Origin of the sequence: Paracoccus yibinensis, from assembly GCF_030846195.1 — a bacterium.
GTDB lineage: Bacteria > Pseudomonadota > Alphaproteobacteria > Rhodobacterales > Rhodobacteraceae > Paracoccus > Paracoccus yibinensis.
In genome coordinates this window covers 1-81,137 of sequence record NZ_JAVCWH010000010.1, presented here as the reverse complement: position 1 = coordinate 81,137, position 81,137 = coordinate 1, and the positions used below count along the sequence as shown (strand labels likewise).

Below are 81,137 nucleotides of genomic sequence, written 5' to 3'. Positions count from 1 at the left end.
AGTCCTTCGTTTTCCGCTATGCTTCTGCGCAGGACTTCCTGGATGAGTTCCGCCGCTTCTATGGTCCCATCCACAAGGCTTTCTTGGCGCTTGACGCGCCAGGGCAGCAGGCCTTCGAGCACGACCTGCTTTCCCTCATGGCCCGCTTCAACGATGCAAGGGACGGTACTCTCCGCCTGCCGTCCGAATATGCAGAGATCGTGATCACCAAGGCCTGAACGGTCATCGCGGGCCTGGCCCTTGGCGTTGCAGGGCCGACGCATCCCCCGACTGCCCGGCGCGCCGTGACAAGGACGCTGCGCCGGGACACTGATGGCTGCGGCGGTCAGGGACGCGCTTCAAGGATCAGGTTGAAGGGCGTCTGCGTCGCCTTGCGGACACGGGAAAAGCCCGCATCGCGGCAAACCTGTGCCAGCCGAGCCTCGCCAGCCTGTGCGCCTAGGACATGCGTTCCCTCCTCGGAGATGGCATGGGCGCAGCACAGCCAGGTCGATCCGGTGTAATAGATCCGGCCGATCGGGTTCAGGTTCTCTTCGACCCGATCCGAGGCCGCTGGCTCGACCAGCATCAGGGTGCCGTCCGGGGCCAGTGCTTCCCGCGCGCGGCGAGCGGCATCGACCGGATGGCCCAGGTCATGCAGGCAATCGAAGAAGCAGATCAGGTCGAAGATGCCCGGCAGCGGTGCCTTGGCATCGGCCAGCAGGAACTCCACCCGGTCTGACAGCCCCGCTTGGCGGGCATGGGCCTGCGCCGCAGCGATCGAGACGGGATGGGTGTCGATGCCCAGAAAGCGGCTGTTCGGAAAGGCCTCGGCCATCAGCAGGGTCGAATGCCCGTGGCCGCAGCCGATATCCGCCACCCGCGCGCCCGCTTGCAGCTTGGGCAGGACGCCCTCCAGCGACGGCAGCCATTCCCCGACCAGGCTGGCGCGATAGCCGTTGCGGAAGAAGGCGGCGACGCCACAATGCAGGCGGTTGTCGTGATCGCTCCAGGCCACGCCCTGACCGGTCGTGATCGCCCTTTCCGTCTGGTCCGCGTCGGCCCAGGCGGCGGCGACGACCTCCCAGACGGATGGCATGAAGACCGGGCTGGTATCATCGGCCAGAACCGCCGCCTGTTCTGGCGTCAGTTCATAGCTCTGGCTGGCAGGGTGATAGGCGACATAGCCGCCTGCCGCCTGTGCGTTCAGCCATTCGCGCACATAGCGTTCGGCGCAGCCTGCGGCCCCTGCGACCTCGTCGCTGGTCATCGGCCCCGCGCCGGCCATGGCCCGGTAAAGGCCAAGCCGGTTGCCGATGGCGATCATCACGCCGCCATATCCTGCGGCCAGTTCCGAAACCGCCTTTCCGACAAGCTCGTCCAGTCGGGCGGTGTCGATCGTCTGATTGTCCAGTGCCATGGGTCATTCCTTTCCAGAAAACACCCTCGCATGATCGCGATTGCCGGCTTCGCGAACGAGTGCGAGACTGGCCACGAAAGGTCCGCATCGGCCAGGAGCAGCGGATGGGCAGCGTGGGATCAAGACCGGCTCTCGTGGGCATCGTCGCCATTCCCGAGGCAGGCCTCGCCACCCTTAGCGGCATCTTCGACGTGCTGAACAGTCTTTCCTGGCTTTCGGGACGCGAGGGCATCCCGCGCGATCCGCCGTTCGAGGTCTTGCTGCTGGGAGAGGCGGCCGGCCCGGTCCGGCTTGCCAGCGGAGTGACGCTGCCGTTGCATGGCGCGGCCATGGGGCAGCCCTGCGACACGATCATCGTGCCGTCGCTGTTCGTGCGTGACAGCGGCTGGCAAGCCGGGCGCTATCCCCGTCTTGCCCAATGGATCACGGAACGGCACGCGGCTGGCGCCACGATCTGCTCGGCCTGCTCGGGCCTGTTCCTGATCGCCGAGACGGGGCTGTTCGACGGGGTGGACGCGACGGTCCACTGGCCCTATGCGCGCATGTTCAGCGCCCAGTATCCGGCGGTGCGCGTGCATCCAGACCGTGCCCTGATCGTCGCGGGATCAAGGGGCGAACTGGTCAGTTCCGGCGCCTCGACCAGCTGGCACGACCTTGTTCTTTACCTGATCGGGCGCGAGGCCGGGCCAACTGCGGCGCAAGCTGTCTGCAAGGTCTTTGCCCTGCAGCGCCATGTGGACGGGCTGGCGCCCTTCATGATCTTCGATCCGCCGCGCAATCATGGCGACGCAGTGATCGAGGCCGCGCAGGCATGGCTCGAGACACATGCCTCACTCGCAATCCCCGTCCGAGAGATGGTCAGCCGCTCGGGCCTGTCGGAACGCGGCTTCTCGCGCCGCTTCCAGGCGGCGACGGGCTATGCGCCTCAGGCTTATGTCCAGCATCTGAGGATAGAGCAGGCCAAGCGCCGGCTGGAGCGCACGAGCGAACCGATCGAACAGGTGGCCTGGGCCGTCGGCTATGAGGATCCCTCGGCCTTCCGCCGCCTGTTCCAGTGGATCGCGGGGATCAGCCCGGGCCAGTACCGACGCCAGTTCGCCCAATCCGTCGAGCAGCATCGGACCTGAGACGGCTTTCAGGCAACCGCCTCAGGCGCGGCTGAAAAGGGCGCGGACCAGCAAGCGGAAGGTCAGGATTTGGCGTTCCAGTTCATCGGGCTTGCCCAGCACCTTGCCCAGGATGATGCCGCCTTCCAGCACGCCCGACAGCATATGCGCCAGATCCTCCAGATCGACCGGTTCCCGCGGAGGAGTGGTGGCGGCGATGTCCTGAAGGTATCCCAGGAAACGGCTGTTCCAGCGTTCCACGGCCTGACGGTTGATCTCGCACACCTCGCGGTCAAACAGGCGTTCCTGATAGCAGACGCTTGCGACCAGGCAGCCGGGATGGCCGCTGGGCAGGTCGTGCATCACATCCGCCAACAGCTTCAGTCCGATCAGGAAGGCTTGCAGCGGATCGTCGGCAAGGTCGCGGCCGCGGTTGAAGGCGGCGTCGAACACGGCCTCGTCACTGGCGACATAGCGACGCAGCATTTCGCGGGCCAACTCGTTCTTGTCCCGGAAATGGTAAAAGAAGCCCGACTTGGTCAGCCCGGCCTCGGCAATGACCTCGTCGATGGAGGTAGCGCCGAAACCCTTGGCCAGGACCGAAGCCTCGGCGATGGCCAGGATCCGTTCGCGCGTGGCCTCGCCCTTTCGCGGCTGGATGCCGTCGAACCGTACCGGCGGTATGGTTTTCGCCCTGGGTTCCTTGGCGCCAGAAGGGTGTTCGGGAGCGGGTGACATGACCAACCCTATGTTATTACCAACAAAAAAAGAGATCCACGCTTTGCCGGACCGCAAGTCTTCTAGCCCGGACATGACGGGACGTGGGATAACCCCCTCGTCCGATCCAGGACCGCAACCCGCAGTGTTTCACTTATACCATTTCCGAGGTTCACGATGACGCAAAATCGCAAGACCCTTGCCCATATGAACGCCAGCCTTGTGCTGACCGACGGCGGCATGGAAACGACCCTGATCTTTCACGAAGGTCTGGACCTGCCCCATTTCGCAGCCTTTCCGCTGATCGACAGCGACGAAGGACGGGCCGCGCTGACGCGCTACTACGAAAGATACCTGGGCCTTGCGCGGGAAAGCCGCCTCGGCTTCATCCTCGACACGCCGACCTGGCGGGCCAATCCGGACTGGGCGTCCCGCCTGGGCTATGATCTGGCGGCGCTGCGGCGCGTCAATATCGACGCGGTCCGCTTTGTGCAGGATCTGCGCGCCGAATGGTCATCGGCCGTGTCGCCTTGCGCGATCAACGGGGTAATCGGCCCGCGCGGCGACGGCTATGTCGCAGGCACCATGGACCCGGTCGAGGCCGAGGATTACCACGCTTTCCAGATCACGGCCCTGGCCGCCGCTGGCGTGGACATGGTTTCGGCCATGACCATGAACACCATCGGCGAGGCGACCGGCATCGCCCGCGCGGCAACGGCCGTTGGTCTGCCCCATGTGATTTCGTTTACCCTGGAAACCGATGGCCATCTGGTGGGTGGCGCCAGCCTGCGCCAGGCGATCGAGGCCGTGGACGAGGCGACCGGCGGATCGCCTGCCTATTACATGATAAACTGTGCCCATCCTCTCCATATCAAGGGCGCGGTCGACACGGGCGAAGCCTGGACGGCGCGGTTGGGCGGATTGCGGGCGAATGCCTCGACGCTGAGCCATGCGGAACTGGACGAGGCCGAGACACTGGACGAAGGCGATCCGGCCGACCTGGGCCGCCGCTACCAGGCGCTTCAACGCAGCCATCCCGGCCTGCGCGTGGTCGGCGGGTGCTGCGGGACGGACCACCGCCATGTCGAGGCGATCCGCGACGCTTGCCTGCACGCGGTCGCCTGAACCCGAACCCAGGCGTTGCCGGCTCGCGCCGTGCAGCCGCCTGCTGGCAACTTAACAAGGCCCGCTGCGGGAGGACAAAGCTCCCGCCCGAGCCGGCCTTGATCCCCCTGTCCATTCGCCGTCGCTGACGGATGCGGACCCTTTGTGGCCTGTCCCGCACTCGTGCGCCAAGGCAGCGACCGCAATGATGGCAGGGTATTTTTTTTTGAAAAGGGATGAACAATGGCGACCTTTAACGGCACCAACCTGCACGACCTCATCGACGGTACGACGCTGGACGACTTCATCTTTGGCCGAGGGGGCGACGACACGCTTCGGGGCGGCGGCGGCAATGACGTGATCCGTGCCGGATCGGGCCAGGACATCCTGGAAGGGGGATTGGGCAACGACCGGCTTTTCGCCGATATCGGCCCAAGTTCCCTGTTTGGCGGCGAGGGTTCCGACATCCTCGTATCCGGCACGGGATCCGACCTGCTCAACGGCGGCGACGGCATCGACCTGGCCAGCTACGAACAGGCCAATGGCCGCGTCGTTCTGGATCTGACGACCGGCAGGGGCTTGCACGGCGACAGCATCGACACGCTGGTGCAGATCGAAAACCTGCTGGGCGGTGATTTCGACGACGCCTTGTCGGGCAACATCGGGGCCAACGACCTTTACGGCGGTCAGGGCAATGACAACCTGAACGGCCTGGGCGGCAACGACCGGGTTTACGGCCAGGATGGCAATGACAAGGTTTACGGGCAAGCCGGGGACGACCTGCTGGAGGGTGGCGCGGGCAACGACACGCTTGACGGCGGGGCGGGCTTTAACCGGCTTCAGGGCGGCACAGGCATCGACACGGCAGATTATTCGACGCTGGTGACGGCGGCCGATATCAGGCTGAACATCGGGCAAGCTGTATCGGCGGACCGTGCCGACAAACTGGCTGGCATTGAGAACGTCAAAGGCACCAAGGCGTCGGACACCATCATCGGCGACAACGTTTCAAACCGGATCGAGGGCAATGGCGGCGACGACCGGATCGACGGCGGGACCGGCAATGACGTGCTGGCGGGCGGCTCGGGCAACGACCGCTTCATCTTCGAGGCCTTCGACATCTTCGGAAAGGGGCAGCGGCCGTTCGACTCAGGCCATGACGTGATCCTGGATTTCTCTCTGGCCGACAAGATCGTCCTGTCGCGCCATGTGGATGCCACGACGTTTGCGGCTCTCAGGGCAGGGGCGCGGCAGGTGGGCGAGGATGCGGTCATTACCTTGGGGGACGACACGATCACCTTGGACAACTTCCAGGCGGCTGAGCTTATCCCGTCGATGTTTCTGTTCTGATCCTTCCCCATCCTGCAAAAGCTTGTGTCCAGAGGCCGCCAGGTCTCTGGATCGACAATTTTCCCCTGGCGCTGCAGTGCAGCTTCCTGAGACCAGCCGTTCATGCTTGCCGCAGCCCTTTTAGCAGAGGACTGTCTGCGAAGCGCGGCGAAGCGGACAGTCACACCCCTCACCGCTTGACACATGCAGCACCTCAGTGCAGCTTGCCCGCACGTCAGGGGAGTCCCGCCTAGGGGACTGAGAGGCTGAGTGGGGGCAACCCCGGTGAAGCGACCCTTTGAACCTGACCCAGTTGATGCTGGCGTAGGAAGACCGAAGGGCAATTCCCCCAGTCGCATTCTGGGCGGTCCTTTCGGGCCGCTTGGCCCCGTTCGCGCGGTCATATGGCCTGCGCTTCCTTGCCATCCTCGCCTTGGTCGCGCGAATGGAGAGGAAGACATGAAAGACCAGCCGCAGCCCGCAATCACCACGGGCGCACTGCCCGCATCCAGCAAGCTTTACATCCCCGGCACCCTGCACGACATCCGCGTGCCGATGCGGCGCATCGAACTGAGCGGGGGCGAACCCGCGCTGACGGTCTATGACAGTTCCGGCCCGTATACCGACCCTGATGCCGACATCGACATCGCCTGCGGATTGCCCGCCATGCGAGGCGATTGGCAGCGGATGCGCGGCGATGCCGTTGCCTATGCCGGGCGAGCGGTCACTTTGGCCGATAACGGTTTTGCCACGGGGGAACGCCTGACCCCGGCATTTCCGCGCGCCATGAAGCCATCGCGCGCGACGCCGGGTGCGAACGGCACTGGTGCGATCACGCAGCTTGCCTATGCGCGGACGGGCATCGTGACGCCCGAAATGGAATTCGCCGCGATCCGCGAGAATGAGGGGCGCGTAACGGCCGCCGCCCGCGATGGCGAGGGTTTCGGGGCCATGATCCCCGATCTGGTCACGCCGGAATTCGTCCGCGCGGAAATCGCGGCGGGCCGGGCCATCATTCCGGCCAATATCAACCATCGCGAGCTTGAGCCGATGGTCATCGGGCGCAATTTCCTGGTCAAGATCAACGCCAATATTGGAAATTCCGCCGTCACCTCGTCGATGGAGGAAGAGGTGGACAAGATGGCCTGGGCCATCCGCTGGCGCGCAGATACGGTCATGGACCTGTCCACCGGGCGCAACATCCACAATATCCGCGACTGGATCATCCGCAACTCGCCCGTGCCGATCGGGACCGTGCCGCTGTATCAGGCGCTGGAAAAGGTCGGCGGCATTGCCGAGGATCTGACTTGGTAGATCTTCCGCGACACGCTGGTCGAACAGGCGGAACAGGGCGTGGATTATTTCACCATCCACGCAGGCGTGCGGCTGCACATGATCCCGATGACGGCGCGGCGGGTGACGGGGATCGTGTCGCGCGGCGGCTCGATCATGGCGAAATGGTGCCTGCATCACCACCGCGAAAGCTTTCTTTACGAACGGTTCGACGAAATCTGCGACATCATGCGGGCCTATGACGTCAGCTTCAGCCTGGGCGACGGCTTGCGCCCCGGATCGATTGCCGATGCCAATGACCAAGCGCAGTTCGCCGAGCTTGAGACCCTGGGCGAGCTGACCAAGATCGCCTGGGCCAAGGATTGCCAGGTGATGATCGAAGGGCCGGGCCATGTGCCGATGCACAAGATCAAGGCGAACATGGACAAGCAGCTGGAACATTGCCACGAAGCGCCGTTCTATACGCTTGGGCCGCTGACGACCGATATTGCGCCGGGCTATGATCACATCACATCGGCCATTGGGGCCGCGATGATCGGTTGGTTCGGCACGGCAATGTTGTGCTATGTCACGCCCAAGGAACATCTGGGCCTGCCCGACCGCAATGACGTGAAGACCGGCGTCATCACCTACAAGCTGGCGGCACATGCGGCGAACCTTGCCAAGGGCCACCCGGGTGCGCAGCGCCGCGATGACGCGCTGTCCCGCGCCCGGTTCGATTTCCGCTGGGAAGATCAGTTCAACCTTGGCTTGGACCCCGACACCGCCCGCGCCATGCATGACGAAACCATGCCCAAGGAGGCGCATAAGCTGGCGCATTTCTGTTCGATGTGCGGGCCGAAATTCTGCTCGATGCGCATTTCGCACGACATCAGGGCCGAGGCGGAAAAGCAGCAGGGCATGGATCGCATGGCCGAACTGTTCCGCGAAGGGGGCGCGCTTTACATACCTCGTGAATAGCGCGTGGAGATAGCCTTGGCACTCCACCGGATTAGGCGTGGAAGCTATGCGGGACATTCCTGCCGTTCACCTTTCTCACATGTTGCTCGATCATACTGGCTACGGATGGAGCACAGACACAGCGCATAGGAACGAAAGCATGAAGCAACCAGTATTCCTTGAAACCGCCCCAATCTTCCGCAGCTTCGATGAGAAAAAAGCGCGGGCGTTCTACATCGACTGGCTGGGCTTCGAGGTTGCCTTTCAGCACCGCGTTACGGCGGATGCTCCGCTCTACATCGGCCTCCAACGAGATGGCCTCGTGCTGCACCTTTCAGAACATCACGGGGATGCAACACCGGGCAGCACGGCATTCGTGCGGATGAAAGGGATCAAGGAGTTTCATGCCGAGATCATCGGACGGCCCTATGCGAATAATCGCCCTGGTCTCGACCGGATGCCGTGGGGACTCCAAGTTGAAGTCATCGACCCCTTCGGAAACCGTCTCCGCTTCAGCGAATGACGGCTTCGGGCTCCCTTTGCGTCGATACCATCTTGGCGTGGGACGGCAGCGATGCGGAAAGCTGCCGGTCAGATGCTAGTCGTGGTTCACGCTCAGGAGGTTCCGAGTGACCGCAGTCCCAACGATTATCACCGAACGGCTGTTGCTTCGTCCGATGACGGCGGATGACTGGGAACCTTATTCCGCGCTGATGCTGTCGGAACGCGCCCGATACATGGGCGGGCCATTTTCTGTGAAGGTGGCTTGGGGCATGTTCTGCGCGGATCATGCACAGTGGGACCTATTCGGCGCTGGAGCATTGATGCTTGAGGACCGGGATACCCGCGCCTGTCTTGGCCAAGTCGGCATCAATTCCGGGCCGCTCTTCCCTGAAAAAGAAATCGGCTGGCTTGTCTTTCCAGAAGCTGAGGGTCGTGGATACGCGTTCGAAGCCGCCTCTGCCTTACGGGATTGGGCGAGGACCGTGAGGCGGTTGAACACGCTGGTCAGCTATGTCGATCCGCAGAATGACCGTTCGCGCAGGCTGGCGGAACGGCTCGGGGCAACTCTTGACGGAACTGCCCCCCGCCCAGACCCAACCGACCTTGTGTATAGGCACTTCGCCTGACCGTCTGCAAAGGGCTCTTAGCGTCGATACCACCTTTGCGTAGGACTGCAACAATGCGGACGTAGCAGGCATTTTCAGAAGGTGTTCAAGCGCTCCCGCAGATGCGAATGTCCTGCAGCTAACTCGCTCGAGCAAACAGGCCTTCGTATCGCATGATGAACCCGTCATCATCGACGTCGAGCATCGCCTCGAAGCCAGAGGCGGTGCCAAGGTCTCTGAAGCGAAAGCGACGGCCGTCGATCCGGTCGTAGGCTTGGCGCGAACGGGAAACATCCAGCGTCGTCCCATCGACATAAGCCACATCGAGGGCGATGGTGTTGCAACTGGTATTAGCAAGCCTGCGAAGCGCAACCGAATTGCAGAACGGCGTTAGAGAGAGGTCAACCTCATGCACCCCGTCAAGGTCAGGTCGGGGTTGACCATCGACCATCCAGCCATTGCCTGCTCGCTGGAGATGCAGAGTTCCGTCGCCATCTGTACCGGTGCGGGTGATCGTGACATGAAGAACACGCCAGTCCCTGTCGAGCCGCCAATGGTGATCGACGCGGCAACCACCGTCTTCCGTGGTCAGGATCGTCCCGTCGGCCAAGATCCTGTCCTCGCTCGCAACGACGGTGAGGCGCTCCAGACCGTCTGTGTCCAAGCGCCGCCAGAAGATCGTTTTGGTCTTAGCCATGGAAACTGCTCCGCTTTGGTCGGATCAACTGTCAGAACGGCGGCACGTTCCGTTCGCCACCCACCGCCCGCCATCGGCAGCTATGGAGTCCGCGCTGAGCATTGCCAGACCGACGCGCACAAGGGGTTCACTCCGGCGGCATAACTGGCGCGAGGTGCTGTCTCAAAACAGTTCCCGGTATACTTGATCCATCAGCGCCAGGCAGCATAACCTTGATCCACAGAGCCAGTGCCCTGCAGAGCAAAATCAAGACGCCTGTTCCAAATCATCCGACCACGGACAGGAGACAAGCATACTGGCATGGGACGTTGGTGCATGATGCAGTTGGAAGACCAGTTTGACCGCCTTACGGCAGAACGTGGGAGGGACTATAGCCGACGCGGGTTCGTGCGATCGGTCGATCTACTGCCGAATGGGCATCTGCAGGCGCGGGTCACGAATGATCGGGGCCGGACCTATCAGCAGCATATTGCAGTGCGGGACGATCTTGTCGAAGGCATCTGCTCCTGCCCGATAGGCTACAATTGCAAGCATGTGGCAGCCGCGCTGATCACCTGGAGCGAGCGCGGTTCTCCCGGCGTCGGCACCGGTCTGAGCTTTGCAACACGCAACTGGCTGCAGAGCCTCGCCACCTATGCCCCGCGATCCGAGCTCGCCGTGGAGCGACCGCAGGACTACCCGGACACGGTCAAGGACCGCCTGCTCTACGTGCTCATGCCTACTGGGTCGCAGGTCAAGATTGACATTTACAAGGGCCGCATCAATGCCACAGGGACCGGCCTGAACCAGACCATTCGCCGACATGACATTCTGCGCGAAATGCGGAGTGTCGCCCCCGCCAAATTCATCCGCCCCCTGGATCTCGACCTGCTCTCCGCCTTGGCCCAGACGCGGCTCTGGGAGGCACCCTACAGCTATGGTCTACCCGAACTCCTGCGGCCGCGCGGAGAAGAGGTAACTGCCCTTTTGCGCAGGCTCTGCGACAGCGGCCGGTTCCTGCACGACACTGCGCCGGGGGCCCATCTCAGCTGGTCCGACCACCTTCCTGACGCGCGGCTCGCCTGGCGGATGACGGCAGATGGCAACCAGCAGCTTGGCTTCGAGGATGAGGCCGGGCGGGCGCTCGACCTCCGGACGCTTGAGGGGGCCACGATCTGGCTTGACCGGCAAGGCGGTCTTATGGGCTGTTTGGCGCGGGTGCTCGATGAGGCCGCGCTGCGGCTCGTCACCGCCGCCCCGATGGTGTCGCCGCCCGAGGCCGAGGCCCTCGGCGCGGTTCTGCCCGAGGAGGTCGCGGGGATGTCCCTGCCGCCCTTGCGCAAGACGCGGCGGATCAAGCGGGCGGCGGAGGTGCGCTGCGCCCGGCTGACCCTGGCGGCCGAGCCGGCGAAGGACGGTCCGCGCGGATGGGGCAACAGCCTGCTTCTGCCGACGCTGACCCTGCGCTTTGCCTATGACGGGATCGAGGTCCCGGAGGATGGCGCCGATCCGCGCCTTGTCGCAGCCGGGGAGGTGGTCAGCCTGATCCGGGACCATGATTGGGAAGCCTCCTGCAGGAGCCGGCTGCTGGAGGCGGGCGCCCTTCCCGTCGAGGAACTGGAGGTCCATTGGCCAAGTGAGCGGATGGCGGGCTGCGATTTCGTCTTCGCAGAAGGCGAGATGAGCCTGCATCTCCTTCGGATGACCGACAAGCGAGATGCCTTGCACTTCGCTTTCGGTCTCCTGCCGGCGCTTCGCGACGAAGGCTGGGAGATCACCGAGACGGCGAAATGGCCCTATCGCCTCAGCCCCGAGGCCGCTTCCCTTTCGGTCTCCACCCAGGCGGAAAGAGGGGAGTCCTTTGGGGGCCATGACTGGTTCTCGCTGGGCTTCACCGCCGAGATAGGCGGCCAGACTCTCGACATCGCTCCCTTGCTGGCGGCCTGCCTCGAGCAAATCCGCGAGGATTGGGAGGAGGTGCCGGATGTCGAGACCCTCAGGCAGCAGCTTTCCGTCCGGCCGATCTATCTCGACCGGGGCAAGAACAGCTATGCGGCCCTGGATCTCTCGCCCCTCGCACCGCTTCTCCATCTCTTCCTGAGCCATCATGCCGAATTAGGCGCCCTGCATCCCACCGATGCCGGGGTCGCGCGACTTGTGGAAGAGGCGCTGGAAGGAAGCACGGCGCGGTTCTCGGACCATGCCGGTATCCTGCCCCTTGCTCGGCATCTCGAAGCCCTGACCAAGGGCGAGAACCTGCAAGCACCAGTCGGACTGAAGGCGCAACTGCGACATTACCAGGCTTTTGGCGCGGCATGGATGAACGGGCTGCTGAGCGCCGGCTTCGGAGCGGTGCTGGCCGATGACATGGGGCTAGGCAAGACGGTCCAGACGCTGGCGCTGCTGCAGGCCCGGCGCGAGGCCGGCAGCAAGGGCGCGGCTCTCCTGATCGTGCCAACGAGCCTGCTGCATGCATGGCAGTTCCAGGCCGCGCAATTTGCACCGGAGCTGCGCCTGCTGGTCCTGCATGGCCCGGACCGCAAGGCGCTGCGTGAGCTGCTTATCCAGGCCGATCTCGTTATCACTACCTATCCCCTGCTGGCGCGTGATTGCGACTGGCTAGCCGGGCAGCAATGGCCGCTGGTCATTCTGGACGAGGCCCACACCCTGAAGAACCCGGCATCGCAATTGGCCAAGGCCCTGCGAGAGATCCCGGCCCAAGGGCGCATCGCCCTGACCGGAACGCCGATGGAGAATTCGCTCCAGGATCTCTGGACGCTGTTCGACTGGGTGGTGCCGGGGCTTCTGGGCGACCGGAAGCGCTTCCAGGCCCTGTTCCGCACCCCGATCGAGAAGCATGGCGATGTCAGCGCACAGGCCCGTCTGACCCGCCGCCTGCGCCCCTTTCTTCTGCGCCGCACCAAGGAGGAGGTGGCCGCGGAACTGCCGCCGCGTACCGAGATACTCGATCTGGTGATTCTGCCAAAGGCGCAGCAGGGGCTTTACGAGGCGGTACGTAGCGCCATGGACCAGCGTGTACGCGAAGCAATCGGCAGCCGAGGCCTTGCCGCCGCGCGGATCACGGTGCTCGACGCGCTTCTAAAGCTGCGGCAGGTGTGCTGCGATCCCACCCTGGTCAAGACCGGGGCCGCGCGTTCGGTCACCGACAGTGCCAAGCGCGACCGCTTGCGCGAATTGCTGGCCGAGCTCGTGGCCGAGGGCCGCCGGGTCCTGGTCTTTTCGCAATTCGTCGAGATGCTGCGCTTGATTGAGGCTGATCTGAGCGCAGTCGGAATTGCAAGCCTCAGCCTGACAGGCGAGACACGCGACCGCGCCGCCGTTCTCGACGCCTTCGCCCGCGGGGACGCCCCGGTCTTTTTGCTCAGCCTCAAGGCCGGAGGCGTGGGGCTGACACTGACCGAGGCGGATACGGTGATCCTGTTCGATCCTTGGTGGAACCCGGCGGTCGAGCGTCAAGCCATGGATCGCGCCCATCGGATCGGCCAGACAAAGCCGGTCTTCGTCCATCGCCTCGTCGCCGCGGGAACGGTCGAGGAAAAGATCCTGGACCTCCAGGCGAGAAAGCAGGCCCTGGCCGACGCCCTGTTCGACGAGAACACCGACAGCAGCTTGCCGATCCTGGACGAGGCCACGCTGCAGGATCTCTTCGCACCATTGATTGCCTGACATGACCGATCGAAGACCTCCTTGCGCGAACTGAAATCCCGCGACCCATGTGGTCCCGCTGTTGTGCTCTTTCTGTCTGAGCGGCGTAACGAAGCGCCCCGTCGTTACCTTGTCTCGCCAGCCACCCGCTGCAGCACCCTGCAAGCAACGTCTTGCGCAGTCAGGTGAAGATCCTGGTAGCCCGAGCGTGCCATAAGTCGGCTCATCACCGTTCGAGCCAGGTCGGGATTCATCCCACGAGCCACCTTCAAGGCCACGCCACTTGGCCCAGCCAAAGGCTTTAGTGAGGCAACGAGAGCATCCTCGCCAAGCACAACAGCGGTGGCGGCAATATCGAACATATCACGGGGTTGCAGTGTTGCACCCCTATAGACGATCTTCTTCCCGAGTATTTCCGCCGGTGTCTCGCGATTGACCTCCCTGCCATTGACAATTGCCTGTTCAAAGGGGTGGTCTGTGACCGTAGGACAGCAGATGAAATCGACCTCTCCGACGCCATCAAAGACGATCTTGAGGGCCCTAGTGCCATCTGTCTCGTAGCCGCTCGGAACGAGGCTAAGCTTGAATCCTTGGGTTTCTGGATTCAAAAAGGGCAAATATTGTGCATCACTGACAAACAGATCAATGTCGTGACTATCACGGTGCCCGATCTGCAGCATGAGGGCAGTGCCACCTCCGAATGTCCAGTCGTTCATGGCAATGCCATTTGCATTCGCTTGATCGACGATTGCCATTCCCTGGTCGAAAAGCTCGGGCCATCGGCTCGGGTTGGGGGTATTCATCAGGATGCGAGCGGAAGCCTGTAACCGGCAAGGTCAGAAAACTGCCTGGCCACCAAGGCAACCTTTTCCGGGTCGACGGCCATTGCATCGATGAAGGCATGCTGCAGGTTCAGAGATACTTCCGAGAGAAATGCAAAGGTCGCATGGTCGCAGACGACAGCACTCTCGGGATCGGCAATGCGGACTGCCAACTGGGCAGGCGTTACCGCCACGCTGTAGGGCGCGTTCACAGTAGCCATAACCTTCGACAGGACAGGAAGCATCTGTCTAACCTGTTGCCAGCAGAGACGTTTGATAGATAGTGCGAGAAGCCAAGAAAATCAATGCCACGTTCGGGCTCAACCAAGACGTGGCTCTCCGTCGCGGCGCAGAAGAGGTGTAGCAGGACTCAGCTGAGATCAGCTCAGCCGCTATCACACGGGCAGATCGCGTGGAACCCGGCCCTCACCGGACATTCACGAGCACCGATGGCTACCCTGCAGCATTCACCATACCGGTCTTTCGTGCGTGGCGCAGCATTTTGACCCGTCAATACCGCCGAAGTGGGAAGAAGCGCTAATTCTTCGCAACCATACCAATGACTGCAATGGGGCCGGCTCTCGCCTGCTTGGTCCAGAGCACAAAAATTGAAAAAGCGAATGCCTGAACTCTTCAAGCCGGCTGCCGGCTCTTGCCACCTAGGAAGCGAGGCGCGGTGCCAGATCTGTTACCGGGCTGACGTATTATATACCCACTTAGAGGCTATCGCTCTTGTGTGCGCGCTGAATTCAAAGCTAGCATGCGCGCGGGGGGACTTAGATGTCTAAATTACTACCAATTTGGACCGCTACAACGCGGTAAGAGCTTAATGATCAGGTCTCTTCGCGTTACCTTGCAACCGCTCCAAGCCTGGATGGCTGCCCAGACTCTGCCAGCGCCCCCGCCTCGGTATCGCCTGCGCGTGTGGCGCGAAGTGAATGGCAATTTTGCGCCGCTTCGCGACGAGTTGGTCGCCTATGCGCAGGAAGCTCTCGACGATGCGCGGCGGCGTATTCGAAAGGGGTTCGAAGACGATCTGTCGCCGTTCCGGGGTGCCGCCGACGACCCTGCTGCGCATTATCCCGCGATGCTCAATCGTATCACGCTCCAGGGTTATCTCGGCGAAACACTGGCAGGCTTGGTAGTCGAACATTTTGGCGCTTTCGGCCATTCCGACTGGCATGTCCCTGCGTTTCTGTTCCGATTTCATGATACAGAATTCCAACATCTCGACCTGATCAACGAGCGCGTGCTGATGGGGGAATCGCACGATCCAGATGCGGTGTCCGAGCGGCGACCGGGGCGGACCGGTGACGACGCGATCGCGTTCCGCATCGACGCAAGCGGCAAGATCACGCATGTGCTGACGCTTGAGGCGAAGTGCCTCGCCACAAGCAACACGGCAACGATTCAGGATGCGTATGAGAAGCTCTCTGCGGGGCAGCGCCGGCCAAGCGGGGTACGCGAGCTGATAACTCTGCTTTCCGATTATAACAGCCCGCAGGCGCAGGAGTGGGTCGCCCGGCTGCTTGCATTCTACAGCGAGGGGTTTCGCACCGCCAAACGTAGCGACGGGCTTTCCTATACGGTGGGGCATTGGCCGGTAAAGCCGGCGACCAGGGTGAGCTGGCTTCCGCACGCGGCGCCGCACTCATCCTACACGGCCAATCGCAGGCTCGAAGCTATGGAGTTCCAGCTCGAGGACTTCGACGGCCTCGTCGACATCCTGTATCGGGGAGCCTAGATGCCGAACGAAGCCTCTCTCACGCTTGCCCGTGACATCCGGGGCTCACTGGCAGGGAGCCGGCTTTCGCCCCTACAAGCCAAGCTTTACAGCCAGAGAATCCGGCGCGACATGGGCCGGGACGGTCTGGCAAGCTTCACCGCAGACGAAATGGTGGCGCGGCTCGACGAGGCGATGCTGCTGCTTGAGACCGCTTGGATCGAGCGATCTGCAGGTGGCAGCGAGTGGAAACCGGCGGTGAAGCGCGCCGCCGAAATACTCGAATGGCTGTCGCAATCCTCGCTCAAACCCGAGGGCGTGCCGACGCATCTGTTGTCGGCTGCCGCATATCAGTTGGCCGGCTACCCGGCGATGGCGCTCGGACATCTGCGTCATGTGCCGAGGGAAGACTCCATTTCGAAACTGCTCCGCGCTTTCCTGCGGGCGGATTTCTCCGCAGCGTTGTCGGCGGTCCAGGCCTTTTGGGCCGCGCAAAGGGAACTAGGGCTGGAGCGGACGCTGCGGCCAGAAACCGTGGAGATCGACGGGAGGAGCATCAAGCTTGTCGATCTGGAGATGGCATCGATCCGGCATGTCGTGATGTGCATCGGCACGATTTGCGCTTATATGCACACAGGCGACGACGCGCTCGTCGAACGCGCACTCTCCAAGCTGGAAGCGTTGGCGGCAGGCTTCCTCCATAGCCGCGATCCCTATTCCTATCTACTGGCGCGGCTGACAGCTGCCAATGCGCGTGTGTTCGTTGAGACCAGCCTGTGGCCGCAGATCGAACGGCTGGCGAACGATGCCAACCCCCGCGCAAGCGCCGCGCTGGTCCAGTTTGCCCGTGCCGCCTTTATCAACCGGCGCGCGCTAGTGTGGCCCGCCCAAGCCGAGGGCGTGCGCCGGTTGGCCGAGGGCGATTCCTTCGTGCTGTGCACGCCAACGGGTTCGGGCAAGACCACGATTGCGACTCTCGGCGCAGTGCAGGGGCTCTTCGAAGAACGCGCGCATGCACTCTCTGCAGAGAACCTCGTCTTGTACCTCGTACCCTCGCGCGCGCTCGCGGCCGAGGTCGAGACTCGGCTTGCCGAAGATCTGCGCGGCGTCGCAGCCGAGCCGGTGGTGGTCACCGGGCTTTACGGTGGGACCGACTGGGGACCCACCGATGCATGGCTCAAGGTCGACCAGCCGACGGTGGTGATCTGCACATTCGAGAAGGCGGATGCGTTACTTCGCTATCTCGGGCTCCTGTTCCTCGACCGGGTCAGGTTGGTCGTGATCGACGAGGCCCATATGGTGGAGCAGGATCCGAAGAGGGTTCAAAGTCTTTCGGACGGCACATCGCGTTCGCTGCGTCTGGAGCAGCTGAGCGCACGGCTGCTGCGCGCCAAGGAAGAAAAGGGCTTTCGGGTTATCGCGCTGTCGGCCGTGGCGGCCAAGGCCGCGCCTGCGATCGCGTCTTGGCTCGCGGGCGATGCGGAGGCAGGACCTGTCACCTCGACTCACCGCAGCACGCGGCAAATGCTCGGACGGCTCGAGGTGACGCCGTCGGGGCGCTTCGACATCCGCTACGATCTGATGGATGGCCGCACGCTCGAGTTTGAAGACGAGCGGACAGATGATCGGCCCTATGTGCCGCAACCCTTCCGGCACTTGCCTGGCGGGATCGATGCGGAGGAAGGACCTGAAGTTCGCATGCGGGCACCGACCCTTTGGGCTGCCCTTCACCTTGCGAGGGAACGTCCCGATGGGACCAAACCCAGCGTTCTAATCTCGCTTACTCAGTCGGTCAGCACTTTTGCCGAAACCTGCGCGGATCTCATGGAGAAGTGGGAAGACGAGGACCTTCCCGACTATTGGTCGGTTGATGAAGAGGATCCACACTGGAAGCGCTGCCTCGCCGCCGCAGAAGACTATTTCACTAGAGAATCCTCAGAGTTTCGCTTGCTGACGAAAGGCGTCGCGGTCCACCATGGGCAGATGCCACCTCTGCTTGCGCGGCGCCTCAAGGTCGCGATCGATCGGGGTCAGGTGCGGGTCGTAATCGCGACGTCGACGCTGTCGGAAGGCGTGAATATCCCAGTCAACACGCTGCTGATTCCGAGTGTGTGCCGCGCCAACGATGTAATGCCCGTCAATGAATTCGCGAACCTGATTGGTCGCACAGGCCGCCCGGGCGTGGCGACCGAGGGAAGCGCGCTCGTAGTCCTGCCGGAACGTGAATATGAGCTACGCCGGGGGCGCCAGCAGCCTGTGTGGAACCGGCAGTGGCACGGTTACGACCAGCTTGTTCGCGAGCTGCAGGAAGCAACGGAGATGGCGGCCTCGGGCGCTATGACAGCCGAGGACGGCGAAGCGCACAGTCCGCTGGCGCTCCTTTTGGAAGCGTTGCGTGAGGTTTGGGCAGACATTTCGGACAGCGACGACGAAGACGAGTTCCTCGTATGGCTCGATGCGACAGCGATCGCCGAAGCCGAAGAGGACAACGAGGATGCAGGCGCGCTGCTCGACACTTTCGACGGTATCCTGATCGCCGTATTACAGGAAGCAGAGCTGCTGCTAAGGCGCCGCTTGGCGACCGGAGAGATCGAGGGCGAACTGCAGAAAATCTGGCAGCGGACCTATGCGTATGTCGCGGCCAATGAAGAAGCGCGCCTTGCGCAGTACTGGCTCGCGCGGGGCCAAGCCATCGTCGCGCTGTATCCTGATCCCACCCGGCGGCGGCAACTCTATAAGACTAGCCTGGCACCGCGATCGGGCGAGATCCTGCTCGACCGCATCGAGGAGTTTCGCGGCGCCTTAATCGGCGGTCAGGACTATGCGTCACGACCGGCAGAGTCCCGTTTCAACTTCGTGCGCTCCATTATCGAAAAGTTGTCTGAGATCCCGGCGTTCCGAATCGGGCAGACACTGGGCCGGAAGAAGGCGTTCGACGACTGGGAGAAGCTACTTCGCTGGTGGCTCTTCAAGCCCAGCCTGTCGCGCCAACCGTCGGCGAAAGACTTGGGCAGCTGGTTCAAATTTGTTTCAGAGAACTTCATCTACAAGGGAAGCTGGGGTCTTGGCAGCATCATCGGCGTCCTGCTCGATCGCGATTCAACGGGGCAGCCTCTCGATGCGATGACTATCGACGACTGGCCGAGCAGCGGATTACCGTGGATCGCGTTCTGGTTGAAGGAGCTTATTAGCTGGGGCACGCTCGACCCTGTTGCGGCATACCTGCTGGCGCGAGGCGATGCCGTCGATCGGCCGAATGCGGAACGCGATGCGCTGGACTATTATGCCTCGCGCGGTGACGGCGTCGATCCCAACGAGATTTTGGATCCGCGATCGATCCGAGCCTGGATGGACGAACGCCGGCCAATTCGGCCGCCGCACACACCGCCCGGCGAACTGGCGATTGATGTGCGGCTCGCGCGACCCACGTCCGACTATCTGAACTTTAATATGAGCGTCTTGCCGCTGATGGCCAGCGACGGGATCGATTGGATCGATCCTGCCGGGTATGTCGTCGCAAACAGCGAATTGCCAGACGATTGGAGCGACCAAGGGGTTCGCTACCGCTTCGAGTTGTCGGTTGTCAGCAGTTCCGTGCTGGGTGAGCCGTACCTGCGCCACCGGGAGCTCTCAGCATGAATGGTGGCTCATCGCATCGTCAGGCGTCGCCTTCGATCGTGGCGATCGCGTGCTGGTTCAATTTGTTAGGTTACAGAAGCGCAATCGAAAAGGCCTGGTTCGAACCCATCCCTCCCAGGGCCACCCGACCACTAAAAGCCAGAAAGCGCAACAGGGTGAATATCTTAGCATGACTGACGAAAAGAGCGAATATGCGCTTGATCCGGCTTTCTGGCGCAACGGGCAAGCGCTCGGGTTCCCGGTCGATTTCGATCTAGTGCTGAAGCACCTCCGTCAGGACATGCGTGACGATTGGTACTTTGACTGCCTTCAGTATGACGACCTTTTCAACAATCCAGCCGACGCAAAGCGGATTATCATCTCGCTTTTGCAAGAATGGAACGGTGAGTACCGGGGTACGCGTAGCGTTGTTCGCAATATTCCAAAGAAAGGATACGGTGAGCGCTATGGTTTGGAAACCGATTTCTTCGATCGCTTCGTCTATCAGGCCATCTGCAGTTTTTTAATTCCGTTTTACGATCCACTCCTTGGTCATCGAGTACTAAGCTATCGGTTCGAGCCAGCTCCTCTCAATGCGAAGTATCTGTTCAAAAACAAAATCGACCGCTGGTTCACCTTCGAAGGCGTCACGCTTACCTTCCGTAAGTCGGGACGCTATCTATTGGTCACCGACCTAAGCAATTTCTTCGAGAATATTTCGCGCGCGCAGATCATCAAGGCTCTCGAGCAGGCAGTTCCGGATCTTGTGGCAGCCGGACCGGAGAAGCTGCAGATCCGTAACGCAATTGCCACTCTCGACCGGCTCCTAACGCAATGGACGTTCAGCCGCGACCACGGGCTGCCACAGAACCGTGATGCATCGGCCTTCCTCTCCAATATCCTGCTGTCGTTGGTGGACAAAGAAATGGTGAGGAAGGGCTACGATTACTATCGCTACGTCGATGACATCCGCATCATTGCCGACTCCGAACTGCACGCGCGGCGAGCCCTTCAGGACGTCATCCGGCAGTTGCGGACGGTCGGCCTCAATATCAACGCTAACAAGACAGAGATACTCGGGCCCGACGTTTCGAACGAAAAAGTAGCAGAGCACTTCCCATCACAGGACAGTTCCACCATCGCGATCAACCAGATGTGGCAATCCCGCAGTCGTCGAATCGTGACTAGGTCAGTAACGTATATCTTTGAGATTCTAAGCCGGTGCATTGCCGAGGGGGACTCGCAGTCGCGCACCTTCCGCTTTGCGGTAAACCGGGTGGCGAAGATCGTGGAGTCCGGACTTTTTGACGTGGGTGATGCGTTGTCGCTAAATCTCCTCGACGCACTGTCGCGCTCGCTGTCCGAGCATGCCGTTACGACTGATCAGTACTGCCGCTTGATCGCCACGCTTGACCGTGAGGGGCGCTGTCTGCCGGCCCTAGAGGCATTCCTGCTCGCAGAGGAAGGAGCGATCCACGACTGGCAGAATTATAACATCTGGATGCTGCTCGCCATGCGGCGGCACGGGTCCGACGATCTCGTTGCGCTCGCGGATCGCAAGCTGCGGGAGGACATGAAGTCTGGCGAGGCAGCAGCCATCCTGATCTGGCTCCGTTGCACAGGTGAGAAGGCACTGATCGAGAGGTGTTTGCAGGAGTTCGGGACGTTGCCCTACCAGAACGCCCGCTACCTCCTCATTGCCTCGTCAATCTTAGAAGAAGAGGCACGCCGTTCGCTATATGGCCGAGTGCCCGTCTGCCTGAAGGGAACGGGCCCCAGAGCGGAGCGCCACTCCAATGAAGGTGGTCTCCCGTTCGCCGTAAGGGAAAGCACGGATCTCCTGAACCTCGTTGACGAGGTTAGCAGCTATGATTGATCAGATTCCTCTCCTGCTGCTCTTCGTAAAGGACTTCACCGGGAGGGGAGCGGACGCTTTCTATTGGTTCCAGGACGGCCGACTTCAGGAGACCGATGCTGCGAGTGTCGTCTCATTTCAAGGCCCTATATTGTGCCATGACTTCTGGATGATCCGCGATGCACTGTTTGATAGTACGGGTACGCTGCCTGGTATAATCATCGACGTTGACGAACTTCGCATCGCGGTCAGCGGAATCCCAGAAGAACGGCTCTCCCGCGAGAAGCGCGACGTCACAGCACATCTGGGGCAGTACGGGGCCGCACAGGAGGTCTGTGACGCTTACCAGAAGATATTTAATAAGGGTGCTCCGTTCGACGAGGCGGTCGCAGCCAAGGCCGCAACGGCGATAGCGGCAATGTATCTTGACCTCCGCGAGCGTGCATCCGCCGACGGTGAGCTTGAGCGCTTTTTCTCAGTTGAGGTGCCCGTCTACCGGTTGCTCCAGCATTCGATGTCGGCTGGCATTTCACTTGATACCGCCGGACTTTCGAAAAAGCGTGCACAGGCAGAGCACGACTATTTCTTGGCACTTAAAGACTATTCTGCAAAACACGACATGCCGCTCGAAACGCCAAGCAGGCGTAACATCGAGGCCAAATTGATCAAGGAAGGCTTCGAATTGGATGAGGTTTCCGTCGAATACCTCCTCGAATTTGTGCCACATGATCGCGATTTCGGTGGCGATACCATGGCGCTTCTCGCGTTGGACACCACGCGCAAAGTGCTCGGCTCACTCACGCTGTCAACAGACGGCACGCGACCCATGGTGGACGTATTCGGTTCGCGCACGTCCCGTGTACAGCTTCGTAGTCCCAGCCTCCAGAACATCCCAAAACGATATCGGTCGATTGTAGCCGCTCACGGTGATGCGAAACTTTGTTACGTTGACTTCGATCAGTTCGAAGTAGGAATCATGGCAGCACTCTCAGGCGATGAGGAGCTCAAGCGGCTCTATGCGGCTGGCGACATGTATGAACTCTTCGCAACTACGTACTTGGGTCTTCGCGGCGCTCGCAAAGCTGCCAAGCAGTTGTTTCTGTCTTATGCTTACGGCATGAGCCGCAAGGCGCTTGTGGACGCCGCCGTATCTCTTGGAGTTGACAGGCAAAAGGCAAAGGAGGCGTTCCGGCGCTTCCAGCGATACGAAGAATGGAAGAAGGAAGTCTGGACCGAATTTCAGAGTGGCGGCCGGGTGACCACTATCCTGGGCAACCACTACCGGCGAGCCAACAAGGGACAACTCACAGGTAAAGAGCAGCGTTCAGCCGTCAGCCAAGTGGTCCAGGGCACTGCATCGTTGATATTCAAGCGGACCCTGCTAATGGTAGCATCCATCCGAGACACCAGAATCGTTTTGCCAATGCACGACGCTCTGCTGTTCGAGCATAAGCTCGCCGAAACGCCGGGCAAAGTCGTCGAGGCTTTTGAAAATGTTATGACCGATGTCCTCGGCGGACGGGTCGCCGGAAAAGCATCAATTGGCGACTTCGCTGAATATGAGCCAAACTCGGACGCTCCCAAGGTGAACGAAGTATGACGGGTTTAGATCGCTAGCCGCTTCAAGCCTGTCCTATCCTGAGTGCGCTCAACACCCTTCAGCAGTTCGTCCAGAATTTCCTTGGAGATCGTCATGCATGCTTCCTATCGATGAAGCATGGACCCGATGGGTCGTACACAAAAGGGCGGACACTCTCACGTCCGGGTTGGAATTACGCCGCGCTTGCCGCGCCGCATTTCCGTCAGTCCGCATTTTCGCCACCTGGATTGTTAGGCACCATTTGCAGTTGCGCGCCGTCTGAGCGTCGGCTTTTGAGCTTGTGCCGCGGCTGCCATGCCGCGGCGCAGGGGACCGCTTACCGCCCTTTACGTCGTTAGGGTGTGGTTGAAGGGACTTCTGTTCTCCAATCATGAATGAACCACTGCGCGTGGTGGGCTGCAGATCAGGCTTTGACCGTGACGTTTGCTACGGCGCTCGTGGACGACCGCAAGGGATCCCTCGGGTTTCGAGAGGCAAAGCTTGGCTGGTCACTGCGTGACGGGATGAAGACCGGAGGAAAGGCCTCCGGCGCCCCGTCGCGGAGGATATTGCGATGCCCAGACACAACAACGGTGCCGACCGGCTGACGCATTCTGCACGCGTTGGCGATGCTGCCGGTTCGCGGGCCGACACTTACGCGCGCGTCACGGCCGCCATCATTGCGGCAATCGAACACGGGGCAGGGGAGTGGCATGCACCGTGGTTTCACAACGGAAGCTGTGCCGCCCGGCCGACCAACGTGGCATCCGGCAGGCGTTACCGGGGCATCAACACCGTTGCGCTATGGGCCGCAGCCATGGTCTCCGGGTACAACAATGGCCTTTGGGGTACCTATCGGCAGTGGCAAGAGGCCGGGGCGCAGGTGCGCAAGGGCGAGCGCTCGACCACCATCGTCTTGTGGAAGCAGGTGTCCTCGTTCGACGAGGCCGGGGATACCGGCAAGGACGACATCGGCCGCGTGCGGATGTTTGCCCGCGCCTTTTCCGTGTTCAATGTCGACCAGGTGGACGGGTACGAGCGCCCTCCGACACACCTGCTGTCGGAGAACGAGCGTTTGGCGCAGGCAGAGGCCTTTGTCGCCAACCTGGGGATCACAACCGTGTTCGGAGGGCCGGACGCCTTTTATCGTCCCTCGTCGGATACGGTAGTCATGCCGGACTTCGGGTCGTTTCGGGACGCCCCGTCGTTCTATGGCGTCTGGCTGCATGAGCACGGTCACGCCTCCGGGGCAAAGCACAGGCTTGACCGCGATCTGTCGGGCCGGTTTGGCTCGGCGGCTTATGCGGCGGAAGAATGCTGCGTGGAGATCCTCAGTGGCCTCGTGCTTGCCGATCTCGGCATTGCCCACCATCCGCGTCCCGACCATGCCGCCTACCTTGCGTCGTGGTTGCGCGTCTTGGAGAACGACCCCCGCGCCCTGTTCACCGCCGCGGCCAAGGCCCAGCAGGCCGCCGACTGGATGCACGCGCAGCAGCCTGCCCCTCTGTCTTCCCGCGCACCCGATGAAACAGATGCGGGCCACCCTGGTTCTCCTGTTTTCACCGGCACGGTGTAGCAAGGTGTGCGCCTGGACGTGCCGGAGGATCACCCCCGTCCGACCACGCCGATATCGGTCCAACTCAGCCTGCGAGACGGGGGTCATCCAGCAGCCGGTGTCACGACCGCCCCCCGGTTCGACATGTCTTGCCTGAGCACGGTTTACAGCCGCCCGGCCTCGCGCCGGCTTCCCTCAGGAGACCTGCAGCCGTCCATCTGCATGGCCGGGAACGCGCCGGGTGAGGGCGTGGAGCTGTCTTCTCCCGGTCGCCGCGTGGGCCTGCTTCGAAGGTACGGCCGAAAACATCTCAGCGCAGCTGACGCGGCTCGTTGATCTCGTCCGCGTCCTGGGTGGCTTCGTGCACTTCCTCGCGAATGATTTTCCTGGTGATGTCATCGAGGTGGGACGTCAAGGCGCGGCTGAGCTCCTCGAATTCCGGCCATAGCGTCACGTGGACGAAACTGGCCGGGGCGCGGACCATGACGGTCTGGCGGTGCATGCGCGGATAGCGGAACGGCTTCATGCCGTAGCGCCGGCACAGGGCGATGAAGAGCTGACGTGACCAGGGATCGGTGATCGAGAACTTGAACTCCTCAGCCTGCTCCGTCCTGCTGATGGCCTCGAACTGGCGCCGAATGCGCTCCGCCGCGGCACCTGCCGCAGTTTTCTCCCCGGCGGTCGCAGCACCGGCATAAAGCGCCTCGATCTTGCGCAGCTTTTCGCGAAGACGTTCCTCGGAGGACAGGGCCATCAGTGGATCGTCGGCTTGGCGGTGGGCGTGGCCTCAAGCCTCTGGCGGCGGGCGCGAGTGCAGGACAGCACGGCCTCGTGGATCTCGGTTTCCATGATCCGGGTCAGCTCGCGCAGATGCTTGAAGGTCGTCTCGAGTTGGGTGCGGTCATCGGCCTTGGGGTTACGTGCCACAAGGTCGCAAATACCGGCCATCATGGCCCGCAACTCTTCGAGGTGACCGACAGCCTCATGCGCACGCTCGGGCAGATCGATGGCCTCCTGCCCGTTGAAGAGCCCTTCGAGAAAGCCGTCCAACTCCTCGAGGCGAATACGGGCGTAAAGGCCGAGATTGGCAGCGGTTGCGTCCAGGGGTGTGCGGGTGAGCCGGAAGGGCTGGCTGCGCTTCTGGTGCCGGGCCAACTCGTTCCACAAGCCCTGCACCAAGGCCTCGAGCAGGGTGTTGAACTCATCCATGCTGTCGAAGGGGGGAGTTCGCCACCCCACAGGTCCTTGATGATCTGCAAGGGCGAGACCGACATTCCGGGGGTGGCGATATTGCCCAGAAACCGTGTGCGCACAGCGTGAAACGGCACAGGGCATGCGTGCTTCACAAGCAAACCCTTTACGACTTTCTCCACTGGAACCTTGGCGGTCTTCTTCATGGCCGTCCCGAACATACACAGACAGGGGTGACCACCTTGAGGCAGCCGATCGAGGGTAGGTAGCCTCGCGATTTTCCATGGTTGCAAGGTCAGAGGCAAGCTCCACCTCAGCAGCACCCTTATCGTGACCGGCATTGGGAAGACCTGCATCGGTCCCTCTGGACTTGTTTTCGCAGAGCGTTGCTGGCGCCCATGACAAAGCCGCCCCGATCAGACCCCATCGTCGCCTCGCCTCGCCTGGTTGCTGGGGCAGGTGATGGATGAACAGGGGCTCGCGCCATCAGCATTGACCCCTGACGGTGAGCACGAGGCGGCACGCGCGGCACCTTCTGAAGGCACGATGCGTTCCTGGCGCGGCCGCCCGGTAGAGGCAAAGGAGGGCTGGGGGGATCGTGACGGGTTGGAAGCCAGGGAGAGAGGCTCCCCGGCGCCCGTCGCGGAGAACACGCCCATGGCCAAAGCCATATCCCCCATCACCCTCGCCTCGGCCCGCGACATTCCCTTTGACAAGCTGGTCCTCAGCCAGTCCAATGTCCGGCGCATCAAGGCTGGCGTCTCGGTCGAGGAGCTTGCCGCATCCGTTGCCCGGCGCGGCTTGATCCAGTCCCTCCATGTCCGTCCCGTTCTGGATGAGGACGGCGCGGAGACCGGCCTCTTCGAGGTGCCTGCCGGCGGCCGGCGCTTCCGTGCGCTTGAACTGCTGGTCAAGCAGAAGCGTCTGGCGAAGACCGCGCCCGTGCCCTGCATCGTCTCGGGGAGCGGGTCCGAGACGGATGTGCTCGTGGCCGAACTGTCCTTGGCCGAGAACATCGAGCGGGCGCCGCTCCATCCGCTCGATCAGTTCCGCGCCTTCCAGACCCTGCGCGAGGAGGGCATGACCGAAGAGGCCATCGCCGCGGCCTTTCTCGTCGACGCCAAGGTCGTCCGGCAGCGCCTGCGGCTGGCCGCGGTCTCGCCGGCGCTGCTCGAGGTCTACGGCGAGGACGCCATGACGCTCGAACAGCTGATGGCCTTTACCGTGACCGACGACCATGCGCGCCAGGAGCAGGTCTGGCAGGTGGTCAGGGACAGCTGGTCGAAGGAGCCCTACACTATCCGCCGCATGCTGACAGAGACCACGGTGCGGGCCTCCGACCGGCGCGCGCTCTTCGTGGGTGTTTCGGCCTACGAGGCGGCGGGCGGCATCGTGCTGCGCGATCTCTTCGAGACCGACGATGGTGGCTGGCTGCAGGACGTGGCCCTGCTCGACCGGCTGGTCGCGGAGAAGCTGAAGTGTGAGGCTGAGGCGATCGCCGCGGAAGGCTGGGCCTGGGTCGAGGTGGCCGTGAGCTTACCCTATGGCCACGACCGCGGGCTTCGGCAGATCGCCGGCACCACCATCGACCTGACCGACGAGGAGCGTGCCACCCGCGAGGCTTTGCGTGACGAATACGACCTGCTCGAGGCCGAGCATGCCGAGGCCGAAGAGCTGCCTAAGGATGTCGACCGGCGGCTAGGCGAGATCGAAGCGGCGCTCGAGGCTTATGAGCACAGGCCAGTGGTCTTTTCGCCCGAGCAGATGGCGCGCGCCGGGGTGTTTGTCAGCATAGGCACCGACGGCAGGTTGATGGTCGATCGTGGCCATGTACGTCCCGACGATGAGGACGGGCAAAGGACTGAAGACGGCGAGGCCGGGGGATTGCCCGATGCAACGGGCGGCATCACGCCCCACGTCGCCGGACAGCCCGCCGTCGTCACGATGACGGGTGAGCCAGGCACCGGCGAGGAAAGTGCCGAGGAGACCGACACCCTCAAGCCCTTGCCCGAGAGCCTGGTGGTTGAGCTGACCGCATATCGCACCTTGGCGTTGCGCGACGCCCTGGCCGCGCACCCGCATGTCGCGCTGACAGCCCTTCTGCACCGGCTGGTGCTGGACTGTTTTGTCAGCCGCGGCTGCGGCGCGGCCCTGGAGGCCTTTGTCCGGACCGTCTACTTTCCCGTGCAGGCCCCGGGTCTGGCTGACAGCCTGCCCGCGCAACAGATCGCTGCGCGCCATGCGGCATGGCAGGCAGACCTGCCCGATGCCGAGGATGACGACCGGCTTTGGACTTGGCTCGAGAACCTCGACGATGCAAGCCGACTGGCTCTGCTGGCCCACTGCGTCAGCTTCGGGGTCAATGCGCTTGTCGAGCGGCCGAACCCCTACAGTGGCACGGGTGTCAGTCAGCAGGGTCTTGAGCGGCGCCTCCGCGAGGCCGACCGGCTGGCCCGAGCGACGGGGCTCGATCTCGTGGAGGCGGGCTGGCGGCCCACGGTCGAGAGCTACCTTGGCCGTGTCACCAAGCCGCGCATCCTTGCGGCAGTGCGCGAAGGCGTAGGGGAGGCAGCGGCGCAGCGCATCGATCACCTGAAGAAACCCGACATGGCGCGGGAAGCCGAGCGGCTCCTGGCGGAGACCGGCTGGCTGCCCGAGCCGCTGCGGCTGCGGATTGCCGAAAGCGGGGCAACCAGCGACGAGAATGCCGGATCTGCTTCCCTGCCGACCGACCCGACCGGTGAGGCCAATAACGCGGAACCAGACGACACGGACGATCCCGCACGGGAGCCTCCGTCCGGAGCAGGGGAAGACGGCCCTGCCCGGGTCGAGGAGGACCATTCGCAGGGCATGGCCGCCGAATGAGGATGGGGGCCGGGGCGGCAACGGCCGCCCCGCATCCCGTCGTCCCTATGCCGCGACAGCTTGGTCGTGTCGCGCATTCGGCGCTCAAAAGCTGGTCCATGCTCGTCAGCGCCGGACGCAACCTGACGGCCCAATCCATCGTCCCCCGAGCAGCAAAGCCGAAGGCGGTCATCAAGCCGTAACGTCCTCTGTGCGGTCTGGCCTGGGGTCACGAGAGACAGAGGGTCGCCGGGGAAAGGCTGCGCCTGCCGGGGCTAGAGAGCGACATGGCGGGCGCATCCCCGTATCTCATAACCGGAGATCTCCGCCATGACCCTCACCGCACCCTCATTCTCCTCTGCCATGCCCGTTCCCGAGGAGCGCCGCATGGGCTTTCTGCCCCGGCTGTTCGGCGCCCGCCTTCTTCTCGTCGGCGAGCACACCGTCTTCGGCTTCATGGAAAGGCTGAGCCCGACAGACTACACCGGCGGCATGTGGGACTTCCTTGAGCGGGCAGGCGAGCCCCTTTATCTCGCCCCGACCTGCAAGCCCCGCTTCCACCTCGTCTGGGACGGCAACGGCTACGAGGGCGATGTGTCGGCCGATGCTGCCGGCATCATCGCCACGCTCTTTGCCTTCTCGCATCTGTCGTTCCGCCATGACGCTCCGGAACTCTCGGACGGCTTTGCCCGCCTTTACGCCCATGCCGCGGATCATCCCGAGGCCCGCGAGATTTTCCAGGCCATCGACTGATCCCTGCAAGCGCCCTGCCTTTCGGCGGGGCGCTTGTTTCGTGGTGGCTGCGCTGTGGCTGCAGAGAAGAGGGCCAGGAGGAGATCACCGGCTCACAGTGCCGATTGGACTGTTAGCAGGGTTTCCCGGTCGCGAATGGCTGATGGTCCACGTCCGCGCAGCAATAACCGCAATTGCGTCGGTCCCTTTTAAGGATTTTTTGCGCGGTCTGCCGTATTTCGACAAATCCCTGACCGGTATTCCGGGATGATCAGGGAAGACCCGCCTGAGATTGAAGCAACCGGAGGTCTCATGATGTTTGCACGGCGCTGAAAACAAAATGCCGCCCTCTCAGAATAGGGAGGAGAGCGTTGTTCTATCAGATTGCGAGGTCTGCGAGCGACTTTCCGGCTTCCAAGGCCTCTGCGATCCAGCCGGGCTTTCGCCCGCGGCCGGTCCAGGTCAGATCGGGGTTCTCCGGGTGACGGTATTTTGGTTCGGCCTTTCCCGCGCGGGCGGGCTTTGCACTCACCATGTCTTCCAGCGAGGCAAATCCCGCCGCCTTGGCGATCTCGGTCGCCTTGGTGATGGCTTCCTTGCGGCTGCGGCTTTCATAGCTCGTGATCGCGGCCGCGGATTTGCGGTTGATCTCCTTGAGCTGCTCCAATGTCAGCGTATTGTAGTCGATATCCATGGCCGGCCCTTTCTTTGCGGATTATGCCGCTTCGATACGCCACAACGACTATTCTGAAAAGCCAGCTTTTCGGATTGTGGGCAAGCCTGCAAAAGATGGCTGGCACGGATTTTGCTCCATTTGGACGGCGTATCGCAGACCCTGCCATTAAAGAGTATGCATCGGCTATATAGCCCCATTCACTATAAGATTGCCTGTCAAGACATTCGGCGTTTGGCAATCGCATGAAGCGGGGCCGCAAAACTGAACAAAATGGAGCCGCACTCTATTGAGCAGGACCAAGGCAATTTCCGGTCGGCTATTTCCCCGCTGCCGCGAAAGGCAAAGGCCAAACTTGGGTCGGATCAAAGCTTGCCGGTCGAGACCTGCGGCTGTGATCCGGGCGCTGACTTGCTGAAGAGACTTTCCTGTGCATACCGAGTCAACTATGCCTCCCATACATGGCGGAACAGATGACGGACAAGAGCGCGATCCGCGATGAACGCGTGGATGACTTGGCGCAAACCCTGGCGGACATGCTTGGCGTTGACAAGACGGAAGCCATGCGCCTCGCTCTCCAAAACGAGATCGAGCGTCTGCGGTCCACACCCACCATTGATGACCAGATTGCGACGCTGCGGGAGACGGTGAAGAACTACGGCCGCAAGTCGACGCGCATGGTGCACCCGTCAAAAAAGCGCTGAGGGTCATGCCAACGCTTCCGTCTGACCGCCTTGCGCGCTGTGCGCCCGGCGCCATCCGCTGTCACGGTGGACGCCGCCTCGTCACATGACTGCAGGTACTTGTCGCCGACCTGTGCCCTTGAAGCCCAAGACCCTGCTTCCGCCAGCAGACCAGGGGATGGCCATCGGGGAAGGCTGTGAGGGTGTGCCGCCCGGCCGTGGTGCGGTGATGGAGACGGCCGGCAAAGACAGAGGGGGGTCGGGGCAGGGGGTGAGCCGATGCGGTCGAGAGAGTGCCGCGAGCTCGTCTTTCCGCCCTCGGGAAAACGCCGCGACCGAGGGTCCGCGGTCCGGACCCCGGAGGAGGCAGATACCCCAGCACACAGGAGGTCCTCTGATGCCCCATCGTGACGCATCCGATCTGGCGATCCGTCTTGGCCGGGAGGCCGAGTCGGTCTGCCGCCATTACCTGTCGTCCGGCCATCGTGTCGGCAACTATTGGCTGGTGGGCGATGTGAGAAACACCCCCGGCCGCTCGATGTTCGTGCGCTTGGCAGGCCCGGAAACCGGCGGGGGTGCTGCGGGCCGCTGGTCCGATGCCGCCACAGGCGAGCACGGCGATCTGCTCGACCTCATCCGCGAAGCGGCCGGCCTTCTCGACTTCAAGGATGTGGCTGCCGAGGCACGCCGGTTTCTTGCGCTTCCCCATTCCGATCCGGCCTCGGTCCAGACAGCAGGTGGCGGGACATCTCGCCGGGCACCCGGCTCGCGGCAGGCGGCACGGCGGCTCTTCGCCATGGCCGAACCGATCGGCGGCACGCTCGCGGCAACCTATCTGGCCAACAGGGCAATCACCTGCCTTTCCTCCACGGGCGCGCTGCGCTTCCACCCCCGGTGCTACTACCGGCCGGACGGGCAGGCGCGCCCCGAAGCCCGCCCGGCGATGATTGCCGCTGTCACCGACCTTTCTGGCCGCCAGACCGGCGCGCATCGCACCTGGCTTGCCGCCGATGGGTTGGACAAGGCCCCGATCGCCACGCCGCGCCGGGCCATGGGGGAGCTTCTCGGCCACGGCGTCCGCTTCGGAGTAGCCGATGATGTGCTGGCCGTGGGCGAGGGCATCGAGACTGTGCTGTCGCCGCGCCAGGTACTTCCCGGCATGCCGATGCTGGCTGCGCTCTCGGCCGCCCATCTTGCCGCCGTGCTCTTCCCTCCCACGTTGCGCCGCCTTTATGTCCTGTGCGACCGTGACCCCGCCGGCAACAGAGCGCGCGACAGCCTTCTGGCCCGAGCGGCCAGCCTCGGCATCGAGGCGATTGCCCTTGTGCCCGTCGGAGGCGACTTCAATGACGACCTGCGGCACTTCGGGCTGCAAGCCCTGCAAGCGGCGCTGAAGGACGCGCTGCATCCTGACGACCGGCACCGTTTCCTGAAGGGGTGAGGGCAGGCTCGGGGGTGCAGGGGTGCCAGCCTCTGCCCTTTGGCCGGGTCCCTCCCTGTCCCGGTCACCTCTCCTTCACGCGCGGAGATCCGCGTTCCAGGCCTTCGAGGAGGGCAATCGGCGCACAGCCGGATCGGCCGGGCAATGGCGGCGGCCGACTATTTTCCGCCGCGTCCTGCGGACGCTTTGCATCGCGAAGCAAAATAGCCGGCCTTGGCCATCAAGGCCCTCGCGAGGCGCGAGGGCTGCCCGTCCGGCCCGCCCGTGCGCTGCGATGCCCGCGAAGGCCGCGAGAAACGCGCGCCCCGCCCCATCGAAGGAGAACGCGATGACACAGGATCCCGACGACCAGGCCCCCGAGCCGGTCCATACCGCCTCCCAGACCGACCACGTCCTGACCGAACTCCAGCTTTACGGCTGGCGCCCCTTTCAGGACGAGCCTGATCCCCGGCCGCTGCCCGAGGCCGATACCGTCTCCAGCGCCGTGTCCGACATCTTCGACGCCCTGGTGGCGAGCCTCAGTGACACCCGGCTCGAGCCCGATCTCGAGGAACTGCTCTGGGGCACCGTCAATCTCTTCCACCGTGCCGCGGCCCGCGTCGAGCGCGAACTCGACAGCAACGAACTGGCGCAGCGCCGCCTGCAGCGCGAGCAGGACGGCAGCGAGGTGAAGTCGGTTGAGCTCGAGCGCCTCACGGCCGAAGGGCAGACCCTGATCGAACGGCGCGCCGGCATGGAGCTCTTCCGCGACCTCGCCACCGAGGCCTTCGAGCACCACACCGGCAGTGCCTGGCGGCCACGCACCGGCTCGATGGTCAGCCACCGCCATCTCACGGCGGCGATGATCGACAGCCGCGACTTTCTGGCCGCCAAGCGCCGGGCCGAGACCGAGGTGATGCTGCCTGCCGGGCCAAAGGTGGCCCTGACCGGCGGCGCGGACTTCAACGACCACCGGCTGATCTGGGCCAGGCTCGATCAGGTCCATGCCAAGCACCCCGACATGGTGCTCCTGCATGGCGGCTCACCCAAGGGCGCGGAACTCATTGCATCCCGCTGGGCCGATCACCGCAAGGTGCCCCAGATCGCCTTCCGTCCCGACTGGACGAGGCACGGCAAGGCCGCACCCTTCAAGCGCAATGACGCGCTGCTCGATGTCCTGCCGGTCGGTGTCCTGGTCTTCCCCGGCACCGGCATCCAGGAGAACCTGGCTGACAAGGCCCGCAAGCTGGGCATCCCGGTGATGAAGATCGAGTGCGGCGCGTAAGCGCCGTTCTCTACAGCCCTCTGCCTGCCACGGCTTCGTTGTCGGACGCAGCCTGCTGCGCCGCTCTGCGGCGTGTGGTCCGGAAAAGCTCCGGTGGCGCGTGGAGCGCCGTGCAGGGGGGATTCGGACGAGCCGAACGCCCCCTGCAGGATGGCGCAGCGCCGGACCCGCACCGGGGCCGGAAGGGAAGGAAGAGGGGAACCGCCGGTTCCCCCGTCAACCGCAAAATGCGGCGCCCCAAGGGGGCACCCCCATCTTCCGCGCCGCCAAGCGGCGGCTTGTGCAGACGGGGCCCCCGACCCTTGGGGCTTGATTTTCCAGTTGCCGGGCCCCCCTCCCGCCCTCGCCGGGAGGCAGCCCAGGAAGGTGAGACGCGCCGGGGGCGCGGCTCGCCTTCCTGGCCCGCTCCCATTCTTGAAGAAGAGCAAGGCCGTGAGGTGATCGCCAGATCAGAAGGAGGGTTTTCTCATGACGCGCTATCAATGCATCTCCTGCGAGGCCACCCAGATCACGGCAGGCATCCGTCCAGACGCTTGCCGCCATTGCGCGGGGCCGGTCTTCGATCTCGACCGCTACGAGGCCGCATTGGCCGAGGCGCGGATCATCGGGGCGCAGAACGACGCCTTCCGGGCGGCCCTTGGGCAGACCGAATGGCAGGGCGAGACTCTGCGCGGCAGGGTGGTCGTGACGCGCGGGATCGTTGCCCGGGGCCCTGACTTCGTGGACGCGGCCCTCGACCGGGTGCGCACCGACGCGGCGGTCATGGACGATCATGGCACCGATGGCGTCCGCAGCTTCGGCATGCCGGATGTGCCGCACGGAGACGAGACCGTGCGCATCTACTGGAAGATCGACCTTTACGACACCGACGGGCTGATGGGACCGGAGGTGGAAAGCGATCCGGAGCAGACGATCCGCATCCTCACCGTCTGTCTGCCCGACGAATATTGATCTCGCATGGGCGGCTTCGAGACGAGGGGCCGCCCGAAGATCTAACAGGGCGTGCTGCTTCCCGTTCACTCCGGTCAGGCCGTCTCGTCCGGCTGTTGTCCTTCGTATCCGGGCACGATCGCCAGGTCCATGATGGCCTTGCCCGCTCTGAGCCGCATGGCCTCCTCATATTCGGGTGAGGCATAGCAGGCCACGGCTGCATCAAGGCTCGGAAACTCGATCACCACCACGCGGGAGCGGGGGTTGCCTTCCGAGACCTCGCTCTTGGAGCCGCGCGTCAGGAAACGCCCGCCATACTTGCGAAAGGCCTTGCCGTTCTCTGCGATGTAATCCTTGTAGCCCTCCGGGTCGGTCACATCGGCAAATGCGACCCAATAGCCCTTCGTCATGATCATGGCCCTTCCTTGCTTTGCGCCCAGCATAGGGAAGACGCGAGCACAACGCGACCGGCGAGATGCTCAATCGCACACTGCCCCATGACCCGTTCCCGCAGTGTGACGACGACGGCTTGGAGATAGGGTCCTCGCAGAATAGGGACAGGTCCGTCCCGCCTGTCGCCTGTGCAACGCGTGCAGTCCCCCGGGCCCGGCCGAGCCGTCGCCTCGGACGTGGCCGCAGCAGGTTTGCTCTGCCGGCCCCCGATCAGAAATCTCTTGCTGCGCGGCTGAGCGCTATGCCAAGCAAGGTCTTGTTGTGCAGCGGAGAGGGACAATGGCGCGCGGGACAGTCAAGTGGTTCAACACCGACAAGGGATATGGCTTCATTGAGCCGGAGGCCGGAGGCGGGGATGTGTTTGTCCATATCACGGCCGTTCAGCGCGCCGGACTGGACACGCTGCGGGATGGGCAGAAAGTCTCCTTTGAGCTGGAAACCGGCCGCAACGGCAAGACAAGCGCGGTCGATCTGCAGGCCGTCTGAGACGACGAGGCGGTCGCCGCCCTGCCGCAAACGTGCTGCGGGTGCGGACCTCTTCACAAGATCGGTCGGCACCATCCGGTCCTCTTAACGGCTCCTTAACCGGGTCTGCCTTATGCAAATAGCGCATAAGAGGATCGGGCATGAGCTACCGGATCACCACCTACAGCGCCTTGCAGGCCAACCTGTCGGCGGCCAACACGGCCGTGATGCTGTGTCGGGCCAACATCGGTCGGCTGCCAATGTCCAGCCAAGAGCGTGAGGAGACGATCGATCGGATCAGAAAGCAGATCGGCGAATTGGAGACGCTCATCCTGGAGCTTGAAGGACCCGGCCGCAAGCGCGCCGCACCCTTCATCCGGACGCGGATCAGAAAGGCACCACCGCCCCGCCGGGCCAGCACCCTGTCGGACAACAGGACGTAACAGCGGATCCCGATAACAAGGACCCAGGCGAAGGCGCGCCCGTGCTTCACGAAAGGGTCCCGGAGATCTTTCCCGCCTCCGACACCGATGGCACCACGCCTCACGGATGGGGGATCTCTCAGCCGGGCGGGAACACTCTGAAACCAACCACACACACCCGCTCGGCTGATAAGACCTTTATGTCTGCGTCGGGCCTCAGGAGATAGTTGTTCTTTCGGGCAGGGGGGCAGTGCTCTTTAGCAATGGCTCCTGGAGGCTGCGGCTCACCCGCTGTGACCTATTGCCCGAGCCCTCTGTTCAGCAGGGACCCGCCGGGGTAGAGCAGTGCGGTCAGGTCGAGCGGCGAAGCCGAGAAGCGCAGCTTAGGTCGGCCTCGGCCGTGACCAAGCCATCGGGCGGACGACCTCCTGAGAAGCTGTCAGACGCTCCTGACGGTGTGGGGGTGATCTCCTCTCTGTGCGGGACAAAACCCGTGACAGATCCCGTAAATTGTGGCATGCTGAAAAGGGTGTAGGCATGGCAGGAAATGCGCGATGTCTACACCAGTGGACAGGAGCGCCCATGGCCCTTCGAGACACGACCCCGCCCCCGGCAGACACAGCGCGCCCTGGCGATGATGGGCGGTTGACCGCGAAGCCGCGCCGCCAATCCAAGCCGGCCGCGACGCCGGGTACCAGCCAGCCTCGGCGCAGCCGGGAGACCGCCACCACGGAGGGCAAGCCCGTCTCGGCGCGGCTGTCGCCTGCCGAGAGGGAGGCGCTCGAGACCCTGAAGGCGTGCCATGGCCTCGGCTCGAACTCGGATGCGCTCCGCGCCCTGGTGCGCTCTGCCTCGGGGATGCTGGAGGCGGAGCCGGCCACAGCCGCCGGGCTGGAGGCGATCCGGGCCGAGCTGCACGGGATCGGCGTCGCCGTGAACGCGATCGCCCTGGCGGCGGGCCAGGGCCGGATCGATCCACGTCCCGAGCACTGGGCGGCGCTCAGTGCCTTGCGGCAGGCCTTGCCGGAGATGCGCTCCTATCTGCGGGCGGTGGTGGACGAGCAGCGTCGGCGCGGCATCCGGCTGTTTGCCGAGTTCAGGGAGGCGGAGAATGGCGGGCCTCGCGGATGACCTGATCGGCGAGATCCGGCTGCGCCGCGCCGGCGGCCGCGTGGCCCGGGACAGCGGGTTCGGCAAGGCGCGGGGACGCCGGTCCGGGGCAGGGGGGTCGTCCTTCTCGGCGCGAGCCCGCAATCTGTGGCGGGTCGGCCAGGGCTCGAACGCCGCGGTGCTGAAGAAGATCGCCCGCGGCGGCACGCTAACGCCGGGCCGGCTCAAGGCCCAGCTCCGGTATCTCTTCACGAAGTCCGAGGCCGTGTTCGGCAACACCATCGGGCTTGATCCCGACGCGGAGGTGCTCTCGGCCGATCAGCGCCGCGCCATCGCGCTCGACTGGTCGGACGGCTGGCGGGGCGATCCGAAGAACGGCCACACCACGCATCTGCTGATCTCCTTCCCCTATGACCTTTCCCCCAAGAAGGCGCTGCGCATTGCCGAAGCCTGGGCCTTCGAGATGTTCCAGTCAGGCACTCATATGCAGGATGAATGGGCCTATGTGGCGGCACTGCATACCGACCGCTCGCATCCGCATGTGCATATCGTGGTGAACAACCGCGGGCTCGAGGAGGGCACCTGGTTCTTCATGGCAAGGGAGCATGCCTTCAACCTCGCCACCATGAAGGAGCGGCTGGTCGAGATCGCGGGCGGGATGGGCGTGGAGCTCGATGCCTCCTCGCGGCTCGAGCGGGGCATCCTGACCTATGGGCCCACCCGCGCCGAGATCGAGGGCGCCGCGCGCGAGCATCGTCCGGTGCGCGAGCGGGCGCTGCACGGACCCGCCCTTGAGGAAGGGCTGGCGGTGGTCACGCGCAGCGCCGCCACGCTGCGGCTGCTGGCGGGGATCGCCAGCCTCGCCCGGCTCAAGGAGGTGAAGCTGCGCATGGAACGGGCCGCCGCGATCCTGGAGGCAGGCGGCATCGTGAGTTCGAAAACCCTGGAGGGTGAGATGATGGATGTGCAGAACACGGACGCGCCGCGGACCCGGCAGGATCTGGACCGAGTCTTCTCGGGCTGGCTCGATCGGGTCGAAGGCGAGATCGCCACGCTGGGACCCAAGGACCGGCGCAGGATGCGCATTGAGCTGGCCAAGGTCACGACCGCGATCCTGCGCGACCTTGGCGATGCGCGCGGGGCCGAACTGGTGATGGAGCCGCCGCGCTCGACGCTTTACCGGACCGAACTGGACGGGGACGCCATCACCCGGGGCAGCGCGACACGGGTGCTGAGCGGAGAGACCACCCGCGAGATCCGCGCGGCAGTCGTGGCGGCGGCCGAGGCGGTGGGCATCGAGCGCGGCGCAATGGAGCGGCGGCTCGAGCATCGCGCCGCGAATGCCTGGCAGGAGCGGGAATGGGTCAAGGCGGACCTCAGGGCCGTCGCGGCCGCGCAAGGGCTCGATCTGGAGGACGCCAAGGGGCGCGCGCAGGCCGCAGATCTTCTGGACCGCTTCCATGCCCGGGCCACGACGATCCTGGACGGGGCCCTGGGGATCGGTGCGATCGAAAGGACCGCCCACCAGCAAGACGACGACCGCCTGGTCCGCACCCTGGAGACGCTGGCCACGGTGCACCACCGGCACGGCCGGGTGGAGTTCGAGCGGGAGGATCATGCCGAGCGCTTTGCCACTGACCTGAAGGAGCGCTACGGCGAGACGATCATGGCGCAGATCGCCAGGGGTGACACCTCGGCACTAGCCGCCGACTTTCCCGAGGCAGGCTCACGGCGCGAGATTGCCCGCGCCCTGGTGGCAGCCGCCGAGAGCCACGAAAGCATGGGGCTGTCCCGGCGGCAGGCGGAGATCGCCAGGGAACGGCTGAACGAGCATCCCCGCGAGCAGGCACCGCACGAGCTTGTCCGCAAGGAGCACGATCTGGATTTGTAAGGGCGGCAAGCGGCGTTTGACCGGTCGGAACGTGCCTGACGACGCTGTCGTTTGCGCCACGACCTAGAGTCCAAGAAAGTAACTCATGTCATCGACCAAAAGTGTGACTTGATAACTGTTATGAAACTTGCCACCTTGGTTCCAGCATAAGGAGCAGGACATGCTGAGTGCCGAACTTGGACCGAAGCTTGAAAGCTATGTGGCGGAGCTTGTCGAAAGCGGCCGCTACAACTCGAAAAGCGAGGTCGTGCGCGAGGGCATCCGCCTGATCCAGGAGCGCGAGATGCGCTTGGCCGTGCTGGACCAGGCTTTGGCGCGTGGTATGGCCGATGCCGACGCAGGGCGGATGCGGCCTGCTGCGGACGTGGCGGCGCGGCTGACAGCCAGATACGAGGCATGGCCGCGCGACACGGAATGATCGTCGAGATCACCGCCACGGCCGAGGCGGACCTGGAGGGGATCGGCGACTATATCGCGCGCGACAATCCTGCCCGCGCCGTGACCTTCATCCGGGAGCTTTACCAGTGCTGCATGGACCTGGCGGAGATGCCGCTGGCATGGCCGATCGTGCCCCGCCATGAGCGCCACGGCATTCGGCGCCGGGTGCATGGGCGCTATCTGATCTTTTATCGCGTCACCCCTGAGCGGATCACGATCCTGCATGTCGTGAACGGCGCCATGGACATCGAGGCGATCCTGTTCCCGGACGGGTGACGCCGCGGGGCAGCAATCCCAAGCCGGATCGAAGCCCCCCAGGACACCGGCATCGTGGCCCTGCTCACGACGGGTCGATCTCTGCGGCAGCGGCTTTCGTTTCCCGCAGCTGGCGATCGAAATCGTCCATCCCGGCCTGTACTGCTGCAACAACGTCATTGCCCACGACAACGGAACCCGCCGAGACTTCCGGCTCTCCCAGGACTGTCTGCGCCAGATGCGCCGTCGACACCGCAGGCTTCGTCGCAGGATGGGAAGGCCGTGCCGGAGAATAGACAACCCGGGCATCGCGCAGCGCGGCCACCTCCGCCCGGAGGGTGTCGAGTTCGTCCCGCAGGGGATCGGGATAGGGCAGCGGTCCCTTCTGGGCATCGACAAGGGACTTGAACCGGACGTCCTCATAATAGACGATCCGGTCGGCCAAAATGGGGTTCTGCCGCTCGGGGATCAGGATGACCTTGTCCGGGGCGAGCCTGCGGATCTCGTCGGCCGTCATCAGCGGACGCTCCTCGTTGCGCCGCGAGACTGACCGTTTCAGCAAACCCTTGCCGTCCTGCGAGTAGCTGTCGCTCAGCGCCAGCCGGGTGGTCTTGCCCAGGGCCTCGGCCACCTCGCCGGCGGTCTTTTTCTCGTTGGGGGCGATATAGAGCTTCATCCCGGCGGCGGCCTCGATCGAGAGCCGCTCGTTCTCGGAGTAGATGCTTTCCAGCCCCGGCACCGACTGGGTGATGATCGACACCCGCGCGCCATGACCGGCAAGCTGCTTCAGCGATTGCACGATAATCGGCATGGGGCCAAGCTGGTCGAACTCGTCGAGGATGATCTGCACCGGCCAGGGCTCGAGCTTCGGGTCGGGGATGCGCGCCCGCATGGTGGCGATCAGTTCGCCGAACATCAGCCGCAAGAGGGGTGCCAGCGTCGGAATGTCGTCGGAATTGGCGACGACATAGATCGCATGCGGGCTGCGGCGGATGTCGTTCCAGGAAAAGTCGTTGACCGCCGTGACCTTGTCGATGCGCGGGTTCAGCCACAATCCCAGGCCCGCCCCGTCAAGGACCGAGACATAGGAAGACAGCGTCCGGTCCGAGTAGCCCGAGAAGTTCAGAAAGATCGTGGCCGAAGGGGCGTGGCGCGTCTCGCCCGCAAGCCTGCGAAAGGCGATCTCCTTGTTGGCGGTATCGAAAAGAAGACGGGCGATGGCGCCGATGCTGGCCGTGCCACGCTCGAGGGCCAGCATCCCGGCAGCCACAAAAAGCTGCCGCGCGCCTACGACGAAGTCCGACGCGCCGCCCTTCTCGGTCTTCGGGATCAGGAAATAGCTGGCGAGCTTCGAAAGTTCGGTAAAGCGTTGATCGGTGTCAGCGATGCGGGCGATCCGCTCAAGGGGATTGTAGCGGTGCGTCGGATGTTCGAAGTCGAAGGGCGCGATGCGAAACACCCGATCGCCCCCGCCTTGCCGGTGCCGGGCGGTCGCTTCGAAGATCTCGCCCTTGACGTCCATGATGACGCAGGAGCCGGGAAACAGGAGTGTGTTCGGGATGACATAGCCTACCCCCTTGCCCGAGCGGGTCGGCGCGGCCACCAGGGCATGCGGGAACCTGTCATAGCTGCCGCAGACGAAGCGGCCTGTCCTGTGCGGTCTGCCGAACTTGCCGAACACCAGGCCCGCGCCCAGGGGTTGCACGAGCCCGCTGCGCCGCACCTCGCGGCGGCTCTGGAAATGCGCCTTGCCGTAGGTTGTCAGCCGCCGGGAAACGGATAGGACCGCCCCGAGGCTTCCCAGCAGCACTGCGCCCGCCAGCACGATCCCATAGGCCGATCGCCACGGCTCCCGTCCCGCCGCCCGCAGGCCCGGAAAATCGGTGAGGAGCACGAAGGGGTGGCCGGCATTGGGGTTCATGCCCGATTGCCACTGCAGCCACAGGCCACCGATCATCACGCCGACAAAGGCTCCGGTGATCAGGCCGGTCGGGACCGCAACGCTCAGGCGGGTCATGGCCTTTCTCCATCGAGCCCCGGAAACCACGTCTCCAGGATGCCTCGCTCGGTGCCGATCCGGCCGGTCTGCACGATCACGTCGATGGACCCGAGAACGTAGTCGCGGATCTCGGACAGCGTCAACGGCATGCCCGCGCGCATGACCAGGAAGGCGAGCCTGTTGACGGCCTTTCGCGCGCTTGTGGCATGAATGGTCGTGAAGCTGCCCTCGTGCCCGGTGTTGATGACCTCGAGGAAGGTGACCGCCTCTACGCCGCGGAGCTCGCCCAGGATGATCCGGTCGGGACGCAGGCGCAGGGTCATCTCCAGGAGCTTGTCGGCAGAGCGCGTGGAGGCCTCATTCCGTTCGGCGATCAGGCTGACCATGTTCTCCTGGCCGGGAAGCAGTTCGGCCGCATCCTCGATCAGCGCAAGCCGGTGCTCGTCTTCTACCATCCACAAGAGGCGCCGGGCGAGTTCGGTCTTGCCCGATGAGGTGCCCCCAGAGATCACGAGGTTCATGCGGGATTGAACGCAGGCCCGCAGGAACGCGTCTGGATCGTCGCCTTCCGTTGCCAGATCGCGGATGGCGCGCAGCTGTTGGAGCCGTTCCGCCTCCAGCGACACGGTCTGGTCGCGAAAAAAGCGGAAGTGACGGGGCGCAGTGCCGGCTCCCCTGCGGCGGAACACCCGAACCGAGATCACCGTGCCCCCTGCGGAGGCGGGCGGAATGATGGCCTGGCAGCGCAGGGCGGCTCCGGCAACCTCGACAGTGGTCGAGATTGCGGGCTGGCTGTCGGTCAGGGTCAGGCGCTGCTTGTTGGCGATCAGACCCGCCAGATCCCTGACCTCGACGGGCGGGAGGATGATCCCGGCCAAGGACATATGACTGTCGCCTGCGCGCTCGACCCAGACCCGGCCGTCGGCGTTGATGGCGATCTCGATGGTGGCCTCGTCGCCGATTAAGGGCTGCAGGATGCCAAGCCGGGTTTCCAGGTGGCCCACCTCCGTCATGGGAGCATTTCCAGGTCGGCGTTCACCATGACCATGATCACGGCGCCCTGATCGACGCTGATCGTGGCAGGGATGTCGATGTAGTCCTTGATCACCCCGCCGATCGCATCGCTGGCGTTGCTGCCGATGGCCTCAGCAGTGTCGCGGGCGATCCCGTCATCGCTGTCCTCCTCGACAGCGGCCGCCAGCACTGCGGGGGCGGCGCCGATGATCGACACGGCTGCCGCCGCCGAGAAGCGCGCCAGGGTGCGGGTGTTAACCCGGCCCGTCACGCCAGCCCGGCCGACGCGGTCCGTCCCGTAGGCGGCGAGGTCGACCGATTGCCCGTCCGGCGTCACCACCCGGTCCCAGGCCACCATGATCCGCCGCTGGCCTTTCTCGATGGACGAGCTGTAGCGGCCAAACAGCCGCGAGCCGCGCGGGATCAGGACACTGGCCATGTCCATCGACCAGACATCATAGCTGACGGTGGCCGCGACATTGCCTTCGAGCTGGCTGGAGATGGCGTTGGCGAGCGTCGCCTCGATGAGTGTGCCCTGGACCACGGTGCGCGAAGGCTCGGAGATGACCTTCGCCTGGACAGCCTCGGACTGGCCCGCACGCCGGAACCGTTCGGCGGCGTCAGACCGCTCGTCGGTGCCGCTCGCCTCGCTGTCTTCCCCTGTCCCGCCGCCGCCTGACCGGTATGCCACCATCGCCGACTGCGTGCGGGCTTGCAGCAGGGCTTCCTCTTCGGCCCGGCGCGCTTCCATCTCTGCCCGGCGCCGCTCCAGCTCTGCCAGACGCTGCGCTTCCAGGTCGGCCTGCACCTGCGTCTGGCTGGCCAGTTCGGCAGCAAGGTCCAGATCGGATTGCAGGCGCAGGTTCTCGCGGGTCAGCTCATCCAGCGCCTGGTCCTTGCCGGCCATGTCGCCCTTCAGCTGGTCCAGTTCCGCGCGCAGGGCGTCAAGCTCTTCGGATGACGTCGTCGGGTTGGCCCGCGCCGCAGCAAGCTCTGCCCTGGCTGCCGCGAGATCGGCCCTGGCCTGCTCCAGGGCTGCGCGTGCTGCCGCTAACTCAGCCTGGGCCTGCGGATCGGCGACCGTGCGCACAACGCTGCGCGTGTCCGGCAGGGCCAACGCAGGGTTCGGCTCGCTCTCGGTCAACGTAAAGCCGTCAAGCCCGGTGTCGTCCTGGAACTCGCGAACATCCGAGGTCGGCAAGGGGAAGGGAGCCGGATCTCCGGATGGGACAACCGTTGCCACATAGGCGCCCCCGGCAAGTCCGGCCGCCAGCATCCCCGCAGGCAGCGCCAGGCGTCGCCACAGGGGCGGCCTGGCTGCCGGTGGCTTCATCCGGCGCAGCCGTTCTTCCAGGGGATCGGCTTCCGCCATCAGCGCGTCCTCTGCCCGGCACCAGGCTTCGTGCCCTCCACGCAGACATGGGCATCGCCATAGCGCAGCACCCAGCGTTCCGAGCGCGCGCCCACGGTGATGACGGTGCCGTTCACACTGGTGTTGACGCTGTACTCCCGGCCTTTTGCATCGGCCCGGAAGACCGACGGGATCGGCGCGCCCGGCGGGATCTGGAACAGTGTGCGCTTGCCGTCATCCGAGATCCCGATCGGCGCGAACTCCGCGGCACCCCTGCGACTCAGGACGCGGTAGGTCATCGGCACCTCCGCCGGGATTGCCGCCGCCGCGGCCGCGCCGCGGGACCGCGATCCGCCGCTGCCCGGCACGGTGAACTTCACCGACCAGTTGGGCGTGGCTCGCGACGACTCCACGGCATGGATGAAGTAGAAGCGCCGGTTGGTCTCGACCGTCAGGTTGGTGCTGACGCCCTCGAGCACCGGCTTGACGGTGAAGACGTTGGAGCCTTCGAGCTTCTCGACTTGAAAGGCCTCGCTGTCGCCAATGGCAATCGAGCGGATGGTCTCGCCATCGCCAAGCTCGACCAGGGTGACGTTCCGGACCCGGGTGTTGATGGTATATACCTGCCCCTCCTGGAAGGTGGCATAGGTCAGGCGGCTGTCATTTCCACCCGCGCGGGGGCGCGCTTCGGCAAGGGCCAGGGCGGGCAGGGACAGCGCGAGCAGCGCGACGATCGTGACGGAGCGGATCATGGCCTGACCTCCATATCCTGGGCATCAAGGCTTTCGGCCGTGATGCGGTAATCGGTGACGGTGAAGCCGAAGGGGTTTTCCCAAACGAGCTCCACCGCACTCGCGGTCGTCGGCTCGAAGACGTAGCGGACCGTGGCATAGAACTTGCCGATCCGGTCCGGCTCTCCGGGCTTCTCGAGGCGCTTGGTGAAGCGGACCTGGGCGGTGTTCTCGGCGACCGGCGTGATCGAGAGCACATCCACGACGACCTTGCCGCTCGCACCATAGATCAGCGGCGGATAGTTCGGATTAGCCTTGTCCCATTGTGCCTTCAGCGCGGCCTGTACGCGGGTCGTGGACATGCGGTAGACCTTGAGGATGCGGGCCTCGTTGTCGGCCTCGTCATAGGTCTCGCGGTTCTTGACGTAGTTGTAGAGGAGCGACTGTTCGACAGCGGCGCCTTGCTCGACACCGGCCGCCTCGATCCGCACCGCGCGCTCGGCCAGGCCCGTGTCCTTGTCGACGATAGCGAGGAAGGCCTGTGTTTCCTTCAGGGGCAGCGTCAGCCCTGCGAGGGCGACTCCGCCGAGGCCCACCAGAACCCCGCCGATGGCCACGCCCCAGGCCAGCCGCTCGCGCCGGCGGACACCGAAGATCAGTTCGGTTTCCAGGATCGTCCTGCTGTCAGCCTCGCCGTCCTTCATGGCCTTCTCCAAAGCTCGGGCGCCTCATGCGCCGGTGTCACCCTTGCCTTGCATGATGTTGATGCCGCGCAGCTTGGCGCGCAGATCGGCGCCCCGTTCTGTCCAGGCTCGCTGGCGGGCACGCTCCGCACGGGGCGGGGTCATGCCGGTCGTGAAGCCGGATTTGAACGCCTCGGCATTGGATTTTGCGCGGTCGAAAGCCCATCCGCCTGTCATCGTCATTGGCTTTGCAACCAAGCGCAGCGCTTCAGGCGCAAAGTTGGCCAGATTGAAGCTGCCGGTGATGTTGGCCGCCGCCGTCGGGATCGCCAGAAGCGCGAAGATGCCCACGAAGGTGACGCAGAGAAAGCCGAGGATCATAGAGAAGTCCCGAACATCTCCTTGAGGTGTGAACTGAGCATCGGCCATCGAGACGACAGCACCAATTACGGCGGCGGCGGCGATGGGGTACATCAGATAGCCTACGAACGAGGTCAGCCAGGCCTCGAAGAGGGACTTGGTGCGCTCGAACAGGGTGGCGATCATTGCCAAAGGTGCGACCCCCAGAAGGAAGGCGATCATGATCTTCGAGAAGCCGACAATCAGGACATAAGCCGCCATCAGGATCGACAGAATGATGAAGAGAAGCCCGGCAACCAGGCCGCGTGTGATGGAACTGACGGATCGGGCGGCACCGTCCGCCACATCGGACATCTGCACAGCGAACTGATCCATGGCAGAGGCGGGTGTCGCAGCAGCCCCATCGAAGAAGCTCATGGCAAGGCTGCCCGCGCCTGAGGATAACGCATCATAGATCGCGCCGAAGTTGGCCCAGGACCGGACGAAGAGGAACACCAGCACAATCCGTGACACGACCTGCCAGGCGTCGCGCGTGGACAGCCGATAAGCCCCGAGCGCCATGTTGACACCAACAAGCGCGATCAGCAGCGTGGTCACGATCGTCAGCATGGGGTCGAGGGCATCGGCTGTTGAGGTGAAGTATCTCTCACCGACGTCGAGAACCGTTGCGTCTAAATCGCCCAGGATATCTTCGACAAGGGCCATCAGTATTCCCCGCACATTGCGTCGATGATCTTGATCTGCCGTTCATAAGCTTTGTAGAAATCGCGGGTGTGATCCGGTGTGAGGACGTCCACGTCCAGTTGCTCGCGCAACCGCTCCGCAAACAGAGCCACGGTTTCATGCGGGATGATTTTAGCCGCACAAGTGCAATCTTTTTTCGCGATCACATTCGTTACGGAGAGATAAGCTGAAATGTCGCGGTAAGCTCTGTTCCCCCTCTTTCCTGGAGATCTCAGGTTGGCATTCATTTCCGGCGTGGGTTCACAGGTCCGATTGGGCTGGTTCTGATCTGCACTCGGCACCCGTTCGACACTGGACACGTCCACATCGGATGACAGGTCGAGGTTCAGGAAATCCTCCTCGGCTTTCCGTTCCGCCTCGCTCATTTCGGCCTGTTGGTCCAAGAGTTCCTGCAGTTCCGGCTCGGGGAGGTCAGGAGGCGCTCCGGAGGTTTGCGCCGGGCCCATCGTGCCAATGCCCAGGATCACCAGCCCGCTCAGCAATGCCGTCCGTCTCATGGTCAGTCCTCCAGCTTCATGCGCAGGTACCTTTCCTCGTCGGCCGCGGTTGCCGCGTCCATGACGCCCATGTTACCCTGACCGACCGTCTGGATCGCCTCCATCGACCAGACATTGGCAAGCGCAATGCCAAGCTCGGCGGTGACCCGCGTGTTGAGATCGATGGCTTCCTTCAGCCCGGCCGTGTCAGGGATGGTCTGCACGAGACCATCGAGCCGCGTCAGGCTGTCCGTCGCCGCCTGTGCCGAGCTTTCCGCGGCCACGCTCATGAAGGCATTGACGTTTGCGGACTGCCCGATCCTGGCCGCTGTGTGGTCCTCGCTGCTGGCCAGCGTGTCGACGCGCTCCCGCGTGAGGCCCGCGGTTGCAAAGGTGCCGTCCACATGACCCGTGACGGTGCGCCCGCTGCCCAGGACATCGCCCGAGGCCAGCACGCGGGTCCAGTCGCCCATGCGCGCGGCCTCGACCGAGGTAGTCAGGTCCGAGAACCCAGGCAGGATGTCTCGGAGGAAGCTCTCGGGATCGACGCCGAGGTCGGCCAGGGTGAGCCCATCGCGCAAGGCGCGGATCTGGTCCTGCAGCAGCACGATCTGCTGGAGAAGCTGTGTCGTCTGCTCGTCGAGCTTGAGGTTCTGGGCGATCTGCTCCTTCAACTGCAGCTTTGCCTCGGTCAGCTGTTCGGCGAGCTTGGCCAGGCTTGTTGCGTCAATGGTGGGCACGCCTTGTCCGCCGGCGGGCAGGGCCAGGACGCCGGACAGGGCGCCGAGTGCGAGTGCTTTCGAGATCCGTCTCATCCGTCGATCCTCATGTTCAGGTAGTCCTCGTCGCGCGCATAGGCCTCGAGGAGCAGCGCGGTGCGGGCGGCCTCGACCTTGCGCTTCACCGCCTGCAGCCGGGTCAGGATCACCGCCATGCGCGCCACCTCGACGCGGGCATAGGTGTTGAGATCCATGGCGGCCTTGGCAGACCGGGTCGCCTCGACCTGCCGCAGGATGTCCTTCAGCCGGGTCATGGAGCCCGCCATGGTATTCAGGCTGACCGCGGCATAGCCCCCGGCCGCGTCCGAGACGTTCGAGGCTTCGGCGATCACCATGTCGCGCGGATCAAGCGTGCCGATGGTTTGCGGATCGCCGCCCATGCGCGCCGCATAGCGGTTGTAGTAGCCGGTGATCTTCGCGACGTAGGTCTGGGTCTCCGTGTAGGGCGGGATGCCGCCATATCTCGAGACGGCGCCGGGTCCCGCATTGTAGGCGGCGAGCGCCAGCGGCATGGTCCCGAACATGCCGAGGCCCTTCAGGAGATAGCGCGCGCCGCCATCGAGCTGGGTGCGGGGATCCTGGCGGCTGCCATTGTCGGGAATGCCAAGCTCGGTAAAGGTGCCCGGCATGATCTGGGTCAGCCCGAAGGCGCCCACAGGGCTGCGGGCGCCGATGGAGAAGTTCGACTCCTGCTTGACGAGCGCCTGCAGCCAGCAGCGGAACTCGACCGCATCGATGCCCGCCCGCGCCAGCGCCGGGTGTCCGGCATGCGCCTGCGCGGTGTCCGCTATCATCTGCTCGATCGTGAGGGGTGCATCGCCCATGATGCGGGCGGCATAAGGGTTGTTGTCGGGGGCGGCGTAGATTTCCGCGGCTCCCGTGAAGGCACCATCGCCCGCGACCCCCGCGGCTTCGAGGCCCGGCACGAAGCGGGAAGTCTCGGACAGCAGATCGAGCGTCTCCTGCGCCGCCGCCAGCTGATCGCCGCGCGCTCCAATCTGCCGGAGCCGTTCCTCGTTCTTGGCCTGCAACTCCCCTGTGCGGGCCGCCTCCTCGCGCAGGCCGAGCACCTCAAGGGCAACCTTTTTCGCATCGATCACCGGCACGCCTTGCCCCGCCACGCCTGCGGGGATCACCACAAGGGCGATCAGGATGCAGGCGGGAGCGGAAACGCGGGCCTGCATCGCACCTCCTCCTACCGGCAGTCGCTTGTGGCCAGGAAGGCCATGCCCGACCAGCAGTTGGTCTTGCGGATCGGCGGGTCGCCGCAGCCCGCAAGCAGGGCGGCCAGGCCTGCGAGCATCAGGAGCTTACGCATCGTGGGTCCTCCAGAAATGCGGCCGCGCGGCATAATCGGCGCCGAACGCCCGGTGGCCTGCCTCGCCGCCACCAAGCGCCGTCAGGAGAGGGCCGAGCGGTGCGAGATCGACGTCCAGGATCGTGGAGCCGTCACCGTGGCGCCACAGCGCTTGGCGCTCGGCCGTGCGTCCCGTCAGGATGAAGTGCAACTCGTTGTCGGTGAAGCCGAAGCCCTCGTAGTCCGCAATGTCGGCAGCCCGGTTGGGGAAGATCATCTGGTTCGGCATGGCCTGGATGATCGAGCCGGAGTGGCTGTCGCGGATCTGGGACGGGAACTGCGTAAGCAGCACCACCACGACATTGAGCTTGCGCACGGTGACCAGCCACTTCGGCAGCCAGCGGGCGAAGAACGTATCGTCAAAGACCGTTGAGGCCTCGTCGATCACCAGAAGGGTCGGGCGCTTTTCCTCGAAGAGAAGCTCAAGGCGCCGGAAGATGTAGGACAGCACCGCCGTGCGCTCCGTGGCCATGGACAGGATCTCGGTCAGGTCGATCCCCGTCACAGGCGCGGTGAGATCGATCACCGGCTGATCGGCCTCCCCGAAGACCCAGGCGTAGCGCCCCTCGGGTGCCCATTCGGCAAGCTTCATCGCCAGGTCGCGGTTATCTCCCACATCGCCGATCAGGTCCCCGAAATGGGCGAAGGTCCTGAGCGCCTCCGGTGCCTGACCGTTCTGGCGAACGGCCCCTTTGAGCGCTTCGGCCTGCTGCGGCGCGAGCCGAGGACCGTCGCGCTCGACCAGCCGGGCCAGCCAGCCGAGAAGCCAGGCCTCGCCCCGTGAGCCGCACTCCGTCAGAAGCGGATTGAGCCCGGTGGGCTGACCCGCGCGAATGGCCGCATACCGGCCCCCAAGCGCCGTGATCGCCATGCGCAGCGCCTGGTCCTTGTCAAAGAGGATCATCCGGGCACCCGTCCGCTGCGCCTGCGCGGCCAGAAACGCCATCAGCGAGGACTTGCCGCTGCCCGAGGGACCAAGAAACAGCGTATGCCCAATGGTGGGCTCGGCCTTGGGATCGCCCGGCGCATGGAAGCTGAAGCGATGCGCCGCACCCGTTACTGTCTGGAACACCGTGACCGGCGTGCGCCAGGGCAGGGCCTCGGCCCGGGTGCCCGCGTCTGCCATGTGGAAGGAGGCCATGTCGGCGAAGTTGAGCGACTTGGTCAGCGGGTTCCAGATCTCGTAGTCCCGGTTGCCGGGATGGGCCGCGAAGTAGGTGGCAGCCATCGTGTCGTTGCAGCGCACCAGCTTCACCTTGGCCTGTTCGGCCACGCTGCGGACTTGGGACACCCTGGCCTCCAGCGCGGCAGGGCTCTCGGCAAAGACCGTGATCGTCAGCTGGTGCTCGCCAAAGCCGCAGCGGCCCGACTCCACATCGTCATAGGTCTGGTGCAGGTCGGCGGCAATGGAGCCGACCAGATCGCCCGCCGCCTCCATCTGCTGGATGCGGCGCTTGGCCAGTTCGCTGACCTTGGTCATGGCAACGGGCGTATAGGAATGCGAGATCACCGTGTCGGTGCCGGCATCAAGGGCATCGAGCATGCCCGGCCAGGTCTGCTGGGCATTGCGCCAGACCGACAGGACGGCCGCAAAGCGCGGCTCGTCAAAGCCGTCGCGGAACTCGGCCACCGCTCCCTTGAAGCGAACGGACAGGAGCGAGACATCCTCGGCGATCAGCGTGTGCAGCCCGCGATACTCGGGCCGGTAAAGCCCGGTGCTGATGGCCGAGTAGAAGCCGAGAAGCGTGCCGTCGCTGATCCTGAGGCGATGGGCCTTCAGCGGCAGGCTGTTCTCCAGGATCGAGACGACCTCGCGGAGCTCGCCCAGGCGTTCAGCGGTGTTGCGGTCGAGAAGCCGCCCGGCGGCCTTTGCAAAAAGCGGCACCCTGAGCGGCACCCGCTTGTTGCGCACCACCGTCAGCACCAGCATGAACTCGCGCAAGGCGCGGCCGGACAGATGGCTGCGCCATGCCGTCTCCACGTCCTGCGCGAAGCCCTCGCCATAAAGGGGCTTCAGGCTGAGCGCGGCGGGCCGCATCAGCCGGTGGATGTAGAAGCTGAACCGGTCATCAAGCCCGTCGAGGATGGCCGCGAAGCTGCGGGCCAGATCGAGGATGTCCCGGTCGGAGGCGGTAATCCCGTCGATGCCGCCGATCTCCAGGCTCATCATCAGCGCGTTCTCGCGGGTGCGCACCGTGTGATCGTCGATCTCCAGCGCATAGGGCATCTCCGCATAGACCTGCGGCGATCTCGGCACATGGCGCCGCGCGCGTTCGCTGATCGGGAGAGATCGGGCGCTAAACATAATGGCGGCCCAGCCTTCGTTTTTTTCGGGACAAGGGCGGTGGGGTCTTCCTCATCACCACCGCCACGGCCTTGTGGCCGTTGGGGTTCATTGCGGTGATCAAGCGGGCGAGGCCGTACCAGAGCGGTGCGGTCAGCAGCCATGGGGCGGCCTTGACCCAGATGAAGGGCAGCATCACAAGCGCGCCAACCGCCATCGTGTAGGGCATCGGCAGGCCGAGGAGCCTGGCCTGGCGCGACAGCCCGAGAATGACGGCATGACGCTCCATCAGCTGAAGACCGCCTTCAGGTCCGCCACAAAGCCCGGCGCGCCGAAGACCAGAAAGGCGCCGACGGCAATCATCAGCACCCACATCCAGCTGATCTTGTTGAAGGCGGCCGCAAAGCCTGCCAGAACAATGGCCACCGTGAAGAAGACGGTGGCGATGTTGCCGCGGATCCAGGCCACAAAGTCGTTGCCGACCGTATCGGCTTTCGTGAAGTCCACGCCCGATTGCGCCAAAGCATCGCCAGAAACGGCAATTACAAGGATCGCGGCGAGGAGGGTAGGCATCAGGAAACGGATCGGAGCCATGAGGGTGGCCTTTCCTAGTTTCGGAGGAGGCGGTCTCGTTCCGCCAGCACGCGGATCACGTAGTCACGGGTTTCCCGATAGGGGGGAACGCCGCGGTAGCGTTCGACGGCGCCAGGCCCGGCATTGTAGGCCGCAAGCGCCAGCAAGGGTGAGCGGAACACCTGCAATTGCAGGAGCAGGTAGCGGGCGCCGCCGTCGAGGTTCTGCATCGGATCGTGCGGGTTCACGCCGAGCCTTGCGGCCGTACCGGGCATCAGCTGCGCGTAGCCGATGGCACCTTTGTGACTCACCGCACGGGGGTTGAAGCGCGACTCCTGCCACACCAGGGCCTGGAAGAGGGCTGCCCACTCCCGGGGCGAGATATCGTTCTGCGAGAGGGCAGGGTGATGCTGGTAACGGAGCGCCACTGTTCGCGTGGCAGCAATGCCGGTCCCGTGGCGGCCGGAGGCTAGCGGGTCAGATAGTGATGCATCCAGAGGCGCCAAAAACATCATGGCGTTGCCAGAGTTGGCGGCCCCCTCATCAGCGGCCACACCTTCTCGAGATTGTAAGTTGATGCGACGACCGTCAGCATCGAAGTGCTGCACGGAGTTGGAACCCCGAATACCAATCTGCCTTCCGCTTGCGTCAAAGCGCAGAACATCGGCTACGGCAGGTGAGACAAGTCCGATCAGGCTGATTAAGATCGCAGTTTTGACAGAACCATGCTGCCTTCGTTTGAACGAGGTAGCCGTTTCCACGACAAGGCTCCAAACGAATTTTCTGCGGTCCGGACGATAAGCAATCCGAAGCGCGGATGCGGGTGACGCGTTTTGTTTGCCTGAGTTAGAGCCGCGCCACCATGGTGACGCCTTTGGCTCCGGGAATAACGGTGGCGGTGATCCCCAGATCCGTCTGAGCGTTGAACAGCCCGGTGGTGGTCTTGATCTCCTTGTACGCGTAATCTGACGGATCAAGCTTACGTCCAGATTGCTCAGCCCGCCGTCGTTCACGGTACAGGTCTCTCTGAGCGACGACCACACCAAAGCGGCCTGTTTCTGGCTCGAAGGCCACCAGGTACCAAGAGCCTCGGACCGTGTTTTGTGCTGGGACAGGGTCTTCAGCACAAACAACGTGAAGTTCCCAGCCGTCCAGGAGTTTTTCCCTACACATGTCAACGGTGAGCACCTCGTTGCTAACCTGGACTTGGTTGGTCATGCGACGCGCTCCACAAAGCAGTCTGACGCGTCTACGCCAGACTATCAAAATACGTATTCACCGCGCAAGTAGGTAAAACGGAGATTCTCACCGTCCTTGCCGAGTGTCTGTTATCCGTGTTGTCCGAAAATCTTCAAGCTACAGCAACTCCACAAGCCTGATCGTTTTAAACTGGACTTCACCTTACATTTGAGCATCTTGAAGCCAAAAAGATTTTGCCCAGTCGAACCTGTTCGTGGCGACTTGACAATGCCCGTTCCCCGCCCACTGGTGACCCACCCCCGCTTGTTGCCATCGGCGGCCCTTGCACGGCTCGGACACCGCGAGTCGCGCCTGTCCAGAGGAAAGTGTCTGTCACCTGCACTGCCCTACGGCAGATATACCGATAAACAGGCAGAGCATCGATGCGCATCTCCGACCCGACTACCATTGCCAAAGTTTGTCCGTGCTCACTAAGACGGAAGTAAGCGCTACGGCTCTACCCTATGCTGCGAGGCTTGACGTTTGGCTGAAGTGCCAGGGCATGAGGTCCTCGATGCGGGATTTCGGATGTCCGTCGAGAATGGCCTGAAGAGTGTTGGCGATATAGTCGACAGGGTTCACGCTAGACATTTTGCAGGTGGCGACCAGCGAGGCCAGCATTGCCCAGTTCTCTGCGCCGGTTTCATTGCCGGCAAAAAGTGCATTTTTTCTGGTAAGAGCTATTGGGCGGATCTGGTTCTCGACCGGGTTGGTGTCCAGCTCAAGCGTGCCGTCCTCGAGGAAGCGGATCAGGCCGGGCCAATGGGCAAGAGTGTAGCGGATGTCCTCGGCCAGTTGGGATTTCTGCGGAATGCGGGAAAGCTTGGCCTCCAGCCACGGCTTGAGTGCGGCGATGACTGGTGCCGAATGGTCGCGCCGAGCAGCAAGGCGCAGCGCCGGATCCTTTCCTCGGACCGTCTTCTCGACCTGATAAAGCAGCGCAATCTGGCGCAGCATTTCCTCCGCAATGGGTGAGCCCTCATTTTCGAAGCGCTTCACGAAGCGACGGCGAACATGGGTCCAGCAATAGACCAGCTGCCATGGCCCGGCATCGCGCTCCATCCCGGTCATCGCATTGTAGGACTGATAGGCGTCGCATTGCAGGAACCGGCCCCGGTATCCGCCGAGGAACTTCAGCGGATGCTCTTTCCCCCGGCCGGGGGCATAGTGGAACAGCACGATCGGCGGTCCGGCACCGCCATATCCGCGATCATCGGACACGACGGCCCAGAAGTATCCGCTCTTTGTGGCCTTTCGGCCGGGCTCCAGCACCGGCGCGCGAGTCTCGTCGACGAAGATCCGGTCCGCACCGCGCAGATGAGCGCGCATGTGGTCGATGACCGGCGTCAGATGGAAGCAGGCACGGCCGACCCAGCTGCCAAGCGTGCCGCGATCCAGATCGATCCCCTGACGCTTGAAGATCTCGGCCTGGCGATAGAACGGAAGGTGGTCGCCAAACTTTGAGACAATAATCCAGGCGATAAACCGCTCCGTGGGCATTCCGCCAGGCACCACATGCTCGGGAGCATGAGCTTGCGCCACAGTCTGAGAGCAGCGACGGCAGGCATATTTGGGTCGACGCGTCACCAGAATGCGGAACTGGGCGGGGATCACATCGAGGCGTTTGGACACATCCTCCCCGATCCGCGCCATCTCGCAACCGCAGGGACACAGGGTGCTGGGGGGTTCGATCACGCGCTCGATCCGGGGCAGATGCGACGGCAGATGCCCGCGGTTGCGCGCAGGTTTGCGGGGTGTCTTTGCCCCCAATCCCTGTAGCGCCGCCTCGGCCTTTTCCTGTGCCGCCTCGAGCACACCCTGAGCAAGCTCGGCATCCTCCAAGGGCAGATTGAACTGGTCGGGTGACAGCTTCTCGGAGCTTTTGCCAAACTGCGCGCGTTGCGCCGTGCGCAAAATGTCCTCCAACCGACGGTTGGCCTCCTGCACTTCGGATAGTGCCGCCTCAAGCTCGGCCAGGCGAGCCTTCAGGAGGGTGTTTTCCGAGGCAAGAGCATCAGCATCCATGGCTCGAAGTGAATCACGGATTATCCCTTGCAGCCAGCAAAAACAGGCATTCCCAAGCGTTCGACCGATCAGCCCGCTGTCAAAGGGCGCCGCGCTCGCTCGGGTCGGACAAGGCGCCAGTCCAAGCCCTCGAACAACGCAGCCATCTGTGCGGACGACATCCGCATCACCCCGTCCCGCACCTGCGGCCAGACGAACTTGCCGCCTTCCAGCCGCTTGTGAACCAGCACCATGCCGGTCTGATCCCAGACCAGAAGCTTGATCCGGTCAGCGCGCTTGGCCCGGAACACAAAGACCGCCCCGCAAAAGGGATCCAACCCGAACATCTCCTGGACTGCCAGGGCCAGGCCGTCGATACCCTTGCGGAAGTCGACCGGCCGCGTCGCCACAAAGACCTTCACTGGCCCGCCTTGACCCAGCATCATGACATTGCTGCCCGAGCCGCGCGGATCGCCCGCGTCAAGTGGACTTCATCTGCACCGGCACTGGCGCGGATCACGACATCGCCGACCACGATCTCCACCTCCGAGGGAGCGCGGGGCGGCGGCACAGGCGCAGCACCGCTCTCGGCAACCAGTTCCGCAAACATCGGCAGGGACGCTACGCTCTCGGGCACCATCAAGTGCCCGATCCGCAGCTTGTTGCGCCAATTATAAATCTGCCAACGTGTCGTGCCGTGTTTGCGGGCGATGTCGGCCACCCGCATCCCCGGGATCAGGCTTTCTGCCGCGATCCGCGCCCGCTCCGCCTCTGTTCGCTGCCGCCGACCACTCGGTCCCTCGATCATCTCCAGCCGGGAAACCGAACCATTGCAGGAGCCGTCCAAATGGACGCCCACTTCTTTGCCTCTTGCCAAATCCCAAACCCCTAAACCGACACACGCCGACAATGGCCGGTTCAGCTTAGCAATGGCAGGAGGGGATCGGTGTCGCGCTTACAGACGGAAGTGACTTGGACAAGAAGAGGAAACTCCAGACCGTTCAAGGCCGCCGATGGAGCAACGCTCTTAATCTCAGTCCGGATAGAATGACATATGGGGGGATTGATAGGGAATAGTGGCCACAGTTTGCTTCCAGGAGATCCAGCTTGGCTCCGGCGTCATTCAGCCGGTCGACAAACCGTTTGGACAGTTCCGGCAACACGACCTTGTCTCTCAGGGCCAGAACAACCAAAATGTCCAAGTCTGGCCGAGCAAGCCGATCCGTGTAGTTCTCCAGGTTTACTGGGCCCCAAGCCCTGTTTAAATCGGGTAATTCAATCGCCGGCTCCAAGCTGGCCCGGATCGATTGGGTTGCACGGCCAGTCCAAACCATATCGGCAAGGCTTCCCGCCGTCAAAAACAACGCAGCCTTTCTGACAGTCGGATCATGGGCTGCGATCAGTCCAGCGACCCAAGACCCTAGACTCATTCCAAGTACAGAAATCTCTTTGTAGCCTTCAGCCCTGAGCCACCGTATGAGTTTCCTGCCATCCAGCACTCCTTGCCGTACGGACCGGATCGTTCTGCCGAGATTTGCGCTCAGCATGTAGTCAGCATGTGAGGAGCCCGGACGCTTGCGCTCCAGGTGATAGGGTAATGCAATCTCAACAACCGTGATACCTTGCCGTGCAAATGACTTTGCCAGCAGATCATTCCGGGAGCGCGCATTCCAGTGATGGAATACGACCAAAGCACGATCAAAAGATCTGCCCTTCGTTATTCGAGCAAAAACCGTACTATTCTCGTCAGTCTCTGTGGATATGTCTGAAGGAAAGCTGATCCACCCCTTTCTGCCTTCGAACGATAACTCGGATCTACTCGGTTCATCGAAGTACGAAGGATCTGCAACGGCCCGGTCTGCAAGATCACAAAAATCTGCGATGCTTGCGACATTGCCCGCTCCCGGAAAGGCCAGTTCGGCAGCAAGGACGACGTCCGTTACCTTTTTTCCTTCGTCTCCGCGCTGCGCGCGCCGTTCATCCCAACGATCAAGCCACTTGTAAAACACCTGGATTGTCCTCTCGCTCACCTTGCACACCGGAAGCCGGGATCGATCAAACTGTATATCGCGAGCAGCCCGCCGAGGCTTAGCAAAACGGAGAAGCCCGCAAAGACACCAATGAGCAGGTAGTTGGCCACGAGTAACCCCACGACCCCAAACATCATCCCCCACGGCAGACTAGACTGACCGGAGTAATCGACTAGCCGCTTTTCACGTGGCTCCTCAGCAGCATTTTTCGCTTTTGCTTGTGCACACATCCGGCGAACCCGAGCAGCACCATACAGGAAGACCGTACACGTCGTCAGGACGACAAGAAGGCTGCTGTAAAGCGTGGGTCGACTATAAGGCAGGCGATCAAGGATTACCTGTCGTCCGCTCAAGACCGTCATCAAGTCGTCAACTAACCACGACACGATCGTTTCTGCCCGCGATAGCATGAACATGTTTTGAAGCCTCATGCAGATCGCAATAAGGAGCCCCAAAATGGTACAACGGAATATTCCGAGCATTACTTTGAAAGAGGCTTCAATGATCTCTTTCCGGCGCTCTGCATAGGACCAGAGTTCTGGTGCTTGTCCGATCTTTGACAGGTCATCAGCCAGCGTAAAAAGTAAAATTAAACCCGCAAAAAATATAAAGAAGCAGATACCCATATAGAGGTACGCCGCGCCTGTGAATACGACGGCTTCCGGCACCGAGATAACGTCTGGATGGAAAATTGCTATACGGCCCCAGTCTACACCGAAGTTGCCTGGATCGCTCGTCAGCAGTGGGACCAAGCACTCATTGATCCATTGCGCTACAGAGGCAATGGGCAAACAGACAAGAAGACTTGCCCAGTATGGATATGAATAATCTTCAACGCGGCGTATCCAGTCACGGGTACACTGGTCTTTTCGTCCCCGCGTAAACTTCACGCGCCCTTCTTCTTTCCAGTAGGCGATTAATTCACCCGCGAACATGAGATACAGGGGAAGGATCACCAGGAAGAGAATTGTCCAATTCGGCGCCCACAAAAACCCCACCTGCTTGGTCGCTTCGTTCGGATGGGCATAGAAAACGCTGTGGATGTCGACAACGTACGACATGAAGCCCAGTGCCACGGCGCCCGCGAACACCGATGCCGGCAAATCCAGCAAGGATCGGCGACTGAAGAGTGCCTCGGATCGACTTGCCAGACTGAAGCGCCGAGACGATCCAGCAGGGGTGTTCTCGCTTGATGTCTCTGGCGGCAGGGCTGCCTCGTTGCGGGAAAACGCAGGTGGGGCCACATCTGTGTTCTCCAACGCACCGGGTTCTTCTGCGCCGGTCTGCTTCCGTCTCTTGGCTGTCAGCCGTGATTGTGCCGTGCTGAGTTCCACCTGCCAATCACCGGTCGCGACCGGATCATCACAACCTAAAACTCTCGCGAGCCACCGAATGTTGGTAGGGCTGATGCCCCTGTCGTTCTCCTGAAACCAAAGCTGCACCGTTCTCAGATCCACCCCGGCTCGATTGCCCTCGATCTGAGAAATTGCTTCTGCAAGAAGTTCGGGCGTCCATGGGCCACCGGGAAACCCATCTTTGTCCGCTGGCCGACCCGCACCTGTGGCAGCTATTCGGGCGAAGAGCTCCTTGAAGTCACTCCCGTCCTTCGGGGGTGGCAGAAAAAACTTACTGTTCTTTGTCAGCGGACTGGCGGGTTCCATTTCGTTTCGTTTCGCCTGGCTTCGTATCCTCTCGTGACTTCTTTCCTTATGGAAGCACAGCTACCGGGGGTGCAGAAAGGGTTTTGTCAGTTCGAGCGTGAACGAGACCTGACACAAGCCCCTCTTTTGCGGGCCGAGAGATTGCCCACTGTGTGGAGGGATAGATGATGCATCAGGATCAGACGACAAAACGGGAAGCGGTCCTCACGAAAACGGTTGTCGAGGGTCAGACAACCCGTGCGCTTTATCGCTGGAACACGGGTGAGTTTTCCCAGATTTCTGTTCCCGAAAACTTCTTCTTCGATCCATCGAGGGCCATCCGCCCGCGGACGTACTCGCAATCGCCGGTTGCTACGCAAGCACAGGTGGAGTAATCATAATACCGATCTGCATGGCAGATAGGTGTAATGACATGGCTGGCTGGCGCAGGATACGCGACATCGTCACGGGCGGGCTGATCATCGCAGTCCCGGCGCTCATGCCCTCTTCTGCCCTCGCCTATCCCATCGATTGCGCCATCTTGCTCTGCATGGCTGGCGGCTTTCCGGCATCGGCCGAATGCTCGGCGGCCAAAGCCGAGGTCATACGTCGCATCACCCCCTGGCCTGTCGAGCCGCCGTTGCAACTCTGGCGATGTCCCCTGGGGATCAGTCCCGGCCTGCCGGTTGGAGGCGAGGGAACCTTGCCGCCGGAGATCGCAGCATATCGTGACGCGATCGAGGTCTGGCACCTTGCCAAGCACGTGACGAGTGGCAGTGGAGGCCGGGACATGGTTCTGACGACCGTACGAGGCACCTACGATGCGTCTGGTCGCCTTGTGCGGCAAAGCGTTGACGAGGAGGACTGGCCTGCATGGCTGGACCCCGCAGTTCGGGCCAGAACCGGGAGCACGCTGCTAAATGAGTACGGTCCAAGCTTTCGGGCCGTCGTGCTGCGCATGCGGGATCACACCGGTGCATACTCCACGGAGTGGGTCAGCTACTGATGCCTGTATCGCCGTGGAGCATGCCACGACAATGAGAAGGGACAACGAGGTCATACAAACGATCACTGAGACATAGAAAACCCCCGCGCGGGGTCCGCACGAGGGGAGGTTCGATAACACAGGTTTGCAGACCTGTATCAGCTCTACTTGTTAGGAGCGATCGTGATTGAATCCGTCCCAAAAATCAAGCGTGAAAACGCATCCGTGCGAACGAATGCGTTTTGGCTGCGGCTCCCGTGCTCCCAGTTCCCGAGGAGCAAATGGCACGAACGTTCACAGCAAAGGCCCATCCCCATCGCGATCTCCCAGCCTACCCAATCCTGCCATTTGGATGGCAGCGCGACGCTTTCATTCACCTTGTGGAGCGGGTCGCCCCGCATCTCGGCATTGGCCGGGCAGCGGCCCATACGTGGACCCGGCTGGCTGCCATGACCCGGCCGACAGATTGGGTAGAGCCCGACCGAGAGCCAAGCGTTTATGCTGCTGCGTCCGAACTGGCAAAGATGCTTGCTCTCTCCGAGGCACGGTTGCGCGCGCACACGGCACGGCTCGAACAGGCAGGGCTTCTCGAGCGAAGGACAGCCGCAAATGGCAGCCGATCCCGCCACGCCGGAACCGGATTGTTCTTCAGTGGTGTCATTGACCGGTTTTCCGATTTGCTTGCTCTCGATGCGCAGCTGACCACAGCACGGCACAAGGCCATCTATCTTCGGGGTCAACGCAGTACTCATTGGCGCTGTCTCCGCCGGGCTCTGGAGCAGCTCCGCGACGTTGCCTCTCAGGATGCCCGTGTCCAAGCCATGGAGGATGCCTGGGCTGCCTGGCCTCGCGCCAACCGGCTGCATGCCATGACGCTGGATGCGCTTGCCGCGCATGAGAGGGAAGCGGATACCCTGACGCGAGCCGCCCTCGACCTGCTCGAAGCGCTCCAGAAATCAGTCGATCAACCGCTCGAAAACGAGCGGTCCCATCTACAAGATACAAGCGAAGATTTTTCCTTGTCTTGTGATGCCCGCGCCGAGGACAGACTGCCTATGGCTGAGCCGGCGTTCGCCCAACCTTCTCGCCTGACGCGGGTGAGCGGCAGACCAGACGCCGCGGACGCACGTAAGAGTGGAACGAACGCTGCCGGACGCGAATGGCTTACCAAGCTCGGCCCGGAGCGCTTGTTCCGTCTCGCCTCACCCGAGATGCAGTTCTACCTGTCCGGGCGGGCGGATCCCGAGCGCCTGAGGTTTCATGACTTCATCTGGACGGCGGAGCGGCGTGTGCTGGAACTGAGCATTCACTCCTCCGCCTGGTCCGATGCCTGCACGGCCATGGGCGAGGACGGCGCAACGGTGGCCATGCTGATCCTTGACGCGCGCCGAGACGATCCCGTGGCGCCGATCATCAGCCCCGGCGGCTATCTGCGGGGCATGACGCGGGCCTGGCTGCAGGGTCACCTGAACATGATGGGCAGTCTGATCGGCCTCAGCGAACGCCGGCGCCGGGAGGAGGCGTTGTGACGCATCATCGCTTCATCACCGCCGCCCTGCTGTCGATGCTTTTGATCACTCCTGCCGCAAAGGCGCAGGCTCCGGTCTGCGTTCCACCCGAGGAGCCCTGGGTTCCGGAGCGAGACGCGGATATCGAAGCCTATGTCGATCTGGTGGCGGCTGATTTCGAGCGGTACTTCTCGGCACTAACCCAGCATTTCCAGTGCCTGGATCAGGCATGGCAGGATAGCCTCGCGCGGGGCCGCGCCGTTTCCGCCGCGCGCGAGACCTTCGTGCAGCGTGCGACAGCGCTTGACCTCCGGGCGCGTCTCGGGGTCGATCCGCAGCCGCCGTCAGACGGGAGGCCGAAATGAGCAAAGCGGCTTGGCTCGCCCTGCTTGTCCTCGTGGCGGCAATGCTCGTGCTGGCTGGGCAGGAGCAAATGACCCCTGCGACTCGTGTGACAGGCCCTGCGCGGGTGATCGATGGCGACACGCTTGTTATCGGCGGGTGGCGGATCCGCATCCTCGGCATAGACGCCCCCGAACGGGACCAGACCTGCTATGACGCCGCCGGGGAGACATGGCCCTGCGGCGGGGCTGCCAGACAAGCCCTAGCGGCGCGCATCGCTCGGCAGCCGGTATCCTGCCATGTCGCGGGTCCGGACCGCTACGGCCGCGATCTGGCACGCTGCTCCACAGGCGGCACCGATCTGGCCGCGTGGCTGGTCCGCGAGGGATGGGCCATTCCCGCGGGCGATGAGCAGGGCCGGTACAGGGCGGCCGCGCGTGAGGCGGAGGCCAGGGGGGCAGGCATGTGGCGCGGCAGCTTCATGCGGCCGGCGGACTGGCGCAGGGCAGGGGACCGGCCGCACCGGGAGGGAGCGGACGATGAGCGCTGAGGGCAGATGCTACCGGCTGGGGCATGTCCGCTTTTGCGACGATGCGCCCGAGCTGCAAGGGATCCTCGCCCGGGCGCATGACGGTCATGCCAGGCCGCTGTGCCAGTGCTGCGAGGCCGAGCCGCCCATGTATGTGGCCCTGATCAATGGTGTGTTTCACCTCAAGCGCATGCCCGGCACCGGACATACGCATGACCTTGCCTGCCCGTCCTTCGATCCACCCCCGGAGCTCTCGGGGCTTGGGCCACTCTCCGGGCAGGCCATCGTCACGGACGAGGCAGGCGATACGATGCTCAGGCTCGGCTTTTCGCTGTCCCTGCGCGGCAGCAGGCCGTCGTCGTCGAGCGAAGAGAGTGAAGCGGATACCGTGTCGGTGACCGCCAGCCCGCGCAGGCTGCGCCTTCTTGCGCTTTTGCACTATCTTTGGGACGCTGCGGGACTGACGACATGGCGCAAGGCTTACGGGCGGCGCAGCTGGTGGATCGTGCACCGCGAGCTCTGCCTTGCGGCGGCCCGGGCCCGGACCCGGTCTGGGCCGCTGTCGGACATCCTCTTTGTTCCGCCTCCCTACGTCCTAGAGGACAAGGAGCGCCTGGCAAGCGAACGGCGGCGCTTTCTCCACAGGCTGCAGCCTGTGGCGGGCAAGCCCACGGGGCTTGGCCTGCTGGTGGCCGAGCTCAAGGGTCAGGAGCCCGCGCAATACGGCCGCAAGCTCCGCTTCAAGCATCTGCCGGACTTTTCCGTTTTCGTCGACAGCGCCACGGCCAAGCGGTTCGACAGAGCTGCCGCCCGAAAGGTGCGGCTCGTCGAGGCCACGCCAAACAGTCACCTGATGGCCATCGCGACCTTTGCCCTGAAAGGCAGTTATGCCGAGATCCGGGAGATTGCCCTGATGGCGGTCGATGGCCGGTGGATCCCCTTTGCGGGCGAGCGGGATCATGCGCTGCTCGAAGCCCTCGCCGAGCGGGATTTTGTCCGCTGCCTGCCCTACAACCTGCCGGCGGATGCGCCCATTGCCACCGCCGTTCTGCTCGATGGCGACGGACCGATCGCGCTCTATGTGCCGGCACCGGACATGTCGGCGGATCGGGAGGAGGATCTGCGCCGGATCGCGGCAGAGGGTCTTTATCCGGCCTGGCACTGGCCGGCGGGGGTTTTCGACATGCCGGAGCTCCCGCGGCGCGTGGACCATGGCACACGGATCTGATCCACGCCCTTGGGCAAACATTGATCACGCTCCGCCTGCTTGGTGGCCGGGTAGTTCTGTCGCGTGTCGAACGGCCTGCAGGCCAAGCAGCCTGCGTTACTCATCAGCGAGACGAATCCCTGCTGGCGGATTGATTCCGATTTGTCATTGGACCTGCCGGGAGCCCAGGCGCAGACTCTTGGCCATGATGCTAGAAACAGGCCGCAGCGCTTCCTCGGACGGTAATCCGGGCGACGACCGGGACCGGTTCCAGGCGTGGCCTTGCGCCGAAGCCCTCCGTTGTTGCGGCAAAGCCCTCGGCAGCAGGCCTCATACCATTGCTGCACGCCATCTCCATGACATAGGGAGGACACGTCCATGCCCAACTTCACCGCGCATCAACATCCGGCCCTGGCGGTTGGATGCCCCACTTGCGGCAAGGCACCTGATGAAGCCGACCTGGCCGAGCGCGAGGTCCGCTCCATCGCCTATCACATGAAGGCCGCACGCTTCCCCGCCTACAAGGACCTCTCGGGCTTCGACTTCTCAGCCAGCGAGATCAACGAAGCCACAGTCCGGCAACTCCACCGCTGCGAGTTCATGGACGGGGCCCAGAACATCGTCCTGATCGGCGGCCCGGGCACGGGGAAGACCCACATCGCAACCGCCCTCGGCGTCCAGGCCATCGAGCATCACCGCCGCAAGGTCCGCTTCTTCTCCACCATCGAACTGGTCAATGCCCTGGAACAGGAAAAGGCCAAGGGAAAGGCCGGGCAGATTGCCGACAGCCTGACCCGCCTCGATCTCGTGATCCTTGATGAGCTGGGATACCTGCCCTTCAGTGCCTCGGGTGGGGCGCTGCTCTTCCATCTGCTGAGCAAGCTTTACGAACGCACCAGCGTCATCATCACCACCAACCTCAGCTTCAGCGAATGGGCCACAGTGTTCGGCGATGCCAAGATGACCACCGCATTGCTCGACCGCCTTACCCACCGCTGCCACATCCTGGAGACCGGAAACGACAGCTTCCGCTTCAAGGCCAGTTCAGCCGCCGCAGCGCGCCAGAAGAAGGAGAACAATCACGCCTTGACCCTAACCTGAGCCGAAATCCATACTCAGAGGTGGCTCACTTCTCGATGGAAATGCCGGCTCAGTTCTGGGTGGAAATCAACACCACTGGTGGATCATCGTCGGATGCACGCCGTATTCCGCGGCCAGTTCCGACACGGTACGCTCGCCCTTCACGGCTTCCAGCGCCACGCGAGCCTTAAAGCCCGCGTCATGGTTCCTGCGTTTCGACATGGTCTGATCTCCTCGTTCTTGGAGACCAGCAGATGGCAGATCGTAGCTTACGTCACTGTCCGAATTTCGGGGGGTAGCTCAGAGACCCCGATCGCCAGACCGCCGAAATCCAGATCCGCGTCACACTGATGAACCGCTTCTCGGCCCTCGGAACGGCCGAAATCATTCGTGTGGACTGAGGCCAAAAGGGGAGGACAATCATGCCCCAGGCGTGAGTTACGCAACAACGCCCTCAGCGTCTGCCGGCTGACCCATCGTCAGACCTATGCCGACATCTTCATGGTCGCCTGCGTCGGCCCGCTGCTGGCCCTGGTCGTGGTCGTCCTGGTCGCGGCCTGATATCGGCGTGGATGGTCTTGTGGCCGCAGGCGCAGTGAGGAATAGTCAAAGCGCGGCGCGCCCGATGGCCTGAGCCGAGTCGGAAGGGCGCAGTGATCGGATGATGGAAGAAGCAAGTCAGGCCCTGCTGCTGCTCGAGGCGCTCGGCATCGGTCTTCTGATCGGGATCGAGCGCGAGCGCAACGGGGGCGAGAACGGCGGTCCGGCCCCGATCGGGGTCAGGACCTTCTCGCTCGCCTCGCTGATTGGCGCGCTCAGCCAGTATGCGGGCGGGCTGCCGTTGCTGGCGGTGGCGCTGGCCGCGGTGGGCGTCCTGCGGGCGGTCGCACATCTGTCGCAGCCGGACCGGCAGGCAGGAATGACCACCAGCCTCGCGCTGGTGCTGGTCGTGGTTCTGGGTGGGTTGTCGGTCGAGCATACGTTCCTTGCCGCCGCGTCGGGGGTGCTGGTCGTCACCCTGCTGGCGGCACGGTCGGCCCTGCGCGACTTCAGCCGCTCGGTCCTGAACGACTTCGAGATGCGCGACGGATTGATCCTTGGCGTCTCAGGTCTGATCATCCTGCCAGTGATCCCCGATACCGGCTTCGGGCCGGACGGTGCGATCAATGCGCACGCCATCTTTGTCATCGTCATCCTGGTGATGGTCATCGGGGCGGTCAGTCACATCTGCACCCGGGTCTTCGGCGACCGGCTTGGCCTGCCACTTTCGGGGTTCCTGTCGGGTTTCGTGTCCTCGACGGCCACCGTGGCCGAGATGGGCCGCAAGGTCGACGCACTGGGTGATACGGCCGTCCGCTTCATCCAGCCAGCGGCGGCGGGGGCCACCTTGTCTTCGGTGTCGTCGCTGGTGCAGACCGGCATGGTGCTGGGCCTGGTCAGCCCGTCCCTGTTCGCCCTGGCATTGCCGGTGCTGGTGGTACCGACCGTGGTCGTGCTGATCTTCAGCGCCCTGCTGGTCTACCTGGCTACGCGAAAAGGGGGCGAGCCGGCGGGGATCGAATTGCCCTCGCGGATCTTTAGCGTCAAGGACGCGGTGAAGTTCGCTTTGACCGTGACAGCGGTCATCCTGATCTCTGCGATGCTGAACGATCGGTTTGGTACCGAGGCCGTACTGCTGTCAGCGGCCCTGGCCGGGTTGATCAGCACAAGTTCGGCTGCCGTCGCTCTAGCCTCACTGGTGGCTGCAGGCCAGATGCCGGCGGGTGAGGCCGTGATGCCCTTGGCGGCTGCCCTGACGGTCAATGCCATGGTACGACTTGTGCTTGCCCTCCGCTCACGATCGCCGGTATTTGGGCGGATTGTGGCACTGTGCCTGGTCCTGTCCGTCCTATCCGTCTGGATCGGCTGGCACTTCTCGGCGGTAATTAAGGTCTGGCTGAACGACTAAGCAGGCGCCTGTGGCGATACGGCAGCTTGGTCCTGGCTCCAGGCTTTCGCTTGGGGCGCCATGCTGGCGGCCTGCACAGGTCGCTGTGCGTCCCGGTTGGCGACGAATCTGCAATGCCCGTTTCAATGGTGATTCTCACACTGCACCCTGGTGGCCATCAGGATGTACACTGGCGACGGCGTATGGGGTGCGGTAGGCGGGGAAGGTGGCAGTCAGGGAAGCGAAGCCTCATTTCGGGCTGGACAGCTAAACTTGCAGGGCTCGAAGAATCTTTGGCAAAAAGAGATGCCAGCGCCAACTTGGCCCACGGGATACGAGCAGGCCGGTTAACCCGGCCTGCAGGATCCGTTGGGCATTGGCGCAAATGTTGCGCTGAAATCTCCCGCCGGTGCGACGGAAGGTCCGGGTTGGCCACCAGCGGACCAGGCTGCCGATGACCGAAGCCCTTCTCATTAGGTCTCGATGACCTAGGTGCCGCGCAATTTCAGCGTGATGGTGACGGCGGCGGCGTCGCGGTTGCGCCAGAACCAGCCGTGCTCGCCGGCAAAGGGGGCCTCGATGCTGCCCTTACTTACCCGCAGCTTCTTCCCGTCCGCGGGCGTAGTTGATCGGCTGGCCTTTGTTCTGGGCTTGTTGGTTGTTTAACCTGACAGGCCTGATCGCCCCTGGAGCCATCCATCGGCTTCGGCTTTTCGCTGACCCGGACGTCCATCGGGCGCTTCATCAACCGCTCCGCGCGCGAGGCCGACCGGGGCGCGGTCTTTGCCGCACAACTCGCGTTTTCACACGCCTGCTGGCTGGTCACGTATCCACTGGCGGGTTGTATCGGCGCGGGCGCGGGCGCGGGGCTGTCGGTCGCGGCGCTGGTGGTGGCGGGGATCCGGGCGGCCAGTCTGGTGGCGGTGCTGCGCCTGTGGCCCGCCGATGACCTGACCGTGTTGCCGCATGTCCACCCGGACCTGCCGCCCGACCATCCGCATCTGGCCGAACACGGCCCCCACCATGCCCATGCTGTCGTCATCGACGATCTGCACCGCCGCTGGCCCAAGGCGGCCTGAGCGGGGGACTGCGCCTATCACTCCTCCGGGGCGCGGATGTGGCGGAACTGGTGCAGCTGCAGCAGGTCGTAGGTGATCTTGAGCCCGCCGCAGACGAGAAACGGTACGGCCAGCCATCCCGCCCCCATCATTGCCCCCGCGATCGAGGGACTGACCGCGGCGGCAAGGCTGCGTGGCACCGAGGTGAAGCTGGCGGCGGCCGTCCGTTCGCCCTCGGTCACGACGGCGATCACATAGGAGGACCGGGTGGGCACTGAACTGCGCCGGGTCTGCCGGAGACTCCAACTCTTGAGTAGGATGGAGCATGATGAGCAAGACGACGAACAAGTTTTCCCCTGAGGTCCGCGAGCGCGCAGTGCGGCTGGCTCTCGACACCGAGGGCCAGCATAAGTCGCGCTGGCAGGCGGTTATGTCGATCGCGGCGAAGATCGGCTACACCGCACAAACCCTGAACGAGTGGGTCAAGAAGGCCCAAATCGACAGCGGCAGGCGCGCCGGTATCCCGAGTGAGATTGCCGAGAATATGAAAGCGCTGGAACGCGAGACCCGCTTGCTCTGCTCGACAAAGCCGTCGAAGGTCGGCGGTGTCGGCATCAGCGCAGCCCGTTCCGCAGCCCAAGCCTCAGCGATCGTGCCCGGCAGCATGCCGTGCGGCAGGCGCGCCCACTGCTCGATGCAGCGTTCCTCGAGCCAGGCGTTCATCGCCGCCAGATCCGGAAAAGTCCGGCATCAGCTGAAGGATCTGGTGCCGGGCATCCTGCACGTTCTTCTCGACCTGCCCTTTCTCCCAGCCCGCTGCCGGGTTGCAGAACTCAGGCTCGAAGACGTAGTGGCTGGTCATCGCCAGGAACCGCGTGTTGACCCTCCGGACCTTGCCCCGGCCGACCCGGTCAACGGCGGTCTTCATGTTTTCGTAGATGCCCCGCCCTAGTACCCCGCCGAACACCCGGAACGCGTGCCAGTGAGCATCGAACAGCATCTCGTGCGTCTGCAGCAGATAGGCCCGCAGCAGGAATGCCCGGCTGTGAGACAGCTTGATGTGGGCAATCTGGAGCTTCGTGTTCTCGCCCGCGATCGTCGCCCAGTCCTCGCTCCAGTCGAACTGGAAGGCCTCCCCGGGCTGAAACACCAGCGGGACGAAGGTGCCGCGGCCGGCGCTCTGCTCCTCGCACTGGTGATCGGCCTTCCACTGCCGCGCGAAGGCCGCGACACGGTTGTGGGAACCGGTGTAGCCCAGAGCGACCAGCTCCTTGTGGAGATGCTTCAGCGTTCGCCGCTTCTTGCGCGACTTGCCAGCTTCCGTCTTCAGCCACGCCGACAGCTTGTCCGCGAACGGATCCAGCTTGCTCGGCCAATCCGGCGTCCGGAGCGCCGGCTCCACCGTGCCTGCCCGAAGATACTTGCGGATGGTGTTCCGCGACAGCCCCGTCCGCCGCGCAATCTCCCGGATGGACAGCCGATCCCGCAGCCCCCAGCGTCGGATCACACTCAGTAGCGCCATGTCAATTACTCCGTTGTCCCCGCTTCCAAAGCCAGGGCGCGTTCAAACATAGGTCACTTCTCAGTGGAAATCTCCTGGTCACTGGAGTGAACTGCATGGGCTGGACCACAGCTGATACGCTGGACGGGCCTTGATTGGAGAAGGCCCATGACACCACGAGGTCCCTACCGCCGGCATTCCACGCCGTTCAAGCTGCGGCTTTGCCAAGACATCCGCACCGGTGCTCTGTGGCGGCGCGATGCGCAGCGCAGCCACAATCTTTCCGCCAACCTCATTCAGCTATGGCTTACGCAATATGACCGGGGGGTTTGAACGACGAGGAAGCCAAGGCCGGTGTCATTGCAGAGTATGAAGCTCGCATTGCCGCGCTCGAGCGGAAGGTGGGTCAGCTCACGATGGAGCTGGATCTTGAAAAAACACCACGGATGTGGACCGCGGGCGGCAGCGAAAGATTCTTCGTGATCAGCGGCCCCTTGGCTGCTCCGTCAGACGGGGGTGCAAAGCCATGAACCTGCCGCGGCGCACCTACTACTACCGCTCTGCTAGGACCCTCGAGCTGACAGACGGCGAACTCACCGCCATCATCGAAGATGTCCAGGATGAGCTACCCTGCTATGGCTATAGACGCGTGACTCACCAGCTTCGGCGCCGTGGTTTTGCAATCAATCACAAAAGGGTAGCACGGGGCATGCGAGTAGCGGGACTGGGCATCAAGCCCCGCAAGCGCTCTGTGCGTACGACTGACAGCCGGCATGACTCTCCAATCTTTCCCAACCTGTATCGCAACCTCATTCCCGATCGCTCTGACAGGGTCTGGGTCGCGGATTTCACCTACATCCGTGTCGTCACAGGCTTCTGCTACCTGGCCGCCATCCTTGATGCGTGTAGCCGCAAAGTCATAGGCTATGCATTGTCACAGCATCTGAATACGGAACTGGCACTCGCAGCTCTGCGCGCGGCCGTCATGACCAGAAAGCCTTCCAAGGGCTGCATTCATTATACGGATCGCGCCTGTCAGTACGCATCCTAAAGCTATTGGGACGCCCTCGCTGCTTCAGGCTTGCGCCGTTCGATGAGCAGCGACGGCAATCCTTATCATAACGCGCAGGCTCATAGCTTTATGAAGACCCAGAAGGTCGAGGAGGTCTATCGAGCCGGTTACGAGACTTTTGCCGATGTGGCAGTCCGCTTGCCGATCTTCATTGAGCAGATCTACAACACGAGAAGGCTTCACTCAGCCCTCGGCTACAGAACCCCAGAGGAATTCGAAACCCTGTTTGCCCAGAAAGCGGCTTAGTTCGAATGGTGCGATGTCGTCCACCCCATGGGGTTCACTCCAAACCCGGCTCAGTTCTCAGCGGAAATCAACACACGGCCAGCAGCACCGATACCTCGATCCGGTCGGACGGGACAGGGTCAAGGCGCGCGGCAAGGGCGCGCAGGCCGGCCTCGGGCGCGGTATCTGCGGCCGCAGCTGCATCGCCACCGGTCGCATGGACAAGACGGATGCGCGCGCTATCCAGAACCCCTAGCCACAGTGCGGTCTGGGCCGCGAGATCGGCGGGGTCCGACAGGTCGGAGGCGATGAGGACGCGCCGGTAGGGGCCCTGCGGCTGCTGTCGCACCGACAGCACGGGACGGGTGCTGCCGCGCAGCACCCGCTGGATCGTTGTCCCCAGAAGCCCCGCCAGAGGCCCGCGCGACCGCGACGCGCCAAGCACGATCAGATCGTGGTCGCCCGCCTCGGCGGCCGCAAGAATTTCGGTATGGGGTTCGCCCTTGCGGATCAGCATCTCGGGGCGCACCGCGTCGGCGGGTTGGCGGGCGTCGAGCCACTCGGTCATGACCGGTGGCTCGGTACCACCGTCGCCCAAGACCAGCGCGGCCGATACCTCGGGGTCCACGACATGCAGCATGCTGATCCGCTCGGCATGGCCGCGCTACAGCAACAATGCCCGGTCCAGCGCCGCCACCGACTGCCGGGCGAAATTGGTTGCCAGAAGAAGCGTCTCGATCATCTAGTGAGGGTTTGCGCTATTCGCCGCAAAGGCAAGCCTTTCCGGACGTCCAGGCGAAAACGCGGAAATCCGGCGCCTGCTTGATCCATGTCAGGCTTGGTCGATACCGGCTATGGCAGCATCGCGGCAACGCAAACCGGAACGAAAGTAATCGGACATGGCATTGCTCGCTGGAAAGGTCGCGCTGGTCTCCAGCGCTGCGGCGGGGGTCGGGCGCGCGACGGCGCTGAAATTCGCCGCCGAAGGGGCAAGGGTCATGGTCTCGGATGTCGAGACCGGGGGCGGCGAGGAAACCGCGGCGCTGATCCGCGCCAGGGGCGGCGAGGCATGTTTCCTGCGCGCCGACGTGTCGGTTGCAGCCGATGTCCAGGCGCTGGTCGCCGCCACAGTCGCGGCCTATGGTCGGCTGGACTGTGCCTGCAATAACGCCAGCATCGAAGGCACGATCGCGCCCTTCATCGAGCAGACCGAGGCGAATTTCGACCGCATCATCGCGGTCAACCTGAAGGGCACCTTCCTGTGCCTGCAGGCCGAGATCACCCAGATGCTGGCCCAGGGCGGTGACGGGGGGCCATCGTCAATCTGTCCTCGGTCGCCGGGCTGATCGGCTTTCCGGGCCTTGCGTCCTATGTCGGAGCAAAGCACGGGGTGAACGGGCTGACCCGCAATGCAGCACTTGAATATGCCAAGTCGGGGATCCGGGTGAATTCGGTCTGCCCGGCCGGGATCGACACCCGGATGCTCGATTCGCTGGCCGAACAGGCGACGGGGGCAAGATGACCAGCCGCCAGATGATGGACGGGCTGCACCCGATGGGCCGCATCGGCGCTCCCGGCGAGGTGGCGGGCCTGATCGTCTAGCTCTGCTCGCCCGAGGCCGGGTTCATGACCGGCGCGGTGGTGCCGGTCGATGGCGGGTTCGTCGCACAGTGGTCCGCAGGGGTCGAAGCGCGGGGTCGCCTCAGATCAGGACGGAGGCCAGGATCGCACCGGTGACGGCCAGCAGCAGGATCGCAGCGGCGGCACCTTCGCGGAAGATGTCCTCGACGCGGTCCAAGTCCTCGGCGATGACCGTCTGCGGCTTCGGACGCGACCGGCGCAGGGACCGTGATCCGGCGCGCATGGCGGCCCGGGCGGCGACGGTCAGGGCTGCGGCCCGGCGCTGCACCGGGCCGAGGGCATCGCCTTCGGGCAGGGCGGGCGGTTTCAGCCCGACCGCGGCGGCCCCGGCGATCAGCAGCACCGCCAGGCCCAGCGGCCAGGCATCGGTGATCTGCGCGCGCAGATCCGTCGCCAGCGGGGACTTGTCGGCAAGATCGGCGTAGAGCAGCCAGGGCAGCCAGAGCGCCGCGCCCGCCAGCGCAAGGAATGCCAGCGCCATCAGGACCGGCGGGCGGTGGCGCGGTTTCGACCGTGGCAGAACCGCCAGATAGCGCGCCATCGCCAGCGCAGTGGTCAGCGCCGACAGCCCGATCAGCGTCGCGCCAAGGGCCCCGGCCGGGTCCTTCAGCGCCGACTTGACCAGCGCCCCGGCCAGCAGCGGGCCCCCGGCCAGCGACAGGCCCAGCACCGCCAGTACCGCCATGAGCCCCCAGCGCCAGGCCCGGCCGCAGGTCGGGGCCAGCCCGACGCCAAGAAACAGCGCCCCCTTGGCCAGCCCGTGATGCAGCGTGAAGAGTGCCAGCGCTGGCAGCAGCGTGGCGGGCGCGCTGCCTTGCGCCAGGGCATAGCCCAGCACGCCCATGACCAGCCCCATCTGGCTGACGGTCGAATAGGCCAGCACCGACTTCGCCCCAGCCTGCCCCAGCGCCAGCAGCGCCGCAAGGAACAGCCCAGTGAAGGCCAGAATCATCAGGACAGTTCCCGCCCCCAGTGCCGGCGTGCCCAGCGGCAGGAACGCCACAAGCCCGAAGATCCCGGCCTTGACGATGGCGCCCGAGAGCACCGCCGAGGCCGGCACCGGTGCCGCCGGATGCGCCACCGGCAGCCAGACATGCAAGGGCATTAGCCCGGCCTTGATCCCGAAGCCCGCGATCAGAAGCCCGAGTGCCGCAGGATGCGTCGAAGGCAGGGCTAGGGCGGCGCGCACCGCCTCGATCCCGATGGCTCCGCCCGCGCCGTAAGAGGCCAGCATCAGCCCGACCAGGATCGCCACCTCGCCCAGCACGGCCAGCACCAGATAGACGGTGCCCGCCCGCATCGACGCGGGCTTGCGGTCATGGATCACCAGCGGATAGGCCAGCAGCGAGACCAGCGCGAAAAAGACGTAGAAGCTGATGATGTCTGCGGCGATGAAGACGCCAAGATTGCCGGCCAGCACCAGGTTCCAGAACAGCGCGAAAGACGTGGGCCGGCCGTCGTGCCGCAGGTAGAAGGCCGCGTAGACGCCGGCCCAGAACCACAGCAGCGCCGCCCCGCCCAGAAACAGCGCACCGGTCCCGGTCAGTTCCAGCCCGCCGTCCAGCAGGATCCCCGGCAGCGCGACCGGGGTGTCGCGCGGGGTGATGACCGCGGCCGCCAACCCCGGTAGCGGGCCGAGCGGCAAGAGCGTCACCATGCGCGGGCCCCAGCCCGGCAAGAGGGAGAGGCTCGCTAGCAGCATCGGCCACAGGACAGCCAGCGGCAAGAGCAGCGACAGGTCGGCTGTCATCGCAGGTAGCCCCCCTCGGCGATCAGGGTGACCCAGGCCAGCGGGCTGAATGGCAGCGAGGCGAAGATGCCCGCCCCCAGCGACACCAGGGCAGTCACCGCTGCAGGCAGGATCAGCATCCGGTCGCGCGTGGTGGCCAGTTCGCGGATGGCGGGACGGTCCGCAGGGGGCGGCAACAGCCAGGCGCGATAGAGGAGCGGCAGGAAATAGGCGGCGTTCAACAGCGACGAGCCCGCCAGCACCGCCACCACCCAGGCCGCGTCCGATTGCAGCGCGCCGATCCCGAGATACCATTTCGAGATGAAGCCCGCGACCGGCGGCAGCCCGATCATGCCCAGCGCGCCGACCGAGAACGCCGCCATCGTCACCGGCATCAGGCGGCCCGCCCCGTCCAGATCGGCAATCGCCTTGATCCCCATGCGGTTCGCGAGCGCGCCGGCGCACATGAAGAGGGTGATCTTCATGATCCCCTGATGCACCAGATGCACCAGCCCGCCGATCACGGCATATGGCCCGATCAGGCTGGCGCCAAGGATGATGTAGCTGACCTGGCTCACCGTGGAATAGGCCAGCCGCTTCTTCAGATCGGTCTGCATCAAGGCGCGGACCGAGCCGTAAAGGATGGTGACCGAGGCCAGCGCCGCCAGCGGCAGGCCCAGCCCCAGGTCGGCCACGGTGCCGATGCCGTAGACATCATAGATCATCCGCACGATGCCGAAGGCTCCGGCCTTGACCACTGCGACGGCGTGCAGAAGCGCGCTGACCGGGGCGGGGGCGGCCATTGCCTCGGGAAGCCAGCCATGCAGGGGGAAGATCGCGGCCTTCACCCCCAGCCCGCCGATGCACAGGATGAAGATCAGCGTCAGGGTCAGCGCAGGGATGCCGGTCAGGTCCGGCGGCGCGGCGAACTCGATCGCCCCGACCAGAGACTGCAGCCACAGGATCCCGGCTAGGAAGGCAACGCTGCCCGCCAGCGTGTAGGAAAGGTAAATCCGCCCCGCGCGCAGCGACTTATCGTCGCCCTTATGCGCGACCAGCGGCCAGGTCGCCAGCGTCAGCAGTTCGTAAAACAGGAAGAAGGTGATCGCGGTGCCCGACATCGCCACGCCGGTCGCCGCCAGAACGCAGAGATTGAAGAAGCCGAAGAACCGCGACAGGTTCGGCCCGCGGTCGAAATACGCGATGGCATAGATCGTGGTCATCAGCCACAAGAACACCGACAGAGTCACGAACAAGAGCGCAAGCTTGTCCAGCCGCAGCACAAGATCGTTGTCCGGTAGGAACTCGTAGCGCCATTCAAACACCAGACCGGCCTCAGTCGCGTTTAGCAGGTAGGCTACTACCAGCAGCTTGGTAAAGGCCACGCCGAGGTTGGCCGCGTTGCGCCAGGAGGACAGCCGCTCTGGCAAGGCAAAGCTGACCGCGGCGGCGACCAGCGGCAGGAACACCAAAAGCAGCGGCGCGAAGGTCATCATGGCGCGACCTCCGGTTGGATCACCGTGGGCGTGGCCCAGGGTACCTCAATGGCCGAGACGTCGACCAGCGCGGTGCCGGCAAATCCCATAACGATCGCCAGTCCCGCCAGCGCCAGCGGTGCCACGGCTTTCACTCCGCCGGTCACCGGGCCGCGCGACGCGGTATCAGGTCCCGCGCCAGCCAAAGGGGCAAAGCAGGCCGACAGCGCCCGAAAGAGATAGACCGCTGCCAGAAGGCCACCCACCACCAGCACTCCGGCATAAAGGAACGCGCCCTGCTCGATTGCTGCGCTTAGCAGCAGGAACTTGGCGGTGAACCCGCCCGAGGGCGGCAGCCCCATCAGGGACACCGCCGCAAGGCCGAAGGCGGTCACGGTCAGGGGCATAGCCTGCGCCAGTCCGCCCAGATCGGCGATCCGGTCACCGGCGGCAGCCTTCAGCATCAGCCCGGCCGCAAGGAACATTGCCGCCTTGGCCAGCATATGCGCCACGCCGTGCAGCGTCATCCCGGCCCAAGCGCTGGAAGGCTCGACCGCCCCGGCGACCAGCGGAAAGGCCAGGAACAGATAGCCGACCTGCGCCACCGTCGAATAGGCCACCAGCGGCTTCAGCCGGTCCTGCCGCATCGCCTGGATCGACCCGTAGATCACCGCCGCCGCACCCAGGCCACCCAGCACATGCAGGGCGGCAGAGCCGGTGATGGCCGGGAAAGCCTCGAACCACAGGCGCAATAGGATCACGAAGCCAAGCTTGACCGCAATCGCCGACAAAAGCGCGCTGGCCGGAGCGGGGGCGGCGGCGTGGGCGGGCGGCAGCCAGCCGTGCATGGGAAAGAGCGCAGCCTTGATCAGAAGCGCCGCCGTCATCAGCCCCAGCGCCATGACCGTCGCCAGATCGAGGCGCGCGACCTGTGCCAGCAGGGTCACGTCGACCGTGTTGTAATTCGCCACCAGAAGCGCCACGCCCAGAAGATAGGCCAGCGAGCCCAGCATCGCGATCATGAAATAGCGCAGCGCCGCCGCAAGCGACCCCATCGCGGCCAGCGCCACGGCTGCCAGGCTGACCATCTCCAGCGTGACGTAGAGGTTGAAAAGGTCGGTGGTCAGAAAACCCGCATTGGCCCCGGCCCACATCAGGTAGAGGAGTGGCCAGAATGTCTCGGCCGTGGCCGCGCCGCCATCCTTGCCGCCCGGCGGATCGACCAGCGCATGCAGCCCGATGGCACCGATTACCAGTGCGCCCGCCAGTACCATCAGCCGCGCGACCCCGTCGGCGCGCAGAAGGATGCCCAGCGGCAGGTCCCAGTTGCCGACCAGCAGCGTTGTCCCCGGCGGCAGGAGCGCCAGCCACAGCGCCAGCCCCGCCATCACCGGTGCCGCCGCCAGGATCAGCCAGCGACCGCTGCCACGCAGCAAGAGCGCCGCCACCATGAAGCCAAGCGGCACCGCCACCAGAAGGCCAAGCAGGTTCATGCGTCCGGCTTTCCGGCTTTGCCCTGATCTGGGGACCGAGGTGCTTCGGCCAGCCGCACGATCATCGCCGCGCCAAAGGCGGTCAGTGCCACCGCAACGACGATGCCGGTGATCACTAGCGCCTGCGGCATCGGGTCAATGGCATCCGGCCCGCGGCCGAGACCGCCCAGGATCAGAAAGACGCCCGCTCCGACCACGTTGACCGCGAGAAGCTGACGCAAGGCATGTCGCCGGACGATGAAGGCGTAGAACCCGAGTGCGGTCAGGATTGCCCCCGTCACCGCGTAGATATGACCGGCGGAGACCGGTTCGGGTGCCAAGAGTTCCATCTCAGCCGTTTCCGCCCGCGTCCGGGACAGGGGAATCGGCCACCGGCGGCCCGGCCACCAGCAGTGCCAGCGTCACCCCGATCGACAGGAACAGCGTGTATTCGATGGTCACGATCAGCGCCTTAGCCAAGCCCTTGGGATAGATCAGGAATCCGCCCGCCGCGATGCCGCCCAGCCCGATCGCCAGAAAGACCAGCGGCCCCAGCACCAAGGCAGCGCGCAACAGCGGCCGGTCGCTGCGTGGCAGGCCGATGGCCCCGCCCATCGCCGCCAGCATCAGCCCGCCCGCAAGCACGGTTCCCGCCTGGAAGGCTCCGCCCGGCAGGTCGGACCCGGCCCAGACCAGATAGGCCGCCATCACCAGCGCCACGGGCAGCAGAACCCGCCCGGAGGCCCCGGCAACCTGATGCATCTGTCCGTCGGCCATGCGGGGTTCCGCCGGTCGGCCCGGCCAGGCCCGCGCAGGTGCCAGCGACCAGACCGCGACCAGCGCGCCCAGCAGGACGAAGCTTTCCAGAAGCGTGTCATAGGCGCGAAAAGCCAGCAGAACCCCGGTCACCCGGTTCTCGATGCCAAGCCCTGGCATCAGCGGTGCGACCACCCGGTCCAGCCCGCTTTCCGGGGTGATCGACAACACCGTGGCCGCCAGCAGCACGGCAAAGCTGGTGCAGGCCGCAAAGGCCCCGAGCCACAGCCAGGTCGGTGTGTCGCCGCTATGCACCGGATCGCCCAGCGCCAGGAGCCGCGCCCGCGCCAGGATCAGGAGGATGCCGGTGACACCGGCGCCGATGGCTATCTCGGCCAGGGCCACGTTCACCGCACCAAGGCTGAGCCAGGCAAGCCCCATCAGGTTGCCGAAGGCGATGAAGAAGGCGATCGCCGCCAGCGCGTCGCGCACGAACAGCGCGATACCCGCCGTGCCGAGGATCATCAGGCACAGGATGAGGTCGAAGGCACCGCTCATCTGCGGTCGGGCTCCTCGTTCTTGCGCACCCGCCGCGCCAGAAGCTGCGAGGTGGTGCCGGCTGCGATCACCGCAAGAAGCCAGACCAGCGCAAGCTTGGCCGCCACCGCGCCCGAACCCCAGTGGATCGCCGCCGCCAGCGCGACCAGCCCAAGACCGACGTTGTCGGCCTTGGTCAGCGCATGCAGCCGCGATGCCGTGTCGGGAAAGCGCAACAATCCCAGCGAGCCTGCGGCATAGAACCCAAGGCCCGTGCCAAGCAGCGCCAGCACCAAAAGTTCGGTCCAGATCATCCCCGGTCCTCCGCGTCAGGCTTCGGCGGCACGGCGGCCACCCGAACGAAAGCGGTGACCGCGACTGCCGCCAACAGCGTGCCGATCAGCGCCGCGTCGAGAAAGGCCGCATTTTCGCGCGCCGCACCAAGCACCACCGCGACGCCGATCACGCCGGTACCGGCCAGCTGGGCGGCCATGATCCGCTCGACCGGGCCGGGTCCGCGCCAGCAGCGCAGGAGTGCCGCAGCGACAGTCAGCAAAAGGAAGATAGCGGCGAGCGTGAACCAGTCAGCCATGCGGAGCCTCGGATGCGATGACCCGGGGACCAAATAGGCCGAGGATCCGTTGTTCCTGGGAGTGAAAATCTGCCGAGGCAAAGCTGGGCAGGTTCAGCACATGCAGCGCCATCGCGCCATCGCCGTCGCCGGGACCGGCCGCCAGCGTACCGGGCAGCATGCTGACAACCCCGCCCAGTAGCACATTAGCTTCGACCTGGCGGCTGGCCAGGGGCAATTCGACCCAGCCCGGCCCAACCGGAAGGCGCGGATCGAAGGCCCGGCGCGCCACGTCCAGACCGCCTAGCACGCTCTGCACCAGAAAGCGCGGCAGGAACACTGCCACGCGCCAGGCACCGACGCCCGGTCGGTCCGCCGGATAGAGCCGCAGGCTGAGCGCCGCCGCCACCACGACCGCGACGGCGCCATAGGGCAGTGCATCTGTAGCAGAACCTGTCAAGACGATCCAGAGCAGTGCCAGGATCATTGATCGGTTCAGGAACGAAACAGCATGCATCAAAAAACGATACCCCAAGTTAAGTTACAGCCAACAGCACACGAAAAGTTCGGCGGATGCAAGGTGTTAATCAAGCGGCGTCTCAGTTAGCAGGATAGACACGAGATGCGGCATAACCCGCACCCGATTGCAACCGTTCTACCAGCGCTATCGCGGAAATCTGGTGTGGGGATCAAAAGTCGAACAGTTCGCCCAGCATCGATTTACGCTTGCGGCGGCTCGGATCGTGTTCGTCATCATAGTCGGGGCGGTCATCATATCGATCGCCGTCGCGGCGGGCTCGGCTGTCGCGTTCGCGCTGCGGCGAACGACTGTCGCTGCGGGGTTCTGCGAGAACGGTAGCAGACTATCACATTTTGACGATCTTGTCGAGTTCACCCCGGTCGAGCCAGACTTCCCTGTACGTCGGGCAATAGTCAATCTCCACGCCCTGGCGGTCTGATATCGTGAGCAGCGTTCCATCAACGGGGCATTTCATGGTCTTGGTTCCTTTCATCAGTGCAAGCGCACTCTGTCAGTCTGAGGTGGTGGTTGGCATGGGCGTTGATGATGTAACCGCCCCCCGACGGCATCTGTGTGCCAAGGTGGGTCTGCAACGATCCATCGCCAAGGACACGCAGATCTTCGCTCGCCAACTTGGTCTGAAGCCTTGCTTCACCCCGGTGCGGAGCCCTCAGAGCAATGGCATGTCAGAGGCATTCGTGAAGACGCTCAAGCACGATTACGTCCAGGTGACGCCGCTACCAGACGCCCAAACCGTTCTCGGATGGATCGGAGGCTGGATCGAGGACTACAACGCTGCTGCATAACACCCATCTCTCTATGTTGTTGAGGGGAATAGGTTCTTCTGGTCGGGATGCGGTTCTGCGGGGTGTTTTGCCCTTTGCTTGGCCTCGAAAGCGACGTGTTGTGCCTGTGGTGTGGCAAGTTCGGACCGGCTGAAGAGCCACGGTCCGTCGGGAAGGGGATGATCGCCTTTGACCACTCCGGTCTCGGCCGCGATCCTCAGTGTCTTCGGCGATACGCCCAGCAGGCGCGCAGCCTCGGTTAGATTGAGCCACGGTTCGATGCCATCGGGAGCCGTGCGGAAGACCGGGATCTTGTGATGCGAGCGGAGCGACGTGACCCGCTCGCGTGTCCAGCGGTTGCCATGGCCTGTCAGCAGGCCGTTTCGGTTGAGGATGCCGGCAATCAGATCGTCGGAGGCAATGAGCACCAGCTGGCGCACCGCGGCGATGGTCTCAGAAGCGGTGCTGTTGCGCTGACCCCGGCGCCGCTTCGGCAGGCGAAGCTCTGTATGTGCACCGCCGGTCCAGTGGACCAGCAGAACGATCTCGGAGGCTGTGTCGTCGAGATCGGCAACCACCTCCTGGATGACGGTGCGGACGATCCGCTTCTTGAGCCGGGCATCCGTTGTCGGTGCCGCCCAGACCGCCCGAAGGTTCGTCCCAATTCTGCTGGTGTCGAGTGCCGCCAGGGAAGATGCTCCTGGGGCGGCGGCATCGTGCTCCGCAATCCTGGCCTCGACCGTTGCGACTTGCGTGAGCGCACGGTTCCACCGCGTCTCCAACTCTCCGGCCACCAGCCGGTTCGCAGGATCGGCGGCATCGTATTGCCGGAATGTCCGATCGGCGTGGTAGCGGGCAGCCTCGAGATCGCGCACCAGGGCCTCGCGAACCTGATCCCGGCGGCTGGCAGCCTGCGTCTCGGCCTCCATGGCGGCAGCGATTGCTCCGGGTTCGACCACCCGCAGCAATGCCTCCTCGATGGCATCGTCGACCCGCAAGCCGCCGAAGGCAATGCAACGCGGCTCGCCGTTGTCGAGCAGACCCCGCCAGCAGGAATAGCGCGGGATGGTGTGATTGACGCCAGTGTAGCGGAGCGTCAGCTTGCGGCCGCAGCGCCGACAGCGCAACAGGCCGGCCAGCAGTGCCTCGCCGTGCTTGGGCGCTCCATGATGGCGGCTTGAGGGGACGTTATTGCTGACCATCGTGCGGATCGCTTCTGCCCGTTCCCAACTGACATAGCCTTCATGCGCTCCGGGCTTCAGCGCCAGCCAATCGCTGCGTGGCTTTCGGCGGCTGCCGGTTCGCGGAACGGTCGCATCGTGCTTCGGCATCACGCAAGTCTTACCATAAGCATAGGCGCCGCCGTAGACCGGATTCTCGACCATCCGATGGATGGTGGCATAGGTTGGCCGGCGCCAGACGACATCACCATTGGCGCGTCGGGCCGGCAGATCCAGACCATGCTCCAGGAACCAGAGCAGAGCCTGCCGTGCGCTGCCGAGCTCGGCCACCTTGTCGAAGACGAGAATGATGGCCTCTTGCACGCGGCGATCGGGATCCTTCTCCAGTCTGTCGCCGGTGTCAACGGCGGCGTAAAATCCGGCCACGCGGCGGCGTAAGACCAGGTCAGGTGGTTGTGGCCGGCGCCATGGCGCGCGCGCTTACCAATAGC

76 protein-coding genes, 8 pseudogenes and 1 riboswitch are annotated in these 81,137 nt (G+C 63.8%); of the genes and pseudogenes, 41 read left to right on the top strand and 43 right to left on the bottom strand.

The features are described from left to right. A pseudogene (locus RAH32_RS16780) lies at positions 1–218 on the top strand (SAM-dependent methyltransferase); the annotation flags it as partial. Between the two features lie 107 nt (positions 219–325). On the opposite strand, the gene RAH32_RS16775 reads toward RAH32_RS16780, so the two are convergent. Further along, positions 326–1,399, bottom strand: coding sequence for a class I SAM-dependent methyltransferase (locus RAH32_RS16775; protein WP_306609377.1), 1,074 nt, complete (start codon positions 1,397–1,399; stop codon positions 326–328). A gap of 113 nt (positions 1,400–1,512) precedes the next feature. On the opposite strand from RAH32_RS16775, the gene RAH32_RS16770 reads away from it, so the two are divergent. After that, positions 1,513–2,526, top strand: a complete 1,014-nt coding sequence (locus RAH32_RS16770) for a GlxA family transcriptional regulator (RefSeq protein ID WP_306609376.1) — start codon at positions 1,513–1,515, stop codon at positions 2,524–2,526. Between the two features lie 21 nt (positions 2,527–2,547). On the opposite strand, the gene RAH32_RS16765 is transcribed toward RAH32_RS16770, so the two are convergent. Beyond that, positions 2,548–3,243 carry a TetR/AcrR family transcriptional regulator gene (locus RAH32_RS16765; RefSeq protein ID WP_306609374.1) on the bottom strand — a complete coding sequence of 232 codons (696 nt, stop codon included), beginning with the start codon at positions 3,241–3,243 and terminating at the stop codon, positions 2,548–2,550. Positions 3,244–3,399: 156 nt separating this feature from the next. On the opposite strand from RAH32_RS16765, the gene RAH32_RS16760 reads away from it, so the two are divergent. The 5 genes and pseudogenes from RAH32_RS16760 to RAH32_RS16740 all read left to right on the top strand — a co-directional run bounded on the left by RAH32_RS16760 (position 3,400) and on the right by RAH32_RS16740 (position 9,017). Then, on the top strand, positions 3,400–4,347 hold the full coding sequence (locus RAH32_RS16760) for a homocysteine S-methyltransferase family protein (RefSeq protein ID WP_306609372.1): 948 nt from the start codon (positions 3,400–3,402) through the stop codon (positions 4,345–4,347). A 222-nt stretch (positions 4,348–4,569) separates the two neighbouring features. Then, a complete protein-coding gene (locus RAH32_RS16755) occupies positions 4,570–5,676 on the top strand; it encodes a calcium-binding protein (RefSeq protein WP_306609370.1) in 1,107 nt (368 codons plus the stop codon). A gap of 206 nt (positions 5,677–5,882) precedes the next feature. Then, a riboswitch (TPP riboswitch) is annotated at positions 5,883–6,003 on the top strand. A 111-nt stretch (positions 6,004–6,114) separates the two neighbouring features. Beyond that, a pseudogene (gene thiC, locus RAH32_RS16750) lies at positions 6,115–7,908 on the top strand (phosphomethylpyrimidine synthase ThiC). A gap of 139 nt (positions 7,909–8,047) precedes the next feature. Beyond that, a complete protein-coding gene (locus RAH32_RS16745) occupies positions 8,048–8,410 on the top strand; it encodes a glyoxalase superfamily protein (RefSeq protein WP_306609368.1) in 363 nt (120 codons plus the stop codon). 106 nt (positions 8,411–8,516) lie between these two features. Then, positions 8,517–9,017: a GNAT family N-acetyltransferase gene (locus tag RAH32_RS16740; protein WP_306609366.1), complete on the top strand. Its 501-nt coding sequence runs from the start codon at positions 8,517–8,519 to the stop codon at positions 9,015–9,017. A gap of 118 nt (positions 9,018–9,135) precedes the next feature. Here RAH32_RS16740 and RAH32_RS16735 read toward each other — a convergent pair whose 3' ends face one another. Further along, positions 9,136–9,693, bottom strand: a complete 558-nt coding sequence (locus RAH32_RS16735; protein WP_306609364.1) for a putative glycolipid-binding domain-containing protein — start codon at positions 9,691–9,693, stop codon at positions 9,136–9,138. Positions 9,694–10,008: 315 nt separating this feature from the next. Between RAH32_RS16735 and RAH32_RS16730 the strand changes: the two genes are divergently transcribed. Continuing rightward, positions 10,009–13,359, top strand: coding sequence for a DEAD/DEAH box helicase (locus RAH32_RS16730; protein WP_306609362.1), 3,351 nt, complete (start codon positions 10,009–10,011; stop codon positions 13,357–13,359). Between the two features lie 104 nt (positions 13,360–13,463). Here RAH32_RS16730 and RAH32_RS16725 read toward each other — a convergent pair whose 3' ends face one another. Beyond that, complete coding sequence (locus RAH32_RS16725) at positions 13,464–14,093, bottom strand: nucleotidyl transferase AbiEii/AbiGii toxin family protein (protein ID WP_306609360.1); 630 nt, start codon at positions 14,091–14,093, stop codon at positions 13,464–13,466. 47 nt (positions 14,094–14,140) lie between these two features. Beyond that, positions 14,141–14,404, bottom strand: coding sequence for a hypothetical protein (locus tag RAH32_RS16720; RefSeq protein ID WP_306609358.1), 264 nt, complete (start codon positions 14,402–14,404; stop codon positions 14,141–14,143). 629 nt (positions 14,405–15,033) lie between these two features. Between RAH32_RS16720 and RAH32_RS16715 the strand changes: the two genes are divergently transcribed. The 5 genes from RAH32_RS16715 (at position 15,034) to RAH32_RS16695 (ending at position 24,510) form a co-directional block, all read left to right on the top strand. Beyond that, a complete protein-coding gene (locus RAH32_RS16715; protein WP_306609357.1) occupies positions 15,034–15,903 on the top strand; it encodes a hypothetical protein in 870 nt (289 codons plus the stop codon). Continuing rightward, entirely contained in the window at positions 15,904–19,521 is a 3,618-nt protein-coding gene (locus RAH32_RS16710) for a DEAD/DEAH box helicase (protein WP_306609355.1), read from the top strand. Positions 19,522–19,690: 169 nt separating this feature from the next. Then, positions 19,691–21,376 (top strand): RNA-directed DNA polymerase, encoded by a 1,686-nt coding sequence (locus RAH32_RS16705; RefSeq protein ID WP_306609353.1) that lies wholly within the window; start codon positions 19,691–19,693, stop codon positions 21,374–21,376. Next, positions 21,369–22,955 carry a DNA polymerase gene (locus tag RAH32_RS16700; protein WP_306609351.1) on the top strand — a complete coding sequence of 529 codons (1,587 nt, stop codon included), beginning with the start codon at positions 21,369–21,371 and terminating at the stop codon, positions 22,953–22,955. Before RAH32_RS16705 ends, RAH32_RS16700 begins: the two co-directional genes overlap by 8 nt. Before the next feature lie 553 nt (positions 22,956–23,508). After that, complete coding sequence (locus RAH32_RS16695; RefSeq protein WP_306609349.1) at positions 23,509–24,510, top strand: ArdC family protein; 1,002 nt, start codon at positions 23,509–23,511, stop codon at positions 24,508–24,510. A 289-nt stretch (positions 24,511–24,799) separates the two neighbouring features. On the opposite strand, the gene RAH32_RS16690 is transcribed toward RAH32_RS16695, so the two are convergent. Beyond that, on the bottom strand, positions 24,800–25,243 hold the full coding sequence (locus tag RAH32_RS16690) for a hypothetical protein (RefSeq protein ID WP_306609347.1): 444 nt from the start codon (positions 25,241–25,243) through the stop codon (positions 24,800–24,802). Beyond that, on the bottom strand, positions 25,243–25,698 hold the full coding sequence (locus RAH32_RS16685) for a hypothetical protein (protein ID WP_306609345.1): 456 nt from the start codon (positions 25,696–25,698) through the stop codon (positions 25,243–25,245). The genes RAH32_RS16690 and RAH32_RS16685 overlap by 1 nt, the downstream gene beginning before the upstream one ends. Before the next feature lie 639 nt (positions 25,699–26,337). On the opposite strand from RAH32_RS16685, the gene RAH32_RS16680 reads away from it, so the two are divergent. Beyond that, the gene (locus RAH32_RS16680) at positions 26,338–28,545 is read left to right on the top strand and encodes a ParB/RepB/Spo0J family partition protein (protein WP_306609343.1); all 2,208 of its coding nucleotides are present in this window, start codon (positions 26,338–26,340) and stop codon (positions 28,543–28,545) included. 309 nt (positions 28,546–28,854) lie between these two features. Further along, a complete protein-coding gene (locus RAH32_RS16675; protein WP_306609341.1) occupies positions 28,855–29,277 on the top strand; it encodes an antirestriction protein in 423 nt (140 codons plus the stop codon). A gap of 358 nt (positions 29,278–29,635) precedes the next feature. Here RAH32_RS16675 and RAH32_RS16670 read toward each other — a convergent pair whose 3' ends face one another. After that, complete coding sequence (locus RAH32_RS16670) at positions 29,636–29,950, bottom strand: H-NS histone family protein (protein WP_306609339.1); 315 nt, start codon at positions 29,948–29,950, stop codon at positions 29,636–29,638. Positions 29,951–30,402: 452 nt separating this feature from the next. On the opposite strand from RAH32_RS16670, the gene RAH32_RS16665 reads away from it, so the two are divergent. The 4 genes from RAH32_RS16665 (at position 30,403) to RAH32_RS16650 (ending at position 34,268) form a co-directional block, all read left to right on the top strand. Continuing rightward, positions 30,403–30,633 carry a type II toxin-antitoxin system VapB family antitoxin gene (locus tag RAH32_RS16665; RefSeq protein WP_306609337.1) on the top strand — a complete coding sequence of 77 codons (231 nt, stop codon included), beginning with the start codon at positions 30,403–30,405 and terminating at the stop codon, positions 30,631–30,633. Positions 30,634–31,009: 376 nt separating this feature from the next. Further along, positions 31,010–32,053 carry a DUF7146 domain-containing protein gene (locus RAH32_RS16660; RefSeq protein WP_306609335.1) on the top strand — a complete coding sequence of 348 codons (1,044 nt, stop codon included), beginning with the start codon at positions 31,010–31,012 and terminating at the stop codon, positions 32,051–32,053. A gap of 328 nt (positions 32,054–32,381) precedes the next feature. After that, the gene (locus tag RAH32_RS16655; protein ID WP_306609333.1) at positions 32,382–33,317 is read left to right on the top strand and encodes a DUF2493 domain-containing protein; all 936 of its coding nucleotides are present in this window, start codon (positions 32,382–32,384) and stop codon (positions 33,315–33,317) included. A gap of 468 nt (positions 33,318–33,785) precedes the next feature. After that, entirely contained in the window at positions 33,786–34,268 is a 483-nt protein-coding gene (locus RAH32_RS16650; protein ID WP_306609331.1) for a DUF3768 domain-containing protein, read from the top strand. Between the two features lie 74 nt (positions 34,269–34,342). Here the strand turns inward: RAH32_RS16650 and RAH32_RS16645 are convergent, their stop codons facing one another. Next, entirely contained in the window at positions 34,343–34,663 is a 321-nt protein-coding gene (locus RAH32_RS16645) for a DUF1330 domain-containing protein (protein ID WP_306609330.1), read from the bottom strand. A gap of 316 nt (positions 34,664–34,979) precedes the next feature. Between RAH32_RS16645 and RAH32_RS16640 the strand changes: the two genes are divergently transcribed. The 6 genes from RAH32_RS16640 to RAH32_RS16615 all read left to right on the top strand — a co-directional run bounded on the left by RAH32_RS16640 (position 34,980) and on the right by RAH32_RS16615 (position 39,302). Continuing rightward, positions 34,980–35,186 (top strand): cold-shock protein, encoded by a 207-nt coding sequence (locus tag RAH32_RS16640; protein ID WP_306609328.1) that lies wholly within the window; start codon positions 34,980–34,982, stop codon positions 35,184–35,186. A gap of 140 nt (positions 35,187–35,326) precedes the next feature. Then, the gene (locus RAH32_RS16635; protein ID WP_306609326.1) at positions 35,327–35,608 is read left to right on the top strand and encodes a hypothetical protein; all 282 of its coding nucleotides are present in this window, start codon (positions 35,327–35,329) and stop codon (positions 35,606–35,608) included. A gap of 624 nt (positions 35,609–36,232) precedes the next feature. Then, positions 36,233–36,718, top strand: a complete 486-nt coding sequence (locus RAH32_RS16630) for a DNA mobilization endonuclease VirD1/MobC family subunit (RefSeq protein ID WP_306609324.1) — start codon at positions 36,233–36,235, stop codon at positions 36,716–36,718. Then, entirely contained in the window at positions 36,699–38,588 is a 1,890-nt protein-coding gene (locus RAH32_RS16625) for a relaxase/mobilization nuclease domain-containing protein (RefSeq protein WP_306609322.1), read from the top strand. The genes RAH32_RS16630 and RAH32_RS16625 overlap by 20 nt, the downstream gene beginning before the upstream one ends. Positions 38,589–38,748: 160 nt before the next feature. Further along, positions 38,749–39,006 carry a type II toxin-antitoxin system ParD family antitoxin gene (locus RAH32_RS16620; protein WP_306609320.1) on the top strand — a complete coding sequence of 86 codons (258 nt, stop codon included), beginning with the start codon at positions 38,749–38,751 and terminating at the stop codon, positions 39,004–39,006. Continuing rightward, complete coding sequence (locus RAH32_RS16615) at positions 38,985–39,302, top strand: type II toxin-antitoxin system RelE/ParE family toxin (RefSeq protein ID WP_306609318.1); 318 nt, start codon at positions 38,985–38,987, stop codon at positions 39,300–39,302. The genes RAH32_RS16620 and RAH32_RS16615 overlap by 22 nt, the downstream gene beginning before the upstream one ends. 64 nt (positions 39,303–39,366) lie before the next feature. Here RAH32_RS16615 and RAH32_RS16610 read toward each other — a convergent pair whose 3' ends face one another. The 20 genes from RAH32_RS16610 to RAH32_RS16515 form a co-directional block, all read right to left on the bottom strand. Further along, on the bottom strand, positions 39,367–41,298 hold the full coding sequence (locus RAH32_RS16610; protein WP_306609316.1) for a type IV secretory system conjugative DNA transfer family protein: 1,932 nt from the start codon (positions 41,296–41,298) through the stop codon (positions 39,367–39,369). After that, positions 41,295–42,293, bottom strand: coding sequence for an ATPase, T2SS/T4P/T4SS family (locus RAH32_RS16605; RefSeq protein ID WP_306609313.1), 999 nt, complete (start codon positions 42,291–42,293; stop codon positions 41,295–41,297). Before RAH32_RS16605 ends, RAH32_RS16610 begins: the two co-directional genes overlap by 4 nt. Beyond that, positions 42,290–43,666: a TraB/TrbI/VirB10 family type IV secretion system protein gene (locus RAH32_RS16600; RefSeq protein ID WP_306609312.1), complete on the bottom strand. Its 1,377-nt coding sequence runs from the start codon at positions 43,664–43,666 to the stop codon at positions 42,290–42,292. Before RAH32_RS16600 ends, RAH32_RS16605 begins: the two co-directional genes overlap by 4 nt. After that, positions 43,666–44,397, bottom strand: coding sequence for a TrbG/VirB9 family P-type conjugative transfer protein (locus RAH32_RS16595; RefSeq protein ID WP_306609311.1), 732 nt, complete (start codon positions 44,395–44,397; stop codon positions 43,666–43,668). Before RAH32_RS16595 ends, RAH32_RS16600 begins: the two co-directional genes overlap by 1 nt. Next, positions 44,394–45,080, bottom strand: a complete 687-nt coding sequence (locus RAH32_RS16590; protein WP_306609309.1) for a VirB8 family type IV secretion system protein — start codon at positions 45,078–45,080, stop codon at positions 44,394–44,396. Before RAH32_RS16590 ends, RAH32_RS16595 begins: the two co-directional genes overlap by 4 nt. A 24-nt stretch (positions 45,081–45,104) precedes the next feature. Continuing rightward, complete coding sequence (locus RAH32_RS16585; protein WP_306609307.1) at positions 45,105–46,124, bottom strand: TrbL/VirB6 family protein; 1,020 nt, start codon at positions 46,122–46,124, stop codon at positions 45,105–45,107. Continuing rightward, positions 46,124–46,660 carry a hypothetical protein gene (locus RAH32_RS16580; RefSeq protein WP_306609306.1) on the bottom strand — a complete coding sequence of 179 codons (537 nt, stop codon included), beginning with the start codon at positions 46,658–46,660 and terminating at the stop codon, positions 46,124–46,126. Before RAH32_RS16580 ends, RAH32_RS16585 begins: the two co-directional genes overlap by 1 nt. A 2-nt stretch (positions 46,661–46,662) precedes the next feature. Then, on the bottom strand, positions 46,663–47,454 hold the full coding sequence (locus tag RAH32_RS16575) for a type IV secretion system protein (protein ID WP_265501431.1): 792 nt from the start codon (positions 47,452–47,454) through the stop codon (positions 46,663–46,665). Next, a complete protein-coding gene (locus tag RAH32_RS16570; protein WP_306609303.1) occupies positions 47,451–48,602 on the bottom strand; it encodes a lytic transglycosylase domain-containing protein in 1,152 nt (383 codons plus the stop codon). The genes RAH32_RS16575 and RAH32_RS16570 overlap by 4 nt, the downstream gene beginning before the upstream one ends. Before the next feature lie 11 nt (positions 48,603–48,613). Beyond that, positions 48,614–48,736: a lipoprotein gene (locus RAH32_RS16565; RefSeq protein ID WP_255432416.1), complete on the bottom strand. Its 123-nt coding sequence runs from the start codon at positions 48,734–48,736 to the stop codon at positions 48,614–48,616. Then, entirely contained in the window at positions 48,729–51,002 is a 2,274-nt protein-coding gene (locus RAH32_RS16560) for a VirB4 family type IV secretion/conjugal transfer ATPase (RefSeq protein ID WP_306609301.1), read from the bottom strand. The genes RAH32_RS16565 and RAH32_RS16560 overlap by 8 nt, the downstream gene beginning before the upstream one ends. Positions 51,003–51,072: 70 nt before the next feature. Continuing rightward, positions 51,073–51,348 (bottom strand): VirB3 family type IV secretion system protein, encoded by a 276-nt coding sequence (locus RAH32_RS16555; protein ID WP_306609299.1) that lies wholly within the window; start codon positions 51,346–51,348, stop codon positions 51,073–51,075. Then, the gene (locus RAH32_RS16550; protein ID WP_306609297.1) at positions 51,348–51,653 is read right to left on the bottom strand and encodes a TrbC/VirB2 family protein; all 306 of its coding nucleotides are present in this window, start codon (positions 51,651–51,653) and stop codon (positions 51,348–51,350) included. Before RAH32_RS16550 ends, RAH32_RS16555 begins: the two co-directional genes overlap by 1 nt. A 14-nt stretch (positions 51,654–51,667) precedes the next feature. Continuing rightward, a complete protein-coding gene (locus RAH32_RS16545) occupies positions 51,668–52,393 on the bottom strand; it encodes a lytic transglycosylase domain-containing protein (RefSeq protein WP_306609295.1) in 726 nt (241 codons plus the stop codon). Between the two features lie 85 nt (positions 52,394–52,478). Then, complete coding sequence (locus RAH32_RS16540; protein WP_103174862.1) at positions 52,479–52,850, bottom strand: hypothetical protein; 372 nt, start codon at positions 52,848–52,850, stop codon at positions 52,479–52,481. A 483-nt stretch (positions 52,851–53,333) separates the two neighbouring features. Further along, entirely contained in the window at positions 53,334–54,896 is a 1,563-nt protein-coding gene (gene tnpC, locus RAH32_RS16535) for an IS66 family transposase (RefSeq protein WP_306609291.1), read from the bottom strand. Positions 54,897–54,964: 68 nt separating this feature from the next. Then, complete coding sequence (tnpB, locus tag RAH32_RS16530) at positions 54,965–55,321, bottom strand: IS66 family insertion sequence element accessory protein TnpB (protein WP_306609288.1); 357 nt, start codon at positions 55,319–55,321, stop codon at positions 54,965–54,967. Beyond that, entirely contained in the window at positions 55,318–55,752 is a 435-nt protein-coding gene (locus tag RAH32_RS16525) for a transposase (RefSeq protein ID WP_242689994.1), read from the bottom strand. Before RAH32_RS16525 ends, tnpB begins: the two co-directional genes overlap by 4 nt. A 124-nt stretch (positions 55,753–55,876) precedes the next feature. Continuing rightward, the gene (locus tag RAH32_RS16520) at positions 55,877–56,884 is read right to left on the bottom strand and encodes an RcgR family putative quorum lactone hydrolase (protein WP_306609286.1); all 1,008 of its coding nucleotides are present in this window, start codon (positions 56,882–56,884) and stop codon (positions 55,877–55,879) included. Positions 56,885–56,901: 17 nt separating this feature from the next. After that, positions 56,902–58,566 carry an RcgA family putative transporter gene (locus tag RAH32_RS16515; protein ID WP_306609284.1) on the bottom strand — a complete coding sequence of 555 codons (1,665 nt, stop codon included), beginning with the start codon at positions 58,564–58,566 and terminating at the stop codon, positions 56,902–56,904. A gap of 478 nt (positions 58,567–59,044) precedes the next feature. Here RAH32_RS16515 and RAH32_RS16510 point away from each other — a divergent pair, with 478 nt between their 5' ends. From RAH32_RS16510 to istB, 6 genes and pseudogenes are all read left to right on the top strand, one after another. Next, a complete protein-coding gene (locus RAH32_RS16510) occupies positions 59,045–59,551 on the top strand; it encodes a hypothetical protein (RefSeq protein ID WP_370528972.1) in 507 nt (168 codons plus the stop codon). Between the two features lie 260 nt (positions 59,552–59,811). After that, positions 59,812–61,059 (top strand): replication initiation protein RepC, encoded by a 1,248-nt coding sequence (gene repC / locus RAH32_RS16505; protein WP_306609282.1) that lies wholly within the window; start codon positions 59,812–59,814, stop codon positions 61,057–61,059. Next, positions 61,056–61,403 carry a hypothetical protein gene (locus RAH32_RS16500; protein WP_306609280.1) on the top strand — a complete coding sequence of 116 codons (348 nt, stop codon included), beginning with the start codon at positions 61,056–61,058 and terminating at the stop codon, positions 61,401–61,403. The genes repC and RAH32_RS16500 overlap by 4 nt, the downstream gene beginning before the upstream one ends. 68 nt (positions 61,404–61,471) lie before the next feature. Beyond that, a complete protein-coding gene (locus RAH32_RS16495; protein ID WP_306609278.1) occupies positions 61,472–61,930 on the top strand; it encodes a thermonuclease family protein in 459 nt (152 codons plus the stop codon). Beyond that, positions 61,920–63,137 carry a DUF1173 family protein gene (locus RAH32_RS16490; protein WP_306609276.1) on the top strand — a complete coding sequence of 406 codons (1,218 nt, stop codon included), beginning with the start codon at positions 61,920–61,922 and terminating at the stop codon, positions 63,135–63,137. The genes RAH32_RS16495 and RAH32_RS16490 overlap by 11 nt, the downstream gene beginning before the upstream one ends. Positions 63,138–63,566: 429 nt before the next feature. Next, positions 63,567–64,217, top strand: a pseudogene (istB, locus tag RAH32_RS16485) (IS21-like element helper ATPase IstB); the annotation flags it as partial. A 72-nt stretch (positions 64,218–64,289) separates the two neighbouring features. Here istB and RAH32_RS16480 read toward each other — a convergent pair. Next, positions 64,290–64,418 (bottom strand): annotated as a pseudogene (locus RAH32_RS16480) (transposase); the annotation flags it as partial. 80 nt (positions 64,419–64,498) lie between these two features. Between RAH32_RS16480 and RAH32_RS16475 the strand changes: the two are divergent. The 3 genes and pseudogenes from RAH32_RS16475 to RAH32_RS16465 form a co-directional block, all read left to right on the top strand. After that, positions 64,499–64,597: pseudogene (locus RAH32_RS16475) on the top strand (IS5/IS1182 family transposase); the annotation flags it as partial. A gap of 260 nt (positions 64,598–64,857) precedes the next feature. Further along, on the top strand, positions 64,858–66,144 hold the full coding sequence (locus RAH32_RS16470) for an MgtC/SapB family protein (RefSeq protein ID WP_306609273.1): 1,287 nt from the start codon (positions 64,858–64,860) through the stop codon (positions 66,142–66,144). Between the two features lie 869 nt (positions 66,145–67,013). After that, on the top strand, positions 67,014–67,202 hold the full coding sequence (locus RAH32_RS16465) for a hypothetical protein (protein ID WP_306609272.1): 189 nt from the start codon (positions 67,014–67,016) through the stop codon (positions 67,200–67,202). Positions 67,203–67,219: 17 nt separating this feature from the next. On the opposite strand, the gene RAH32_RS16460 is transcribed toward RAH32_RS16465, so the two are convergent. Beyond that, complete coding sequence (locus RAH32_RS16460) at positions 67,220–67,456, bottom strand: hypothetical protein (RefSeq protein ID WP_306609270.1); 237 nt, start codon at positions 67,454–67,456, stop codon at positions 67,220–67,222. Between the two features lie 53 nt (positions 67,457–67,509). On the opposite strand from RAH32_RS16460, the pseudogene RAH32_RS16455 reads away from it, so the two are divergent. Further along, positions 67,510–67,758, top strand: a pseudogene (locus tag RAH32_RS16455) (transposase); the annotation flags it as partial. Here RAH32_RS16455 and istA read toward each other — a convergent pair. Next, a pseudogene (gene istA, locus RAH32_RS16450) lies at positions 67,695–68,703 on the bottom strand (IS21 family transposase); the annotation flags it as partial. The pseudogenes RAH32_RS16455 and istA overlap by 64 nt on opposite strands. Before the next feature lie 308 nt (positions 68,704–69,011). Between istA and RAH32_RS16445 the strand changes: the two are divergent. Genes RAH32_RS16445 through RAH32_RS16435 form a run of 3 tightly spaced genes read left to right on the top strand, consistent with a single transcriptional unit; the run spans position 69,012 to position 70,000 of the window. Continuing rightward, positions 69,012–69,212 carry a hypothetical protein gene (locus RAH32_RS16445; RefSeq protein ID WP_306609268.1) on the top strand — a complete coding sequence of 67 codons (201 nt, stop codon included), beginning with the start codon at positions 69,012–69,014 and terminating at the stop codon, positions 69,210–69,212. Continuing rightward, positions 69,209–69,733, top strand: a complete 525-nt coding sequence (locus tag RAH32_RS16440) for an IS3 family transposase (RefSeq protein ID WP_306609266.1) — start codon at positions 69,209–69,211, stop codon at positions 69,731–69,733. The genes RAH32_RS16445 and RAH32_RS16440 overlap by 4 nt, the downstream gene beginning before the upstream one ends. Positions 69,734–69,763: 30 nt before the next feature. Beyond that, positions 69,764–70,000 carry an integrase core domain-containing protein gene (locus RAH32_RS16435; RefSeq protein WP_255351411.1) on the top strand — a complete coding sequence of 79 codons (237 nt, stop codon included), beginning with the start codon at positions 69,764–69,766 and terminating at the stop codon, positions 69,998–70,000. 67 nt (positions 70,001–70,067) lie between these two features. Here the strand turns inward: RAH32_RS16435 and RAH32_RS16430 are convergent, their stop codons facing one another. Next, positions 70,068–70,619, bottom strand: a complete 552-nt coding sequence (locus tag RAH32_RS16430; RefSeq protein ID WP_052650133.1) for a universal stress protein — start codon at positions 70,617–70,619, stop codon at positions 70,068–70,070. 259 nt (positions 70,620–70,878) lie between these two features. On the opposite strand from RAH32_RS16430, the gene RAH32_RS16425 reads away from it, so the two are divergent. Together RAH32_RS16425 and RAH32_RS16420 are read left to right on the top strand one after the other, a co-directional pair. Continuing rightward, positions 70,879–71,325, top strand: a complete 447-nt coding sequence (locus tag RAH32_RS16425; protein WP_306609263.1) for an SDR family NAD(P)-dependent oxidoreductase — start codon at positions 70,879–70,881, stop codon at positions 71,323–71,325. Next, positions 71,295–71,501, top strand: coding sequence for an SDR family NAD(P)-dependent oxidoreductase (locus RAH32_RS16420; RefSeq protein ID WP_197054754.1), 207 nt, complete (start codon positions 71,295–71,297; stop codon positions 71,499–71,501). The genes RAH32_RS16425 and RAH32_RS16420 overlap by 31 nt, the downstream gene beginning before the upstream one ends. Before the next feature lie 180 nt (positions 71,502–71,681). Here RAH32_RS16420 and RAH32_RS16415 read toward each other — a convergent pair whose 3' ends face one another. The 9 genes from RAH32_RS16415 to RAH32_RS16375 all read right to left on the bottom strand — a co-directional run bounded on the left by RAH32_RS16415 (position 71,682) and on the right by RAH32_RS16375 (position 79,155). After that, complete coding sequence (locus RAH32_RS16415; RefSeq protein WP_306609262.1) at positions 71,682–73,370, bottom strand: complex I subunit 5 family protein; 1,689 nt, start codon at positions 73,368–73,370, stop codon at positions 71,682–71,684. Then, positions 73,367–74,845: a proton-conducting transporter transmembrane domain-containing protein gene (locus RAH32_RS16410; protein ID WP_197054752.1), complete on the bottom strand. Its 1,479-nt coding sequence runs from the start codon at positions 74,843–74,845 to the stop codon at positions 73,367–73,369. Before RAH32_RS16410 ends, RAH32_RS16415 begins: the two co-directional genes overlap by 4 nt. Then, on the bottom strand, positions 74,842–76,317 hold the full coding sequence (locus tag RAH32_RS16405) for a complex I subunit 5 family protein (protein WP_306609257.1): 1,476 nt from the start codon (positions 76,315–76,317) through the stop codon (positions 74,842–74,844). The genes RAH32_RS16410 and RAH32_RS16405 overlap by 4 nt, the downstream gene beginning before the upstream one ends. Beyond that, complete coding sequence (locus RAH32_RS16400; protein ID WP_136857814.1) at positions 76,314–76,646, bottom strand: NADH-quinone oxidoreductase subunit K; 333 nt, start codon at positions 76,644–76,646, stop codon at positions 76,314–76,316. The genes RAH32_RS16405 and RAH32_RS16400 overlap by 4 nt, the downstream gene beginning before the upstream one ends. Position 76,647: 1 nt before the next feature. Next, positions 76,648–77,610, bottom strand: a complete 963-nt coding sequence (locus RAH32_RS16395; RefSeq protein WP_042249994.1) for a hydrogenase subunit MbhD domain-containing protein — start codon at positions 77,608–77,610, stop codon at positions 76,648–76,650. Further along, positions 77,607–77,903 carry a cation:proton antiporter gene (locus tag RAH32_RS16390; RefSeq protein WP_042249993.1) on the bottom strand — a complete coding sequence of 99 codons (297 nt, stop codon included), beginning with the start codon at positions 77,901–77,903 and terminating at the stop codon, positions 77,607–77,609. Before RAH32_RS16390 ends, RAH32_RS16395 begins: the two co-directional genes overlap by 4 nt. Next, positions 77,900–78,181 carry an MrpF/PhaF family protein gene (locus RAH32_RS16385; protein WP_042249992.1) on the bottom strand — a complete coding sequence of 94 codons (282 nt, stop codon included), beginning with the start codon at positions 78,179–78,181 and terminating at the stop codon, positions 77,900–77,902. Before RAH32_RS16385 ends, RAH32_RS16390 begins: the two co-directional genes overlap by 4 nt. Beyond that, positions 78,174–78,647 (bottom strand): Na+/H+ antiporter subunit E, encoded by a 474-nt coding sequence (locus tag RAH32_RS16380; RefSeq protein WP_052650125.1) that lies wholly within the window; start codon positions 78,645–78,647, stop codon positions 78,174–78,176. Before RAH32_RS16380 ends, RAH32_RS16385 begins: the two co-directional genes overlap by 8 nt. Positions 78,648–79,026: 379 nt before the next feature. Beyond that, positions 79,027–79,155, bottom strand: a complete 129-nt coding sequence (locus tag RAH32_RS16375; RefSeq protein WP_081994960.1) for a TFIIB-type zinc ribbon-containing protein — start codon at positions 79,153–79,155, stop codon at positions 79,027–79,029. A 124-nt stretch (positions 79,156–79,279) separates the two neighbouring features. Between RAH32_RS16375 and RAH32_RS16370 the strand changes: the two are divergent. Then, positions 79,280–79,486 (top strand): annotated as a pseudogene (locus RAH32_RS16370) (integrase core domain-containing protein); the annotation flags it as partial. Positions 79,487–79,497: 11 nt separating this feature from the next. Here the strand turns inward: RAH32_RS16370 and RAH32_RS16365 are convergent. After that, positions 79,498–81,072: a recombinase family protein gene (locus RAH32_RS16365; protein WP_306609248.1), complete on the bottom strand. Its 1,575-nt coding sequence runs from the start codon at positions 81,070–81,072 to the stop codon at positions 79,498–79,500. Between the last annotated feature and the right edge of the window lie 65 nt (positions 81,073–81,137).

Bases quoted from the DNA above. Each gene is read 5' to 3' on its own strand.
- RAH32_RS16550 (WP_306609297.1), bottom strand. From the start codon at position 51,653: ATGGCTCCGATCCGTTTCCTGATGCCTACCCTCCTCGCCGCGATCCTT.
- RAH32_RS16510 (WP_370528972.1), top strand. From the start codon at position 59,045: ATGCCCTCTTCTGCCCTCGCCTATCCCATCGATTGCGCCATCTTGCTC.
- RAH32_RS16600 (WP_306609312.1), bottom strand. From the start codon at position 43,666: ATGGCGGAAGCCGATCCCCTGGAAGAACGGCTGCGCCGGATGAAGCCA.
- RAH32_RS16555 (WP_306609299.1), bottom strand. From the start codon at position 51,348: ATGGAGCGTCATGCCGTCATTCTCGGGCTGTCGCGCCAGGCCAGGCTC.
- RAH32_RS16735 (WP_306609364.1), bottom strand. From the start codon at position 9,693: ATGGCTAAGACCAAAACGATCTTCTGGCGGCGCTTGGACACAGACGGT.
- RAH32_RS16650 (WP_306609331.1), top strand. From the start codon at position 33,786: ATGACGCGCTATCAATGCATCTCCTGCGAGGCCACCCAGATCACGGCA.
- RAH32_RS16425 (WP_306609263.1), top strand. From the start codon at position 70,879: ATGGCATTGCTCGCTGGAAAGGTCGCGCTGGTCTCCAGCGCTGCGGCG.
- RAH32_RS16585 (WP_306609307.1), bottom strand. From the start codon at position 46,124: ATGGCCCTTGTCGAAGATATCCTGGGCGATTTAGACGCAACGGTTCTC.
- RAH32_RS16670 (WP_306609339.1), bottom strand. From the start codon at position 29,950: ATGGATATCGACTACAATACGCTGACATTGGAGCAGCTCAAGGAGATC.
- RAH32_RS16620 (WP_306609320.1), top strand. From the start codon at position 38,749: ATGCTGAGTGCCGAACTTGGACCGAAGCTTGAAAGCTATGTGGCGGAG.
- RAH32_RS16685 (WP_306609345.1), bottom strand. From the start codon at position 25,698: ATGGATGAGTTCAACACCCTGCTCGAGGCCTTGGTGCAGGGCTTGTGG.
- RAH32_RS16765 (WP_306609374.1), bottom strand. From the start codon at position 3,243: ATGTCACCCGCTCCCGAACACCCTTCTGGCGCCAAGGAACCCAGGGCG.
- RAH32_RS16745 (WP_306609368.1), top strand. From the start codon at position 8,048: ATGAAGCAACCAGTATTCCTTGAAACCGCCCCAATCTTCCGCAGCTTC.
- RAH32_RS16440 (WP_306609266.1), top strand. From the start codon at position 69,209: ATGAACCTGCCGCGGCGCACCTACTACTACCGCTCTGCTAGGACCCTC.
- RAH32_RS16590 (WP_306609309.1), bottom strand. From the start codon at position 45,080: ATGAAGGACGGCGAGGCTGACAGCAGGACGATCCTGGAAACCGAACTG.
- RAH32_RS16640 (WP_306609328.1), top strand. From the start codon at position 34,980: ATGGCGCGCGGGACAGTCAAGTGGTTCAACACCGACAAGGGATATGGC.
- RAH32_RS16560 (WP_306609301.1), bottom strand. From the start codon at position 51,002: ATGCCCTATGCGCTGGAGATCGACGATCACACGGTGCGCACCCGCGAG.
- RAH32_RS16375 (WP_081994960.1), bottom strand. From the start codon at position 79,155: ATGAAATGCCCCGTTGATGGAACGCTGCTCACGATATCAGACCGCCAG.
- tnpB (WP_306609288.1), bottom strand. From the start codon at position 55,321: ATGATGCTGGGTCAAGGCGGGCCAGTGAAGGTCTTTGTGGCGACGCGG.
- RAH32_RS16400 (WP_136857814.1), bottom strand. From the start codon at position 76,646: ATGGAACTCTTGGCACCCGAACCGGTCTCCGCCGGTCATATCTACGCG.
- RAH32_RS16680 (WP_306609343.1), top strand. From the start codon at position 26,338: ATGGCCAAAGCCATATCCCCCATCACCCTCGCCTCGGCCCGCGACATT.
- RAH32_RS16665 (WP_306609337.1), top strand. From the start codon at position 30,403: ATGACGGACAAGAGCGCGATCCGCGATGAACGCGTGGATGACTTGGCG.
- RAH32_RS16775 (WP_306609377.1), bottom strand. From the start codon at position 1,399: ATGGCACTGGACAATCAGACGATCGACACCGCCCGACTGGACGAGCTT.
- RAH32_RS16610 (WP_306609316.1), bottom strand. From the start codon at position 41,298: ATGACCCGCCTGAGCGTTGCGGTCCCGACCGGCCTGATCACCGGAGCC.
- RAH32_RS16390 (WP_042249993.1), bottom strand. From the start codon at position 77,903: ATGATCTGGACCGAACTTTTGGTGCTGGCGCTGCTTGGCACGGGCCTT.
- RAH32_RS16615 (WP_306609318.1), top strand. From the start codon at position 38,985: ATGGCCGCGCGACACGGAATGATCGTCGAGATCACCGCCACGGCCGAG.
- RAH32_RS16690 (WP_306609347.1), bottom strand. From the start codon at position 25,243: ATGGCCCTGTCCTCCGAGGAACGTCTTCGCGAAAAGCTGCGCAAGATC.
- RAH32_RS16415 (WP_306609262.1), bottom strand. From the start codon at position 73,370: ATGACAGCCGACCTGTCGCTGCTCTTGCCGCTGGCTGTCCTGTGGCCG.
- RAH32_RS16700 (WP_306609351.1), top strand. From the start codon at position 21,369: ATGATTGATCAGATTCCTCTCCTGCTGCTCTTCGTAAAGGACTTCACC.
- RAH32_RS16675 (WP_306609341.1), top strand. From the start codon at position 28,855: ATGACCCTCACCGCACCCTCATTCTCCTCTGCCATGCCCGTTCCCGAG.
- RAH32_RS16705 (WP_306609353.1), top strand. From the start codon at position 19,691: ATGACTGACGAAAAGAGCGAATATGCGCTTGATCCGGCTTTCTGGCGC.
- RAH32_RS16710 (WP_306609355.1), top strand. From the start codon at position 15,904: ATGCCGAACGAAGCCTCTCTCACGCTTGCCCGTGACATCCGGGGCTCA.
- RAH32_RS16380 (WP_052650125.1), bottom strand. From the start codon at position 78,647: ATGATCCTGGCACTGCTCTGGATCGTCTTGACAGGTTCTGCTACAGAT.
- RAH32_RS16430 (WP_052650133.1), bottom strand. From the start codon at position 70,619: ATGCTGCATGTCGTGGACCCCGAGGTATCGGCCGCGCTGGTCTTGGGC.
- RAH32_RS16720 (WP_306609358.1), bottom strand. From the start codon at position 14,404: ATGCTTCCTGTCCTGTCGAAGGTTATGGCTACTGTGAACGCGCCCTAC.
- RAH32_RS16605 (WP_306609313.1), bottom strand. From the start codon at position 42,293: ATGACGGAGGTGGGCCACCTGGAAACCCGGCTTGGCATCCTGCAGCCC.
- tnpC (WP_306609291.1), bottom strand. From the start codon at position 54,896: ATGGATGCTGATGCTCTTGCCTCGGAAAACACCCTCCTGAAGGCTCGC.
- RAH32_RS16515 (WP_306609284.1), bottom strand. From the start codon at position 58,566: ATGGAACCCGCCAGTCCGCTGACAAAGAACAGTAAGTTTTTTCTGCCA.
- RAH32_RS16725 (WP_306609360.1), bottom strand. From the start codon at position 14,093: ATGGCAATCGTCGATCAAGCGAATGCAAATGGCATTGCCATGAACGAC.
- RAH32_RS16495 (WP_306609278.1), top strand. From the start codon at position 61,472: ATGACCCCTGCGACTCGTGTGACAGGCCCTGCGCGGGTGATCGATGGC.
- RAH32_RS16715 (WP_306609357.1), top strand. From the start codon at position 15,034: ATGGCTGCCCAGACTCTGCCAGCGCCCCCGCCTCGGTATCGCCTGCGC.
- RAH32_RS16575 (WP_265501431.1), bottom strand. From the start codon at position 47,454: ATGAGACGGATCTCGAAAGCACTCGCACTCGGCGCCCTGTCCGGCGTC.
- RAH32_RS16385 (WP_042249992.1), bottom strand. From the start codon at position 78,181: ATGGCTGACTGGTTCACGCTCGCCGCTATCTTCCTTTTGCTGACTGTC.
- repC (WP_306609282.1), top strand. From the start codon at position 59,812: ATGGCACGAACGTTCACAGCAAAGGCCCATCCCCATCGCGATCTCCCA.
- RAH32_RS16470 (WP_306609273.1), top strand. From the start codon at position 64,858: ATGATGGAAGAAGCAAGTCAGGCCCTGCTGCTGCTCGAGGCGCTCGGC.
- RAH32_RS16580 (WP_306609306.1), bottom strand. From the start codon at position 46,660: ATGAGACGGACGGCATTGCTGAGCGGGCTGGTGATCCTGGGCATTGGC.
- RAH32_RS16570 (WP_306609303.1), bottom strand. From the start codon at position 48,602: ATGCAGGCCCGCGTTTCCGCTCCCGCCTGCATCCTGATCGCCCTTGTG.
- RAH32_RS16410 (WP_197054752.1), bottom strand. From the start codon at position 74,845: ATGATGACCTTCGCGCCGCTGCTTTTGGTGTTCCTGCCGCTGGTCGCC.
- RAH32_RS16395 (WP_042249994.1), bottom strand. From the start codon at position 77,610: ATGAGCGGTGCCTTCGACCTCATCCTGTGCCTGATGATCCTCGGCACG.
- RAH32_RS16565 (WP_255432416.1), bottom strand. From the start codon at position 48,736: ATGCGTAAGCTCCTGATGCTCGCAGGCCTGGCCGCCCTGCTTGCGGGC.
- RAH32_RS16635 (WP_306609326.1), top strand. From the start codon at position 35,327: ATGAGCTACCGGATCACCACCTACAGCGCCTTGCAGGCCAACCTGTCG.
- RAH32_RS16730 (WP_306609362.1), top strand. From the start codon at position 10,009: ATGATGCAGTTGGAAGACCAGTTTGACCGCCTTACGGCAGAACGTGGG.
- RAH32_RS16645 (WP_306609330.1), bottom strand. From the start codon at position 34,663: ATGATCATGACGAAGGGCTATTGGGTCGCATTTGCCGATGTGACCGAC.
- RAH32_RS16405 (WP_306609257.1), bottom strand. From the start codon at position 76,317: ATGAACCTGCTTGGCCTTCTGGTGGCGGTGCCGCTTGGCTTCATGGTG.
- RAH32_RS16625 (WP_306609322.1), top strand. From the start codon at position 36,699: ATGGCGGGCCTCGCGGATGACCTGATCGGCGAGATCCGGCTGCGCCGC.
- RAH32_RS16760 (WP_306609372.1), top strand. From the start codon at position 3,400: ATGACGCAAAATCGCAAGACCCTTGCCCATATGAACGCCAGCCTTGTG.
- RAH32_RS16695 (WP_306609349.1), top strand. From the start codon at position 23,509: ATGCCCAGACACAACAACGGTGCCGACCGGCTGACGCATTCTGCACGC.
- RAH32_RS16490 (WP_306609276.1), top strand. From the start codon at position 61,920: ATGAGCGCTGAGGGCAGATGCTACCGGCTGGGGCATGTCCGCTTTTGC.
- RAH32_RS16655 (WP_306609333.1), top strand. From the start codon at position 32,382: ATGACACAGGATCCCGACGACCAGGCCCCCGAGCCGGTCCATACCGCC.
- RAH32_RS16755 (WP_306609370.1), top strand. From the start codon at position 4,570: ATGGCGACCTTTAACGGCACCAACCTGCACGACCTCATCGACGGTACG.
- RAH32_RS16660 (WP_306609335.1), top strand. From the start codon at position 31,010: ATGCCCCATCGTGACGCATCCGATCTGGCGATCCGTCTTGGCCGGGAG.
- RAH32_RS16595 (WP_306609311.1), bottom strand. From the start codon at position 44,397: ATGATCCGCTCCGTCACGATCGTCGCGCTGCTCGCGCTGTCCCTGCCC.
- RAH32_RS16540 (WP_103174862.1), bottom strand. From the start codon at position 52,850: ATGACCAACCAAGTCCAGGTTAGCAACGAGGTGCTCACCGTTGACATG.